Origin of the sequence: Ramlibacter alkalitolerans, from assembly GCF_016722765.1 — a bacterium.
Lineage (GTDB): Bacteria > Pseudomonadota > Gammaproteobacteria > Burkholderiales > Burkholderiaceae_C > Ramlibacter > Ramlibacter alkalitolerans.
Genome location: NZ_JAEQND010000019.1, coordinates 1 through 82755 on the forward strand (window position 1 = coordinate 1; position 82755 = coordinate 82755).

75 protein-coding genes are annotated in these 82755 nt (G+C 69.2%); 35 read left to right on the forward strand and 40 right to left on the reverse strand.

The genetic code is table 11. The features are described from left to right. Positions 1-484: 484 nt before the first annotated feature. The 5 genes from JI746_RS25495 (at position 485) to JI746_RS28295 (ending at position 5889) form a co-directional block, all read left to right on the forward strand. Complete coding sequence (locus tag JI746_RS25495; protein ID WP_201693133.1) at positions 485-1066, forward strand: hypothetical protein; 582 nt, start codon at positions 485-487, stop codon at positions 1064-1066. A 1363-nt stretch (positions 1067-2429) separates the two neighbouring features. After that, positions 2430-2963, forward strand: coding sequence for an MltR family transcriptional regulator (locus tag JI746_RS25500; RefSeq protein WP_201693134.1), 534 nt, complete (start codon positions 2430-2432; stop codon positions 2961-2963). After that, complete coding sequence (locus tag JI746_RS25505) at positions 2960-3172, forward strand: CpXC domain-containing protein (RefSeq protein ID WP_201693135.1); 213 nt, start codon at positions 2960-2962, stop codon at positions 3170-3172. Before JI746_RS25500 ends, JI746_RS25505 begins: the two co-directional genes overlap by 4 nt. A gap of 600 nt (positions 3173-3772) precedes the next feature. Continuing rightward, positions 3773-3988 carry a hypothetical protein gene (locus JI746_RS25510; protein WP_201693136.1) on the forward strand — a complete coding sequence of 72 codons (216 nt, stop codon included), beginning with the start codon at positions 3773-3775 and terminating at the stop codon, positions 3986-3988. A gap of 1673 nt (positions 3989-5661) precedes the next feature. Further along, positions 5662-5889, forward strand: a complete 228-nt coding sequence (locus JI746_RS28295) for a GDCCVxC domain-containing (seleno)protein (protein ID WP_330893084.1) — start codon at positions 5662-5664, stop codon at positions 5887-5889. Positions 5890-5988: 99 nt separating this feature from the next. Here the strand turns inward: JI746_RS28295 and JI746_RS25515 are convergent, their stop codons facing one another. Continuing rightward, on the reverse strand, positions 5989-6306 hold the full coding sequence (locus JI746_RS25515) for a hypothetical protein (RefSeq protein WP_201693137.1): 318 nt from the start codon (positions 6304-6306) through the stop codon (positions 5989-5991). A gap of 92 nt (positions 6307-6398) precedes the next feature. Here JI746_RS25515 and JI746_RS25520 point away from each other — a divergent pair, with 92 nt between their 5' ends. Both JI746_RS25520 and JI746_RS25525 read left to right on the forward strand, forming a co-directional pair. Further along, positions 6399-7385, forward strand: a complete 987-nt coding sequence (locus tag JI746_RS25520; protein WP_201693138.1) for an NAD-dependent epimerase/dehydratase family protein — start codon at positions 6399-6401, stop codon at positions 7383-7385. Positions 7386-7391: 6 nt separating this feature from the next. Continuing rightward, positions 7392-8459, forward strand: coding sequence for an ELM1/GtrOC1 family putative glycosyltransferase (locus tag JI746_RS25525; protein ID WP_201693139.1), 1068 nt, complete (start codon positions 7392-7394; stop codon positions 8457-8459). Positions 8460-8465: 6 nt separating this feature from the next. On the opposite strand, the gene JI746_RS25530 is transcribed toward JI746_RS25525, so the two are convergent. From JI746_RS25530 to JI746_RS25560, 7 genes are all read right to left on the reverse strand, one after another. After that, positions 8466-9353 carry a glycosyltransferase family protein gene (locus JI746_RS25530; protein ID WP_201693140.1) on the reverse strand — a complete coding sequence of 296 codons (888 nt, stop codon included), beginning with the start codon at positions 9351-9353 and terminating at the stop codon, positions 8466-8468. 49 nt (positions 9354-9402) lie between these two features. Next, positions 9403-10251 carry a hypothetical protein gene (locus tag JI746_RS25535; RefSeq protein WP_201693141.1) on the reverse strand — a complete coding sequence of 283 codons (849 nt, stop codon included), beginning with the start codon at positions 10249-10251 and terminating at the stop codon, positions 9403-9405. Between the two features lie 25 nt (positions 10252-10276). Continuing rightward, positions 10277-11458, reverse strand: a complete 1182-nt coding sequence (gene spt, locus JI746_RS25540) for a serine palmitoyltransferase (protein ID WP_201693142.1) — start codon at positions 11456-11458, stop codon at positions 10277-10279. Beyond that, entirely contained in the window at positions 11455-11748 is a 294-nt protein-coding gene (locus tag JI746_RS25545) for an acyl carrier protein (RefSeq protein ID WP_201693143.1), read from the reverse strand. Before JI746_RS25545 ends, spt begins: the two co-directional genes overlap by 4 nt. Further along, positions 11720-13501, reverse strand: coding sequence for a fatty acyl-AMP ligase (locus JI746_RS25550; RefSeq protein ID WP_236600136.1), 1782 nt, complete (start codon positions 13499-13501; stop codon positions 11720-11722). Before JI746_RS25550 ends, JI746_RS25545 begins: the two co-directional genes overlap by 29 nt. 263 nt (positions 13502-13764) lie before the next feature. Further along, positions 13765-15723, reverse strand: coding sequence for a non-ribosomal peptide synthetase (locus JI746_RS25555; RefSeq protein ID WP_201693145.1), 1959 nt, complete (start codon positions 15721-15723; stop codon positions 13765-13767). 5 nt (positions 15724-15728) lie between these two features. After that, positions 15729-17039: a cytochrome P450 gene (locus JI746_RS25560; protein ID WP_201693146.1), complete on the reverse strand. Its 1311-nt coding sequence runs from the start codon at positions 17037-17039 to the stop codon at positions 15729-15731. 46 nt (positions 17040-17085) lie between these two features. Between JI746_RS25560 and JI746_RS25565 the strand changes: the two genes are divergently transcribed. After that, positions 17086-17769, forward strand: coding sequence for a 4'-phosphopantetheinyl transferase family protein (locus JI746_RS25565; RefSeq protein ID WP_201693147.1), 684 nt, complete (start codon positions 17086-17088; stop codon positions 17767-17769). Further along, entirely contained in the window at positions 17760-18557 is a 798-nt protein-coding gene (locus JI746_RS25570; RefSeq protein WP_236600137.1) for a phosphocholine cytidylyltransferase family protein, read from the forward strand. The genes JI746_RS25565 and JI746_RS25570 overlap by 10 nt, the downstream gene beginning before the upstream one ends. Positions 18558-18578: 21 nt before the next feature. On the opposite strand, the gene JI746_RS25575 is transcribed toward JI746_RS25570, so the two are convergent. From JI746_RS25575 to JI746_RS25605, 7 genes are read right to left on the reverse strand one after another with little or no spacing between them, the layout of a single operon-like run. Beyond that, positions 18579-19358: a nucleotidyltransferase family protein gene (locus JI746_RS25575; protein ID WP_201693148.1), complete on the reverse strand. Its 780-nt coding sequence runs from the start codon at positions 19356-19358 to the stop codon at positions 18579-18581. Position 19359: 1 nt separating this feature from the next. Continuing rightward, positions 19360-20499: a dATP pyrophosphohydrolase gene (locus JI746_RS25580; protein ID WP_201693149.1), complete on the reverse strand. Its 1140-nt coding sequence runs from the start codon at positions 20497-20499 to the stop codon at positions 19360-19362. Then, on the reverse strand, positions 20496-21704 hold the full coding sequence (locus JI746_RS25585; protein ID WP_201693150.1) for a CDP-alcohol phosphatidyltransferase family protein: 1209 nt from the start codon (positions 21702-21704) through the stop codon (positions 20496-20498). Before JI746_RS25585 ends, JI746_RS25580 begins: the two co-directional genes overlap by 4 nt. Beyond that, on the reverse strand, positions 21701-22756 hold the full coding sequence (locus tag JI746_RS25590; protein WP_201693151.1) for an LptF/LptG family permease: 1056 nt from the start codon (positions 22754-22756) through the stop codon (positions 21701-21703). The genes JI746_RS25585 and JI746_RS25590 overlap by 4 nt, the downstream gene beginning before the upstream one ends. A gap of 8 nt (positions 22757-22764) precedes the next feature. Next, a complete protein-coding gene (locus tag JI746_RS25595) occupies positions 22765-23946 on the reverse strand; it encodes an LptF/LptG family permease (protein ID WP_201693152.1) in 1182 nt (393 codons plus the stop codon). Between the two features lie 12 nt (positions 23947-23958). Further along, positions 23959-24402 (reverse strand): HIT family protein, encoded by a 444-nt coding sequence (locus JI746_RS25600; protein WP_201693153.1) that lies wholly within the window; start codon positions 24400-24402, stop codon positions 23959-23961. 36 nt (positions 24403-24438) lie between these two features. Next, positions 24439-25371, reverse strand: coding sequence for a metallophosphoesterase family protein (locus tag JI746_RS25605; protein ID WP_201693154.1), 933 nt, complete (start codon positions 25369-25371; stop codon positions 24439-24441). A gap of 81 nt (positions 25372-25452) precedes the next feature. Here JI746_RS25605 and JI746_RS25610 point away from each other — a divergent pair, with 81 nt between their 5' ends. From JI746_RS25610 to JI746_RS25655, 10 genes are all read left to right on the forward strand, one after another. Then, entirely contained in the window at positions 25453-26580 is a 1128-nt protein-coding gene (locus JI746_RS25610) for a CDP-alcohol phosphatidyltransferase family protein (RefSeq protein ID WP_330893079.1), read from the forward strand. After that, positions 26577-27521: a hypothetical protein gene (locus JI746_RS25615; protein ID WP_201693156.1), complete on the forward strand. Its 945-nt coding sequence runs from the start codon at positions 26577-26579 to the stop codon at positions 27519-27521. The genes JI746_RS25610 and JI746_RS25615 overlap by 4 nt, the downstream gene beginning before the upstream one ends. Positions 27522-27538: 17 nt before the next feature. Further along, positions 27539-28339, forward strand: coding sequence for a DUF3108 domain-containing protein (locus JI746_RS25620; protein ID WP_201693157.1), 801 nt, complete (start codon positions 27539-27541; stop codon positions 28337-28339). Positions 28340-28434: 95 nt separating this feature from the next. After that, positions 28435-29553: a fatty acid desaturase family protein gene (locus JI746_RS25625; RefSeq protein WP_201693158.1), complete on the forward strand. Its 1119-nt coding sequence runs from the start codon at positions 28435-28437 to the stop codon at positions 29551-29553. Next, positions 29526-30563, forward strand: coding sequence for a diacylglycerol kinase family protein (locus tag JI746_RS25630; RefSeq protein ID WP_201693159.1), 1038 nt, complete (start codon positions 29526-29528; stop codon positions 30561-30563). The genes JI746_RS25625 and JI746_RS25630 overlap by 28 nt, the downstream gene beginning before the upstream one ends. Then, on the forward strand, positions 30560-32338 hold the full coding sequence (locus JI746_RS25635; protein ID WP_201693160.1) for an ABC transporter ATP-binding protein: 1779 nt from the start codon (positions 30560-30562) through the stop codon (positions 32336-32338). The genes JI746_RS25630 and JI746_RS25635 overlap by 4 nt, the downstream gene beginning before the upstream one ends. Next, the gene (locus tag JI746_RS25640; protein ID WP_201693161.1) at positions 32335-33267 is read left to right on the forward strand and encodes a lysophospholipid acyltransferase family protein; all 933 of its coding nucleotides are present in this window, start codon (positions 32335-32337) and stop codon (positions 33265-33267) included. Before JI746_RS25635 ends, JI746_RS25640 begins: the two co-directional genes overlap by 4 nt. Positions 33268-33323: 56 nt before the next feature. Beyond that, positions 33324-33812 (forward strand): GNAT family N-acetyltransferase, encoded by a 489-nt coding sequence (locus tag JI746_RS25645; protein ID WP_201693162.1) that lies wholly within the window; start codon positions 33324-33326, stop codon positions 33810-33812. A gap of 207 nt (positions 33813-34019) precedes the next feature. Continuing rightward, complete coding sequence (locus JI746_RS25650) at positions 34020-34244, forward strand: cold-shock protein (protein WP_201693163.1); 225 nt, start codon at positions 34020-34022, stop codon at positions 34242-34244. A 46-nt stretch (positions 34245-34290) separates the two neighbouring features. Continuing rightward, a complete protein-coding gene (locus JI746_RS25655) occupies positions 34291-35175 on the forward strand; it encodes a transglutaminase-like domain-containing protein (RefSeq protein WP_201693164.1) in 885 nt (294 codons plus the stop codon). Between the two features lie 6 nt (positions 35176-35181). On the opposite strand, the gene JI746_RS25660 is transcribed toward JI746_RS25655, so the two are convergent. The 11 genes from JI746_RS25660 to JI746_RS25710 form a co-directional block, all read right to left on the reverse strand. Next, entirely contained in the window at positions 35182-36393 is a 1212-nt protein-coding gene (locus tag JI746_RS25660) for a CaiB/BaiF CoA transferase family protein (RefSeq protein ID WP_201693165.1), read from the reverse strand. 39 nt (positions 36394-36432) lie between these two features. Then, a complete protein-coding gene (locus JI746_RS25665) occupies positions 36433-36777 on the reverse strand; it encodes an antibiotic biosynthesis monooxygenase family protein (RefSeq protein WP_201693166.1) in 345 nt (114 codons plus the stop codon). Positions 36778-36945: 168 nt separating this feature from the next. Beyond that, entirely contained in the window at positions 36946-37743 is a 798-nt protein-coding gene (locus JI746_RS25670) for an alpha/beta fold hydrolase (protein WP_201693167.1), read from the reverse strand. A gap of 15 nt (positions 37744-37758) precedes the next feature. Beyond that, entirely contained in the window at positions 37759-38103 is a 345-nt protein-coding gene (locus JI746_RS25675) for a hypothetical protein (RefSeq protein WP_236600138.1), read from the reverse strand. 90 nt (positions 38104-38193) lie between these two features. Beyond that, positions 38194-38979: an enoyl-CoA hydratase/isomerase family protein gene (locus tag JI746_RS25680; protein WP_201693168.1), complete on the reverse strand. Its 786-nt coding sequence runs from the start codon at positions 38977-38979 to the stop codon at positions 38194-38196. Positions 38980-38993: 14 nt separating this feature from the next. Next, on the reverse strand, positions 38994-40280 hold the full coding sequence (locus tag JI746_RS25685) for a TRAP transporter large permease (protein WP_236600139.1): 1287 nt from the start codon (positions 40278-40280) through the stop codon (positions 38994-38996). Between the two features lie 9 nt (positions 40281-40289). After that, positions 40290-40832, reverse strand: a complete 543-nt coding sequence (locus JI746_RS25690) for a TRAP transporter small permease (protein WP_201693169.1) — start codon at positions 40830-40832, stop codon at positions 40290-40292. A 13-nt stretch (positions 40833-40845) separates the two neighbouring features. Then, positions 40846-41829, reverse strand: a complete 984-nt coding sequence (locus JI746_RS25695; RefSeq protein WP_201693170.1) for a TRAP transporter substrate-binding protein — start codon at positions 41827-41829, stop codon at positions 40846-40848. A 103-nt stretch (positions 41830-41932) separates the two neighbouring features. Further along, complete coding sequence (locus tag JI746_RS25700) at positions 41933-43144, reverse strand: CaiB/BaiF CoA transferase family protein (RefSeq protein ID WP_201693171.1); 1212 nt, start codon at positions 43142-43144, stop codon at positions 41933-41935. Positions 43145-43383: 239 nt separating this feature from the next. After that, positions 43384-44349: a Bug family tripartite tricarboxylate transporter substrate binding protein gene (locus tag JI746_RS25705; protein WP_201693172.1), complete on the reverse strand. Its 966-nt coding sequence runs from the start codon at positions 44347-44349 to the stop codon at positions 43384-43386. A gap of 56 nt (positions 44350-44405) precedes the next feature. Next, entirely contained in the window at positions 44406-45635 is a 1230-nt protein-coding gene (locus JI746_RS25710) for a pyridoxal-phosphate-dependent aminotransferase family protein (protein ID WP_201693173.1), read from the reverse strand. 115 nt (positions 45636-45750) lie between these two features. Between JI746_RS25710 and JI746_RS25715 the strand changes: the two genes are divergently transcribed. The 8 genes from JI746_RS25715 to JI746_RS25750 all read left to right on the forward strand — a co-directional run bounded on the left by JI746_RS25715 (position 45751) and on the right by JI746_RS25750 (position 58123). Next, positions 45751-46437 carry a GntR family transcriptional regulator gene (locus JI746_RS25715; protein WP_201693174.1) on the forward strand — a complete coding sequence of 229 codons (687 nt, stop codon included), beginning with the start codon at positions 45751-45753 and terminating at the stop codon, positions 46435-46437. Further along, entirely contained in the window at positions 46434-49499 is a 3066-nt protein-coding gene (locus JI746_RS25720; protein ID WP_201693175.1) for an FAD-binding and (Fe-S)-binding domain-containing protein, read from the forward strand. The genes JI746_RS25715 and JI746_RS25720 overlap by 4 nt, the downstream gene beginning before the upstream one ends. 32 nt (positions 49500-49531) lie before the next feature. Then, entirely contained in the window at positions 49532-49984 is a 453-nt protein-coding gene (locus tag JI746_RS25725; protein WP_201693176.1) for a GNAT family N-acetyltransferase, read from the forward strand. Beyond that, positions 49981-52224: a hybrid sensor histidine kinase/response regulator gene (locus JI746_RS25730; protein WP_201693177.1), complete on the forward strand. Its 2244-nt coding sequence runs from the start codon at positions 49981-49983 to the stop codon at positions 52222-52224. The genes JI746_RS25725 and JI746_RS25730 overlap by 4 nt, the downstream gene beginning before the upstream one ends. Continuing rightward, on the forward strand, positions 52221-52832 hold the full coding sequence (locus tag JI746_RS25735) for a hypothetical protein (RefSeq protein WP_201693178.1): 612 nt from the start codon (positions 52221-52223) through the stop codon (positions 52830-52832). Before JI746_RS25730 ends, JI746_RS25735 begins: the two co-directional genes overlap by 4 nt. A 7-nt stretch (positions 52833-52839) precedes the next feature. Further along, the gene (gene otnK / locus JI746_RS25740) at positions 52840-54111 is read left to right on the forward strand and encodes a 3-oxo-tetronate kinase (RefSeq protein ID WP_201693179.1); all 1272 of its coding nucleotides are present in this window, start codon (positions 52840-52842) and stop codon (positions 54109-54111) included. Then, a complete protein-coding gene (locus tag JI746_RS25745; protein ID WP_201693180.1) occupies positions 54108-54773 on the forward strand; it encodes a class II aldolase/adducin family protein in 666 nt (221 codons plus the stop codon). Before otnK ends, JI746_RS25745 begins: the two co-directional genes overlap by 4 nt. A 566-nt stretch (positions 54774-55339) precedes the next feature. Next, positions 55340-58123: a multicopper oxidase domain-containing protein gene (locus JI746_RS25750; RefSeq protein WP_201693181.1), complete on the forward strand. Its 2784-nt coding sequence runs from the start codon at positions 55340-55342 to the stop codon at positions 58121-58123. 717 nt (positions 58124-58840) lie between these two features. On the opposite strand, the gene JI746_RS25755 is transcribed toward JI746_RS25750, so the two are convergent. From JI746_RS25755 to JI746_RS25785, 7 genes are all read right to left on the reverse strand, one after another. Then, positions 58841-59959 carry an ABC transporter substrate-binding protein gene (locus JI746_RS25755; RefSeq protein WP_201693182.1) on the reverse strand — a complete coding sequence of 373 codons (1119 nt, stop codon included), beginning with the start codon at positions 59957-59959 and terminating at the stop codon, positions 58841-58843. A 139-nt stretch (positions 59960-60098) separates the two neighbouring features. Next, entirely contained in the window at positions 60099-60728 is a 630-nt protein-coding gene (locus tag JI746_RS25760; protein ID WP_201693183.1) for a response regulator, read from the reverse strand. Further along, the gene (locus JI746_RS25765; RefSeq protein WP_201693206.1) at positions 60725-61180 is read right to left on the reverse strand and encodes a sensor histidine kinase; all 456 of its coding nucleotides are present in this window, start codon (positions 61178-61180) and stop codon (positions 60725-60727) included. The genes JI746_RS25760 and JI746_RS25765 overlap by 4 nt, the downstream gene beginning before the upstream one ends. Then, positions 61072-61641, reverse strand: a complete 570-nt coding sequence (locus tag JI746_RS28395) for a helix-turn-helix domain-containing protein (RefSeq protein ID WP_201693184.1) — start codon at positions 61639-61641, stop codon at positions 61072-61074. Before JI746_RS28395 ends, JI746_RS25765 begins: the two co-directional genes overlap by 109 nt. Before the next feature lie 238 nt (positions 61642-61879). After that, positions 61880-62848 carry an N-acetylmuramic acid 6-phosphate etherase gene (murQ, locus tag JI746_RS25775; RefSeq protein ID WP_201693185.1) on the reverse strand — a complete coding sequence of 323 codons (969 nt, stop codon included), beginning with the start codon at positions 62846-62848 and terminating at the stop codon, positions 61880-61882. A gap of 203 nt (positions 62849-63051) precedes the next feature. Beyond that, a complete protein-coding gene (locus tag JI746_RS25780) occupies positions 63052-64470 on the reverse strand; it encodes a homospermidine synthase (protein ID WP_201693186.1) in 1419 nt (472 codons plus the stop codon). A 70-nt stretch (positions 64471-64540) separates the two neighbouring features. After that, the gene (locus JI746_RS25785; protein WP_330893081.1) at positions 64541-65263 is read right to left on the reverse strand and encodes a sulfite exporter TauE/SafE family protein; all 723 of its coding nucleotides are present in this window, start codon (positions 65261-65263) and stop codon (positions 64541-64543) included. Between the two features lie 110 nt (positions 65264-65373). On the opposite strand from JI746_RS25785, the gene JI746_RS25790 reads away from it, so the two are divergent. Then, complete coding sequence (locus JI746_RS25790; protein ID WP_201693188.1) at positions 65374-66051, forward strand: c-type cytochrome; 678 nt, start codon at positions 65374-65376, stop codon at positions 66049-66051. A gap of 22 nt (positions 66052-66073) precedes the next feature. Here JI746_RS25790 and JI746_RS25795 read toward each other — a convergent pair whose 3' ends face one another. After that, entirely contained in the window at positions 66074-66553 is a 480-nt protein-coding gene (locus tag JI746_RS25795) for a HugZ family pyridoxamine 5'-phosphate oxidase (protein ID WP_201693189.1), read from the reverse strand. A 159-nt stretch (positions 66554-66712) separates the two neighbouring features. Here JI746_RS25795 and JI746_RS28300 point away from each other — a divergent pair, with 159 nt between their 5' ends. Beyond that, on the forward strand, positions 66713-68392 hold the full coding sequence (locus tag JI746_RS28300) for a HAMP domain-containing histidine kinase (protein ID WP_201693190.1): 1680 nt from the start codon (positions 66713-66715) through the stop codon (positions 68390-68392). Positions 68393-68412: 20 nt separating this feature from the next. On the opposite strand, the gene JI746_RS25805 is transcribed toward JI746_RS28300, so the two are convergent. Next, positions 68413-69093 carry a sulfite exporter TauE/SafE family protein gene (locus JI746_RS25805; RefSeq protein WP_201693191.1) on the reverse strand — a complete coding sequence of 227 codons (681 nt, stop codon included), beginning with the start codon at positions 69091-69093 and terminating at the stop codon, positions 68413-68415. After that, a complete protein-coding gene (hemN, locus tag JI746_RS25810; RefSeq protein WP_201693192.1) occupies positions 69093-70478 on the reverse strand; it encodes an oxygen-independent coproporphyrinogen III oxidase in 1386 nt (461 codons plus the stop codon). The genes JI746_RS25805 and hemN overlap by 1 nt, the downstream gene beginning before the upstream one ends. 172 nt (positions 70479-70650) lie before the next feature. On the opposite strand from hemN, the gene fnr reads away from it, so the two are divergent. Both fnr and JI746_RS25820 read left to right on the forward strand, forming a co-directional pair. Further along, positions 70651-71373, forward strand: coding sequence for a fumarate/nitrate reduction transcriptional regulator Fnr (gene fnr, locus JI746_RS25815; RefSeq protein WP_201693193.1), 723 nt, complete (start codon positions 70651-70653; stop codon positions 71371-71373). A gap of 127 nt (positions 71374-71500) precedes the next feature. Next, positions 71501-71713: a CsbD family protein gene (locus tag JI746_RS25820; protein ID WP_201693194.1), complete on the forward strand. Its 213-nt coding sequence runs from the start codon at positions 71501-71503 to the stop codon at positions 71711-71713. 72 nt (positions 71714-71785) lie between these two features. Here JI746_RS25820 and JI746_RS28400 read toward each other — a convergent pair whose 3' ends face one another. Beyond that, positions 71786-74932, reverse strand: coding sequence for a transglycosylase domain-containing protein (locus tag JI746_RS28400; RefSeq protein WP_201693195.1), 3147 nt, complete (start codon positions 74930-74932; stop codon positions 71786-71788). 229 nt (positions 74933-75161) lie between these two features. Between JI746_RS28400 and JI746_RS25830 the strand changes: the two genes are divergently transcribed. Further along, positions 75162-75467, forward strand: coding sequence for a DUF2917 domain-containing protein (locus JI746_RS25830; RefSeq protein WP_201693196.1), 306 nt, complete (start codon positions 75162-75164; stop codon positions 75465-75467). Positions 75468-75521: 54 nt separating this feature from the next. Here the strand turns inward: JI746_RS25830 and JI746_RS25835 are convergent, their stop codons facing one another. Together JI746_RS25835 and JI746_RS28305 are read right to left on the reverse strand one after the other, a co-directional pair. Beyond that, entirely contained in the window at positions 75522-76163 is a 642-nt protein-coding gene (locus tag JI746_RS25835) for a response regulator (RefSeq protein WP_201693197.1), read from the reverse strand. After that, entirely contained in the window at positions 76160-77215 is a 1056-nt protein-coding gene (locus tag JI746_RS28305; protein ID WP_330893082.1) for a PAS domain-containing sensor histidine kinase, read from the reverse strand. Before JI746_RS28305 ends, JI746_RS25835 begins: the two co-directional genes overlap by 4 nt. A gap of 264 nt (positions 77216-77479) precedes the next feature. On the opposite strand from JI746_RS28305, the gene JI746_RS25845 reads away from it, so the two are divergent. Continuing rightward, the gene (locus JI746_RS25845; RefSeq protein WP_201693198.1) at positions 77480-78226 is read left to right on the forward strand and encodes a hypothetical protein; all 747 of its coding nucleotides are present in this window, start codon (positions 77480-77482) and stop codon (positions 78224-78226) included. Here JI746_RS25845 and JI746_RS25850 read toward each other — a convergent pair. After that, positions 78195-80672, reverse strand: coding sequence for a sensor domain-containing protein (locus JI746_RS25850; protein WP_201693199.1), 2478 nt, complete (start codon positions 80670-80672; stop codon positions 78195-78197). The genes JI746_RS25845 and JI746_RS25850 overlap by 32 nt on opposite strands. Before the next feature lie 159 nt (positions 80673-80831). On the opposite strand from JI746_RS25850, the gene JI746_RS25855 reads away from it, so the two are divergent. Continuing rightward, positions 80832-81248 carry a response regulator gene (locus JI746_RS25855; protein WP_201693200.1) on the forward strand — a complete coding sequence of 139 codons (417 nt, stop codon included), beginning with the start codon at positions 80832-80834 and terminating at the stop codon, positions 81246-81248. After that, positions 81245-82510, forward strand: coding sequence for a hypothetical protein (locus tag JI746_RS25860; RefSeq protein ID WP_201693201.1), 1266 nt, complete (start codon positions 81245-81247; stop codon positions 82508-82510). The genes JI746_RS25855 and JI746_RS25860 overlap by 4 nt, the downstream gene beginning before the upstream one ends. Positions 82511-82755: the final 245 nt, after the last annotated feature.

The following is an 82755-nucleotide window of genomic DNA, read 5'->3' on the forward strand; positions in this document are numbered from 1 at the left end:
CTCCAATATGCCGATCCGCGACTGGCTCCAATACGGCGATCACGCAGTGGCTCCATTACGCCGGTCGGCAACTGGCTCCTACATGCCGATCACGAAGTGGCTCCTATACGGCGGTCGGTGACAGGGAGTCGGCCGCGCTTGACGACAAGCAGAGAGGCTTGCCTGTCGACTGGAGGTGAACTCCGCTGGAGTGAACTTCACGGGGGAGGCGCCGTCGCGAGCAGTGTGCGAATTCCACAGGTTGCAGGTTCGACCGTGTCGGTCGGCGCAGTCGCTAGCATGTGCTGCGGCCATGAGCCTTCGTGGCTCCTCGCCGGTCCAGTAGGTAGCGCCTGCTGCGGCCATGAGCCTCGGCAGCGGCCTAACAGGTCGTTCGACACGGACGCACAGCGGCAAGGCGCCGCGAGCCGTGTGCGGGAGCGTACGACTCGCGGCGCCTTGCCGCTGCGCGCCGGTCAACTCCGACGTTAGGTCTCACAAGGCCATGGTGACAATCATTCGCTTCGTCAAAGCCCTCATCCTGCTCGCCGCGCTGATCTCGCCACTTTTGGCTTGGGCGGTCTTCAAGCCCGTTCGCGTTCTCGTTCCGCAATGGGCCGGCGTCGAGTGCTACTCAAGCGGTGTTTGTACGGACGATGCCTCCTTCGCCGCCGAAGCTGCAAGGCTCAAGACGGAAGCTGTTGCCTTTGTTCAGCAGAAGTTGGGCCGGATCGAACGCGTTCCGAGAGTAATTTTCTGCGCCTCAGCGGCTTGCGAGGCGTCATTCGGGTTCGGAGCCAACGCTTCGTATAACGTCGGTACGAGCGGTGCCGTGGTCTCGCGTCGTGGTCGCCACGACTATTACCTCCGGCACGAGCTTATCCACCACGTTCAGGCAGAGCGTCTCGGTGCTGCTCGGTTGTGGCTCGCGACGCCGACGTGGTTCATTGAGGGTATGGCGTACTCGATCAGCGAGGACCCAAGGCACCCACTGGCAGAGCCATTCGAGAGCTTTCGTGCGCAATACGAGAACTGGGCCTCACAACAGGCGCACGGTGATCTATGGTCGCGCGCCAGGGAGCTGTGAGCGGTGAGACCTAACATGTCGTTCGACGCGGACACGCAGCGGCATTGCGCCGCAAGCCGCGCGCGCGAGCATACGTCTTGCGGCGCAATGCAACTCCGACGTTAGACCTCACCTCCAACCGATGCAGCCCCCTAGTCGCAGTCGTTTCTTGCTCGGCGTAGTTGTCGGAAGCGTCTGCGCGCTGGTGCTTTCGTGGTTTGGGTCACCTGAAGCCTCTAGCCAGGCAGCGCTGCATCACGGGTACGAAGGCCCGCAGTCAGTCACGGACAGGCTGCTGGTCCTTGACATTCTGTTCACCTTCCTCTCTTTCTTTGCGGGGTCGCTGGTGTCGTTCTACATTGCCAAGTCGAGGCCGTATTTTGCGTGCTGCACAGTCGGCGCAATTGGTTGGTTCGTCTACTTCTGCGAAGTCGGTGGAACGCTTGGCATGTTCTCCGGCGAGTATCCTCTTTGGTACGAATTCGCTCCGACTCATCTGGCCTCCAGTCTTCTAGCCGCGTGGGTGGTAGCACGGAGGGGGCGCAGTGAGGCCTAACAGGTCGTTCGACGCGGACACGCACCGGCAAGGCGCCGCAAGCCGTGCGCGGGAGCATACGTCTTGCGGCGCCTTGCCGGTGCGTGCCGGTCAACTCCGACGTTAGGTCTCATACCGCCGTGCGAGATCCCACACCGGAACTGCCCAGGCTTCTCGAGATTTTCAATATCGAGAGCAAGCGAGAGCTAGAGCGTCACTGCCAAGGCTTGGTACTCCATCGAACTGATTTGGTAGCTCTGGTTCTTGCGGCGCAACGAGGTGTGCTGGCCCCGTACAAGTATGCGAACCACTTCGACAGGCGACTCCCAAGCCATCTCCTTCCAAATGAGGCGGAGCGTTCAGCTCTCGCTGCCAATGGCGTCGGGCCGTTTCGGTCGCGAGGAGTGTCGAAGTTCGCGTCGAAGATCTTTCAATTGGCAGAAGAACAACGATGCCTAGCCGCGCATTTGTTCTACACCCCTTGCCACACGCACTGGTACCTGCTTTACTTTGACAATCGAGACACGGCGGTCCACCGGAATCACTGGAAATTCGGGGCGCACGTACACCTGCTGTGTTCACTTTGGCCGAACCTATCTCTCGAGAAGACATGGAAGAAGGTGCTCGAAGGTGACCTCAGCTTCCCGAGCAAGGTCCACTTGCGGTACAAGCGCCGTGGGACTGAGACCTAACAGGTCGTTCGACTCGGACGCGCAGCGGCATCGCGCCGCGCAGCGTGTGGGCGAGCCTACGCCGCCCGGCGCAATGCCACTGCGCGCCGGTCAACTCCGACGTTAGGCCGCATCTGAAGTCCGGGGCCTGATCGACCAACATTTCGGAGCTAGTTCGATGCCTGCACCCGCCGAACTCGAATTGTTCCAGTGGAACGTGATGATGGACGCGTTTAACAGGGAGTCCGATCGAGGAGCTGCCGTCCTCGTCGCCGGCTTTGTGGAGAACTACCTCGGGTCGTACCTGAGATCGTTGGTGAAGGACCCGCAAGTTGCAGGTGACCTATTCGGAGCGATGGGGCCGCTCTCAAGCTTCAGTCAGCGCATCGCGGTTGCCTACGCCTTCGGATTCATCACCAAGGAGCACTACGAGAACTTGACTCTCGTTCGTCGAATTCGAAATCACTTTGCTCACCACCCGCTGGACGTGTCATTCGCGACCAATGAGGTAGCGCAACTTGCCAAAAGGCTATCGAGCTTCCAGGTCGCCAAGGACTCGCATCCGCGAGACGATGCAGAGATCTATCGACGAGCCTACATGTTTGCTTCTGCGTTTTTCTGCGGCTACGCTCACGCAAAGCGGCAGTTTCCCGACGGCACCAAGCCCACGGCGATCTATGAGAGCGGGTCAATCCCACAGGAGGAGCGATGATCAAGACTTGGTCGAGCGGCGAAGGGGCCGACGTGACCTGTCCGAAATGCGGAGCGGTCTATTCGGTGAAGATCTACCGCATGCTAGCAAAGGACAGCGATTCGTTCCATTGCGAGGTCTGCGGGGAACTCGTTAAGAGCTGGAACGACACCCGGGTTCCCACGTTTACGTTGAAGAAGAAGGGTGACGGCTCGGGAAATGCGGCCTAACAGGTCGTTCGACGCGGACACGCACCGGCAAGGCGCCGCAAGCCGTGCGCGGGAGCATACGTCTCGCGGCGCCTTGCCGGTGCGTGCCGGTCAACTCCGACGTTAGACCTCACTATCGCGCCCGTGGCTCGCTCTAAGCAACAGGAACTCGTCGACGCCGCATTCGAGGCGCGAGCCGCGGCACACCCTGAACTGCGTAAGGCTGTTCTTGTGCGAAGGAAAGACGAAGATAGCGGTGACACGCCACTGCTGACACACCGCATCTACCGTACTTCTGAGGGGAGCTACTTTCTCTTCATCTGCGAAGCGGGTCAGCGAGGCTATCTCACGCAATTGACACGCGAGCGGGCGCAAAATGCACTGCGTTCTACTCCAGAGATCTTCCGGCAGGAGTTCGGTCGTGACCCGTAAACGCGCGTTGAGGTCTAACAGGTCGTTCGACGCGGACACGCACCGGCAAGGCGCCGCGAGCCGTGCGCGGGAGCATACGTCTCGCGGCGCCTTGCCGGTGCGTGCCGGTCAACTCCGACGTTAGAGCGCACGGTCAATATGGCGACATCAAGAGCAGCAAAGAAGTCAGCCGCTCCTCCAGGGGCAAGCGTGGAGCGGCGCATAGCCGCCTACGAGAAGCAATTCGAGCTCTTGGAGGCGCAGCTGTACAAGGTCGAAGCGGAGAACGCTAGGCTGAAGGCGAAAATCAAAGTGCTGGAAGCGGCGAAGCCAGGCGCGGCGGTCCAAGCAATGACTGACGAGGAACTAGAAGCCCAACTTGCCCCATTGATTGAGCAAATGGGGTACGTGAAGAAGGAGAGCTAGCTGAAAATGAACGGCGAAATTCAACTCAATGGTTCATGGCGCGAGTGCGAACTCGTTCATCCTCACAAGGCGCGGCCGATCAATGTTCCGGGTCCAGTGGGAATGACTTCCTTTCAGGCCAGCCCGTATGCGCGCTACGACGCGAGGGTTTCGGGAGTCCTCCTGCTTCCCGGGCGGTATCGGTTCCGACGTGACGGCCGCGAGTTCGAAATCGCAATCGTGAAGAGCGAGGGTGACGTGGCGTGGGGCAATGCGCTCTAACAGGTCGTTCGACACGGACACGCAGCGGCATTGCGCCGCAAGCCGTGCGCGGGAACATACGTCTTGCGGCGCAATGCCGCTGCGTGCCGGTCAACTCCGACGTTCCACGTCACGAATCTCCATAGGAGGTCCGTGTGGGTACCTTCGCTTTGTCAATTCCGCAGGGCTGCCTTGGCACGCTTCCCCGCCGCCGCAGTGGAGTCGGGTCTTCGGAGAAGCAAGGAGCTGAGATGGTGATTCGAGGGATCGTTATCGCGACGCTTGCGCTTGTCGGAGCCGGCGCATCTCTTGCCCAAGTTGCTTGGGTATCTGCCGAATACGTGTGTGCACGGTCGTCGAGATCATTCTCCGGCGACGCTCCCGTGAGCGGTGAGGGGGGGCTCACTGACACCTCCGCGGCCGTCCTCGAAGACACAGCTCTGCGACTGCTTATCGAACGGCGTACCGCTTTCTTCGAGCAGTCCCTGGTCGGCTCTGTGACACCGCTTGGCATTTACGCCGGTCGAGCATCGCGAGAAGGTCTTGTGCGACTTTCAATTGCGCCAAGCAACCCGGCCGCATGCCTCGCCAGTTTGCCTATGTTGCGGTTCGGGCGCCTTTACCGCTTGTACACATCAGGAATGCGCCCGGACGAATGCGTGAAGGTGGAAATCATGCAGACCCCTTCCGGGAGACACCTGCTGAAAACGACGAACACGCGACAGGGCGGCGCATACGTGACGCGGTACGAACTGGTAGACACCGTTACAGGTCAAGCGCGAGGAGAAGTCCTCAGCGCAACCTCGGACCCGGGGCCAAGCACACTTGGAGGTGCTGTGATGCGGTCTATCTCGCCGACGATCAGCAAGAGTTGCCGAGCCGACCTCCAGAGCTTGACGAACCAGTTCATCGCTCCAGCGCGCGGCGGATCATCTTCACTGGTGCCGTCGGCGACTCCGGTGGACAACTCTATTCCGAGTTCTGAGCTGCTTTTCTCTCGCACGGAGTTGACGTACCGTGTCCTGCAGGAAATGGGCAACGAGCCACCAGAAGCTGACGTAGTAGTCGCGAGTGACGGCTACAGGGCATTGGTCGCCCACCGAGGATCTTTCGCAGCACACCTCGACCTTGATCGGTGGCAAGGGTGCCGTCCTACAGTACTGCCGCTAAAGATGGGCGTGCTTGTGATCGGTAGCTTGGGTTGCTCCGGCCGTCCAGACCCACAGGTGTTATTGTCAGCCCCTCGTGCGTGTAGCGTTTCCGTTTGGCCTCATCTACACAGAAACCGACTAAGGCATCCTCGTTCCCGCCGTTGCACACAATCGACGCCGACCGACGTACTGGCTTGGAAGGGTGCGACGTGAGGTCTAACAGGTCGTTCGACGCGGACACGCACCGACAACTCCGACGTTAGACCGTAGAGGGGACAAGTGCTGCCTACCACCACCCTCGAATCCCACCTCGCCTGCCCGAAGTGCGGCTTCATCTCTGTCGAGACGATGCCCACCGATTCGTGCGTGTACTTCCACAAATGTGCGGGATGCCACGCGCTGCTGACGCCCAAACCAGGAGATTGCTGCGTGTTCTGCTCCTATGGTTCCGTGAAGTGTCCGCCTGTCCAGGAATCTCACGGTTGCTGTTCAAAGCAGGAAACGCCATGATCCCGCGCAGGAAGTGGGCGCCTGAAGCGCATCGCCAAGACTTGGCTCCTCCGGGGCCTCGCGGACCTTCTGTTCGCTTTCCATCACGACAATGTCCTTTCAATACGCCGGCGCCGCCGCCTTCGACTTCCTCTTCAAGCTCTTGCAGTACTTGTGCTGGACGGCCTTGATCGTTCGTGCGTCTTCGTCGGTGATCCAGTGCATGTTGTCCTTGGTGCGCTGGCCACCGGCGCACTCCGGGGTGAAGTAGCCGATCTTCCAGCCGGGGCAACTGCGTGCCTCGATGGCACCGGTGGAGGGGCACACCTTTTCCTGCTTGAATTCGCGCTCGGCGTCGCTTTCGTGATGCTTGGAGCGCGCGAACGCGCACAGGGGCAAGGCTGCGGCCAGCAGGCAAACCAGAGCGGTGCTTTTCATGTCAGGGGATTCCCATCGCGACGCGCGCGCCACGCGGCATTTATACTGCGCCGCCCCGATCTTGCGGCGACAGCGCTGCGACGACCTTGCCGATGCATCCACCCGTTCCCGCCCCTGACGACGGCGGCGCCCGCGCTCCGCTGGCCGCCGTCACCGGGGCGTCGGGCTTCATCGGCAGGCACGTCGTCGCCGCCCTGACCTCGGCGGGCTGGCGGGTGCGGCTGCTGCTGCGTCGTGCTCCCGAGGGCTCCGAATGGCGGCAAGCGCATCCCGAGGTCGTGGCGGGATCCCTCGAGGATGAAGCCGCCCTCGCCCGCCTCGTGGAAGGGGCCGACGCCGTCGTCCACCTGGCCGGCCTCATCAAGGCCGCGCGCCGGCAGCATTTCTTCGACGTCAACTGCAAGGCCGTGGCCCGGCTGGCGGAGACGGTGCGGCAGGTGGCGCCCGGGACCCACTTCGTGCTGGTGTCGAGCCTCGCCGCGCGCGAGCCGGCCCTGTCGGACTACGCGGCCAGCAAGCGGGCCGGCGAGTCGGCGGCGCGCGAGGTCCTGGGCCAGCGCGTGACGGTCCTGCGGCCGCCCGCGGTGTACGGTCCGCACGACCGGGAAACGCTGCGCTTCTTCCAGATCGCTCGCTGGCAGCGCATTCCGCTGCCAGGCCGCGCCGACGCCCGCGCAGCCCTGATCCACGTCCAGGATGCGGCAAGGCTGGTGGCGTCGATCGCGGCGGCATCGCCCCGCGGCGAAGTGCTTGCCATGGCGGACGCGCACCCGGAGGGCTACAGCTGGGAGGCCGTGCTGGCCGCTGCCGCGCGCGCCGTCGCCAACCCCGCGCCCCGGTTCTTCCAGGCGCCGCAGGGCTTGCTGAAGGGCGTGGCGCTGATCGGCGACGTGGCGCGCCTGGCCGGCTCGGCCAGCATGCTCAATTCCCAGAAGCTGCGCGAACTGCGCCACCCGGACTGGGGCGTGGCCGACGACGAACTTGCCAGGCCGGCGGGGTGGGCGCCCGAGTTCGACCTCGATGGCGGATTCGCGGATGCCGTCGCCTGGTACCGGGCCGCCGGCTGGCTGCGCAGCTGACGCGCCATGGGCCAAGGCGCGGCGGCCATCTGGGTGCTCCTGGGCGCGCGGCATGGCGACAACCAGCAGTTGCTGGCGATCGCGCAAGCGCTCGGCCTGCCCTATCGCGTGATCCAGCTGCAGTTCAACGCCGCCGCCGCTCTGGCGCCCGTCCTGCTCGGTGCGACGCGGCTCTCGTGGCGCACCCGCGACGCGGAGCCGCTGCAAGCGCCGTGGCCGCCTGTGGTGCTCGCCGCGGGCCGCAGGAGCGTGCCGGCCGCACGCTGGATCCAGCGCCAATCGTCCGGCCGGACGCGCCTGGTCCACGTCAATCGGCCCTGGGCACCGCTGTCCTGGTTCGACCTGGTCGTGTCCACGCCCCAATACGCGCTGCCGCAGCGCGAGAACGTGCTGGTCAACCGCCTGCCCTTCGTGCCCGGCGAACCGGCCCGTGCCGTGGCCCTGCCCGCTTCGCTGCAACAGCACGCGGCGGCGATGCCCCGCCCCTGGACCCTGGTGATGGTCGGCGGGAACAGCCGGCCCTATGTCCTGGACGGCAGCGCCGCGATCGCGCTGGCGCAGCGGGTGAACGAACAGGTGCGAAGCAGCGGCGGCAGCGCGTGGGTCCTCGGAAGTCCGAGGACGCCGGCCACGGCGATGGATCGCATCGAGCGCGCGCTGGAGATCCCCGCGCAGGTCGTGCGCTGGGGCCGCGCAGAGAACCCTTACGCGGCTCTGCGCCGGACGGCGGACCGCTTCATCGTGACGATGGACAGCGCTGCGATGCTGACCGAGGCGCTGCTCAGCGGCCGGCCGGTGCTGCCGTTCGCCTTGCCGGCCCGGCCCGACTGGCGCTGGCGGCTGGCGTCGACGTGGCGCGCGGCGGCCGAACGCGCTCCCGCGTCGCTGCTCGCGCGAAGCTTCGATGCACTGCAGGACCTGGGCTGGCTCTCGTCGACGCGCGACGTCGGCCTGCTGGTCCGGGGGCTGGAAGCGGCAGGCGTCTTCGACGGCCAGGGGCGTGCCCCGGAACTCGCACGCCAGGAGCGGCAGGCCACGGTGACACGCATCCGCCGGTTGATCGACGCGAGCTGACGCGCCCTACCCCGCCGTCACATCCGCCGCCCGGGCAACGCACTCCAGCGCGTCGCGGCGCACATGGCCGCGCGCGATCTCGGCCTCCAGCAAGGCACGGTCGATGGAGCCGTTCTCCAGCGCTTCGCCGAGCAGCCGGAAGAACAGCCGCTCCTGCGCCGGATCGGGATGGCGCTTGTAGTGCCCGGCGCCGCGCCCGGTCAGCTTGCGCAGCCAGATGCCGGCACGCGAGCCGAGCGTGGTGCCGCGCGGCGTGAAGTCGGAGGGCAGCCCGGTCTTCCACGGCTGCGTGCGCCTGTGGGTGTTGTGCAGCATTCGCGTGTCCGGCGCCAGCCGGTCGAAATCGTTCCACTGCGACTCCAGCGGGGCGACCGTTCCGGGCGGCTCCAGCAGCAGCCACATCCAGTCGCGGTAGTCGCGCTCGCCGCGGAAGACGCGCTCGAAATCCGCCACCCAGTTCCAGTGCCGCAGGCGCGCGCAGTCCATCAGCATGACGCTGGACGCATAGTGCAGCGGCCGCCGCGAATCCGCCTCCATGCGCCGGGCCATGACGGCGGCGCCGCCCATGTCGCGATCGAGCAGATCGTTGATGTCCGCCAGCGCGAAGATGTCGGGGTCGATCAGCACGGCGCGCCCGGCGTAGGCCATCAACTCGGGGACGGCGAAGCGCAGCGGGGTGAAGGACTGCAGGTCGTCGTTGCGCCAGGTGGCCTGGCGGCCTTCGCGCAGGTAGCTGCGGCCTTCGAAGGCTCCGAGCGCCGGGAAATCGGTCGTCTGCAGGATGCGCACATCGAAGCGCTCCGGCGCCGCGCTGTGGCGCAGGAGCGCGTGCCGGGCAACCAGCGCGCCCACGATCTGCCTGGGATTGGTGTGGATGAAGACGGCGTTGCGCATATCGGAACTCTGCCCTCCCTCAGGGCCGGCCCGGGCAGGCACGGCGCCACTACGGATTCTGCTGCCAGTAAGCCTCGTCGCGCCGCACCAGCAGGTCCGCGGCGCGGCTCCTGCCATCGACCTTGCGCTGGCCTTTCATGTGGTCCATGAAGCGGCCCAGGCGCGAGTTGATCAGCACGTGCGAGGCCTGCCAGCCGGCACCATCGGCGATGTCATGCACCCGCGCGCCGCGCGCCTGGGCCCGCTTGCGGACCACGTCGAACAGATAGGAGTCGTGGTATTCGCGCTCGGCCAGGAACAGGTCCTTGGCGTACATGTCCTCGAATTCCCGCAGCAGACGCCCGGCTTCGCGGTGCCGCAGGTTGTAGACCACGAAGCCGCACTCGCTGTGCTGCGGCCGCCGCAGGCACGCAACCACGCTGTCCGGCGGCGCCAATGCCGCCAGTTCGGCCATATCGACATCGGCGAAGAAGCGGGTATCGGCGTCGATCCAGATCAGGATGTCGGCCTCGGTGCGGCGGGCAGCGTCGAAGACCGCATGACTCTTGTGGGCGAACCGGATGGCGTCCCAGCGGTAGGCCGCCCTGTGCTCGCGCCAGGGCAAGGGAATCGCCAGCGGGCCCAGGCGCAGCCGGCGCCAGGGCAGCTCCGCGCCGCACACCCTCGGATCGTTCGCGTGCCGCGCCTTGAAGGCAGCCAGTTGCGGGCTGCAGGCCAGGAGGTCACGGGGCATGACCCGGCCGGGAACCACCGGCGGCTCGAAGCCTTCGTGATACAGCAGCAGGGGAACGTCGGCCGGCCAGTGCGCGAGATAGCTCTCGAGCATGGTGCGCCCGTAATCGCGATAGCCTGCGGCGTGGCAGGTCGTCACGACGGCGAAGCTGCGGCGCGAAGGCATGCGGTCGGGCGTACGGGAGCCGGCCTCAGCCGCGTGCCCGTTCCAGTGCCGCGAGGATGCGCCCGATATCCTCGTCGTCATGCGCGGCGCTGAGGCTCACGCGCACCAGGCTCACGCCGGCGGGCGTGGCCGGCGGGATCATCAGGTTGGTATAGACGCCCTCGTCCAGCAGCGCCTGCCACACCGACTGGGCCTGCGCGCGCTCTTCGAACACCAGTGCGGCCACGGGCCCCGGTGTCCGGCTGCCGAGGCGATAGCCCAGCCGGCCCGCCCCGGCATGGAAGCGCTCGGCGTGCTTCCAGAGCCGGGCACGCAAGGCCTGTCCGTCCAGCAGTTGCCGCAATGCAGCGCGCGTGGAGGCGATCGATGCCGGCGACGACGAGGCGGTGAAGATGTAGGGGCGGCTGACGAAGCGCAGCAGGTCCAGGTCGGCATGGCGGCCGACGCAGAAGCCACCCACGCCGCCCAGGCTCTTGGAGAAGGTGCCGACGATGAAGTCGACGTCCTGCAGCAGGTCGAGGTCTTCGCACAGGCCCAGGCCGCGCGGGCCGAAGATGCCGAAGGAATGCGCCTCGTCGACCAGCAGCCAGGCACCGTGGCGGCGCTTGACCTGCGCGATCTCGCGCAGGGGTGCCCGGTCGCCCAGCGTGCTGTACACCCCTTCGACCACGATCAGCGCCCGGCGCGCATCGTCGCCCAGGCGCTGCAGCCGGCGGTCGAGGTTGTCCGGGTCGTTGTGGCGAAAGCGGATGGTGGTCGCGTTGCTGAGACGGCAGCCGTCGTGGATGCTCGCGTGGCTGTCCGCGTCCACGAGCAGGAAGTCGCCCGTGTCGGCCAGCGCGGAAATGACGCCCAGGTTCGTCTGGTAGCCGGTGGAGAACACCATGCACGCGGGCCAGCCGAAGGCTTCGGCCAGCTCCTTTTCCAGCCCGCGGTGGCTGGCGTAGTTGCCGCTGGCCATCCGTGAGCCGGTGGTGCCGGTGCCCTGCGTTTCGATGGCTTCGATGGCGGCGGCGCGGCAGGCGGCGTCGAAGGTCAGGCCGAGATAGTTGTTGGTGCCCGCCAGCACCGTGCGCCGGCCGCCGATGGTGGCGCAGGTGGCCGAATGGATTTCGTCCATGGGCGTCGCGATGGGCGCGACGCCCCCCAGCTCCGCCAGGCTGGCGGCGAGGGCCCGTTGCGCAGCGAACTTGTCGAGCAGGTTCACGGATGGCGGCCGCTCAAGCCGTGGATGCCGGCGCGCAGCCCGTTGATGGTCCGCGCCTGCGCAAGCGTCTCGACCGGAATGGAGATGTCGAGGCGGTCCTCGATCTCCATCACGAGGTCCATCACGCCGATGGAATCGAGGTCGGCTTCCTGCATCAGGTCGGCGTCGCCGGCGAGGCCGCCGGAGCCGGGGCGGATGGCGGCGAGCGCTTCGCGGATGGCGTGTTCGATCGCGGCCGGGCTGGCGGAAGCGCCGGCGCCCTCAGCTGGAAGTGGTGAAGGCAGTGTCAAGTGGGATGCTCGCAGGCCCGGTGCGCAGGCCGGTTTCGTCTTCTTCGAACAGCATGGGCGACTTCACGAGCCGGCTCGCGTCCGCGCAGCGGGCCAGGAAGTCCCTGCGCGCCATGCTGCGCGACAGCTTGCCCGAGGAGGTACGCGGCAAGGTGTGCGGCGGCACCAGCTCGATCAGGCAATGGATGCCGAATTCGGAATGGATCGCCTGCTTCAGGCGCGCGGCCAGTGATTCGAGCGTGCGCGAGTCGGTCTCGCGGCACTGCACGACCAGCACCGCCGTCTCGTTTTCCTCTTCGTCCGTCACGGTGAAGGCGGACGCATCGCTGGTGCGGACTTCGGGCTGCTGCTCCGCCAGGTATTCGAGGTCCTGCGGCCAGATGTTGCGGCCCTTGATGATCATCAGGTCCTTGATCCGGCCGGTCACGTACAGCGCGCCCTCGGCGCGGTAGCCCAGGTCGCCCGTATTCAGCCAGCCCTCGGCGGAAAGCACCGCCTGCGAAGCCTCGGGATTGTTGAAGTAGCCCGCCATGACGCTGGCGCCGCGCAGGTGGATGGTGCCGCACTGCCGCTCGCCGAGGGCGGCTCCGTCCTCGCCGCGGATCTCGACCTCGAAGCCCGGCAAGGGCCGGCCGCAGTCGATGAAAGCCTTGCCCTTCACGCCGGCTTCGTCCGCGCGCGGCGGCAGGGCTTCGCCGGTGCGCGACAGCCGGTCGACGTCGACCAGGTCGCTGCGGGGCATGCTGCCGACGGCCGCGAAGCTGACCGCCAGCGAACACTCGGCCATTCCGTAGCAGGGAAGGAAGGCCTGGGGGTGGAAGCCCGCCGGCGCCAGGATCTCGGCCACCTGGCGCAGGGATTCGGGATGGATCATCTCGGCGCCGACGCCGGCAACGCGCCAGTGCGAGAGATCGAGCAACGCCAGGTCCGCCGGCCGGATGCGGCGGGCGCACAAGGTGTAGCCGAACGGCGGGCTGAAGGAGATCGTGGCGCGGTTGCGCGAAATGAGCCGGAGCCACAGCCGCGGCCGCATGGCGAAATCGCGCGTCGGCAGGTAGTCCACGGAGCGTTGCGTGGCGATGCAACCGAGCACGATGCCGACCAGGCCCATGTCGTGGTAGTGCGGCAGCCAGGAACAGAAGCGGTCTTGCGGCGTCAGCGCGAAGCCGTGGTTGAAGATCGCGAACAGGTTGGCCATCACCGCGGCGTGCGTGATCATGGTGCCGCGCGGGAAGCGCGTGCTGCCCGAGGTGTATTGCAGGTACGCCAGTTCGGAGGGGGCCGGCGGCACGGGCTGGGCCTCGTCCGCGGGAAGCGCCAGGAACTCGTCGAGCGTGCCCGCCAGGGCCAGCGGCAGCCCTTGCGCGGCCTCGTGCAGGAAACCGGCGAACTCCACCGGCGCGAACGCGGCCACGGCCTGGCAGTCGGCCAGCAACTGGCGCAGGTGCCTGACATAGGCCTCCCGGCCGCCCAGGTGCACCGCCGCCGGCAGCGGAACGGGCACCAGTCCGGCGTACTGGCAGGCGTAGAACATGACGGCGAAATCGGGGTGGGTGTGCGCGACCAAAGCGACGCGCTGCCCCCGGCCCAGGCGGGCAAGCCGGCGCGACATGGCGAGCGCGCGCTGCCGCAGCTCGCGGTACGGCAGAGTTGCCGTGACCTCGTCCCGCCCGCCGTAGTAGTTGAAGCCCGACGCACCGGTGGCCGCGTAGTCGAGCGCCTCGGTGAGCGTGGAGAAGTCGGCGCTTCGCAACGGGACGCCGCTTTCCGTCGGCGTCGGGGCCGGATCAACAGGTGTTTCTTTGATCAATGCCTCACCCTGTTCTTGTGGTCCGTCTCCGGAAAACGAGAGTTGCGCCGAAGCACTTCGGGCCTGCTCCATTCACTTTCGGAGCCGCAAACTCTAGCGTTCGAAGACGATTCATGCAACGTGTGGCACCGGCGACTGTTCGCGTCGCGCGGTTTAGGCGCGCCAACTGGCGGCACGCGAGGATAGCTGGTATGGGACGCATGTGCTCAAGCGCGCGGCTGCTGCAGGACCACCGCCAGTTGCTCGAGCGTCGGATGTTCGAAGAAGTCGGTGATCTCCATGCGCTGGGGGAATTCGCGCTCGATGGCCTCGTGCATGCGCGCCAGCGTCAGCGAGTTGAGGTTGATTTCCAGCAGGTTCGTCTCGGGCGCGATCTGCTGCCCCGGGGCCAGCGGACGGCAGATCGCCAGCAGGCGGTCGACGATGGAGGACGGTTGCCCGCCGGCTTCGGGCGCGCTGGTGGCGGCCTGGAGCAGCGCCTCCAGCTGCGCCAGGATAGCGGCGAACATGCCCTCCTCGAACGCTTTCACCAGCGCATGGCGCTGGAGCTTGCCGCTGGTGGTCCTGGGCATGCTGCCGACCGGCACCACATGCGCGACGTCGAGCCCGGTGCGCTGGGAGATCGCGCTGCGCAAGGCCAGCGCGGTGGGCACCAGGCTTTCCAGGCTGGCGCGGTGCACCACGAAGATCGCCAGCGCCTCACTGGCATCGGGGCCGGAGCGCACACCGGCCGCCGCCACCCGGTTCGTCTCCAGCCCCTCGACCTGCTCGGCGACCTGTTCGATGTCGCTCGGGTAGTAGTTCTGGCCGTTGACGATGATCAGGTCCTTGGCCCGCCCCGCCACCACGAGCTGGCCGTCGAAGAACAAGCCGAGGTCGCCGGTGTCCATCCACTCGGCGGGCTGCCGCGGCCCGGCCGTTGCGTCCGCGCCGCGGTGATAGCCTGCCGAGACGTTCTCGCCGCGGATCTCGATGGGGCCGAGGTGGCGCTCCGGCAGTGCCGTCCCGGTCGCATCCACGATGCGGACCTCGGTGCCCGGCAAGGCGCGGCCCAGTTGCACGAATTCCACGGCGTCCGGCGCGTTGGGGCCGGCCACCCGCACCGGCGCGCCGGTCTGCAGGCTCGCACGCGACAGCCACACCGTGGCCAGGGGAGCCCCCGGCGCCGGGAAGCTCACGGCCAGGCTGGCTTCGGCGAGTCCATACACGGGGAACAGCGCGTTGGCTTTCAGCCCGTGCGGAGCGAGGGCGGTGACGAAACGCCGGCACAGATCGGCCGAAATGGGTTCGGCGCCGTTGAAGACCAGCCGGACCGCAGAGAGGTCGATCCCGCCGGTTTGCTTGAGCGCGAACTGTCGAAGGTAGTGCTGGTAGCCGAAGTTCGGCGAGCACAGCACGGTCGCGCGGCGCTCGCCGGCCTTTTCCAGCCAGAGCAACGGCCTGCGCGCGAACAGTTCGGTGCGCATGATGGCGTGGCTGATGCCGCAGGCCAGCATGGTCAGGTGAAAGCCGATCAGCCCCATGTCGTGCGACAGCGGCATCCAGCTCAGGGCCACGTCGCGGTCGGTGAACGCGGCCGCTTCGGCGATGGACGCGATGTTGGCCGTGAGATTGCGGTGCGTCAGCAGCACGCCCTTGGGCTCGCCGGTGGAGCCGGAGGAGAACTGGATGAAGGCGAGCGCGTCCGCGCCGGACGCGAACGGCTCGCCGGGCGCCTCCCCGAGCGCGAGGCTGCCCGGCGCGAAGGCCGCAGCCCGCAGCTGTGCGAACGTGCCGTCCAGTCCGTTCGCTGCGGCGTAGGCCTCGAGCCGCTCCAGCGCGGGCAGGTCGATGTAGACGCGCGCCCCGCCCAGTTGCGCAAAGACGCGCAGGAGCTTTTGCCGATGCGCGTCCGTGCTGCCGGGCGCCAGCGGTACCGGGACGATGCCGCCGAGCACGCAGGCCCAGAACATCTCCAGGAAGCGTTCGTTGTCGGCCAGGCACAGGATCATCGTGTCGCCGGGCCGCAGGCCCTGCCGCTGCAGCGCTGCGAGCACGCCGAGCGCGCGCTGCCGCAGCCGCTGGAAACTCAGGACGCGTTGCTCCTTCTCGCCCTCGATCAGGGTGAGGTGGCGGTCTTCGCGGGCGTTGGCGGACAGGAGCGCGGGCAGCGTGTCGAATCGCATGCGGACTAGGTGCGCGCAATGAGCCGCATCCGGACCGGATGCCGCGTGCGCAGGTTGATGTGGAATTCGGGCTCGGCTGGTGCGGTGCCGCAGTATTGCAGCTCGAAGCGCCGCGCCACCATGGCGAGGTGCATGGCCATTTCCGCCATCGCGAAACCGGCGCCTATGCAAAAGCGCGGTCCGGCGGAAAACGGCAGGTAGGCGAAGCGATGGCGCCCCGCCGCCGCTCCGGGCGCGAAGCGCTCGGGCACGAACGCTTCCGGACTCTCCCAATGAGCCGCGCTGCGGTGCAGCAGGTAGGGGCTGATGAAGATGTCCGTGCCGGCCGGCACGGGGTGGCCGCCCAGCGTGTCGTCGCCGACGGCGCGGCGGCTGAACAGCCAGACCGGCGGGTAGAGGCGCAGGGCTTCCTGCAGCACCTGCTCCACGTAGCTGCCCGCCGCCGTCTCGCCCGGCACCGATTCCGCCGCCAGCGGCAGGGCCGATGGTGCGTCCACGGCCGCCTGCAGTTCCCGCTGCACCTGGGGATGCTGCGACAGCAGGTACCAGGTCCAGTTCAGCGTGCTGGCGGTGGTTTCATGGCCGGCGATGATCAGCGTCAGGGCTTCGTCGACCAGGGCGCGCTCGGCCATGGGCGCTTCGCCCCCCTTGTCACGGGCGTGCATCAGCATCGAAAGCCAGTCCGCTTCGCTGCGGCCCTCGTGCCTGCGCGCATCGACGATATCGCGCACGAAGCGGCCCAGGGCCCGGAACCGGGCGGCGAAGCGCAGGTCGCGCACGCTTTCCTCGGCCAGGAAATCGAAGGGGTTGCTGCCCTCGGCCAGGACGAGGCGGTCGAAGTCGACGCTGAACAGCGCGCGCAACACGACCTCGAGGGCGACCGCACTGAGTTCGCGCGTCAGGTCGATGGGCTCGCCGCTGCCTGCGCGCACGGCCCAGCGCGCGACGAGGTCCGCCTGGAGGTCCTGGATCATGGGCGCGAAGGCGCGGTTGGCGCTGCCCTGGAACATCGGCTGCATCCGGTGGCGCTGCCGCGCCCAAGCCTCGCCCTCGCTCACGATCAGGCCGTTGCCGACCAGCATGCGCACCCGCTCCAGGCCGGCGCCCTTCACGTAGTTGGCGCGGTGGGTGAGAAGCACGCGCCGGATGTCGTCGGGATCGTTGATGACCAGGGCATCGACGGGGCGCGTGAGCGATGGCACGCGAAAGGTATTGCCGTACTGCGCCAGCCACTGCAGCAGCAGCGACAGGCTCTCGTCGTTGGCGTCGAGATCGTGGCGCTCGGTCGGGCCGGGCGCCGACAATGCCTGTGCCATACTCCGGAAGTGCCTGCGTGCTCAAGTGCGGTTGCCGGGATTATGCATGGACACACCGGGTAGCGCCCCCCTGCGCATCGTCGTGCTGATCGCCTCCGACTTCGCGCTTGCACCCGAGCGCGAGGCGCGCTGGCTGCGCGATCTGCCTGCAGTCCGCCAGGCAGACATCGCCCGCTGGCCCGACGGCGCTGCGCGGCACCGATCTCTCCTCGGCACTCGCCTGCTGCGCGAAGGGCTGCGCCGCTTCGGCTTCCACGACGCCTCGCTTTCATCCTTGCGCCACGCGCCAACTGGCCGCCCCACGCTGGACCTTCCGCTCGACTTCAGCCTGTCGCACTGCGAGGGGCGCGTGCTCTGCGCCCTGTCCTGCAGCGGACCGATCGGCGTCGACGTCGAACCCATCGGGTCGCTGGTGGCCGCCGATTTTCCGAATTACCTGAGTGCCGCGGAGCGGGCGTGGGCCGGTGGCGATCCGCGCCGCTTCTATTCGATCTGGACCCGCAAGGAGGCCGTCGTGAAGGCGGCGGGCCAGCGCGGCCTGGCCGAGTTGCGGCACGTCGACACGCAAGGCGCGGATGGCGGTGCCACGTTTGCCGGAGTTGCGTGGCAAACCGCTTCAATCCCTATGGGAATCGCCCATGTGGCCCATCTGGCTTGCGGGCCGGGCCGACAATCGTTAGCCTGCGTGACCGTCGAGCATCTTTCCCGAGAACAGGTGGAATGCAATTGACCAGACCCGGCCGTGCCCTCATCCTCGCTGCCGGCCAAGGCAGCCGGCTGCTGCCCCTGACGCAAAACCTTCCCAAGTGCCTGCTCGAACTGGGCGGCCGCAGCATGCTCGAGTGGCAGTTGCGCGCCCTGGCCGAAACCGGCATCGCGGAGGCCGTGGTGGTGACCGGGTTCCGCGACGACCTGGTGCACCATGCGCTGCAGCACATGGCGCCGCCGGGCATCGCCGTGCGCACGCTGTTCAATCCCTTCTACAAGCTGGCCGACAACCTGGCCAGTTGCTGGATGGCGCGCGCCGAGCTCGATCGCCCGTGCCTGGTGCTCAACGGCGACACGCTGTTCGAGCCCGAGATCGCGCGCCGGCTGCTGGCCGCGCCGCCTGCGCCCATCACCGTCACCATCGACCGCAAGCCGCGCTACGACGACGACGACATGAAGGTGCAGACCCAGGGCCAGCGCCTGCGCGCGATCGGCAAGACCTTGCCGCGCGAGGTGGTCGACGGCGAGTCGATCGGCTTCCTGCGCTTCGACGCGGCGGGCGCGGCGCTCTTCGTCGAGGAACTCGAGCGCACCATGCGCACGCCGGAGGGGCCGGGCCTCTGGTACCTGTCGGCGATCCATCGGCTCGCGGGCGCGGGTGCCGAGGTCCGCGTGGCTTCGATCGAAGGCCTGCAATGGGGCGAGCTCGACTTCCCGGCCGACCTGAGCTTCCTGCGGGAACTGGTCGCCGGCTGGCAAGGCACCCGCGCGGAGAGCGGCACGTTCGGCCTGACCGAAGCCGCGGCCTGATCGACCGCAGCGCCGGCGCGTTCAGCCGGTGCTGACGAGTGCGCGCACGAGGTCCAGGTCCGCGGGTTTGTCCACGTCGATGGCCGCGCGGCCGTCGCGCATGGCCACCAGCGCCACCCGCGCGTTGCCTGCCATCGCGCCGAGGCGGGCGACCGCAGCCGTCGACGAAAGCCGGCCGAACCGATAGCGCAAGGCAAAGCTCCATCCCAGGCGCTGCATCAGGCGCAGGGGCTCCTTGCGCGCCGCCTCGAGTTCGCGCCACAGGGCCACCGCGCCGGCGGCCTGCGGCCGGGCGAGCAGGAACAGGTTGCAACCGGAGAAGTCGCCGTCGGCGAAGCGCAACCAGGTGCGCCGGGTGCCGGGCGCAGCCGCCTCCACGGCAGCGCGCCCGGCCAGGGCCGCGACCACGTCGGCATCGGCCGGGCACGCGGCCAGGAACTCGTGGATCCACTCCGGCTGCAGCAGCGCATGGTCAGCGGTGGTGACCAGCAGCGGGGCGCCTTCGCGCGCCAGTGCCGCCGCGACCGTGGCGCTGGGGCCGTCGGCCGTCGGCAGGGTGGCCAGGGGCTTGCCGCAGCTTGCGGGCAGCAGGCCGGCCAGTCCTTCCAGCCGCTGCGGGCTGTCGATCGCAACCAGGATGCGGCCGACCTCGGGCGCAGCCGCGAGCGCGGCGACGACGCGCTCGATCATCGTGCTGCCGCCGATGGCGATCAGCGCCTTGTGGCTGACGCCGGCGTACTCGGCCAGCGGGTCGCCGCCGGGGCGCGTGCCGGCCAGCACCAGGGCGGTGAGGCCGGGCATGTCAGGCCGCGCCGCCGACCAGGCGTTTTTCGTACACGCGGTAGGTCTTGTACGGATCGGCGCCTAGCGCTTCGATGATGTGGCGCATCGGCCGGTTGTCCTCGAGGATCCACGAGAGTTCGACCTTCTGTACGCCCTTGGCGCGCAGCCCCTGGCGCATCGTGTCGATCGCCAGGAAGGGCGCCACCGCGCCGGCGAATTCGCCGCTGATGCTGCGGCTGATCCCCATCAGCGGAACGCGCGCCGTCCGCGTTCCGCGCTTGAGGCGCAGCATCAGCTTGGCCCAGTTGAACGGCAGCAGGCTGCCGCCGAAGTCGGCGATCATCTCGTTGAGGTTCGGCAGCGCGATGCCGAAGCCGACGGGCTTGCCATGCAGTTCGACGATGGCGACGCAGCGGGGATCGATGAACATCTTCAGGCTCTTGGCCATGTGCGCGATCTCCGCCGGCGTGAACGGGATGAAGCCCCAGTTCTGCGACCACGCATCGTTGAAGATGGCCGTGACGGTATCGAACTCCTCCCGGTAGCGGCGGGTGTCCAGGTTGCGCACCGTCAGGGCGGCCGGCTTGCGCGGGCCGATCATGCGCTGCGCGGCCGCCGGCATCTCGTGCTCGATGTCGTAGAGGTAGGCGATCAGGTCCTTCGCCTTGGCGTAACCGAGCGCCTCGACGCGGGGGCCCGCATAGGGAGCGTCGTGCCCCATCAGCATCATCGGCGGCGTGTCGAAGCCGTCGACCAGCAGGCCCGTTTCCTCGTTGATCGACAGGTTGAACGGCCCGAGGATGCGCCGCTTGCCGCGCGCTGCCAGCCAGGCCTCCGCGGCTTCGAACAACGCGGCGAAGACGGCGCTGTCGTCCTCGGCGCAGATCATCCCGAAGTGGCCGACCTCGGGATCGCGCACCAGGCGATCGACCTGGGCGCTGATGCGGCCGACGTCCCGGCCGTCGCGGCGAGCGAGCCAGAACTGCGTCTCGGCGTGGGCGAAATACGGGTTCTTGCGCGGCGAGAAGGCCTCTTGCCGCTCCATCATCAGCGGCGGGACGAAATGGGGATCGCGGGCATGCAGGCGCGCCGGCAACCGGATGAACCGGTCCAGTTCCGCGGAGGTCCGTACCGGGAGGATGTCGATGTCGTTCTTCATGCGGTGGGGCGGGCCTTGGCACCTGCCAGGAAACCGAGCCAGAGGGTGCGCACGGCGTGCCAGGCGAAGGTCAGGCCTTGCCATGCGGTGACGATGTACAGGCCCGCCGGGCCGGCGCCGAGCAGGATCGCGAAGGCCATGATGGTCATCGTGATGTTGCGGCGGGCGATGAAGCTGCGCACCCGGCCATCCAGCGGCGTCGCCGCATGCAGCGCGAATCCGAGGCGCCGCCTGGCCACGCCCAGCACGATGCGGTCTGCCAGGTAGAAGACGATCAGCCAGACGGCCGCCAGGTAGAGCGGGTCGGCCGGCGTCCGGCCGCCCAGGCCCCAGGCCCAGGCGAAATACCAGAACGGGGGATGCACGATGTCGGTGCCGTGGTCCAGCACGTTGCCGATCGCCGAATCGGTGAGCGTGAGGCGCGCGATCTTGCCGTCCACGCTGTCGAGCACGCTCATGCCGTAGGCGCAGAGAAAGCCGGCCAGGAAATCGCCGCGCGCGAACAGCGGCACCGCCAGGATGGTCAGCGCGATGGCCAGCAGCGTGACCGTGTTCGGATGGATGCGCCAGCGCGTGCACAGGCGCACCAGCGGCCACACCAGCGGCGGATAGACCCAGCGCGTGAGCAGGTCGGTCGAGCCCTTGTAGTTGTCCCAGAACATCTGGCGCTCCAGCCGCCGCCTCGCAGGGGCGCCGTCGACGGCATGGATCCAGTACGGCAGCGAGCGGCGCAGCTTGTCGACGTAGGCGGGGAACTCCGCCTCGTCCAGCGGCGCGATCCGCCCCGCCGCCAGCAGGGCGTCGGCGACGGCGCGCAGGTCGGGCGCCTGCGGCGGGATGGCGTCGGCCAGCGCAGGTTCCAGCACCAGGGCGACCGCGCGTTGCGCTGCCTCGCCGCGCGCAGCGACGCAAGGCGCATTGCGGCGCAACAGGAAGCGGATCAGGCGCGGGTCGACCGCGTTGCCGCCGTCCAGCGCCAACAGGGGCCCTGCGGCCAGCGCCCGGCGCAGGCGCGTTCCGAGCGGCGCCGTGTCCGGTTCGTTCGAGGCCCCCGCCCACGGGGGGATGACCCCATCGGCACCCGAGAGCACGACCTCGATGCCGGCTTCGAGCTTGCCCAGGCTGCGCCGGATGCGCTCGATCGTCGGGATGCCGAACAAGGGTGTGGCGTGGGCGGCAGGGGCGGCGTCGATCCAGAGCTTCATACGCGCTCGCAGGCGTGCAGTTGGAGCAGCCCGATCAGGACGAACACGATCGGGGCCGCCAGTGCGATCAACAGCGGCGACCAGCGCGCGCTGGTGCCCAGGGCGGCGATCACGCCGTCGAACAGCAGGTACCCGAGACCGAGCACCAGGGCGGTCGCCATCGCGCGCCCGCCGGTGGTGGAGCGCGGCAGCAGGCAGGCGGTCGGCAGCGCCAGCAGCAGCATCACGAAGATGCCCAGCGGCGCCGTGAAGGAGCGGTAGAAGACCGTCTGGTAATAGCGGTGCGGCAAGGTCCCGGCGCGCGTGCCGGCGATGACTTCGGCCAGCATGGAACTGGACAGGCGCGGGTGGTCGACGTCCAGGCGGAGCACGTCGTCGGGGCGCAGGTTGGTGTCCCATTCGCGCTGCTGCGCGTGTTCGCGCACGACGCGGCCCTCGACGAGGCGCGTCTCCCACACGTCCTCGAGCAGCCAGGCCTTGCCGTTCCAGCGCGCTTGGCGGGCCACGATCCGGCGCGCGATCAATCCGTCCGGGCTGCGCACGTAGAGGCGCACGCCCTTGAGCAGGCGGCCGTCGGGGCTCACGCTGTCCAGCGCGGCGGTGCCGCCCCGGGTGGGCGCCCACAGGCGCGAGGACACGTCGTCCGCTGGCGCGCTGGCGCTCCACCATTCCTTCAGGTCGTTGTCGGCGCCGGGGAGGACCGTTTCCGACAGCGCGAACTGCGCGAGCGCGAGCACGCAACCCAGCGGCAGGAGATAGCCCAGCATGCGCATCACGCCGATGCCGGAGGCGCGCATGCTGGTGATCTCGAGGTTGCGTGCCATCGAATGCAGTGCGAGCAAGGTGCCGATCAGCACCGCCGGCGGCAGCGCCATGACCAGGACGGAAGGCGTGCGCAGCAGGGCGTAGTACAGGATTCCGCGCAGGCCCTGGTCGCGCCGGAGGACGTCCGTCGTCACGTCCAGCAGTTCCAGCACCTGGATCAGCGCGCCGATCGCGAGCAACAGCACCAGGATCTGCGAGCCCACGCGGCGCCGCAGGTACGAGGACATCCCCGGGTTCATGGCGCCACCCGCGCGCGGCGCAGCGGCCGCGCCCGTTCCAGCAGGGTCTCGACCCCGGCGACCGCGCGCGACACCGGGTTGTCGCCCGGCCAGGCCAGGCTGCCGCGGAAGATCCACAGGCTGAGCAGCGCGAACAACAGGTAGGGCGTCCAGACCGCCGCGGCCGCCGGCATGCGCCCGCTTTCCGCCAGGCTCTTGCCGAACTGCAGCGAATGATTGAGCAGCAGCAGCGCCACCGACGCGAAGATGACCCCCGGCGTGCGCCGCCCGCGCTTGGCCGCCATGCCCAAGGGCAGGGCCAGCAGCGGCAGCAAGGGCGGGATCAGGGAACGGGCCAGCCGGCTGTGGAATTCCGCCGCGGCACCCTGCTCGCAGGTCCTGCACATCGTCTGCCAGAGCTCCGCCAGGGTGCGCTCGCTGGCGGCCGCCCCGCGGTCGCGGAACGGCGAGTTCGCGGGCAGGGCTTCCTGGAAATATCCGCTGTCGAAGCGTGTGGTGGTCACTTCGCCGGCATCCGTCGTGCGCATCCGCACGCCCTGCTCCAGTTGCAGCCGCATGCCCTGGCCGTTCAGCGCGGCCTCGAGCCGGCCGCGTTCGGCGGTGGTGATCTCCTCCACCGCGCCATCGCGCCGCGACATGAAGACGCCGCGGAAACTGCGGCCGCCTTCATCCACCGTGTCGGCCCGGAAGCTGAATCCATGGGCGATGTCGATGAAGCGGTTTTCCTCGATGCGCGCGTCCCAGTTGGTCTGCAGCGCCTGGTCCATCCTGACGTGGTAGTCGTAGCGCGCCAGCGGCTGCAGCCGCCCGAACAGGTACAGGTTGAACACGCTCAGCAGCACGGCCAGCACGAAGTAGGGAGCCGCGATCCGCGCGATCGAGCGACCGGTCGACAGCATGACATCGAGTTCGCTGTCGTCGCACATGCGCGCTGCGGCCATGAAGATGGCGGCCGTGAAGGCGACCGGCAGCGCCAGCCCGAGGTAATGCGGGACGAGTTCCGCGGCCATCAGCAGCACGAGCGGCAAGGCCGCGCCGGTGGACGCAGCGATGTCGAACAGCCGCAGCAGGCGGCCGAGCATGGTGGCGACCAGCATGGTCGCCACGCCGGCGATCAGGGGAATGGCGAACAGACGCAGCGCATAGCGGTCGAGCCGGTCGAACGGGCGAAGATGCATCCGCGCCGCGCCCTACCCTGCGAAACGCGCCAGGGCCTCGCGCAGTTTCGAGCCCAGCGCGGCAGCGGTCTGCGCATCGAGCGCGACGGCGGGCTCGAGCGCCGGCGGGCCGGGCCAGCCGGTATCCGGGAAGTCCACGCCTTCGAAGCTGCGGCCGTCCTCATAGCGCGGAAGGATGTGGAAGTGCACGTCGCGGTCCACCATCATCAGCACCAGGTAATTGATGCGCTGGTAGCCGACCACCTCGCGCAGCGCCGCCTCGACGGCGTGCGTCAGGCCGCGGAGTTCGACGAAGGCACGTTCGCTGACATCGCCCAGGGCCTGCACCGGCTCGCGGCACACGAGCACCATGGAGCCCAGCGTCGGCTGCTTCGGCCGCAGCAGCAAGGTCCAGCAGTCCGTCTGCGCAAGACGGCCACCGGGGTCGCCGAATTTGAGTTCTGTCGCATTGGCCATCGGATGTCGATCCTCGCAGTTGCTGGCAGCAGGTCGTCAGAGATCGTTCCTATTCTCGCCTGAGCCGAAGTGCCCGGCACGCGGAAGGGCCAAGGCAAAGCCGCCGTCGGCAACGAAGGCCTGGCCTTCGACGGACCAGCGCCGCACCTCCACATGCACGGAGGGGGCGCCATCGGCAGCACCATCGCGCAGGGACAGGCGATGCCACATCGCACCCTGGTCGCTGGGGTTGGGCAGCGCCGACGAGGACGGCACGCACAGGCAGGGAATCGCGCCGTGGGGGCCCGCGACGGCGTCCAGCCGCGCATCGCGGGCATGGCCATGCAGCACCAGTTCGGCGCCGTGGCGGCGCAGCACGGCGCACAGGTCTTCGCGGTCGGCCAGGGCCTTGCGCCAGCCGATCGCGTCCGCCGCCGGCGGGTGGTGCAGCATGACGATGCGGGTTTGCCCTGAGGCCTGTTCCGCGGCGAGAAGGTCCGCCAGCCGCGCCAGTTGCGCCCGGCCCAGCCGGCCGCGCGCCAGCAACGGGGCCGTCGGCAAGGCCGAATTCAAGCCGATCAGGCTCACCCCCTCGACGCGGTGCACGAAAGGCCAGGTGTGGCCGTTGCGCGTCCAGGGCTCCCACAGGTCCAGGCCCGCGGCCGGCGGCACGCGCACCAGGGCATCGTGGTTGCCCGGCACCACGCTGATGCGCTGCGCCGGCGCCAGCGCCGCGAGCCACGCGGCGGCCTGCCGGAATTCACCGGGCAGCGAGAAGTTCGTGAGGTCGCCGGTGATCAGGATGTGATCGACCGCCTGCGCACGCAGGTCGCGCACCAGCGCATCGAGGATCTCGCTGCGGTGCAGGGCTCGCCGCCGCTGCCAGGACCAGGCACTGAGCTGGCGCTTGGACAGGCGCTGCAGCGGCGACAGCATCGGTTCGAACGGAAGGTGCACGTCCGAGACATGCGCGAAGGTCGTTCCGCTCATCGATAATCACCCGCTGCCTTTTGGACTTTTCACGTTTTCGATCATGCCAAACCTTCATGCGCGATGCGGCGGGCGGCCTCTGTGAGCACCGGTGACGCGGTGCACCCACGCGTGGCGGGTCGCGTCGTCGGCCAGTCCCCCTTGCGTATCTGGGGGCTGACTTCGGAGGCCCGCCTCAAGCGCCAGTTGCAGCGGGCCGGAGCCGATGCGCAAGGGGCCGACGCCGATCGCGTGGTGTTGCTGCGGGCGGACTGGGTCTACGACGAGGCGCTGGTGCGCGGCCTGGCCGCCGCGGCCGGCGATGTCGCCTTGTGTGCGGAGGAAGGCACGGTGGTCGCCCTCGCCGTTGCGGCGGCGGACGCCGAGCCGGCATCGGCGGCCCTGGCGCAGGGACGCGCCCCGGCGGGCGCGCGCGCTCTCTCGCCCATGCAGGTCGCCGACGGCTACAACGACAAGCTGCGCAAACGCGAACCGCCCTACCTCTTGCCGCTGACCGCGGACAACCTGCCGGCGATCGAGCGCCGCACCTTCAGCGGCGCCTACAAGGGCGTGACCGACCTGGTCACGCTGTACGTCTGGCCGCGGCCGGCACGGTATGTCACCGGCCTGTGCGCCCGCTCCGGCATCACGCCCAACCAGGTCACCTTCGCGAGCCTGCTGCTGGTGCTGGCGGCCATGTGGCTGTTCTGGACCGGCCGCTACGGCATGGGCCTGCTGGCGGCCTGGGCCATGACCTTCCTGGACACCGTCGATGGCAAGCTGGCGCGCGTGACGCTGCGTTCCTCGCGCTTCGGCGACATCTTCGACCACTCGATCGACCTGATCCATCCGCCCTTCTGGTGGTGGGCGTGGATCGTCGGCCTGCCGGCCGTGGGCCTGGCGCTGGAGCATCCGGCCCTGTGCCTGTGGGCCATCGTGGCCGGCTATGTGCTGCAGCGCCTGGAAGAAGGCGCCTTCATCGCCTGCTTCGGCATCGAGATGCATGTCTGGGAACGCTTCGACAGCCGCTTCCGCCTGTTCACGGCGCGGCGCAACCCGAACCTGCTGCTGCTGACGGCTTCGTTCCTGTTCGGCCGCCCCGACCTCGGCATCGAGGCCGTGGCCTGGTGGACCGTGCTCTCGCTGCTGGTCCACGCCCTGCGCCTGCTGCAGGCCGGCCTGGCGCGCCGCCGCGGCCCGCTGCGTTCCTGGCTCGCGGCACCGACGTGAACGAGGACCTGCCCGCGCTGGTGGACGCGGAGCTGCGCCGCCCGGTGCCGCCCGCCGTGGCGGCGCTGGCGCAGCGGCTCGCGGCGCGCGCGCGGGGAGGCGCCCTCGCCGTGCTGTTCTACGGGTCGGCCCTGAGGGACGATGCGCTCGACGGCGTGCTCGACTTCTACGTGCTGGTCGAGCGCGCGGACGACTGGCCGCAGTCGCGCACGGCCGCCTGGGCCAACCGCATCCTGCCGCCCAACGTGGGCTACCTGGAAGACCCCGGCGCAGCCGCGAGCGCAAACCGCCGCCTGCGCGCGAAATATGCGGTCATGACGCTGGCGCAGTTTCGCCGGGCCATGTCCGTGCGACGCATCGACACGACGCTCTGGGCCAGGTTCTCCCAGCCCTGCGCGTGCGTGCAGGCCCGCCACGCTGCGGCATTCGAGGCGGTGCGCGAGGCCATCTGCGATGCGATCGTGACCGCAGCGCATTGGGCGGCAGCGCTGGGGCCGCCCGCGGCCGACGCGGCCAGCTACTGGCGCGCCTTGTACCAGCGCACCTATGCGGCAGAGCTGCGCGTCGAATCGTCTGCGCGCGCCGTGGACCTGGTGGGCCGGGACGCTGCGCGCTTCACGCGGCTGCTGCCACTGGCCTGGCGCGCAGCCGGTATCGCTTTCAGCGCCGCCGAGGATCGAATGGTCCCCCTGGTGGGCGCTGCCGAACGCGCGGAGGCCGAAACGCGCTGGCAACGCCGTCGACGGCTGGGCCGGCCGCTGAACCTGTTGCGCCTGCTCAAGGCGGCGCTCACCTTCGAGAACGCCACCGACTATGTCGCCTGGAAGGTGGAGCGCCACAGCGGCCTGCGCATCGAGCCGACCGCGTTCCAGCGGCGCCATCCGCTGCTGGCCGCGCCGGCCCTGTACTGGCGCCTGCGCAGGCTCGGCGTGCTGCGCTGAAAACCCGGGACACCGCCATGCACCTGCCGACCTGCCTGCGCCGCCCCGTCGTGACCGCCCTCGGCCTGCTGGCGCCCTTCGCCACCGCGCCCGCTGCGCCGGCCGCAGACCCGGGTGCCGCACCGGCGCAGGCGGTTCACGTCGCCGCCGAAGCCGCCGCCAGCGCCAGGACCTATCCCACCGCCATCGCGCGCTCCTTCACCTTCAACTACCTGATGCAGCGGGGCGGCCTGCGCGGCAGCTGCGAACTGAGCTGGGCCCGCACGGGCGGCAAGTACGAGGCGCGCCTGAAGGGCACGGTGGCCGGCTTCACGGTGCTGGACTGGGCGAGCAGCGGCGGCTTCGATGCGGCGGGCGTCGCGCCCAGCCTGTACGTCGAACATCGCCTGGGCAAGTCCGACCGGGACGTGCGCTTTCGCAAGGCCGAATCGCGCATCGTCTTCTCCGGCACGCGCAGCAGCGACATTCCCTTCGTCGCCGGCGTGCAGGACCGGGTGAGCTGGCTGGTCCAGCTGCCGGCGATCCTCGCCGCCGATCCGGCCAAGGGCCGCGCCGGAACCCGCGTCGCGCTGTACGTCGTCGGCACGCGCGGCCGCGCCGGCGACTGGGTCTTCCAGTCGGAAGGCCGCGAGACCATCAAGACGCCGATGGGCACCCTGCACACGGTGAAGTGGACCCGCCAGGCCGGCAAGGGGGACGACCTGGAGGCCGAGGTCTGGCTGGACGTCGAGCGCCACTACCTGCCGGTGCGCATCCGCCTGACCTTGGCCGGCTCGGAAGCGGCGCTGGACATGACGCTGGCCGACGCCAGTCCTTAGGGCCTGGCCGCCCGCAGGCGGCAAATGCAGAACCGTTTGCGGGGGTTTGCCGTGGCCGGTATGCTCCATCACCCCCAGATTCCCTTGCCCGCCTCGTGGACGCCACTTCACTTCCCGGTCACTACGGCACTGCACGCGCGAGCTTCGGCGCGAAGGACTTCGGCTGGCGCGACCAGGCCCACGGCCTCGTCGCCGACCTGTTCGAGCGCTCCCCCGCCATCTACTGGACGGATTTCCTCCTGAGCAGCCTGACCGGCTGGGCCTTGACGGCGGTGTACTTCCGCGCGCAGCCGTTCAGCGCCCTGCAGGTCGCGGCGTTCCTGCTCGCCAGCCTGCTGTTCTTCCGGGCCGGCACCTTCATCCACGAGATCGTGCACATGCCGCGAGACCAGATGGTGGGGTTCAAGCGCGCGTGGAACCTGCTCCTGGGCATTCCTTTCCTGATGCCGTGGGTGATGTACAGCAACCACGTCGAGCACCACAACCACCGCCGCTTCGGCACGCCGGGCGATGGGGAGTACCTGCCGCTCGGAGCCTCGCCCACCACCGAGATCTTCAAGTACCTGGCGCAGGCGCCGCTGCTGCCCCTGTTCATGCTGCTGCGGTTCGGCGTCCTCGGCCCGCTGTCCTGGTTCCATGCGAAGCTGCGCCACTGGGTGCTGACGCGCGCGTCCGCGGCCGTCTCCAACCCCTACTACAGCGAACCCTTTCCGAAGCGGCTGGCGGGGCACCTGCAGCTGATGGAGGTGCTGTGCCTGCTGTACCTGCTCACGCTGGGCCTGCTGGTGTGGCGCGACGTGATCACCCTGTCCCAGGTGGGCATGGGCTACCTGCTGCTGGCGTTCACGCTGGGCCTGAACTGGGTGCGCAACCTGGCGGCGCACCGCTACGTCAACGACGGCACGCAGATGGACCACGCGAGCCAGGTCGCGGAGTCCATCAACATCACGGGCCAGACCTGGCTGACCGTCGCCCTCTTCCCGGTGGGCCTGCGCTACCACGCGCTGCACCACCTGTTCCCCGCGCTGCCGTACCACAACCTGGACGAGGCGCACCGCCGCCTGATGCAACACCTGCCGGCCGATGGTTCGTACCGCGCCACCAACCGCGACAGCTTCTTCGCCGCCGTCGGCGAGCTGTGGCGGTCCGCGCGTGCAACGGCCCCCGAGGCGTCGGCGATGCGCGCGTGGCTGCCGCGCTCTGGTCGATCTTGAACGCGCGCCTGGGCGCCGTGCCCGATCCCGCAGCAGCCGGCGTCGAAGGCGCCTCGCTGCCGCCCTGCCTGATCGTCAACCCGCTGAGTTTCCGCGCCTCGCGCGGACTGGCGCAAGAGGCGTGCGAACTGGCGCGCGCACGCGGGGCCGAGGTCGTCTCCATCGACAGTCCAGCGGCGCTGAGCGCCGCGGTCGAAACCATCCTGGCGCGGCGCCAGCGCAAGGTCATGGTGCTGGCGGGCGACGGCACGGTGCGCGCGGTGGTCGAACAGCTCGCCGCCCTGCCCGCCGGCGCCTGGATCCCCGATCTCCTCGTTCTCCCGGGCGGCCGCACCAACCTCATCGCGAACGACCTGATTCCCGGCGCCGCGGCGCTCGACCTGCTGCGGCGCGCGCTGGCCCCGGCGCATCGCTGGGACGCGAGCATCGCCGAACGCTTCACCTTGTGCATCGAGCAGGATGGCGCGCCGGCGCGGCACGGGTTCTGGGTCGGGGCGGCGCTGATCGACAGCGTGATCCGGCGCACCCACGAACATCGCGCCGGCGGTACCGGTGCCCTGAGGACGGGGCACCTGAGCACCGTCGCTGCCTTGCTCGGGCTCGCATCGAAGGCGCTGCGCGGACGCTCCGGCCTCACTGCCCCGCGGCTGCGCGTGCGCGCCGGCGCCGCGGGCGTGCTGATGGAAGGCCCGGTCAGCCTCCTGGTCGCCACGACGCTGCACCATCGCAAGGGCCTGTTCGATCCTTACGTCTCGCGCGCCGCGGACGACCTGCGGCTGACCGCCGTGTCGCGCCACGCCGACCGCTTCTGGGCCTGCCTGCCGCGCCTGTTGACCGGGCGTTTTTCTCCGGCGATGGATCCCGCCCACGGCTACGTCAGCGGCAGCTTCGCGCGCGTCGAGATCACCGGCGTGGCCGGCTACTCGCTCGACGGCGAGGCCTATGACGCCGATCCGCAAAGACCCTTGATCCTGCGGCGCGGCACGCGCCTGCGCTTCGTCGTCGCATGAGTCCCTCATCCGCGCCGAAGGCCACGAGCACCGCGCAGGCGCGCGGCGCACTGCCCATGGTGCGTGCCTTCGTCCAGGCCTACCCGGGCCGCAGCGCAGCGGCCTTCGTGGCCGTCTTCATCGCCGGCCTGATGGACGGACTCGGCATGTCGATGCTGCTGTCGATGCTGACGCTCACCACCTCGGGTGCCGGGCACAAGGCGTCCCTGCCGGAGCAGGTCGCGACCCGCATCGCCACCTTCCTCGGACTGCAGCCGACGGCGCCGGTGCTGCTGGCGCTGGCCATCCTGCTGATCGCGCTGAAGGCGGTGTTGACGCTGCTGGCCAACAAGCAGGTGGGCTACGCGGTGGCGCACATCGCCACCGACCTGCGCCTGGCCGCGATCCGCAGCGTGATGGCGGCGCGCTGGAGCTACTACCTGAAGCAGTCGGCGGGCCGCCTGTCGAACGCGATCGCGACCGAGGCGCAGCGGGCCTCCGAAGCCTTCCAGTACAGCGCCGAGATGGCGGCGATGCTGCTGAACTCGCTGATCTATCTCGGGATCGCGCTGTCGATCTCCTGGCGGGCGGGCCTGGCCGCGGGCATCGCCGGCGGGCTGCTGCTCGCCGTGCTGCACGTGCTCATTCGCACTTCCCGGCATGCGGGCCAGCACCAGACCCGCTTGCTGACCTCGCTGCTGTCTGCCACCGCGGCCCTGCTGGCGGCCGCCAAGCCGCTCAAGGCCATGGCCCGCGAGGACCACGTGGATGCACTGCTGTCCGACCAGATGAAGCAGTTGCGGCGGGCCCTGCGCAAGCAGGTCGTCAGCCGCGAGGCCTTGAGTGCCTGGCAGGAACCGCTGCTGGCGATCATGGTCGGCATCGGCTTCTTCCTCAGCCTCGTGGTGCTGCAGATGCCGCTCGCCGCCGTGCTGGTGATGCTGTTCCTGCTGGCCCGGGTGGTGAGCTATCTGTCGAAAAGCCAGCGTTCCTACCAGCAGATCGTGGTGCGCGAGAGCGCCTACTGGTCCCTCATGGACAGCATCGCGGCGGCGCGGGCGGAAGTCGAGCCGGAGGGCGGAACGCAGACCGTGCAGCTGTCCGCGGAGATCCGCTTCGATGCCGTGCGCTTCCGCCATGCCGACGGCCGGCTGGTGCTGGACGACGCCTCGTTCGCCATCGCCGCCCGCGAGCTGACCGTCATCGTCGGCCCCTCCGGCGCCGGCAAGACCACCCTGCTCGACCTGGTCGTGGGCCTGCACCGGCCCGAGGCCGGGACCATTTCCATCGACGGGGTGCCGCTGCACGAACTGTCGATCCGCGAATGGCGGCGCCAGATCGGCTACGTGCCGCAGGACACCGTCCTGGTGAACGACTCCATCGCCTACAACCTGGCCTTCGGCGAAGAAGGTCTCGCCGAAGCGGACCTGCGCGAGGCGCTGCAGGCGGCCAACGCGCTCGAGTTCGTCGACGCCCTGCCGGACGGCTTGCGCACCCTCGTCGGCGAGGGCGGCTGCCGGCTCTCCGGCGGCCAGCGGCAACGCCTGGCCATTGCCCGCGCGCTGGTGCACAAGCCGCGGCTGCTGCTGCTCGACGAGGCGACCAGCAGCCTCGATGCGCAGGCGCAGGCGGCCGTCATCGAGACGGTGCAGCGCCTCAAGGGCAGCCTGACCATCCTCGCCGTCACCCACCAGGAGCGGATGATCGCCGCGGCCGACCGCATCTACCGGCTGGCCGGCGCGCAGGTGAGCGCCGATCCCGCAGCCGGCCAGCCGAAAAGATCCCTGCAGGCATGACGCCGGCGCAGGAAGCACCCGACCTGGGGCGCCGGCTGCGGCGTGCACGGCGCCGGATGCTGTTCCTGGGCCTGCGGGCGCTGCTGCGCGTGATCGGCTTCGGCGGCATCGGCGTCGTGGGCAGCGTGGCCGGAGCCCTGCAATTCCACTTTGCGCGGCGCCAACGCAGGCGCATCGAGCATGACATGGCGCTGGCGCTGGGGCGGCCGCCCGGCGATCCGGCCGTGCGCGCGCTGTTGCGCGAAGCCTATCGCGTCAACAACACCGCCGTGCTCGAAACCCTGGCGATGTTCGATCGCCATCTCGACGAGCAGCAACTGGGCGAGCGCTGCGAGATCGCAGGCCTCGACGAGCTTCGCAGCGCGATGGCGGCCGGCCGCGGCGCCATCCTGCTGGCCACGCATGCGGGCAATGCGGCGCTGCTGCCGGTGAAGCTGGCGCACGCGGGCTGGGCGGTCAGCGTCGTCTATCGCGAGGCGCGGATGATGTCCGCGGGCTTCCTGCAGGCCGGCCTGGAGCGCTACGGCATCGAAGGCATCCTGGCGAACACCGGCCTGCGCGCCTATGGCCAGATGCTGGCCGCGCTGAAGCAGGGCCGCATCGTCTTCCTCATGATGGACCAGGGCGTGCGCGCGCCCAGGGACGGACTGCCCGTGCGCTTCCTCGGCAAGGAGGCCGCCATGCCGGCCGGCCCTTCGCAGCTCGCACGGGCGGCGCGGGCGCCGCTGCTCCCCGTGGTGACGACGGCGGCCAGGCCGCTCTGGCACTTCACCATCCGGCCGCCGGTCACGCTGGGACAGGGCCCGATCGAATCGGATGTCGAAACGCTGGCCCGGCTGACCGAGCGGCAGATCCTCGACTACCCGCATCTCTGGAGCTGGCACCAAAGGCGGTGGCGCAAGATTGCCCCGGGCCCGGTGCATCCGTAGGGCAACGCCAGGCGGCGAAGGAGGTGAAAATGATGCGGCCGCCTCGCGCAACATCCATGCTCGCCCAACCCGTCGTCCGCCTCGCCTCGCTTGCCGACGCCGGCGCCATCGCCGCCCTGTCCCGCGACACCATCGAGACCGGCCTGCCCTGGACCTGGCGGCCCGAGCGCGTGGCCAACGCCATCCGCGATCCGAACACGAACGTCGTGGTCGTCGGCCCGCGCGAGGCGCTCGAGGGCTTCGGGATCATGATCTACCGCGAGGACGATGCGCATCTCGTGCTGTTCGCCGTGCATCTTGCGAAACGCAGGCAAGGCATCGCCAGCACGATGCTGCTGTGGCTGGAGGATGTGGCCCGCGCAGCCGGCTGCCGGCGCATCCGGCTCGAAGCGCGGCGCGACAACGTGGCCGGCCGCAATTTCTACAGCGAACACGGCTACCACGAGCGCGCCATCGACAAGGACCGCTACCACCAGGGCGTCGATGGCGTGCGGCTCGAGAAGTGGCTGCAGTCCGGAACGCCGGAGCCGTCACCGGACGCCTGAGGCTGGCGAGCGGCACACCGCCAGCAGGAACGCGCCGAATGCGTTACCATGCCCTGGCTGACGTTCCACAAGAGTCCGCATCTCCAGGTTTCTCTGCCCCTGCTCCCGCCCCGCGGCGAGTCGTTGTCGAATCTCCCTCCGATGGTTTCTTGGCGTTCGCACCACGCGGCTTCGTGCTGCGCGGGAACTTCCAGACGAAGGATTCACATGTCGACCAACAACCAGACCGGAACCGTGAAGTGGTTCAACGAGAGCAAGGGCTACGGCTTCATCACGCCGGACGGCGGCGGCAAGGACCTGTTCGCGCACTTCCGCGACATCCAGGGCACCGACCAGTACAAGACGCTGGCCGAGAACGCCCGGGTCCAGTTCGTGGTGACGCAGGGCGCCAAGGGCCCGCAGGCCACCAACATCTGCCCGATCGCCAACTGAAGCCGGCCGCACGTACGCCAGGGGCCCGCAGGGGCCCCCTGCCGCCATGGTGACGTTCGACCCGGTGCGCATGCAGTACCAGGTGGACCTGCGCTACCAGGTGAACAGCCCGGGCTCGGACTTCATCTTCAATGTGCAGGCGGCACGCACCCGGCAGCAGCTGGTGCTGTGGGAGTCGCTCACGGTCAACCAGGGCGTGCAACTGCAGGAACACTGCGACCCGGCGACGTCCGGCCGCTTCCTGCGCCTGCGCGCCACCTCCGGCGAGCTGGCGCTGCGCTACGCGGCGCTGGTGGAGCAGCGGCCCGTCGGCGAAGCGCCGGGCAACATCCCGGAGACCTGGATTCCCGACCTGCCGGGCGAAGTCCTGCCCTATCTCTATCCGAGCCGCTTCTGCGAGTCGGACCTGCTCGCGCCCGTGGCGCTGGCCCACTTCGGCGCCCTGTGGCAAGGCTACAGCCGGGTCGAGGCGATCTGCGCCTGGGTGAACACGCATGTGAAGTTCGCCTCCGGCAGTTCGTGCAGCACCACGACCGCCTCGCAGACGCTGGCCTCGGGCCGTGGCGTCTGCCGCGACTTCGCGCACCTGATGATTGCGCTGTGCCGCGCGCTGAACATCCCGGCGCGCTTCGTCACGGGCTTCGACTACGGCGCCGATCCTGCCCTCGGCCCGTCGGACTTCCACGCGTACGTGGAAGCGTACCTGGGCGGCCGCTGGTACATCTTCGACCCCTCGGGCACCGCGATTCCGATGGGCTTCATGCGGCTGACCTCGGGCCGCGACGCCGCCGATTGCGCCTACGCCTCGATCTTCGGCGACGTGCTTCCCCTGAGCCGCACGCTGCAGATCAGCGCGGCTTCGACCAGCCCTGGCCTGCCCGCGCTGGAGCCGTACCGCGTCAGCGGCGCGATTTCCACCGCCGTCGACTGAGCACCCTCACTTGATCACGCCCTGCGCCTGCAGGGCCGCGAGACGCCCGGCGTCGAGTCCGAGCAGCGTCTCCAGGACCTCGCGCGTGCCCTCCCCCAGCACCGGCGGCGGCAACCGCACCGGCATGCGCGTGCCGTCCATGCGGTAGGGCGGCGCCATCACGTCCATGCTGCCGGCCACCGGATGCGGCTGCTTCGTGACGAGGCCGGCGTGCTCCGCGCGCGGCGAGGTCAGCGCCTCGAACAGGCCCAGCACCTCGCCGCAGGGGATGCCGACGGCACTCATGCGCTCCAGCAGCAGCTTGCGCGGGCGCGCGCGCATCTCCTGCAGCAGCAGCGGCACCAGGGTGTCGCGGTTCGCCTTGCGCGCGAGGTTGGTGCCGTAGCGTTCGTCCTGCAGGATGTCCGGCCGCGCGATCACCTCGGTGCAGAAGCGCTCGAACTGCGCGTTGTTGCCCACCGCGACGATCAGCGGGCCGTCCTGCGCATCGAACACGCCGTACGGCACGATCGAGGGATGCGCGTTGCCGTAGCGCGGCGGGTCCTTGCGCATCAACAAGGCCTCGAGTCCGTAATACGCGCTGACCATGAGGCCGCAGTCGAACAGCGCCAGTTCGACGTGGCAGCCCTTGCCGGTGCGCTGGCGATCGAAGAGCGCGGCGAGCACGGCCTGCGCGGCATACATCCCGGTGAACAGGTCGACCGCGGCGACGCCGAACTTCAGCGGCGGCTGCGACGCCTCCCCGTTGATGGCCATCAGGCCCGCTTCGCCCTGGATCACCAGGTCGTAGCCGGGCCGCGCGGCTTCGGGGCCGTGCCGGTCGTAGCCGGAGACGGAGCAATAGACGACGTCCGCCTTGACGGCGCGGACCTGTTCGTAGCCCAGCCCCATCTTTTCCGCGCCACCGAACTTGAAGTTCTGCACCACGACGTCGCACTGCTTCGCCAGTTCGCGCACGAGTTCCTGCCCCGCGGGACTCTGCAGGTCCACGGTGACGGAACGCTTGTTGCGGTTCATGCTGTTGAAGTAGGCGGTTTCGGTGTCGCCCACGCGAAGGCCCCAGTCGCGCGTGTCGTCGCCGCGCTTCGGATGCTCGACCTTGATCACCTCGGCGCCGAGGTCGCCGAGCACCTGCGCGCACAGCGGCCCCGCCAGCACGCGCGAGAGGTCCAGGACACGGATGCCGGCCAGCGGCAGCGAAGAGGATGGGGACATCATGGCGACTCGCGGGACGAAGGCGCGGATTGTCGCATCGCGCTAACCATGGAGGCGGCGCGAGTCCTCGGGGGCCTCGGCGCGGTCTTCGAGGCTGTAGTCGCGGATCACGGAGGCGATGCGCAGGTGGTAGTCGCGGAACATGGACTTGCGGCCCGCGGCCTGGGCGGCGCGGTGCGCCTCGAGCTGGCGCCAGCGCGCGAGGCATTCCTCGTCGCGCCAGAAGGACAGCGACAGCAGCTTGCCCGGCGTCGTGAGGCTTTCGAAGCGCTCGATGGAGAGGAAGCCCTCCATCTTCTCGAGCTCGGGGCGCAGGCGCGCGGCCCAGTCGAGATAGGCGCTGCGGTGTTGCTCGTGCGGCCAGACTTCGAAGATGACGGCGATCATGGGGGTCTCCTGGGGAGAGTGTATGTGCCCCGAAGGGCGCGAAGCGTAGGCTGGCGGTGACGCGCGAAGCGCCGGAACCCCAGCGCTCGCTCTGCTCCGCCGCCCAAAGCGCTGGGGTTCGCGCCCTTCGGGGCTCACCGCCAGCCTACGATTCCGGGGCCTCGCACGTCACCCAGAAGTCCGCACCTGCACCAGCAACTCCTCCAGCACCCGCAGCACCAGCTGCGGCTCCGTCAGCTGCGGGAAGTGGCCGCTCCTTTGCGCGATCACCTGCTCGCCCAGGGGCGACAGGCGCGCCAGCTCCTGCTGGTTGGCGCGCCGCGCACCCACCGCGCCGGGCGACATCATCCAGGCCCGCGGCGTGAGGCCGCCCGTGATCACGCGCAAGGGCACGGGCGGGAACGGCCCCGCGGCCTCGAGCTCGCGCACCGTGTCGTCCACCGCCGCCAGCTCCGCGTGCAGGTTGCGGCGAAAGAACGCGTTCGGCAGCGCGAGCAGCTTCGCCAGCGCGCGCTCGATCTGCGTCTCGTGCTTGCGCAGCACCACGTGATCGCCCGGATGCGTGGCCTCGATCAGCAGCACGCCCGCCACGTCCTGCGGATGCAGGCGCGCGTACAGGTTGGCGAACAGGCCGCCCAGCGAATGCGCCACCAGCACACGGGGTGGCCGCAGCCCGGCGTGCGCCAGCAGCTCGCGCAGCGATGCGATGACCGCCATGCCCGTCTGCCGTCCGCGCGGAGCGTCGCTGCCCTGCAGCCCGAAGCGGTTCCATGCCAGCACGCGGCCGATGCGCTCGATGCCGGGATACAGCGGCTCCCAGCCTTGCACGCCCATGCCGGCGCCGCTGAAAAGGACGATGTGCGCCGGTCCATGCCCGGACAGCAGGTAACCGAGGCGGCCGCTGCGCGTGTGCAGGGCCCGGATGCCGGGAAGCCGCTGGCGTCGGGTCGGCGCGAAATGCGGCATGCGCCGGTGGGCCCCTCAGGCGCCGCCGATGCCGACGTTCACCTTGCCCGTGCCGAGGCACTCGGGGCAGGCCGAGGCGCCGAGCCGGCCGCTGCCGCCGCACTTCGGGCACACCGTCTCGCCGGTGCCGGGCGTCCCCGCGGGCGCTTCGTCCCCCGGGCTCATGGGCCGCTGCGCGCCACTGGGCTGGCCGCCCGCCTGGCCCGCCGGCTGGTCGGAGCGGCCCTCGTTGCCGCTCGGGACGTCGAAGGATGCGCCCGGGTCCTCCTCGCCTGCGACCGAGGCCTGCAGGTCGAGGGGATCGCCGGGACGCGCCTGGGCCCTGGAGCCCATCAGGGAATCGTGCTGCTTGCCGGCCATGTGCGCCCTCGTGAGTTGGGTCCATCCTAGGCAGCGGCCGCGAACGGCCACGTAGGACAGGGACCCCCCTTCGCGCTGGCGCGGCCCCGCTCAGCGCCCCTGCCAGACGGGCGGGCGCTTCTGCACGAAGGCCTGCACGCCTTCGCGGAAGTCCAAGCTGCCGTAGGTGCGGCGGATCAGGTCCTCGGCCTCCGGCAGGTCGTGGCGCAGCAGGCGGTTCAGCGCCTCCTTGCTGACCTGCTGCGTCACCGGCGCCAGCGAAGCGAGCTTCTTGCACAGCTTCTGCGCCGCGGCCTCGATGCCCTCGGCCGGCACGACCTCCAGCGCGTAGCCGCAGGCCTGCGCTTCCTCCGCGCCGACCAGGTCGGCCAGCAGCAGCAGGCGCTGCACGCGGGGCCGGCCGAACGCCGCCACCAGCCCCGCCACGTTGGCGATCGACAGGCAGTTGCCGAGGGTGCGCGCGATCGGCACGCCGAACTTCGTGGCGGGGGTGACGATGCGGAAATCGCAGGTGCTCGCGATCGCCAGCCCGCCGCCGATGCACCAGCCCTCCACCACCGCCACCGTGGGCATGGGCAGGCCCGCCAGCAACTGCATGGTGCCGTCGATCTGGCGCTCGTATTCCACGCCGCGCTCGCCGTCGAAATCCTGGAACTGGGCGATGTCGGTGCCGGCGACGAAGGCCTCGCCACCGGCGCCCTGGAAGCGCACCACGCGCACGGAACGGTCCTCGCGCAGCTGCTCGCAGATGGCGCGCAGCCGCTCGTACATCGCCCACGTCATGGCGTTGCGTGCCGCGGGGCGGTCGAAGGTCACCGAGGCGATGCCGCCCTCGATGGCCAGGTGGACCTGGCCCTTGTTGTCGGTATCCTGCAAGACGTCTTCCTTCTCTACTTGTAGAACAGATTCACCAATCCGAGCCCGGTGACCGGCACGTACGTGACCAGCAGCAGCACGCTCACCAGCACGGCGATGAACCAGATGTTGACACGGGACACCTCCCACACGGAGGACTTGGCGATCGAGCAGGCCACCATCAGCACGCTCGCCACCGGCGGCGTCTGCTGGCCGATGCCCAGGTTGATGGTGACGATGAGGCCGAAGTGCACCGGGTCGATGCCGGCGGCACGCACCAGCGGCATCACGATAGGCACCACCAGGATGATCGCCGCCGCCGAGTGCAGGAACATGCCGAGGAACAGGAACAGGATGTTCAGCAGCAGCAGGATCACCCACTTGGTCTGCGTGAAGTCGGAGACCGCCCGCGCCAGCGCCTGCGGCGCCTGCACCTCGGTGAGATAGGTGCCCAGCAAGGCGCTGGTGGCCACCAGCAGCATCACCACCGCCGTCTGCACTCCGCCTTCCATGATGGCGGCGCGCAGGTGCGCCATGTCCAGTTCGCGGTAGATGAACAGGCCGACGAACAGCGCGGCCAGCACCGCCAGCGCCGCGCCCTCGGTGGCCGTCACCACGCCGCCGAAGATGCCGCCCAGGATGATGATGGGCAGCAGGAAGGCCCACAGCGCCTCGCGCGCCGTCTTGCGCACGCGCTGCCACGAGAAGCGGTCCTCGCGCGGCAGGTTGTAGCGGCGGGCGAGGAAGCTCGCCACGCCCATGAGCCCGGCCCCGCCCAGGATGCCCGGCACGATGCCGGCCACGAACAGCTGCACCACCGAGCTCTCCGCCATCACCGCGTACAGGATCATGGGGATGGAGGGCGGGATGATCACCGCCAGCGTGGCGGCCGAGGACATCGCTGCCGCCGCATAGGGCGCGGGATAGCCCTTGGCCTTCATGCCCGGGATCATCAGCGAGCCCAGCGCCGCCACGTCGGCCACGGCCGATCCGGAGATCTCGGCGAAGAACAGCGACGCGCCGATCGACACGTGCGCCAGTCCGCCGCGCACCCAGCCGAAGAGCGCGGCGGCGAAGGCGATCAGCCGACTCGAGATGCCGGACGCGTTCATGATCGCGCCGGCGAGGATGAACAGCGGGATGGCCAGCAGCGGGAAGTTGGTGGCGCCGTTGTAGATCACCACCGGCATGTTGGGCAGCGAGGACAGGCCGTGCGAGGCCACCATCGCCAGCGTGGCGACGATGCCCAGCGACACGGCGATCGGCACGTTGATCAGGACCAGCCCCAGCACGGCCCCGAAGAGGGACAGCATCGTTCCCATGCCGCCTCCTCAGTGCAGGCCGTCGGCCAGGGCCGCGCCGCTCACCGCCTGCGGCCGCGCCAGCCACAGGTCAATGAGGTGGGTGGCCTCCGCCACCACGATCAGCGCCGCGGAGATCGGGATCACCGACTGCGCGAAATTCATCGGCACCCAGGGCAGGCTTACCAGCGTGTCGCCCGCGAGGATCGGCATGATCTGCAGCCCCACCCAGCCGAGCAGGGCGAAGAAGGCGATCACCAGCAGCTGCGTGAGCAGGCCCAGCCAGCGCTTCCACGCCGACGGGAGCTGGTCGACCACCTCCGGGCAGCCGATGTGCGCGCGCTTCACCGAAGCCAGCGCCGAGCCGTAGAAGGTCAGCCAGGCCAGCATGATGGATGCGACTTCGTCGTACCACACCAGCGACTGGCCGATGGCGCGGAACACCACGCCGAGGGTGACTTCGACGGCAAGGGCCACCATCAGGGCCATCACGACCCATTCGAGCAGCAGCCCGTAATGGCGGCGGAAACGCTGCGTGGCCGTGGCGGGGGCGGCGGCTTCGGTATGCGGCATTGACGATTTCCTCTTACTTGCCGAGGGCCACGGCCTTCTCGATCAGCGGCTTCGCCGCCGGGACGTCCTTGGCGAAGTCGTCGTAGATGCCCTTGCTGGCGGCGATGAAGGCGTTCTTGTCCACCTCGTTGACCTGCATGCCGGCGGCCTTGAGCTTGCCGAGCAACTCGCTCTCCTGCTTCTCCGCGGTGGCATAGACGAAGGCCTGCACTTCCTTGGCCGTGTCCTCCAGCACCTTGCGCACGTCGGCGGGCAGCTGCTCGTACTTGGTCTTGCCCACCAGCAGGTAGGCCGGCGTGTAGACATGGCCCGACAGCGACAGGTACTTCTGCACCTCCTGCAGCTTGGCGGAATAGATCTGCGTGAACGGGTTCTCCTGGCCGTCCATCACACCGGTCTGGAGCGCCGTGAACAGTTCGGAGAACTTCATCGGGCTGGGGTTGGCGCCGTATTCCTGGAACATCTTCACCCGCCACTTGCCCTCGGGCACGCGCAGCTTGAAGCCTTCCAGGTCCTTGGGCACGCGCACCGGGCGCTTGTTGTTGGTGATGTGGCGGTAGCCGTTCTCCCAGACCGCCAGCACCTTCAGGCCCTTCTTCTCGGTGGCCGGCTCCAGCGCCGGCCAGAAGACCTCCTTCTCGATGCGCTTCATGTGCTCGCGGTCCTTCACCATGTAGGGCAGCTCGAAGATGCCGTACAGGTCGACTTCGGAGCTCATGACGGTGGAAGGCACGGCCATGTCCACGGTACCGAGCTTGAGCTTCTGGATCAACTCCTTGTCGCCACCGAGCTGGCTGGAGCCGTAGGTGACGATCTTCACCTTGCCGGCCAGCTTCTGGTTGACGCGCTTGGCGTATTCGTCGGAGCTGAGCTGGAAGATGGAGCCGGGTTCGCCGACGTGGCCGAGCTTGAGCTCGATGGGGCTCTGCGCCGCGGCGGGCGCTGAAAAGGCCAGCGCCGCGGCGGCGGCACAGAGGGTCGCGAGGATAGCCTTCATGTGGTGTCTCCAGGAGTGGGGGATGCCGCGTGCATTCGGCATCGGCCCCCTGGCGCTGTCAATGAGGTCTGGTCCGGAGAGCTTCCGTGTTCATTCCCCGCCGTCAGGCGCCGAACGCCCCGTCGGCGCGCAGCTGCGCGATGCGCTCGCCCGAGAGGCCGGCCTGCGCCAGCACTTCCTCGGTGTGCTCTCCCAGCAGCGGCGGATGGCGGCGCACCTCCTGCGGCGTGCCCGTGAGCTTCACGGCGAAGCCGATGTTGGGCACCTTGCCTTCCACCGGATGGTCGATCTCCATGCGCATGTTGCGCACCTGCGCGTGCTCGCTGCCGAAGGCCTCGGGATACGAGAGGATGGGCCCGGCCGGAATGCCGTTGGCCAGCAGCGTCTCCACCCAGTACTCCTTGCCCTGCGTGCGGAAGGTCTGTTCCAGGGCTTCCTGCAGTTCGGCGCGGTGCGCCAGGCGCTGCGCGATGGTGGCGAAGCGCGGGTCGGCGAGCAGTTCCTCCCGGCCCATCAGCTTGCACAGCTGCACCCACAGCTTCTGGTTGTTGGCGCCCATCACGAAGTGGCCGTCGGCGCAGGCCATCGCCTGGTAGGGCGCGGTCATCTTGTTGGACGTGCCCAGCGGCTGCGGCGGCTTGCCGGTGCCCCACCAGTCGCAGGTATCCCACACCGAGAACGCCATCGCGGTGTCGAACAGCGCGGCATCGATGTACTGGCCCTGCCCCGTGTTCTTCGCGCCGATGTAGGCGGCCAGCGTGGCGTAGATGGCGAACAGCGCGCAGCCGATGTCGGCCACCGGCACGCCGGCCTTCACCGGCGGCGAATCGGGATAGCCCGTCACGCTCATCACGCCGGACATCGCCTGCGCCATCAGGTCGAAGCCGGGTCGGTCGGCCCAGGGGCCGGTCTGGCCGAAGCCCGAGATGCTGGTGTAGACCAGGCGCGGGTTGATGTCCTTGAGCACTTCGTAGCCCAGGCCGAGGCGGCGCAGCGCACCGGGCCGGTAGTTCTCGACCAGGATGTCCGCGTCGCGCGCGAGCGTCTTGAGCACTTCCTTGCCGGCCTCGGACTTGAGGTCCAGCGCGATGCTGCGCTTGTTGCGGTTCATGTTCAGGAAGCCGAGGCTGTCGGCGCCCTTCATCTTGAAACCCATGGAGCCGCGGGTCTGGTCGCCGGTGCCGGGCGGTTCGACCTTGATCACGTCGGCGCCGAGGTCGCCGAGCAGCATGCAGGCGTAGGGGCCCGCCATCACCTGGCTGATATCCAGGACGCGAACGCCCGCGAGAGGCAGCGGGCGTGAGGTATCTGTCATTGCTTGGAACACCTTGGAAAGAATTCTTCGTCGGTCATCCCCGCGGATGGCGGGGAGGTCCGTCCTCCGAGCGGAGGCGGAAACACTCCGTCATCCCCGCGGAGGCGGGGATCCAGGGCTTCCGCATTCCACGCGCTGCGCGCGTGCTCTGGGTCCCCGCCTGCGCGGGGATGACGGGGGCGCAGGCGGGGATGACGGGGGCGCAGGCGGGGATGACGTCCCGGTGGGACGCCTCCGGATCAGGAATCCACGCGGACGTTGGCGTCCTTGATCACCTTGGCCCACTTGACCTGTTCCACGTGCATGAACTCGCGGAACTTCTCGACCGAGCCGCCGCCGTCCTCGGCGCCGGAAGCCTCCAGCTTCTCGACCACGTCGGGCATCACCAGCGCCTTGTTCACGTCCTCGTTCATGCGCTTGGCCAGGCCCACCGGCAGCTTGCCGGGGCCGACCAGGCCGTACCACGTCGTGGCCTCGAAGCCGGGGAAGCCCGACTCCGCCATCGTCGGCACGTTGGGATGGCCGCTGGCGCGCTTCTGGCGCGTCTGCGCGATGGCGATCGCCTTGCCGCTCTTCACGTGCGGCGTGGCGGCCGTCATCGTGTCGAAGCTGTATTGCACCTGGCCGCCGATCAGGTCGGTCAGCATCGGGCCGGAGCCCTTGTAAGGCACGTGGATCGCCTTCACGCCGGCGGCCAGCATGAACATCTCGAGCGCCATGTGCTGGGCCGAGCCCGGGCCGGCGGAGCCGAAGCTGATCTTGCCGGGGTTGGCCTTGCACAGCGCCACCAGGTCCTTGACCGTCTTGGCCGGCTGCATGCCGCCGCAGATCAGCAGGTTGGGCGTGACGCCGACCATCGCGATCGGCTGGAAGTCGCGCTCGGCGTCGTAGTTCAGCTTCTGCAGGTGGGGCATCAGCGCATGGCTGTTGATGTGCGCCATGTGCAGCACCGTGCCGTCGCCAGGCTGCTTGGCCACGTAGTCGGATGCGATGGTGCCCGAGGCGCCCGCCTTGTTCTCGACGATGACACTGGTCTTCCACATCTCGGCCAGCTTCTGGCCGATCACGCGCGCCAGGATGTCGGTGCCGCCACCGGGGGCGAAGCCCACGATGATGCGCACGGGCTGCGTCGGCAGCGACTGGGCGTAAGCCATGGGCAGAGCGACCGATGCGGCGGCGCCTGCGATGAAGGTTCTGCGTTGCACTACTACTGTCTCCTGTACCAATGAAAAAGAGGCTCCGGGTGGAGCCTCGAACTTCCTTACGCCGCCTTCTGCAGCGCGACGGGCGCCGGGTGGCCGGCGAAATACTCCATGGCGGCCGCGACGCCGGAACCCGCCAGCTTCACGCCGGACAGCTTCAGGCCCATCTCGCATCCGGACAGGGCGGCCATCAGCGTCAGGTCGTTGCAGTCGCCGAGGTGGCCGATGCGGAACATGCGGCCCTTGACCTTGCCCAGGCCGGTGCCCAGCGACAGGTCGAAGCGTTCGTAGATCAGCTTGCGGATGGCATCGGCGTCGACGCCTTCCGGCATCACCACGCCGGTGAGCACGGGCGACTGGGTCGCCGTCTCGGTGACCTGGATCTCCAGGCCCCAGGCCCGGACCGCGCTGCGCACGCCTTCGGCCCAGCGCTGGTGGCGCGCGAACACGCCCTCCAGGCCACCGAAGGTGGGATCGAGCAGCATGTCGCAGGCTTCGGCCAGGCCGTACAGCAGGTTGGTGTTGGGCGTGTAGGGCCAGTAGCCGGTCTTGTTCATCTCCACGATCTCGTCCCAGGCCCAGAAGGCCTTGGGCAGCTTCGCGGTCTTGCTCGCTTCGAGCGCCTTGGGCGAGAGCGCGTTGAAGCTGATGCCGGGGGGCAGCATCAGGCCCTTCTGCGAACCGCTGACGGTGACGTCCACGCCCCACTCGTCATGCTTGTATTCGGCCGAGGCCAGGCCGGAGATGCTGTCGACCAGCAGCAGCGCGGGGTGCTTGGCGGCGTCGATGGCGCGGCGCACGGCCAGGATGTTGCTGGTGGCGCCGGTGGAGGTCTCGTTGTGGACCACGCACACGGCCTTGATGCTGTGTTCCCTGTCGTTCTTCAGGCGCTCCTCGATCAGGTGCGCCTGCACGCCGCGGCGCCAGCCTTCCACGCCGGGCAGGCCGAGGAATTCGGTCTTCAGGCCCAGGCGGGTGGCCATCTTCTGCCACAGCGTGGCGAAGTGGCCCGTCTCGTACATCAGGACGTGGTCGCCGGGGCTCAGGGTGTTGGCCAGCGCCGCTTCCCAGGCGCCGGTGCCGGAGGCGGGATAGATCGCGACGGGGTGCCGGGTCTGGAAGATCTGCTGGATGCCCTTGAGCACCCGCTTGCCGAGGACGCCGAACTCCGGGCCGCGGTGGTCGATGGTGGGCAGGCTCATGGCCCGCAGGATGCGGTCCGGAACCGGGGACGGCCCGGGGATCTGAAGGAAATGGCGGCCGGTGGGATGGAAGTCGAGCGTCAGCATGGTCGGGCTTCGTTGAAGTGGCGCCATTTTTTGCATACAAAATTCGATTGTCAATGGCTTTCTGCCCTACTAGGGCATTTGCGCGACGACCTTTTTGCATACAAAATGCAGCCCTATGTCGGCCGAAGTCATTTCCATCCCCCGCGCCGCGCTGCACGTGCAGGTGGCGCAGCGCCTGCGCCAGCTGCTGGTGGAGGGCCGCATCGGCCCCGGCGCGAAACTGAACGAACGCGAGCTGTCCGAGCGCTTGAACGTCTCGCGCACGCCCTTGCGCGAGGCGATCAAGATGCTGGCCGCCGAGGGCTTGGTGGAGCTGCTTCCCAATCGCGGCGCCGTCGCCGTCTCGCTGACGGAGGAGGACGTCCTCCACACCTTCGAGGTGATGGCGGGGCTGGAGGCGCAGGCCGGCGAGCTGGCCGCGCAGCGCATCACCGAGCAGGAGCTGGCCGAGATCCAGGCCATGCACTTCGAGATGATGGCCGCCTACACGCGCCGCGACCTGTCGACCTACTACACGCTGAACGCCCGCATCCATTCCGCCATCAGCGCCGCGGCCCGCAACCCGGTGCTCACGCAGGTGTACCAGCAAGTCAACGCGCGCCTGCAGGCGCTGCGCTTCCGTTCCAACCAGGACGGCGAGAAGTGGAAGAACGCCATGAATGAACACGAGAAGATGATCGAAGCCCTGGCAGCGCACGACGGCAATGCCATGCGCCAGGTGCTGCTCTCGCACCTGCGCAACAAGCGCGACGTGGTGCTGGAGCAGCTGCGTGCCGCCCGCGGCGAGAAGGCGGCGTCGTGAACGCACCGCTGCCGATCACCGTCGCCCGCGAAGCCGAGGGCGCCGCCTACGACACCGTCTCCCGGGCCAGCAACGAAGTCGCCGGCCGGCTGGCGCAGCGGCTGGCGGCCGAGACCCAGGGCGAAGTGCTGTTCTCGCCGGGCGACCGCGGCCGCTATGCCACCGATGCCTCGATCTACCAGGTGATGCCGGTCGGCGTGTTCGTGCCGAAGTCGGCCGAGGACGCTCGCCTCGCACTGGACATCTGCCGCGACCTGAAGGTCCCGGTGGTGCCGCGCGGCGGCGGCACCAGCCAGTGCGGCCAGACGGTCGGCGCCGGCCTGGTGATCGACTTCTCCAAGCACGTGCGCAAGGTGCTCGAGGTCGACACCGCGAACCGCACCGCCACGGTGGAGCCCGGCATCGTGCTGGACCACCTGAATGCCCACCTGAAGAAGACCGGCCTGTGGTACCCGGTGGACGTCTCCACCGCGGCGCAGGCCACGCTGGGCGGCATGGCCGGCAACAACTCCTGCGGCAGCCGCAGCATCGCCTACGGCAACATGGTGCACAACGTGCTGGGCGCGCAGGCCTGGACCTCCGACGGCTTGCTGCACACCTTCGGCCGCTTCGAGGAAGCGAGCGGCGCGGTGCGCGGCTACGGCGAACGCGTGCGCGAGCTCGCCCTGAGCCTGGCCCCCGAGATCGACGCGCACTGGCCCAAGGTGCTGCGCCGCGTAGCCGGCTACAACCTGGACGTCTTCCACAACCAGAACGAGAAGCCGTACACGAAGGACGGCAGCGTCAACCTGGCGCACCTCCTGGTCGGCAGCGAAGGCACGCTGGCCCTCACCAGGAGCCTGAAGCTGCAGCTCACCGACCTCCCGAAGCACAAGGTGCTGGGGGTCGTGAACTTCCCGACCTTCTACAACGCGATGGATTCGGCCCAGCACATCGTGAAGCTGGGCGCCGACGGCACGCTCACCGCGGTGGAACTGGTCGACCGCACGATGATCGAGCTGTCGCTGCAGAACCCGGCGTTCGCGCCCACGGTGCGCACGGCGCTGATCGGGCAACCCGACGCCGTGTTGCTGGTCGAATTCGCCGGCGCCGACAGGACAGCGCTGCTGCGCAAGCTGGCCGAACTCGAGGAGCTGATGGGCGACCTGGGCCTGCCCCGCTCCGTGGTGCTGATGCCGGACGAAGCCCCGCAGAAGGCCCTGTGGGAAGTGCGCAAGGCCGGCCTCAACATCATGATGAGCCTCAAGGGCGACGGCAAGCCGGTCTCCTTCATCGAGGACTGCGCCGTGCCGCTGGTGCACCTGGCCGAATACACCGACGAACTCACGCAGGTGTTCCGCAAGCACGGCACCAAGGGCACCTGGTACGCCCACGCCTCGGTCGGCACCCTGCACGTGCGGCCCATCCTCGACATGCGGCGCGAAGGCGCCGTGCGGATGCGCGCGATCGCCGAGGAGGCTTCGGCGCTGGTGCGCAAGTACAAGGGCGCCTACAGCGGCGAGCACGGCGACGGCCTGTGCCGCGGGGAGTGGATCCGCTGGCAGTTCGGCCCGCAGATCGACGCCGCCTTCGGCGAGATCAAGCGCATGTTCGACCCGATCGGCCTGCTGTCGCCCAAGCGCATCATCGATCCGCCGCGCATGGACGACACCCGGCTGATGCGCTTCCCGCCGACGTACCAGGTGATCCCGCTGCAGCCGGCGCTGGACTGGACGCCCTGGGACGTGCAGAACGACCCGGCGACCGAGAAGACCACCGCGCCGGGCACCGGCGGCGACCCGGCCAAGGGCTTCGCCAAGGCCGTGGAGATGTGCAACAACAACGGCCACTGCCGCAAGTTCGACGCCGGCACCATGTGCCCCAGCTACCGCGTCACGCGCGACGAGCAGCACCTCACGCGCGGCCGCGCCAACACGCTGCGCCTGGCCCTGTCCGGCCAGCTCGGTGCCGACGGCCTGGCGAGCGAGGAAGTGCGCGAGGCGCTGGACCTCTGCGTCAGTTGCAAGGGCTGCAAGCGCGACTGCCCCACGGGGGTCGACATGGCCCGCATGAAGATCGAGTTCCTGGCGGCGGACCGCAGGAAGAACGGCTACTCGCTCAAGGACAAGGTGATCGGCCGGCTGCCGGACTACGCCGCCACCGCGAGCCGTTTCGCCGGCCTCATGAACCTGCGCAACCGCGTGCCGCTGCTGGCGAAGCTGGGCGAGAAGCTCCTGGGCATCTCCGCCCGGCGCAGCCTGCCCGAATGGGAAAGCTGCCACTTCTTCCAGTCCGGCGTGCCGGGCGCCTCGCGCGCCGAAGTGCTGGCGGCCAGCAAGCCCGTCGTGCTGTTCGTCGACACCTTCAACGCCTTCTTCGAATCCGCCAACGCCAAGGCGGCCTTCCACGTGCTGTGCGCCGCCGGCTACACGGTGCACATCGCCAGCAAGGAGAAGCCGGATGGCAAGCACCTGTGCTGCGGCCGGACCTACCTGGCCAGCGGCATGGTGGACGAGGCGAAGGCCAAGGCGGCCGAAGTGCTGGAGGCGCTGCATCCCCTGGCGGCCAAGGGCATCCCGGTGGTCGGCCTGGAGCCCTCCTGCCTGCTGTCGCTGCGCGACGAGCACACGGCCATGGGCTTCGGCGAGCCGGCGAAGGTGCTGGCGAAGCAGGCGCTGCTGCTGGAGGAATTCCTGGCGCGCGAAGCCGCAGCCGGCCGGCTGGAGGAACTGCGCGGCAAGCTCAAGCCGCTGGGCAAGCCGGTACTGGTGCACGGCCACTGCCACCAGAAGGCCTTCGGCGCGATCTCGCCGGTGCTGGACGTGCTCAAGCTGGTGCCGGGGGCGCAGCCGCAACTGATCGAATCGAGCTGCTGCGGGATGGCCGGCAGCTTCGGCTACGAGGCCAGCCACATGGACGTGTCCATGCAGATGGCCGAGCTGAGCCTGCTGCCGGCGGTGCGCAATGCGCCTGACGCGATCATCGTGGCGGACGGCACCAGTTGCCGCCATCAGATCCACGATGGTGCGCAGCGCCAGGCCCTGCATGCGGCGGTGGTGCTGGAGATGGCACTGCGCGCCTGACGATTTCCCTCATCCACGGGCACAATGCGCGGGTGACACTGCCCTGCACCATCCGCGCCGCCCTGCCCTCGGACGAAGCCGCCTGGCGCCAGCTGTGGCGCCGGTATTGCGATTTCTACCGGGCGCAACTGCCGGAGGAAGTCACCCGCCGCACCTGGACGCGCATCCTCGATCCGGATTCGGCCGTGATGTGCATCGTGGCGGAGGTCGACGGCCAGGTGTACGGCTTTGCCAACTGCGTGGTGCACGAGAACACCTGGGAGACGCAGCCCGTCTGCTACCTGGAAGACCTGTTCGTGCTGCCGTCCGCGCGCGGCCACGGCATAGGCACTGCCTTCATCGAGTGGCTGCGCAACGCGATGCGCGCCGAAGGCTGGGCGCGCGTGTACTGGGTGACCCAGGCCGACAACCTCACGGCCCGCCGCCTGTATGACCGCTTCACGCACGCGGACGGCTTCGTCCGCTACGTGATCCGGCAGAAATGAAAGCGGCCGGGCCGGGCCGGTCGCTGCGCTTCCGGCTCTTCCTGCTCGCCGCGAGCGGACTGCTGCCGCTGGCGATCGTCGCCCTGGTGGTGCTGGCCTACGTCACCTCCGAACGCGAGCGCGACGCCCGCGACACGGCTTTGGCCGTCTCGCGCGCGCTGGCCACGGCGGTGGACGCGGAGCTGGGCGCCACCGTCAGCGTGCTGCAAAGCCTGGCGCTGTCCGACGAACTCGCGCCCGCGCAGCTGCGCCAGTTCCACGCCCTGGCCCGCCGCGTCGCGGAAGCCCAGGGCTGGCGCGCGATCATCCTGGCCGATGCCGGCGGCCGCATTCTCCTCAGTTCTTCCGACGAGCCGGAGGCAAGCGGCCAGGCGCCCGTCGACATCGCCAGCATGCAGCAGGCGATCCAGGGCCGCGAGCCGGTGGTCGGCAACGTGGCGCGCGGTCCGCGCGGCGTGGCGGCCTTCGCCGTCCGTCTGCGGGTGGAGCGTTCGGGCCAGTTGACCTACGTGCTGTCGGCCGTCATCCCCACGGAACACATCCTCGCCGTGCTGATGCGCCAGCAGGTGCCCGCCACCTCGGTCGTGTCCGTGTTCGACCGCAACCTGCTGCGGGTGGCCCGTTCGCGTCCCCATGCCGGCGAGCGCCCCGCGCCTTCGCTGCAGGCGCTGCTGGAAAAAGGCGAGCCGGAGGGCACCGGCAACACCACCACGCTGGAGGGCTTTCGCAGCCACACCGGCTATGCGCGCCTGCAGCACTGGGGCTGGGTGGTGGCCACGGGCATTTCCGCGGAAGACGCGAGTGCCGGCCTGTACGGCGTGCTCGGTGCGGTGGGGGCCGGCCTGCTCGCGTCGCTGGGGCTGGCGGCCTTCCTCGCCTGGTATTTCGCCCGCGACGTCACCGAGCCGATCGACGCCCTCAAGGTGGCGGCCGGCGCACTCGGGCGCGGCGAGCCGGTCCGGCTGCCGCACCTGGACGTCGCCGAACTGCAGGACGTGGGCGCGGCGCTCGCGCTCGCCTCGACCGACCGCGACCGTGCCGCCCAGGAACGCCGCGCCGGCGAAGCCGAACGCGAGACCCTGCTGGCGCGCGCCACGCAGGCGCTGCAACAGGCCGAGGAGGCCGGCCGCAGCAAGGACGAATTCCTGGCCATGCTCGGCCACGAGCTGCGCAACCCGCTGGCCCCCATGGCGACGGCGCTGCACCTGATGGCGCGCAAGGGCGACCCCGGCACGCTGCGCGAGCGCGAGGTGATGGAGCGCCAGGTGACCCACATGAAGCGGCTGGTCGACGACCTGCTGGACGTCTCGCGCATCACCGGCAAGCGGCTGGAGATGCGGATGCAGCCGCTGCGCCTGGCGGACCTGGTGCGGCACGCCGCGCAGGCTGCGCAGCCCGTGCTCGGCCTGCGCCGCCTCGAGCTGCAGTTGCCGGACGCTGCCGATGCCTTGTGGGTCAATGCCGACGAGGTGCGGCTGTCCCAGGTCCTCAACAACCTGATCGGCAACGCGATCAAGTTCACCGGCACGGAAGGCAGGATCACGCTGGCCCTCGCCACCGCGGGCGACGCCGCGGAGATCACGGTGAGCGACGACGGCGTCGGCATGCCGCCCGAGGTGCTGGAGCACGTGTTCGACCTGTTCTACCAGGCGCCGCAGGGCGCCGATCGCTCGCGCGGCGGCCTCGGCCTCGGGCTGGCGATCGTGCGCAGCCTGATCGAGATGCACGGCGGCCAGGTGAGCGCGAGCAGCGCCGGCGCCGACGGCGGCAGCACGTTCACCGTGCGCCTGCCGCTGGCGCCGCCGCCGCCGCAAGCCGCCGCAGCTGCCGGCGTGGCCGCGACCGAAGCCGTCCAGGGTCGCGTGCTGCTGGTCGACGACAACCAGGATGCCGCGGACACCGCTGCCGCGCTGCTGGAGCTCTCCGGCTACGAGGTGCAGGTGGCGTATGACCCCGGGGTCGCGCTCTCGCTGCTCGATCGCTTCGCGCCGGACGTGGCCGTGCTCGACATCGGCCTGCCCGGCATGAGCGGCTACGAGCTCGCCGCGCGGGTGCGCGTGCATCCGAACGGCAGGAACTGCTATCTTGTGGCGCTGACCGGGTACGGCACCGCGGCGGACATCACGCGGGCCCGCGCGGCAGGCTTTCGCCAGCACCTGGTCAAACCCGCGGCACCGGATGCGCTGCTCGAGGCCATCCGGCACGGCCTGCGGGAGAACACCGATAGGAGAGCCCCATGACCCTGCACCGTCGCCAGTTCCTCCAGCTCCTTGCCGCCACGGCCGCCGGCCCCCGCCTGGTGGCCGCGCAACAGGCCAGGACCGTGCGCCTGCGCGGCACCATCGAAGCCCTGAGCGCCGACAAGCTCACGCTGATGGAGCGCAGCGGCCAGCGCATGGAACTCGCGCTGGCGCCGAACTGGACCGTCACCGAGGTGTATCCCGTGACGCTGCAGGACGTCAAGGCCGGCAGCTTCGTCGGCGTCGGCGGCATGCCGCAGTCCGACGGCAGCCAGAAGGCCATCGCCGTGGTGCTGTTCCCCGAGAACATGCGCGGCACGGGCGAGGGCCACTACCCCTTCGACTTCCTGCCGCAAAGCACGATGACCAATGCGACCGTGGCCGACGTCGCCAGGTCGCCCAGCGGCGAACGGCTCGAGCTGCGCTACAAGGACGGCCAGAAGACCATCGTCGTGCCGCCCGAGGCGCCCATCGTGAGCCTGCGGCCGGGTGAACGCGGGATGGTGCAGGTCGGCCAGCGCGTGGCCGTCAACGTGCAGGACATCAACGGCACGCCCACCGTCGTCCGCGTGAACGCGGGCAAGAACGGCTTCGCGCCCCCTTATTGAAAGAACGATGACCCGACCCCTCCTCCTCGGCTGCATCGCCGACGATTTCACCGGCGCCACCGACCTTGCCAACAACCTGGTGCGCGCGGGCATGCAGGTGGTGCAGACCATCGGCGTGCCGCGGGCGCCGGTGGACAGCGTCGACGCCGTCGTCGTCGCGCTCAAGTCGCGCACCATCCCCGCCGCCGAGGCGGTGGCCCAGTCGCTCGCGGCACTGCAGTGGCTCCAGGCGCAGGGCTGCAGCCAGTTCTATTTCAAGGTCTGCTCCACCTTCGACTCCACGCCCCAGGGCAACATCGGCCCGGTGGCGGAGGCGCTGCTGCAAGCGCTGGGCGCGGATTTCTGCTGCGTCACGCCGGCCTTCCCGGAGAACGCCCGCACCGTCTACAAGGGCCACCTGTTCGTGGGCGACGTGCTTCTGAGCGAGTCGGGCATGCGGCAGCACCCGCTGACGCCCATGACCGACGCCAACCTGGTGCGGGTGATGCAGGCGCAGTCGCGCGGGCGGGTGGGGCTGATCGAGCACGCGGTCGTGCGCGCCGGGGCCGGGCCCCTGCGCGCGCGGATCGCGCAGCTGCGCGGCGAAGGCGTTCGCTTCGGCATCGTCGACGCCGTGGCGGATGCCGACCTGCTCGCCCTCGGCGAAGCCTTGCGCGACGCGCCGCTGGTGGTCGCCGGCTCCGGGGTGGCCATAGCGCTGCCCCGCAACCACGGCCTGGCGCCGCGGCCGGAAGCGGCCGCCCTGCCCCCGGCCGGCGGCCTGCGCGCGATCGTCTCGGGCAGCTGCTCGCAGGCCACGCAGGCGCAGGTGGCGGACTTCATCGCTGCCGGCGGGGCGGCCCGCGCCATCGATCCCCTGCAGCTCGCGGACGACCGCGAAGGCGTGGTCCGGGAGGCGCTCGACTGGGCCGCCGGCGAACTCGGACACGGCGCGGTGCTGGTCTACTCCACCGACCGGCCCGAATCCGTGCGCGCCGTGCAGGAGCGCCTGGGCGTGCAGCAGGCCGGCGCGCTGGTCGAAGACGCTCTGGCGTCGATCGCCAAGGGGCTCGTGCAGCGGGGCGTGCGCCAGCTGGTCGTCGCCGGCGGCGAAACCTCCGGCGCCGTCGTGCAGGCCCTCGGCGTCGCGCAGATGCGCATCGGCCGGCAGATCGATCCGGGCGTGCCCTGGTGCCATGCCGCCGCGCCCGCCTGCGACGCGCAGCTGCACCTGGCCCTGAAGTCCGGCAACTTCGGCAGCGCCGACTTCTTCCGCAAGGCCTTCGCCCTCCTGGCATGAACGAAACGGCGCTGCGCGAAGAGATCTGCCGGGTCGGCCGCAGCCTGTTCGAGCGCGGCTACGTGCATGCCACCGCGGGGAACATCAGCGTTCGCCTCGACGACGGCTTCCTGATCACCCCGACCGACGCCTGCCTCGGCTTCCTCGTGCCGGACCAGCTGGCCCGCGTCGACGCCGCAGGGCAGCAGCTCGGTGGCGCGCCGGCCAGCAAGACCCTGGCGCTGCACCGGCGCATCTACGGCGCGCATGCCGCCCTGGGGGTGCCGGCACCGCGCTGCATCATCCACACCCACAGCACCCATTGCGTGGCATTGACGCTGGGCGATCCCGAAGGCGAACTGCTGCCGCCGATCACGCCTTATTTCGTGATGAAAGTTGGACACGTCCCGGTCGTTCCCTACCACCGCCCGGGCGCGCAGGAGGCCGCGCAAGCCGTTGCATCGCTGATCGCGCGCTACGCTGTCCAGGGCACGCCCTTGCGTGCGGTGATGCTCACCCGGCTGGGCCCGAACGTGTGGCACGACTCGCCCGCGCAGGCGATGGCGGTGCTCGAGGAACTGGAAGAGACAGCCAGGTTGTGGATGCTCGCCTCCCCCAAGCCACAGCCGCTGGCGCAGGCAGATCTCGAGCAGTTGCGCGCAGCCTTCGGCGCCCGGTGGTGAGCACGGTCCCCGCGGGGTTGTAATGCGAACGTTCAAGGTCTTTGCCGCAACGCTGCCGATCTCCTGCAATAACACCGGCAACTAAGCCGAACGTTCGCAGCCGATTCACACGGCCTTACAACTTCCTCCCCTTGGTGGGAGAGCTTCGGCACCTTCGTTCATCGGCCTGCCGCAGGACCGCTGCCACACTTGCGACGCGCCTGGAAAAGGCGCCTGCCACCCCCGCCACGATCCTCCCGCGAACAGCGGCCTGACCCGCTTCAACTTCGACTTAAGAGCGCCGCGTTCCTATGCAACGCCGGCGCTTTTCCGTCTTGTCGTTGCATGGTTTTCGCCTTAGGAAAATTACCCATTTGCGGGGGTGACATTTCCCCACGGTAAATCATGTTTCCCCACTGAAACGTTGGCGGCCGGGGGTCCAGACGCGTTTCGGAAATCCGCACGTTTTCCAAAGTTCCTACTTCGAGCCTTGGCACGTTCTCTGCCTTATCACTTTTGCAGGAAGCAAAGCGCGTTGCGAAAGACAACGCATTCAAGCAACCAGGAAAGTTTGAATGAGGCACAAAATGACCCGTCCCCACGGAGTGCAGCCAGTCACGAAGTTCGTCCTGAGCGCGGTGGCCATCGCCGCGCTCGCATCCACCACGCTGTCGGCACAGGCGGCCCTCGACGTCACGGGCCCGCCCCCCGCGACCGATCCCTCCCACTACACGAACCAGCCCACCGATCCCACGCAGGCCCTGCAGGACCTCCTGCTGGAGACGCCCGCGAACGAGGGCGGCATGGAGCTGCCCAATGGCGAGGTGATGGAGAACAAGCGGATCGTCAACATCGAGAACGTGATCCAGCGCGATGCCCTGTATCCGTACAACTACCCCACCAACGGCCTGCCCAGCCCCATGTTCGGCGCGCAGCCGTTCACGCAGAAGCTGCTGATGTTCGAAGAGTTCGGGCCGGAGAAGCTGGACCCGAACGTGGAAGCCGGCACCCTGCCCTTCCCGCGTCCTGCCGCCGGCGTCGCGCCGGAGCAGGAAGCCGACATCACCCGCAGCGGCCCCGCCGGCGCGGACCTCGATGCCTTCCTCCAGCAGGCCGGCATCTCCCCGTTCCCCACCCGTGAGTCCAACACCTCGCTGCAGAACCCATGGAAGCCGGACATCGAGCAGTTCCTCGGCCGCTTCCTGACCAACCCGCCCGCCGAAGGCCGCCCGCCAGGGGAAGGCTGGGCCCACCAGCGCTGGAACGAGTTCTACCCGCAGGCCTACTACAAGACCGTGCAGGCCGGCTCCCGCGTCAACGGTGGCCTGCGTGACAGCAAGCAGATGCACAAGTACCAGGTCGGCGAGTTCGGCCCCGGTGGCCTGTACTACAACACCGTGGACAACAACAACCCGGCGTTCAACGGCACGACCCGGGGGATCCCGATCAAGATCCACCCGAACATGCCGACCCAGGACCACAAGAACATCTGGACCTTCGACGGCACGCTGCCCCCGAAGCTGCTGATGGCGCGCTACGGCCAGCCGATGCTCATGCGCCACTACAACGCGCTGCCGATCGACCCGCAGGCCAACGGCGGCTTCGGTCTGCACACGATCACGACGCACGAGCACAACGGCCACTCGCCGGCTGAAAGCGACGGCTTCGCCAACGCCTTCTTCTTCCCCGGCCAGTTCTACGACTACCGCTGGCCCCTGCAGCTCGCCGGCTACGACAGCATCAACACGACCGCCACCGAACCGCGCGCCGGCTTCCCTTGCGCCGCCGGCGAGACCCTGTGGGTCAACGATGCCAACCCTGGCGTGAAGACCTGCCAGAACGGCCGGATCAACATCCGCGGCGACTGGCGCGAGACCATGTCCACGCACTGGTTCCACGACCACATGCTCGACTTCACGGCCCAGAACGTCTACAAGGGCAACGCCGTGATGATGAACTACTACTCGGCGCTCGATCGCGGCAACGAGGCCATCAACGACGGCGTGAACCTGCGCTTCCCCTCCGGCCAGAACATGGCCTGGGGCAACCGCGACTACGACGTGAACCTGGTGATCGGCGACAAGGCCTGGGACCAGACCGGCCAGCTGTGGTTCAACCCCTTCAACACCGACGGCTTCATCGGCGACCGCCTCACGGTGAACTGGCAGTACGCCCCGGTGCTGGACGTGCGGGCCCGCAAGTACCGCTTCCGAATCCTCAACGGCTCGGTGTCGCGCTACCTGTCGCTCGCCATCGTGGCGGAAGCGACGGGCAACTCGGGCGAACTGAAGGGCCCCGCCGGCTCCGGGAAGACGTACAAGCGCGTGCCCTTCCACCTGGTCGCCAACGACGGCAACATCCTGGAGCACGCCATTCCGTTCGACGGCACCATGGACCTGGATGGCAACGGCAACAAGGACGAGCACAAGGGCTGGCTGCCGACCCAGGCCATCGCCGAGCGCTTCGACATCGTCGTCGACTTCGCGAACTTCGCGACCGGCACCAAGCTGTACTTCATCAACACGATGCACCACGACACGGGCATCATCGCCAAGCGGAAGATCCCGCTCGCCGACATCCTGTCCGAGAAGTACAAGGCCGTGCTCACGCCCGGCAAGGAAAGCTGGGACAAGGGCGACCCCGCCGTCGGCATGTTCATGCAAATGGTGGTGAAGGCGTACTCCGGCACCGACATGAGCATGAACCCCGCCGAGTACGAGCCTGCCAAGCCCGGCAAGGCCGCTGGCAAGAAGATGATCCCGCTCTGGCTGGATCGCAGCAACCCGACGCAGATGGCCGCGCTCCAGAACGCCCGTTACCGCACCTTCGACTTCGGTCGTTCGAGCGGCACGGACCTGGATCCGTGGACCGTCAAGACCGACGGCGGCGTGTCGTACATCGCCGACCCGCGCCGCATCAGCGCCGCCCCGCAACTGGCCAGCGGCCCGACCGACGCCGGCACTGTGGGTGACGGCACGACGGAAGTCTGGCGCATCACCTCCGGCGGCGGCTGGAGCCACCCGGTGCACATCCACTTCGAGGAGGGCATCATCCTGGACCGCAACGGCAACCCGCCGCCGGAATGGGAGAAGTGGTCCCGCAAGGACGTGTACCGCGTCGGTGGCGATCCGGAGAGCGGTGGTTCCCTGACCGTCGCGCTGAGGTTCCGCGAGTTCGCCGGCACCTACGTGGAGCACTGCCACAACACGCAGCACGAGGACAACGCGATGCTGCTGCGCTGGGACATCGAGCACCCGGGCCAGTTCCAGGTGATGCCCACGCCGCTGCCGACGTGGGATGGCGTGGAGTACGCGCCGTCGGTGGGCATCCCCACCTTCCGCACCGGTTCCGGCACGGTGGCCAACCACTGAACCTGGCAACGCACTGCCAGTCCTGAAAGGACGGCGCCCACAAGGCGCCGTCCTTTTTCTTTGGTTCTTCGCCAGTCGCGGTGGGAGGCGAGCTGACCCGTTACCGCATGGTGTGACAGTGTCGACTGTGCGCTTCGCAAGGTTCGTGTCCCAGGAGACGATCTCCGCAAGCAGTCGCCTCCGGACCGGACCAGGCCGGGTCCCTGTCCGCCTCTGCGACTGTCCTCCGGCGCGGATGAGAGACTGGCGCGAAGCTGGCATCGCGCCCGCGCCTCCCCCTTTATGTCGCCGAGTCGGACAGGGACCCGTCCTGGTCCTGAGCCGCGCGGGCGGGAGAGGGCTGCCCCCTGCGAGCGTCGCAGGAGCCGCACGGTTGCGCGTCGCGGCAGGCGCTGCGCGGTGTGGGCCCGCAATCAGGAGCAATCGCCTGAAAGGATGCTGCCGGCGGCGGAGCGGGCTACGCAGCGCAGCGATGCGAGCCCGCGTACGTCTCTAGCTTTTCGCACCACTTGTCTGAGTCTGAAGTCGGACCGCGAGCGGTCCGACTTCAGACGAGTTGTGGTGCGCGACGCCGCCGGCAGCGTCCTTTCAGGGAAGTCGGCGCGCGAAGCCGCCGACCGATGCTCCGCGGGCCCGCACCGCGCAGCGCCTGCCGCGACGGACCCCGCACTTCGAAGCGGGCGCTGCGTGTTCCAGCCTTCGCGAAGGCGCCGCAGATCAGCGCGCGAACGTACCGTCCTTGCGGATCATGGTCAGCTTGACGAACCGCGAACCGAGGTTGCTCTGCTTGCCGTAGCTGATGGCGAAGCCGCCCAGGTCCTCGTTGGTCAGGCCCTTGAGGGTCGCGATCAGCTTGGCGCGCGTGAGGGGGGCGGGCGTCTTCTGCAGCGCGTTGGCCACCAGCTTGGCGTTCAGGTAGCCCTCCAGGCTGTTGTAGCTGAACTTCTTGTCGTCCAGCCCGGAGATCGTCTTCTGGTACTCGCGCACCACCGGGTTGCCCAGTTCGGTGAACGGGTACGGGACGACCTGGCTGACGATCACGCCGGAAGCATCTTCGCCGAGGTCCGCGTGCAGGCCGGAGGCGACGCTCAGCACGAAGTACTGCGCCCGCAGTCCCTTGGCCGCCAGGCCGCGGATCAGGGCCGCCGCCGGCTTCGACTGGCCGATGTAGAGGACGGCCTGGGGCTGCGCGGCGCCCACGGTTTCGATGGCCTTGGCAACGTCCACCGTGCCGCGCGGCACCGGCGCCAGCGCCACGGCCTGGCTGCCGCGCTTCTGCAGCGATGCGTTGAGCGCCTCCAGGCCTTCCTTGCCGAAGGCGTCGTCCTGGTAGGCGGCGGCGATGCGCGTGATCCCGATCGTCCAGGCGTGGTTGACGGCGGCCTCGATCTCGTCCGAGGTGCTGGCGCGCAGGTGGAACAGACCCTCGATGTACGGGTCGCGCAGCGACTTGGCGCCGCTGGTGTTGCCGATCTGCGCGATGCCGGCCTCCTGCAGGATCGGCAGGATCTTCTGCACGTTGGCCGTGCCGCGATAGCCCACCAGGGCCAGCGCGCCCTGGTCGATCAGGGACCGGGTGTTGGCGGCGGTCTTGTCGGGGCTGAAGCCGTCGTCGATGCTCACCAGCTTGATCTTCTCGCCGCGGATGCCTCCCTTGCGATTGACATCGTCGAAGTAGGCATTCATGCCGCGCAGGTAGTCCTTGGTGAGCGCGGCGGAGGTACCGGACAGGTCGCCGGAGTGGCCAAGCAGGATGTCGGCGAAGGACCAGGCCGGGGCCATGGCGACGAGCACGGCAAGGGCACGGCCGGTGCGGGCCGCGTTGAAAACGGTCATACGGGAAACTCCCCTCTCTTCTTTGTGAATTCAGGTGGCGACACCGGCACGCTAGTGGACAGCTCTGCCATTGAGGCTCAGGGTTCACCCGAAGTGTCGGGCGCTCGCGACACTCCAGTGGCCGCCGGCGCGGCAAACCTCACGGCTGGATGAGTCCCCAGCGCAGCCCGATGAGCGTCAGCTCCGCCTGGTTGGCCACCCGCAGCTTCTGCTTGATGTTGTACAGGTGCGTGCCCACCGTGCTGCTCGCGAGCTTGAGTTGCTCCGCGATCTGCGGCACCGTGCTGCCCTGCGCGAGCTGGATGAAGACGGCGAATTCGCGTTCGGTGAGCACGTCGGAGGGGTTGGTCTCGCCTTCCACCTGCGCCAGCGCCATGCGCCGGGCCAGGGCGGCGTCGATGTAGCGTTCGCCGCGCGCCACCGCGCGCACCGCCTCGATCAGCGCATCGGGGGCACTGCGTTTGGAGAGGTAGCCCAGGGCGCCGCCCGTGAGCGCGCGATGGGCGTAGGGGATGGCATCGTGCGCGGACAGCGCCAGCACCCGTGCCTCGGGGCTGTGCGCCAGCAGGCGCCGCATCGCCTCCAGCCCGCCCATGCCGGGCATGGAGATGTCCATCACGAGCACGTCCGGCTGCACCTGCGGATAGTCGCGGCAGGCCTGCTCGCCGCTCTCGGCCTCGGCCACCACCTCCATCTGCGCCGTGGCGAGCAGCATGCGGAACCCCATGCGCACGACCGCGTGGTCGTCCACCAGCATCACGCGGATCATGCGGCCTGCGCCTCCGCCGGCGACAGCGGCAGCCGCGCCCGCAGTTCGGTACCGCCCCCCGCGCGCGAGGCCAGCCCCAGTTCGCCACCGAGCGCGTCCGCCCGCTCGCCCAGCCAGCGCAGGCCGAAGTGCCCCGGCCGGCTCCAGTCCGGCGGCGGGCCGATGCCGTCGTCGAGCACCCGCACGACCAGCGCTTCGCCCTCGGCCAGCACCTGCACCCGCACGCGCCGCGCCGACGCATGCTGCAAGGCGTTGGTCAGCCCTTCCTGCACGATGCGGTAGGCGGCCAGGCGGGCGGCCGGCGAGAGGGCCGCGGGCAGCTCGTGCACCTCCTGCTCGATGGTCACCGAGGGGTGCGCGGCGCGCGAGCGCTCCAGCAGGCCGGCGATGGCTTCCCCCAGCCCCAGCGTCTCGAGCTCCATCGGCGCGAGGCGCGGGATCTCTTCAACCACCCTGCGATCTGCTGCGGCGCCCAGTCCTCCTGCAGCTTCTCGGACACGGCCTTGCGAAGCGGTTCATTGCGGGCAAGCCGCCACGTCTTGGGCCGTGCCGCTCTGGTCCACGCCGACTGCTCGGCCGAAGCTGCCCGATACGCCTGTGGCCCCCCGTTGCGCTTGACCTCCCGGCTGATCGTGGAGGCGGGACGCCCCAAGTCACTCGAGATGCTGCGCAGCGACCGGCCCGCCACCAGACCGCGCGAGATCTCCTCGCGTTCGGCCAATGTCAGATGCCGCTGCGAACGCACCCTGGCAGGCGGCGAAATGCCGCCGCGCTGCTTGATGTGCCAGTGAATCGTTCCACTATCGCGGCCGATCGCCGCGCCAATCGCCCGGAGGGATTCCCCGTTCTTCCAGCGACGCCACATCTCGGCGTTCTGCTCGGGCTCCAGCCCTCGATCTTTTCTCGATGTCATTCCGGCCTTTCACAACATGAATCATGTTGCATTGACCGGTTGAGACCGCCCCCCGCCTTCGCGGGGGTGACGGCAGGGGGCTGCGCGGGAGCGGGACCGCGACGGCGGGGCCGGTCTTTCGAGGTCGTCGGCGCGCGAAGCCGCGGACCGAACAGCGGAAGCATTGCGCCCTCACCCGGCACCCTCACCCCAACCCTCTCCCGCAAGCGGGAGAGGGAGAGGGAGAGGGAGAAAAAAGCTAACGGCCGAACAAGGAGGCGATCGAGCCGCCGGCCTTCTCCAGCCGCTGGCGCGCCGCCTCCGCATCCAGGCCCAGCCGCGACATCACGATCGCGGTCTTCACGTGGCCGCCGGATGCTTCGAGCAGGCGGGTGGCTTCGTCGCGTGAGACGCCCAGCGTCTCGATCAGGATGCGCTCTCCGCGATCCTGCAACTTCTGGCAGGTGACCTGCAGGTCCACCATCAGGTTGCCGTAGACCTTGCCGGTCTTCACCATGGCGCCGGTGCTGATCATGTTCAGCACCATCTTGGTCGCCGTTCCGGCCTTCATGCGCGTCGACCCCGTGACCACCTCCGGCCCGACCAGCGGCGCGATCACCACGTCGTGCGTCTGCAGCAGTTCCTCGGTGGGATAGGTGCACAGGAGGAAACCGGTGCGCGCGCCCCGCTCGCGGGCGCGCTGGAGCGCACCATGCACGAAGGGCGTGGTGCCCGAAGCCGCGATGCCCAGCACGAAGTCGCGGCCGTCGATCGCGCGGTCGTCCATCGCCTGCGCGCCGTCCTCGGGGATGTCCTCGGCGCCTTCCTGCGCCCGCAGCAGCGCCTCGTAGCCGCCGGCCATCACGCCTTGCACGAGGTCGGGCTCGGTGCGGTAGGTGGGCGGCATCTCGGAGGCGTCGAGCACCCCCAGGCGGCCGGAGGTGCCGGCACCGACATAGACGAGGCGACCGCCCTTGCGGAAGCTCTCGACCACCAGGTCGAGGGCGCGGGCGATGCGCTCGCGCTCGTCGCTCACCGCCGCGGCCACCAGGCGGTCCTCCGCGTTGATCAGGTCGACGATCTCCAGCGACGACATCTGGTCGATGCGCAGGCTGCGCGGATTGCGCTGTTCGGTCAGGCGCGCGTCGAGTGGCGGCTTCGCGCTCGGGTTGGGCTTGCGCGCAACGTCCATGGCAGTAGGGGCGGGCTCCAGCTTCACGTCAGGCATGTGGATGTCCCATGGTAGAGGTGATGTGATCCTCGCGCCACCAAAGGGTCATCGCTGTAGGACCCCCGACCCAATCGGTGTCGGGCCTGGCGGGGCGACAGCACGCCGCGGCAACGGCAGTGCCATCGACGCAGGCGCATGCGCGCCGCCGGGTGGAACCGCTCAGCCTGCCGAGCGGCTTTTCTGCAGGGGCAGGATGCCCTTCAGGTCACGCGGAAGTTGAGGAACTGCCAGGGATCGTCGGCGTCCCTGGGTTCCGGGAACAGGCGCGTGCGGCCGGCCAGCGGCGTCCAGTCGCCCCACACGCCCACCACCTCGCCGAGGTACGGACGCGCCGCGTCCATCATCACCTCGTGGTCCATCTCGTCGGCCTCGACCACTCCGCGATCGGGATGGCGCAGCGCCCACGTGAGCGCGCCCAGGAGCCCGGCCACCACCTGCAGCGACGTGGCGTTGTTCCAGGGGGCCAGCGCGCGGGCCTGCGCGATGGTGAGGCGCGATCCGTACCAGTACACGCCGCGGCGGTTGCCCATGAGGAGCACGCCCAGTTCGTCCATGCCCTCGACGATCTCGTCGCGGATGATGCGCTGGCGTGGCTGCAGCTGCCAGTTGCGCCCGGCCAGTTCGTGCAGCGAGGCGACCGTGTCGTCGCAGGGGTGGTAGGCATAGTGCACGGTGGGCCGGTACACCACCGCACCGTTCTCGCGCAGCGTCAGGTAGTCGGGAATGGAAACCGACTCGCCGTGCGTGACGAGGAAGGCCTGCATCGCGCCCTGCAGGGGCGTCCAGCTGCGCACGCGCGTGGCGATGCCGGGCCGGTTCAGGAGGATCGCGGCGTCGCTGCCGTAACCGTGGCGCAGGGCGTCGGCGGGCCAGTGCCGCTCGTGGGTCCCCCAGCCCAGCTCCGAAGGCTGCAGGCCTTCGTCGACGAAGCCATCGACGGACCAGGTGTTGATGAATTCGCCGCGGCGCTTGCGCGGCTCGGCCACCTGCGTGTCGCGCTCGGCGATGTGGATCACCTTCACGTCCAGCCGGTGCGCCAGCGCGGCCCATTGCTCGCGCGAGGCTGGCGGTGCGAGGTCCAGCCGCAGCTCCGCCGCCATGTGCAGCAGGGCCTCCTTGACGAAACACGAGACCAGCCCCGGATTGGCGCCTTGCGTGATGCAGGCCGTCGGCGCGCGCGGATTCTCGCGCCGGAACGCGAGCATCTCTTCGCGCAAGGCATGGTTGGAGCGCTGCGTCGGCGGCAGCTCCGGATCGACGTAGCGGCCGGCCCAGGGCTCGCAGCAGGCGTCGAGATAGAGCACGCCGCGCGGCTGGCAAAAGCGCACCAGCGCCAGCGTGGCGACGTCCACCGAGACGTTCAGCAGCAGGTCGCCGGCGCCTAGCAGCGGCGCCAGCACCGCCTCGTGGTTGGCTTGCGTGAGCGGCTGCACGCGCAGCTCGACGCCCAGGGCGCGTGCGATGCCGGCGCCGTCGTGGCTGGCCGTGACGATGCGCACCTGCGACGGCGCTATCCCGAAGCTGTCGAACAGCAGCGGCAACACCGCCTGGCCGATGCTGCCGAACCCCAGCACCACCACCCGGCCCGTGAACGACCCCAGCCTGCGCGAAACACCCATGCCGCTCCCTGCCCTGCGCGTGTCGCGGGAGACTACCGCAAGCGTGCTTCGCGAGGGGTCCGCGAATCCGCTACTTCACGGCGGCCCAGAGCAGCGTGAGGCCCGAGCACAGCATCAGGCCGTCGACCAGCGTCCGGTAGGCGCCGGGCGTGAGCGCCAGCACGATGGCGCGGCCGAGGAAGGAGCCCGCCATCAGCGAGGAGCCGACGATCACGCCATCGAGCGCGACCGACGCGGGCAGCGCGCCCAGCACCTGGAAGGCCGCGACCTTGGAGCCGTACATGCCGATCGACGCGGCCGCCTCGGTGCCGAGCAGGCCGCCGCGCTCCAGGCCGTAGAAGGTGAAGAGCGGCACGGTCAGGGGGCCGGTGGAGACGACCAGGCCCGTGAGCAGTCCGAGCGGCGCCCCGAGCCAGGCGAGGTGCCACTTCGACAGCCGGATCGCCCGGTGCGCGAGCCAGCGCCGCAGCGGGATCAGCGACAGGAAGAACACGCCCAGCGCGAGTTCGGCCACGCCGGGCGGGATGGAAAGCAGCAGGCTGGCACCGAGCACCGCACCGGGCACGGCGGTGGCGCAATACGCCAGGCACGCGGGCCAGTCGATGTCGCGCCACCAGGCGATCACGCGGCCGGCGTTGCCCATGATGGCGGCGATGGCCATGATGGGCACGGCCTGCCGGGGCCCGAACAGAATCACCAGCACCGGCATCAGCACGATCGAGGAGCCGGTGCCGATCACGCCGCCCAGCGTGCCGGCGCCCAGGCCGACGACGAGGACGAACAGGTATTCCACCGGCGCGCATTCTGGAGCCCGGCCGCACGCGCGGCAAGGCACCCGCGGTGCCGCGCCCCACTTGACGCTTCTCAACAACAGGCGCGGCTCCGGTCTGCATGATCTCGGCCATGAAATTTTCCGTACTGGCCGGCCTGCTCGCCCTGGCGCTGGGCGCCGCATCGTGGGCCGAGCCCGTCGCCGCGCCCGCGGACCTCGCGAACGGCGCCGCCGTCCTGCCGCCCTGGGCGCAGGACAAGCTGGCGGCCGCCAGGGCCGACGCCAAGGCCCACGACCAGGCCTACAAGCAGGGCGCGAAGCTCGCCACCTTCTGCGCCAACTGCCACGGCGCCTCGGGCCAGAGCGTGCGGCCCGACGTGCCCAACCTGGCGGGCCAGAACACCGTCTACGTCCTGAACCAGCTGAACAAGTTCCACGACGGCCGCCGCAAGGGCGCGTTCTTCATGGAAGGGGTGGTGAAGGCGATGAGCAACGACGAACGCTTCGCGGTGGCCGTCTACTACACCAGCCAGCCCATCCCGAAGCCGCAGGGCGTGAGCGACCCCGCGCAGGCCGCACAGGGCAAGGCCCTGTACGAGAACATCTGCAGGAAGTGCCATGGCGACAACGGCGCCGGCAGCGAGAAGAGTTCGCGCCTCGCGGGCCAGCAGTCGGCCTACCTGGACACGAGCATCCGCCGTTATCGCGACAACGACTTGCGCACCGACGAGAAGATGTTCAAGTCGACGAAGGGGCTGACGGACGCCGACATCAAGGCCCTGGTGGCCTACATCGCCACCCTGCGCTGAGGGCCCGCGCCCGGCCGGGAGTTCAGCCGCCGGCGGCCATGAAGCGCGCGTAGTCGGCCGCCGTGACCGACCACGCCTGCGCGAAGCCGCCGACCACGCGCAGCGAACGCGGCGCGATCACGAACAGCGAGAAGTCGGCGAATCCGAACATCTCCTGGCTGTTGGGAAAGCGCGAGAGATAGGCCTCGCGCGCCGCTGCGTAGACGGGTGCGTCGGGCGCGCAGGGCCGGGCGTCGCCCTGCACCGTCACGCGGGGCAGCGCCTGCGGCGGCACTTCGCTCGTGCGTTCGTCCATCACCAGCAGGCTCACGCGCGGATCGGTTTCCATGTCCTTCGTGTGCGTGGCCAGCCGGCTCACGTGGATCACGAAGCCGTGGCCGCCCGGCGCCAGCGCGTAAGGGACCATGGAGACGAAGGGCTCGCCCTTGTGCAGCGTGCCGAGCGCGGCGACGTCCTGCCGCTCCAGCAGGTGCCGCATGGCCTGGGCCTGGACGGCATTCACTGCGCCACCTGTCGAATCGGCACGGATGCATTCCTTTCGCGGGTCGCGCGACCCGGCGCCGCAGATTACACGACGACTATCCCGTGCGGATGATCTTCCTCAATACGAGTGCCGAGGTTCGCATTGATGAGCGGCAAGCCCTCCAGTAGACTGGGGGTCGTGACGACCGTGCCCGGTGGCGCCCTGCCGCGATTCCTGATGCGGGCCCTGCGCCCGGCGGGGGACGGGCGTCCCTTCCAGCTCACCCGCTATTTCACCGCCACCAGCCTGGTGGCCTTCGCGGTGCTGGCCGTCGTCCTGTACCTGCTGGAGGCCGGCGAGCAGCGCCTGTTCGCCGCCGCCCAGCGCGAGCACGGCGGCTTCCTCGCCACCGTGCAGGCCCAATTGCTGCAGGAGCAGAAGGAAGCCGGCCGCGCCAACCTGGTGGCGGTCCACGAGGCCGGCCACGTGACGCTGGCGCACGTGTTCGCCAACGCCTTGTGGCAATCGCACTTCGCGCCGCTGGTGGCGCGCGCGCAAGCCGTGCCGGTGGAACGCTGCCGCGCCCCCGCCCTGGAGGCGCAGGGCGGCACGCAGGCGCTGGCCGGCTGCGTGGCCGGGCTGCGGCGGCTGGTCGCGGGGCTGCCCGGCTTCACCGAGATCGACGCACCGGTTCGTAGCCTGATGCGGCGCACGAGTGTCTTCAAGATCAAGGTCTACGACCTGCGCGGGCTCACCGTCTACTCCTCGGAGCTGGCGCAGGTGGGCGAGGACAAGTCGGAGAACCGCGGCTGGCGCGCCGCCGCCGCGGGGCACCCGGCCACCGAGCTGGTCCACCGCAACCGCTTCAGTGCCTTCGAGGGCGAAGTGGAGGACCGCGACCTGATCCAGAGCTACGTCCCGGTGGAGATGCCGGGCGGCGGCATCGCCGGCGTGTTCGAGATCTACTCCGACGTGACGCCCCTGCTGCACCAGCTCGAAGCCGGCACCGCGCGGCTGGTGGACGTGACGGCGCGCAACCAGGAACGCGTGCAGCAGGCCGCGCAACGCAATGAAGCCACCATGCAGCAGGCCTCCACGCGGCTGCTGATCGTGAGCGCGCTCGTGCTGGCGGCGGTCTACCTGGCCCTGCTCTACCTGATGCGCAACGCGCAGCGCATCATCGACACGGAGGCCCGCTCGCGCGAACAGCTGGCCCAGCGCGAGCAGGAATGGCATCGCGACAAGATGGCGACCATGGCCGCGATGGCGGCGAACATCTCGCATGAAGTCGGCAACCCGCTGGCCATCATCTCCGGCCTGGCGGAGGAGATAGCGCACTGGCGGGCGCCCACCGACGTGCAGCCGGAGGTCCCGAACATGATCGTGCAGCAGACGACGCGCATCGCGTCGATGACGCGGCGCATCAGCGATTTCGCCACCGCCGGCAGCGACACGCCCGAGGTGCTGGACATCAACCAGCTGCTGCGCTCGGTCTGCCAGTTCCTGCGCTTCGACCGCCGCTTCGGCGGCACGCCCATCGAGCTGCGGGCCGGCACCGGGCTGCTGGCCTGCGAGGCCATTCCCGATCACCTGACGGAAGTCTTCATGGGGCTGCTGCACGCGCTGGAGGAAAACTGCGCGCGCTGCGGCGGCACGGCAGGCACCCGCATCGTCGTGACGACGGCGGCGCTCGAGGGGCAGATCCGCATCCAGCTCGCCTGCGAATGCGGCCCCAACGCGGTTGCCTGCCGCGTGCTGCCGGAGAGCGCGCGCCTGGCCTCCGCGCGCCGGCGCATCGAGCCCCTCGGAGGCCAGCTCGATCTCGCGCCGAGCGGTATCGAGATCCGCTTGCCGGCCTGGTCGCCGACCAAGGGCTGAAGCGGCTGTTCGCCGCCGGCTCAGGCGAGCCCGCACCACTCCGCGACGCGGTGCGCCACGTCCATCCACAGCGCCCAGGCGGCGGTGGCGGCCAGCAGCCCGCCCGCGATGCGGGTGCCGGAGTCCTTGCGCAGGTGGTTGCCCATGTCCTGCAGCTTGCGCAGGGCGGCGGGGGCAAGGCCCAGCGAGATGCCGCTGCCGACAGCGAACAGCGCCATGCTCAGCGCGCCTTGCAGCGGTCCGCCCGAGAGTGAAGCCACGAGCAGCGCCGAATAGAGCAGCCCGCAGGGCATGAAGGTCCACAGCGCGCCCGTCACGAGCAGGCCGCCGCGGCGCTGGGCCAGCGGGCGCACCTTGCGCCACACGCCGCGGCCGGCGCTTTCCACCCACTGCGGCTGGCGGGCCTGCGCGAGCAGCATGAGGCCCCAGGCCAGCACGGCGAGATGGAACAGCGTCCACGCGGGGCGCAGGGCTGCCGTGTGGGAGGACAGCCAGGCAAAGCTCTGGACGGCCAGGCCGGCGGCAGCGCCGGCGATGCTGTAGCCCAGGAGGCGGCCGCCCTGGAAGGTCCACATGCCGCGCGCCGGATTTGCGCCGACGCCGCGGACCACGCCGCCGCAGGCAGCGCCGCACATCGCGAGGCAATGCGGACCGCCGACCAGCCCCATCAGCAAGGCGGTCCCGGCGAGACCCCAATTCATCAGATGATCCGCGAGAACCTGGAGCGGTTGCGGTCGGCCTGCAGGTACTTGTCGAACTGCATCGCCACGCCGCGCACGAAGAACCAGCCCTGCGCCGTGACCTGGATGCCCTCCTCGTCGACGACGACCATGCCCTGTTCCTCGAGCTGGCGCATCTGCTCCATCTCGGCGGCGAAGTAGCTCTTGAAGTCCAGCAGCCAGGCCAGCTCGATCGACTCGAACACCACCTGCCCCTGGCACATCAGCGCCATGATCACGGCCCGCCGGGCCAGGTCGTCGCGGGACAGCGCCAGGCCGCGCACCACGGGCAGCTTGCCCTGGTCCAGCATGTCGCAGTACTCGTCCATCGTCTTGGCGTTCTGGCTGTAGGTGGCCCCCACCTTGCCGATCGCCGAGACGCCCAGGCCGATCAGGTCGCAGTCGGCCTGCGTGCTGTAGCCCTGGAAGTTGCGGTGCAGGCGGCCCTGGCGCTTGGCCACGGCGAGCGCGTCGTTCGGCAGCGCGAAGTGGTCCATGCCGATGTAGACGTAGCCGGCGCTGATGAAGGCGGCCAGCGCCTGCGACAGCATCGAGATCTTGTTGCCGGCGCCCGGCAGTTCGGCCGTGATGATGCGGCGCTGCGGCTTGAAGCGCTCCGGCAGGTGCGCATACGCATACAAAGCGATGCGGTCGGGACGCAGCGTGGAAACCTGCTGCAGCGTGCGCGTGAAGGACTCCGGCGTCTGCTTGGGCAGGCCGTAGATCAGGTCCACGTTGACCGAATCGAAGCCGATGCGGCGGGCGTCGTCCATCAGCGCGGCGACCTGCTCGTAGGGCTGCACGCGGTGCACGGCCTTCTGCACGTCGGGGTCGAAGTCCTGCACGCCGAAGCTGATGCGGTTGAAGCCCAGGTCGTGCAGCAGCTGCAGGCGCTCGGCGGTGACGGTGCGCGGATCGATCTCGATCGAGCATTCCGCGCCCGGCGCGATCGCGAAGTTGCGCCGCAGCAGGTCCATCAGCTGGCGCAGCTCGTCGTCGGACAGGAAGGTCGGCGTGCCGCCGCCCAGGTGCAGCTGGCTCACCGGCTGGCCGGTGCCGAGCACCTCGGTGTGCAGTTCCACTTCGCGGCTGAGGTAGCGCAGATAGGGCCCCGACCGCTCGTGGTGCTTGGTGATGATCTTGTTGCAGGCGCAGTAGTAGCACAGCGATTCGCAGAACGGGATGTGCACGTACAGCGAAAGCGGTGCGGCCATGGCGGCGGGACCCTCGCGGCGCTGGGCCAGGGCCTGCACGTAGTCGCTCGGTCCGAAGGCCTCGACGAAGCGGTCCGCCGTCGGGTAGGAGGTGTAGCGCGGGCCGGGTACGTCGTACTTGCGCAGCAGATCGGGTGAGATGGTCGTGGTCATGGTGCGTCTTTTCTGGCGATTATCGTGCGGCCCGCCACCCCGGGGCCAGTTGATCTGAGTCAACCGGGGGGAAAACCCGGCCCCGACAATTTACGTTACCGCAAGCCCCCGAAGCGCCTGGAAAGTGTCCATCCTCATGTCCCCTGTTGCCAAAGAAGACGCGCCGTCGAAGTTGAGCCCCGCCTCCATCAAGGTGGCGTGCTCCAACTGCAACCTGCGCGAACTGTGCATGCCGATCGGCCTGAGCGACGAGGACCTGGCACGCCTCGACGAGGTGATCAGTTCGCGGCGCAAGGTGCGGCGCAAGACGGCGCTGTTCCGCAACGGCGAGAAGTTCCACGCGCTGTACGCGATCCGCACCGGCGTGTTCAAGACCTGCGTGACGGCGGAGGACGGGCGCGACCAGGTGACGGGCTTCCAGATGGCCGGCGAGATCGTCGGCCTCGACGGCATCGTGAACGACCACCACACCTGCGATGCCGTGGCGCTGGAAGATGCCGAAGTCTGCGTGCTGCCCTTCGACCGCATCGGCGAACTCTCGCGCGAAGTCGGCGCGCTGCAGCACCACCTGCACCGCGTGATGAGCCGCGAGATCGTGCGCGAGCACGGCGTGATGCTGCTGCTCGGAACCATGCGCGCGGAGGAACGCCTCGCCGCCTTCCTGCTGAACCTGGTGCAGCGCCTGCAGGCGCGCGGCTTCTCGCGCTCCGAACTCGTGCTGCGCATGACGCGGCAGGAGATCGGCAGCTACCTGGGATTGAAGCTCGAAACCGTGAGCCGCACCTTCTCGCGTTTCGCCGAGGAACACATGATCGAGGTCCACCAGCGCCACGTGCGCATCGTCGACGTGGACCGCCTGCGCGGCCTGCTCGCGCAGCCGGGCACGGGTTTCTAGCCGAGCCTGCGTACGGGATGTCCTCTGCTGTAGGAAACAGCGGACCCGCGTTGCCGCGCTGATCTCCTTTGCGCACCGCCGCCCCGGCCCAAGATAGGAGTCATCCATGACTCACAGGAGCCCAGGCATGAACAAGCAGCAGATCAAGGGGGTGACGAACCAGGTCACCGGCACCATCAAGAAGGAAGTGGGGCGCGCCACCGGCGACCACAGCACGATGGCGAAGGGCCAGGCCCGCGAGATCAAGGGCCGCGTGCAGGAAGGCGTGGGCAACGCCCGCGAAGACCTGCGCGAGGACCGCGAGATCCGGCGCGAACGCAGCACGCGCCGCGGCCTCTGACGCTATCGCGTCCTCTCCGAACGCAAAAGGCCGGGACCCTGGGTCCCGGCCTTTTTTCGTGGACGTCGAACGCTATTGCGCAGGCGTGCCCGCGCTCCCGGTGGCTTCGCCCACCGGCGCCGTGCTGACCGGGGCGTCCGAGGACGCATCGGTGCTGGACGAAGCGGGCAGCGACGAACTGCCACCGGCCGCATTGCCGCTGACGGAGGTATTGCTCGCCGCGCTGCTGCTGGTGGAGGAAGCGCCGGTCGACGAACTGCCCGTCGACGAACTGCCGGTCGACGAACTGCTGGTCGACGAACTGCTGGTCGAGGCGTCGCCATCGTAGATGGGCGCAAGGCCGCCGGGGCGACTGCCGGCGCTCGCTGCCGTGCCGTCGTTGCGGTTCGCGCGCGGAGTGATCGCCGTCGTGTCGGGGCGGCTGCCGCTCGAAGTCGTGGCCGTCGTATCGCTGCGGCTGCCGCTGGCCGTCGTCGCCGTCGCATCGGTGCGGCTGCCGATCGCGGTCGTCGCCGTCGTGTCGCCGCGGCGGCTGCCCGACTGGGACCGGCCGAAGGCGCCATCGGATGCGCTGCCCGCGGCGCCCATGGCGCTGGTGCCGACGCCACTGTCCGCCAGTCCGGGCGTGGAGCTTGAGCCGGGCAGGCCGCCGCGAGCCGTCGCCTGCGACGGCCCACGCACCACGTCGGCCGGCAGGCTGGGATCGGGCGCATTGCGCGGCGTGGCGCCCGGCGTGCGGTACACCTGGGTGCCGGCGATGCTGTCGACCGGGCGGGCAGGCGCGGGCTGCTCCAGCGGGCGCGGGAAGGCGGGCACGCGCTGCGGCTGGTTGTCCACGAGCACCGGTGCATCCGGGCTCACCGCAGGGGCCGGGGCCGGCAGCGGATCCGGCGGCGGCACGGCCGTCACCGATTGCGGCGGCGGCTCGAGCACCGGCGGGTCCAGCTTCACTTCGGGCAGCGCGGCCACTTCCGGCGCGTTCTCGGGCGAGGAGGGAATGTTGAAGACGCTGTTCCACCAGTCGCCCATGCGGTCCACCAGCGGCTTCTCCTGGTCCTTCATGCGCGGGGCGGCGAAGGCGGCCTTGGCGTCGACCAGGTTGGCGCGTGTGGACTGCTGCATGAAGTCGCCCACCATCAGCAGCGCGTTGTGGCCGCCCTGCCCCCAGTAGGAACTGCGCATGGTCACGCGGTTGTCGTTGAAGCCCACCCAGGCACCGGCCACGAGCTGCGGATGCATCAGGATGAACCAGCCGTCCGTGTTGTCCTGCGTGGTGCCGGTCTTGCCGGCCAGGTCGCCGGTGAGGCCGAAGCGGGCGCGCAGGCCCGCGGCGGTGCCGTAGTCGATCACGCCGCGCATCACGTCCAGCAGCGTCAGCGCCGCCTGGTTGTTCAACGCCGGCTCCGCTGCCTTGGGCGCGAAGCTTTCAAGCACGTTGTGGTCGCGGTCCTCCACCGCCGTCACGATCTGCGGCTCGATGTAGTTGCCGCCGTTGGCGATCGTGCCGAAGGACGTGACCATCTCCTTGAGCGTCACCGGGCTGGTGCCCAGCGCCAGCGAAGGCACTTCGTCCAGCTTGCTCTGGCGCACGCCCATCGCCCGGGCCAGGCTCGCCACCCGCGAGGCCCCCACCTGCTGCATCAGTTGCGCGGTGATCGTGTTCATCGACCGGGCGAGGCCGTCGCGCAGCGTCACCGGCTGGCCGGAGGGCGGGCCGTCGACGTCGGTCGGGCGCCAGACCTTGTTCCGGTCGATCTGGATCTCCACCGCCTGGTCCATCAGCGTCTCGTTCGGCTGGTGGCCCATCTCGAAGGCCGCACCGTAGACGAAGGGCTTGAAGGTGGATCCGGGCTGGCGCCGGGCCTGCGAGACGTGGTCGAACTTGTCCTGCTCGAAGTCGCGGCTGCCCACCCAGGCCTTGACGGCGCCGGTCTGCGGCTCCAGCGCCATGAAGCCGGCCTGCAGCCGGGTCTTGTCGCGGCGCAGCGCGCGCATGAATTCCGCGTTCGCCTGCAGGTCCTTGAGCGCCTGCTCCTCGCTCTGCCCCTGCTCGCGCGCCGCCTTGTATTCCTCGGAGTCCTTGATCCAGGCCTTCACCAGGTTGGGGTTGCTGTTCCAGAAGTACTCGAAGGGCGCGTACTTGCCGTGCGCGGCCACGTAGTTGTTCGGGTCGGTGCCCAGGGCGACCAGGCCGCTGCGGCTCCACTCGACGTCCGCCACCGCCTGCAGGGCCTGCGCCTGGCGCTCCACCGCCTTGGTCGCCATCTCCTGCAGCCGCGAATCGATGGTCGTCTTCACCACCAGGCCGTCGGCGTAGATGTTGTAGTCATGCTGGTCGGCCCACTCGGTCAGCCAGCGGCGCAGGTAGCGCGCCAAGTGGGGCGCCGCGTTCTCGGTGTCGGGCACGCGCTCGAAATCGAGCTTCATCGGCTGGCCCTTGAGCTGTTCGTAGCGCGCCTCCTCCAGCTTGCCTTCCTTGACCATCATGGCCAGCACCGTGTTGCGGCGCTGCACCGCGCGCTCGGGGTTCATCACGGGGTTGTAGTAGGCCGTGCCCTTGAGCATGCCGATCAGCGTCGCCGCTTCCAGCTCGTTGAGGTTCTTGGCGGACTTGTCGAAGTAGGTCCGCGCGGCCATCTCGATGCCCCAGGCGTTGTACAGGAAGGAGACCGAGTTCAGGTAGGTCTCAAGGATCTCGTCCTTGCTGTAAACCGCCTCGATCTTCAGGGCCGTGATCGCTTCCTTGAGCTTGCGCGTGACGGTCTGCTCGCGCCCGATCTGCTCGGGGTACAGGTTGCGCGCGAGCTGCTGCGTGATGGTGGAGCCGCCTTCGACGTCGCCGGTGAGGGTGTTCATCACCGCCTTGGCGGTGCGCGCAACGTCGATGCCATGGTGGTCGTAGAAGCGCTTGTCCTCGGTGGCGAGCAGCGCCTGCGTGACCTTGGGCGAGATGTCCGCCAGCTTCACCCAGTCGCGGTTGGCGCGCTTGAACACCGCCAGTTCCGTGCCGTCGGCCGACAGCACCACCGACGGCGATTCCTGCTTGGCCTTCCTGATGTCGCCGATGCTGGGCGTGAACGGGATCAGCGCCGCGGTGTACAGCATCACGGCCAGCGGCACGGCGAGCGCCGTGCGCCAGGGATGCCGCCGGATCGCCTGCGCGATGCGCCGCGGGCCCGATGTCGCGCGGTTCGTGTCTCCCTCGTTCGCTCTCTTCATGTCCGTGTTCCTCGTAAGGTGCAGGAATTAGGGCGGGCGAGCGGTGGCCCGACTGTAGGACGGTTGCGCATGGCAAAGGTGGCTTTGCCGCGTATCCATGACCCGCGCGGATGACGCGACGCAAGCGGCTGTCGCCGCCGGCGTACGGCCGTGCCCGGAGCCGTCCGACGGCGCTTCGCGCCCGGTGTCACTGCCGGCGGCAGGCGGCGCGGCGCAAGATGCGCGGCCTATGCAGCACGACGCCCAGCCCACCTCGTTCATCGCCCGCCTGTTCGGCGGCGCCCCCGCTCCCCGGCGCGTGACACGCTGGTCGGCGGCGCAGGTGCGCCAGGGCACCACCCGCGAATTCCCGTGCGGCGGCCGCATGACGGTGCACTGCCGCGACGGCGAAGCGTGGATCACGCACGATGGCGACCCGCGCGACGTGGTGCTGCAGGCGCCGCAGAGCTACACCGCGGACCGCAGCGGCCGCATGACGCTGCATGCCCTCAAGGGCAACTGCGTGGTGGAGTTCGAGGAAGAGGTTGAGCGTTGAGCGTTGGGCGGTGAGCGTGAACTGCCCCCACGCTCGACGCCCAACGCCCGACGCTCAACTCAGGGGATCCGTCAGCCCGTGCTTGAGCGCGTAGCGCACCAGCTCGGTCTGGTTGCTCAGTCCCAGCTTCTGCATCAGGTTCGCCTTGTGGGTGCTGACCGTCTTGACGGACAGGTTCAGCTTGTGGGCGATATCGGACACCGCCTCACCTCCCACCAGCAGCCGGAACACCTCGAACTCGCGGTCCGACAGGCTCTCGTGCGGCAGCGTGTCCCCGCCCGGCATGGCACCCAGGGCGAGCTGCTCCGCGACTTCCGCGCTGATGTAGGCGCCGCCGCCGGCGATCTTGCGGATCGCCTGCTGCAGCTGCGCCGGCGCGCTCTCCTTGGTGAGGTAGCCGCTGGCCCCCGACTTGATGGCCCGCACGGCGTACTGCGTCTCCTGGTGCATGCTCAGCACGAGGATGCGCAGCTTCGGCTTCTCGGACTTGACCAGCTTGATCAGCTCCATGCCGCTGCGCCCGGGCATCGACAGGTCCAGCACCAGGATGTCGAACTCGAGCTCGCGCACCGCCTTCATCACCTCGGTGCCGTCGGCGGCCTCGCCGGCGACCTTCAGGTCCTCGGCGTCGCCCACGATGCGCTTGAGCCCTTCGCGAACGATCGCATGGTCATCCGCGATCACGATCCTGATCATGCGTCGACCTTGACGGTGGGGATCTTCGCCTCGACCCGGGTGCCGGCGCCGGGGCTGCTGTCGACCCGCAGCTCGCCGCGCATCAGCTGTGCGCGTTCGCGCAGGCCCACCAGCCCCAGCGATTGCGGCTTGCGCGGATCGGAGGGCCGGAAGCCGATGCCGTCGTCCTGCACCCGCAGCAGCAGGTAGTCGCCGTGGGTGCGGATCTCCACTTCCACCTGCCGGGCCTCGGCGTGCTTGGCCGCGTTCTGCAGCGCCTCCTGCACGATGCGGAAGACGCCGGTGGCGAACGGCTCCTCGAGTTCGAGTTCCTCGTCGACGATCAGCTCGCACGGAACGCTGGTGCGCTGGGTGAAGTTCTGCACCACCCATTCCAGCGCCGGCACGAGCCCGAGGTCGTCGAGCACCAGCGGGCGCAGGTCGGCGGCGATGCGGCGCGTGGAGGCGACGCAGGTATCCAGCATCGAGAGCATCGTGGCGATCTTGCCCTGCGCCTCCGGGTCGCCGGGGACATGGTCCCGCAGCCAGATCGCGTCCATCTTGGCCGCCGTGAGCGACTGCGCGAGTTCGTCGTGCAGCTCGCGGGCGATGCGGGACTTCTCCTGCTCGCGCACGCCGGCCGATTCGGCGGCGAAGGCGGCCAGTTCGTCGCGGGCGCGCACCCGCTCGGTGATGTCGCGCAGGATCACCGTATAGAGCTTGCCTTCCGGGGTGTTCAGCTGCGAGATCGAGGCCTCGATGGGGAACTCGTCGCCGTTCTTGCGGCGGCCATACAGCACGGTGTTGTCGCCCATGCGGCGGGAGGTCGTGCCGGTGGCGCCGAAGCGGCGCACCTGCTGCGAGTGCAGCCGGTGGTAGCGGGAGGGGATCAGCATTTCCAGCGACTGCCCGAGCGCTTCTTCCGCCGACCAGCCGAAGATCTTTTCGGCGGCCTTGTTGTAAAGCACCACCCGCTGCGTGTCGTCGCAGCTGATGATGCCGTCCATGGCGGATTCGAGCAACCCGGAGAGGCGCTGGGCGGCATTGGCATCGGAAAGGAGCGAAAGGGTCACTGAAGATCACCTGTCATGACATCCAAATTACAGCACAACCCGGCCATTTGACCTCGGCGGGCGCGGAACGCGCCGAGGGTCCCTGCGCTTGACGCCGGCGCGAAATGCGCTAGGACCTGCGGCCGTCGTTGGCATGCCAACGATGTGACGAGGGCCCGCGCGTGCGGCAGTGGTCCTACATGCCAGCCCGCACGGCCCTGACATCGCGCGCGGAACCCGCGTTCCAGACTGGGCTCCAACCCGGACTTTGTTCCCCCTACAGTGTTGGCCATCGAAGACCCCCTCACCCAAACCTCCGGTGCCACGCCCGCCGTCGCCGTCGACAGCTCGCCGCAGCGCCTGCGCAGCCTGGCGCGCGCGGCGCAGCACGACATACTGCGGCGCCTGACGCCGCCGCTGCGCCACGACATGGTGGTGCACCTGCAGTCGCTGGGCATGATGGCCGAGGCGCTGAGCGCGCGCATGGACCGCGGCGCCGTCGCCCCGGAAGACCTCCAGTCGTCCGTCTCCAAGCTCAACCGCCTGTCGCGCCAGGCGGTGGCGCGCTGCCTGGAGGTGTGCACGTGGATGGAACCGGGCGAGGACGACAACATCGGCCTGCGCGAAGGGGTGTCCGAAGTCGTGCGCCTGCTGTCCACCAGCCTGAACTTCCGCGGCTTCGACCTGCGCCCGGAGATGGCCGAAGGCGAATTCGAGGTGTCCCGCAGCGCCGTGCGCTTCCTGCTTGCGGCCGCCATCCTGACGCTGGCGGACGCCGCCCCCGGGCCCGGCGAGATCGCGGTGCGCACCGAGGCCTCATCGCCGCACGGCGTGATCGCGGTGGAATACCAGCCGCAGCCCGAAGGCACCTTCACGCAGCTGCACGAATCGGGCGAGGCACCGCTGTCGTGGCCGGAAGTGCAGGCGCTCGCCACGCAGCACCGGGTGGAACTCGTGCGCCACCGGCAGACGATCGTGCTGCGCCTGCCGCGCGCGGTGGTCACGACGCCGCTGAAGATGGTTCCGGTGTGATCCCGGCTTCGCCCTCGACGCGGGCGATGAAGGCCTCCAGCTCCTCGATCGGCAGCGGCTTGCAGAACAGGTAGCCCTGGTAGCGGTGGCAGCCCTGGCGCGCCAGGAACTGGCGCTGCTCCTCGGTTTCCACCCCCTCCGCGATCACGTCCAGGCCGAGGTTGCGGCACAGGCCGATGATCGTGCCGGCGATCGCCGCGTCGTTGCCGTCGGTGAGGATGTCCTTCACGAAGCCGCGGTCGATCTTGAGTTCGTCGATCGGCAGCCGCTTCAGATAGGACAGCGAGGAATACCCGATCCCGAAGTCGTCGACCGACAGCCGCACCCCCATTTCCTTGAGGTTGCGCATCTTGGCAATCACCGACTCCAGGTTGTCCGCCAGCAGGCTTTCGGTGAGTTCCAGCTTGAGCTTGCCGGGTGGAACGCCGGCGCGCCGCACGCAGCTCATGACCTCGTCGATGAAATCCGGATGGCGGAACTGCCGCACGCTCACGTTGACCGCGATGCTCAGGTGCGCGCGATCGGGCCGGCGGGCCCACAGCGCGAGCTGGGCACAGGCGGCTTCCAGCACCCAGTGCCCGATCGGGATGATCAGCGAGGTTTCCTCGGCGGTCGGGATGAAGTGCTCCGGCTGCACCGGCCCGCGGCCGGGATGCTCCCAGCGCAGCAGGGCCTCGACGCCGGTCATGCGGCCGTCCATGCCCACCTGCGGCTGGTACTCGATGTTCAGGTGGTTGTCGCGCCAGGCGGAGCGCAGGTCCGCCGCCAGCGCCGCATTCTCGCTCGCCACCGCCTGCATCTCGGGGTCGAAGAAGCGCACCGCGTTGCGGCCCGCGGCCTTGGCCTGGTACATCGCCAGGTCGGCCTGCTTGAGCAGTTCGCTCACGCTGGAGGGCGCCTTGCCGAACAGCGTCACGCCGATGCTGCAGGTACTGTGGTGCAGGTAGCCGGGCAGCACGTAGGGCTCGCCCAGCGCCTGCAGGATGCGCTGGCTCACCACCTGGGCGGCGGTGAGCGGATCGAGCGGCTTTTCCGGCGTGTTCTCCAGCAGCACCACGAATTCGTCGCCGCCCAGGCGCGCCACCAGGTCGCCCTTGGCCACGCAATGGCGCAGCCGGCGCGCCACCTGCTGCAGCAGCAGGTCTCCCTTCTGGTGGCCCAGGGTGTCGTTGAGCACCTTGAAGTTGTCCAGGTCGATGAACATCAGCGCGCCGTCGCGACCCTGGACGTTGCGACCCACCGCCTCGTTCAGCCGGTCGAGCAGCATCTGGCGGTTCGGCAGCTGCGTGAGCGGGTCGTAGAAGGCCAGGTACTGGATCTTCTCCTCGTCGCGCTTGCGCTCCGTGATGTCGCGGCCGACGGCGACCCAGTGCGTCAGGCGGCGCGTGTCGTCCCACACCGGCGACACGTCGAGGTCGACCCAGTACGGCTCGCCCCCCTTGGTGTAGTTGACCAGGTCGACCCGCACCCGCTCCCACTGCTCGAGGGCGGCGCGGATGCGATCGAGCTGGGCGCGCTCGGTGTTCGGCCCCTGCAGCAGGCGGGGCGACTGGCCGATCACCTCCTCGCGGGTGTAGCCGGTGCGCCGCTCGAAGGCCTCGTTGACGAACACGATGCGCGGGCCCGGGGCGCGGAACGGCGCGGCCTCGGTGATGATGACGATGTCGTTCAGGCGCGCGATGCTGCCTTCCAGCAGCATAAGGTGCTGCTGCGCCTGCCGCCGCGCCGAGACGTCGCGCAGGTGCAGCGCCAACCCGGCGCCGAAGGGAAAGCCGCGCAGCTCCAGCCAGTGGCTCACCTGCGCATCCATTTCCTCCAGTTCCAGCCCCTCGCCCTGTTCCAGCGCGTGCAGGAAGCGTTCCTCCAGCCGCAGGCGGGCGCGCTTCTGGAAGAAGCTCCAGATCTTGCGCCCCACCAGCGGCTCGCCGCCGGGCGTGAGCAGCTGCTCGGCCTGCACGTTGGCGTAGCTGATGCGGCCCTGGCGGTCGATCGTGGCGAAGGCTTCGGTCCCGCCCAGCGCGCCCCCCATGCCGACGGTGTGGCGCATCAGCGTGCCGGGCTGGTAGCCGGCGGGCGCGATCTCCTGCACCACGCCTTCGGTGCCGATGATCTCCCCCTGCGCATCGCGCAGCGGCTGGCCCACGCAGCGCACCCAGGTGTGGCTGCCCTGCATGGAATTCAGTTGCACCTCGACGTCGAAGGGAGTGCCCTGCTCGCGGCAGGCCCGGATGCGCGCCTCCAGCTCCGGGCGGTGTTCCTCGGCGTAATGGCTCATCGCGTCTGCGAAAGTCGGCGTGTAGCCGGGCGGCGCGCCGTGCAGGCGCGCGAGCTGCTCCGACCAGTACAGCCGGCCCTGGCGGGCATCGAAGCGCCAGAAGCCCAGGAACACGCAGCGTTCCACCAGTTCCAACAGATGCCCTGCGTTGTGCGCGATGACCGATTGCATTGAATTCCCTGTTGCGCATCTTACGGGCGCCCCGCGCAGCACGGGGCCGGGCGTAGGCACTCTCCTACATGCGCACGCGAGGCCCATCCGGACAAGCGATGTGGCTGAGCGCTTAGAGTGCCTTACGCCTTGACACCAACCCTTACCAACTTGCCCGCTGTGGAACTCGCAGTCTTCCTCGTCGAGGACAACCCGGAAATCCAGGAGAACCTCGTTGGCGCGTTGGAAGAACTCACCTGCGTCAAGGTGGTCGGCCGCAGCACGACCGAGGAAGGCGCGCTCGGCTGGCTCGCGCAGCACACCGGGTGGGACATGTTGATCGTCGACTTGTTCCTCAAGGGCGGCAGCGGCATGCGGCTGGTGCAGCGCGTCCAGCGCGCGCGCTCCGGCCAGAAGGTCATCATCTTCAGCAACTACGTGAACGCGAGCGTGCGCAAGCGCTGCGCCCAGCTGGGCGTGGACGCCGTGTTCGACAAGTCCACCGAAATCGACGCACTGGTGGACTACTGCTCCCACCTGTGCGGCGTCATGGGCACGCAGCCTGCACCCCTGCAGCCCACCGGAGATCCTCCATGAGCCATCCCCTGGAATTCCCCGGCTTTGCGCTCGTCGCGCCGGAAGCTGCCCCGGCGCAGCACGTGCAGGCCAGTCCCCCGGCAGCGGCGCCGGCCGCCCCGCTCGCGCCGGCCGGCGGCCGCCGCTGGTCCGACGCTCCGGGCGGCTTCGCGCCGGCCGACCCGAATGCGCCCTGGTCCATGCAGCAGCAGTGGCCCAACCTGGTGGCGGCGCTGTCCGAGCAGGCGGTGGAGAGTAGCAACCTGCTGCTGCGCGCGCTCAATTACCTGGTCGGCGCCGGGCGCCTGCGCCGCAGCGAGGCGCGGGTGCTGAGCGACGCGATGCACCAGCTGCGCGGCACCAGCCTGCGGGCGCAGCAGATCACCCGCCTGGCCGGCGGGCGGATCCGGCAGTCGCGCGAGCGCGTCGACCTGGCCGAGCTCGTGGCCCACGTGCTGCAGGAGCGCAGCACCGAGATCGAGGCGGCAGGCGCCTGCGTGAGCTCCGAGCTGCAGCCGGTGGACGTGCTGCTCGACCCGCCGGTGGCGATCGGCCTGGTGAACGCGGTCCTGGACTGGGGCCTGGGCTTCAGCAAGCAGCTGCACTTCATGCTCGGTGCTTCCGCCTTCCGCGGCCCGGCGCAACTCAGGGTGCGGGTGGACACGCCCGCTGCGGCGCAGAACCCGCACCCCGGTGGCGTCGGCTGGACGGTGCGGCCGCGCGGACGCCGCGTCAATGATGGCCTGCACTGGATGCTGCTGCGCCAGATCGCCGCCTCTTCCAACCTGGAGGTGTTGCGCACGCGCGAGGATGGCGCGGCGCTGCTCACCGTCGATTTCCCGGACACCTTCCTGAGCACCGAGGGCATCGCCTGCCTGGAGCTCACCGATGCGAACGGCGAATCCGCCGCGTCGCTGCACGAGAGCTGGGTGCTGGTGCTGGCGCAGGACGAGCGCCTGCGCGGCGAGGCGGTCGACGCCCTGCGCAAGATGGGCATCGCCGCGCGCGCCGCGGGCGACACCTTGCAGGCGCGTGCCGTTCTTGCCGACGCGCGGCCGAGCGTGCTGGTCGCCGCGTGGGATGTGCCGCACGACGACGTGTCGGCCTTCCGGCGCGACGTGCTGGGCGGGGACCATCGCTGCCCGCTGGTGGAGATCACGCGCGAGGTGCCGTCGTTCCACCTGAGCGGCTTCGACCGCTTCGAAACGCCCAAGGTCGGCCGCGACCAGCTCACCGCGGAATTGCCGCCGACGGTGTTGTTCGAGTTGGTGAAGAGCGTTTGAGGTGATGGCAGGTTGAGGCGAAGACGGGTTTAGGCGGGGTCCGGTTGAGGCGAAGCCGCGCGTTGAGGCGAAGCCGCACGGTGAGGCGAAGCCGCGTTGAGGCAAGGCCGTCATCCCCGCGTAGGCGCACTGGTGTCCGGAAACCGTTCGGCTCACCCGAATAGCCCCGGCTGAAGGGCATCGAAGTCGGCTTGGCGGTGTCGACATCGTCGCCACCGGCAGCTTTCTTCCTGGTCGCGCAGGAA

Coding starts and splice junctions, on each gene's coding strand:
- JI746_RS25605 (WP_201693154.1), bottom strand. CDS start 25,371: ATGAGCGGAACGACCTTCGCGCATGTCTCGGACGTGCACCTTCCGTTC.
- JI746_RS25660 (WP_201693165.1), bottom strand. CDS start 36,393: ATGATGTCCCCATCCTCTTCGCTGCCGCTGGCCGGCATCCGTGTCCTG.
- JI746_RS25850 (WP_201693199.1), bottom strand. CDS start 80,672: ATGCAATCGGTCATCGCGCACAACGCAGGGCATCTGTTGGAACTGGTG.
- JI746_RS25555 (WP_201693145.1), bottom strand. CDS start 15,723: ATGCGATTCGACACGCTGCCCGCGCTCCTGTCCGCCAACGCCCGCGAA.
- JI746_RS25755 (WP_201693182.1), bottom strand. CDS start 59,959: ATGACCGTTTTCAACGCGGCCCGCACCGGCCGTGCCCTTGCCGTGCTC.
- JI746_RS25790 (WP_201693188.1), top strand. CDS start 65,374: ATGAAATTTTCCGTACTGGCCGGCCTGCTCGCCCTGGCGCTGGGCGCC.
- JI746_RS25760 (WP_201693183.1), bottom strand. CDS start 60,728: ATGATCCGCGTGATGCTGGTGGACGACCACGCGGTCGTGCGCATGGGG.
- JI746_RS25585 (WP_201693150.1), bottom strand. CDS start 21,704: ATGAAGCTCTGGATCGACGCCGCCCCTGCCGCCCACGCCACACCCTTG.
- JI746_RS25670 (WP_201693167.1), bottom strand. CDS start 37,743: ATGCCGCATTTCGCGCCGACCCGACGCCAGCGGCTTCCCGGCATCCGG.
- JI746_RS25805 (WP_201693191.1), bottom strand. CDS start 69,093: ATGAATTGGGGTCTCGCCGGGACCGCCTTGCTGATGGGGCTGGTCGGC.
- JI746_RS25650 (WP_201693163.1), top strand. CDS start 34,020: ATGTCGACCAACAACCAGACCGGAACCGTGAAGTGGTTCAACGAGAGC.
- JI746_RS25820 (WP_201693194.1), top strand. CDS start 71,501: ATGAACAAGCAGCAGATCAAGGGGGTGACGAACCAGGTCACCGGCACC.
- hemN (WP_201693192.1), bottom strand. CDS start 70,478: ATGACCACGACCATCTCACCCGATCTGCTGCGCAAGTACGACGTACCC.
- JI746_RS28400 (WP_201693195.1), bottom strand. CDS start 74,932: ATGAAGAGAGCGAACGAGGGAGACACGAACCGCGCGACATCGGGCCCG.
- JI746_RS25535 (WP_201693141.1), bottom strand. CDS start 10,251: ATGCCTTCGCGCCGCAGCTTCGCCGTCGTGACGACCTGCCACGCCGCA.
- JI746_RS25690 (WP_201693169.1), bottom strand. CDS start 40,832: ATGCCGCATACCGAAGCCGCCGCCCCCGCCACGGCCACGCAGCGTTTC.
- JI746_RS25710 (WP_201693173.1), bottom strand. CDS start 45,635: ATGCTGACGCTCGACTTCCATCCCACCGGCCGCCATTTCCTTCAGATC.
- JI746_RS25655 (WP_201693164.1), top strand. CDS start 34,291: ATGGTGACGTTCGACCCGGTGCGCATGCAGTACCAGGTGGACCTGCGC.
- JI746_RS25590 (WP_201693151.1), bottom strand. CDS start 22,756: ATGTCCTCGTACCTGCGGCGCCGCGTGGGCTCGCAGATCCTGGTGCTG.
- JI746_RS25600 (WP_201693153.1), bottom strand. CDS start 24,402: ATGGCCAATGCGACAGAACTCAAATTCGGCGACCCCGGTGGCCGTCTT.
- JI746_RS28395 (WP_201693184.1), bottom strand. CDS start 61,641: ATGACATCGAGAAAAGATCGAGGGCTGGAGCCCGAGCAGAACGCCGAG.
- JI746_RS25520 (WP_201693138.1), top strand. CDS start 6,399: ATGCATCCACCCGTTCCCGCCCCTGACGACGGCGGCGCCCGCGCTCCG.
- JI746_RS25580 (WP_201693149.1), bottom strand. CDS start 20,499: ATGAAGAACGACATCGACATCCTCCCGGTACGGACCTCCGCGGAACTG.
- JI746_RS25530 (WP_201693140.1), bottom strand. CDS start 9,353: ATGCGCAACGCCGTCTTCATCCACACCAATCCCAGGCAGATCGTGGGC.
- JI746_RS25830 (WP_201693196.1), top strand. CDS start 75,162: ATGCAGCACGACGCCCAGCCCACCTCGTTCATCGCCCGCCTGTTCGGC.
- JI746_RS25675 (WP_236600138.1), bottom strand. CDS start 38,103: ATGGCCGGCAAGCAGCACGATTCCCTGATGGGCTCCAGGGCCCAGGCG.
- JI746_RS25505 (WP_201693135.1), top strand. CDS start 2,960: ATGATCAAGACTTGGTCGAGCGGCGAAGGGGCCGACGTGACCTGTCCG.
- JI746_RS25635 (WP_201693160.1), top strand. CDS start 30,560: ATGAGTCCCTCATCCGCGCCGAAGGCCACGAGCACCGCGCAGGCGCGC.
- JI746_RS25715 (WP_201693174.1), top strand. CDS start 45,751: ATGTCGGCCGAAGTCATTTCCATCCCCCGCGCCGCGCTGCACGTGCAG.
- JI746_RS25665 (WP_201693166.1), bottom strand. CDS start 36,777: ATGATCGCCGTCATCTTCGAAGTCTGGCCGCACGAGCAACACCGCAGC.
- JI746_RS25515 (WP_201693137.1), bottom strand. CDS start 6,306: ATGAAAAGCACCGCTCTGGTTTGCCTGCTGGCCGCAGCCTTGCCCCTG.
- JI746_RS25860 (WP_201693201.1), top strand. CDS start 81,245: ATGAGCCATCCCCTGGAATTCCCCGGCTTTGCGCTCGTCGCGCCGGAA.
- JI746_RS25730 (WP_201693177.1), top strand. CDS start 49,981: ATGAAAGCGGCCGGGCCGGGCCGGTCGCTGCGCTTCCGGCTCTTCCTG.
- JI746_RS25700 (WP_201693171.1), bottom strand. CDS start 43,144: ATGACAGATACCTCACGCCCGCTGCCTCTCGCGGGCGTTCGCGTCCTG.
- murQ (WP_201693185.1), bottom strand. CDS start 62,848: ATGCCTGACGTGAAGCTGGAGCCCGCCCCTACTGCCATGGACGTTGCG.
- JI746_RS25645 (WP_201693162.1), top strand. CDS start 33,324: ATGCTCGCCCAACCCGTCGTCCGCCTCGCCTCGCTTGCCGACGCCGGC.
- JI746_RS25575 (WP_201693148.1), bottom strand. CDS start 19,358: ATGCCCGGCCTCACCGCCCTGGTGCTGGCCGGCACGCGCCCCGGCGGC.
- JI746_RS25695 (WP_201693170.1), bottom strand. CDS start 41,829: ATGAAGGCTATCCTCGCGACCCTCTGTGCCGCCGCCGCGGCGCTGGCC.
- JI746_RS25500 (WP_201693134.1), top strand. CDS start 2,430: ATGCCTGCACCCGCCGAACTCGAATTGTTCCAGTGGAACGTGATGATG.
- JI746_RS25835 (WP_201693197.1), bottom strand. CDS start 76,163: ATGATCAGGATCGTGATCGCGGATGACCATGCGATCGTTCGCGAAGGG.
- JI746_RS25620 (WP_201693157.1), top strand. CDS start 27,539: ATGCACCTGCCGACCTGCCTGCGCCGCCCCGTCGTGACCGCCCTCGGC.
- JI746_RS25560 (WP_201693146.1), bottom strand. CDS start 17,039: ATGGCACAGGCATTGTCGGCGCCCGGCCCGACCGAGCGCCACGATCTC.
- JI746_RS25750 (WP_201693181.1), top strand. CDS start 55,340: ATGACCCGTCCCCACGGAGTGCAGCCAGTCACGAAGTTCGTCCTGAGC.
- JI746_RS25745 (WP_201693180.1), top strand. CDS start 54,108: ATGAACGAAACGGCGCTGCGCGAAGAGATCTGCCGGGTCGGCCGCAGC.
- JI746_RS25735 (WP_201693178.1), top strand. CDS start 52,221: ATGACCCTGCACCGTCGCCAGTTCCTCCAGCTCCTTGCCGCCACGGCC.
- JI746_RS25565 (WP_201693147.1), top strand. CDS start 17,086: ATGGACACACCGGGTAGCGCCCCCCTGCGCATCGTCGTGCTGATCGCC.
- JI746_RS25570 (WP_236600137.1), top strand. CDS start 17,760: ATGCAATTGACCAGACCCGGCCGTGCCCTCATCCTCGCTGCCGGCCAA.
- JI746_RS25595 (WP_201693152.1), bottom strand. CDS start 23,946: ATGCATCTTCGCCCGTTCGACCGGCTCGACCGCTATGCGCTGCGTCTG.
- JI746_RS25525 (WP_201693139.1), top strand. CDS start 7,392: ATGGGCCAAGGCGCGGCGGCCATCTGGGTGCTCCTGGGCGCGCGGCAT.
- JI746_RS25640 (WP_201693161.1), top strand. CDS start 32,335: ATGACGCCGGCGCAGGAAGCACCCGACCTGGGGCGCCGGCTGCGGCGT.
- otnK (WP_201693179.1), top strand. CDS start 52,840: ATGACCCGACCCCTCCTCCTCGGCTGCATCGCCGACGATTTCACCGGC.
- JI746_RS25685 (WP_236600139.1), bottom strand. CDS start 40,280: ATGGGAACGATGCTGTCCCTCTTCGGGGCCGTGCTGGGGCTGGTCCTG.
- JI746_RS25495 (WP_201693133.1), top strand. CDS start 485: ATGGTGACAATCATTCGCTTCGTCAAAGCCCTCATCCTGCTCGCCGCG.
- JI746_RS25780 (WP_201693186.1), bottom strand. CDS start 64,470: ATGGGTGTTTCGCGCAGGCTGGGGTCGTTCACGGGCCGGGTGGTGGTG.